Genomic DNA, 114,108 nt, shown 5'->3' with positions numbered 1-114,108 from the left:
ATCAACGAGCTGACCGATACCGCGATCCACGGAGTCCATCAGCGACTTCACGAAGTCCGAGTTGGTCGAGAGGCGGTTCTTGACGGCACCGAGATTGGCGGCGGCCGAGGCCACCGAGTTAATGCCGGCGGTGACCTGCGCGATGTAGCCGTCGAGCAGGGTCTGGTCAGCCGCCGAGTCGGTGAGCGCGGAGATGGTCATCGTGTTGATCGACGGAGCGGTACTGCCCGCCGTGTCCAGAATGCCGGTCTGCGTCGCGGTGTAGAGCGAGTAGTTGGCGGTCGTCACGGTGATGGAACCGATGGTGGGCGTACCGCCGACACGCGAGTACGACGACACGAGGCTGAAGGTCGTCGGCGTGGTGGCGGTCGTGCTCAGCCAGTTGATGCCGTTGAAGGTCGCCGCACTGGCTGTCGCCTTCATCTGCTGCTGGATCTGGGTGACGTCCGCCTGGATCTTGCTGCGGTCGATACCGGCGGTCTTGGCTTCGACCAGCAGGGACTGAAGCTTGGTCAGGCCGGAGTCCTTGTCGCCGATGACGGTGGTCAGAGCGGTATATTCGGTGTCGACAGTCGCGGCCGACAGACCGAGCGAGTCGGAGACCGCGGAGAGCGCGGCGTTGTCGGCGCGCATCGACGTCGCGATCGACCAGTAGGCAGCGTTGTCGGAAGCAGTCGACACGCGCTGGCCGGTGGAGATGCGGGTCTGCGTGGTGGAGAGCTGCGAGCTCACAGACCGCAGGGTCTGGAGTGCGGTCATGGCGGTCGAGTTCGTAAGCAGGCTTGACATTGCGAATGTCCCTTTATGTACGCGTTACATTTTCACGAGGGGACATACCGGGCTTTCACCGGTACGGAGGGGCGGCATCATGCCTTTGGACTGATATGGGTGGGGTCCAACCCGCCGTGACGCATTGCTAACACGTCGAATCTTGCCCGCAGATTAAGATCAGCTTGAATTACATAGCAATATCATATGGTTAATGTTAGTTTTTGCTAACCATAACCAGCCGATCGGCCGCGATCGCTCCTCTTACGAGAACGACCGCACCAGTCCGGAGGCGAGCAGGTTCCAGCCGTCGATCAGCACGAAGAACAGCATCTTGAACGGCAGCGCGAGGATCGTCGGCGGCATCATCATCATGCCCATCGACATGGTCAGCGTCGCCACGATCATGTCGATCACGAGGAAAGGCAGGATGATGAGGAATCCGATCTCGAACGAACGCCGGAGCTCGGAAATCATAAAGGCCGGAATGATGACGCGCATGTCGACGCGCTTGTCGTCGAACTTCTTGCGGAAGCTCTCCGCGGCGAGCGCTTCGAAGGTCTGCAGATCCTTGTCGCGGACATGGGCCAGCATGAACTCGCGGAACGGATCGGTGATCTTCAGATAGGCCTCCTCCTCCGATATCTCGTTTTTCATCAGCGGCTGGACGCCGGTTTCCCAGGCGCGGTCGAAGGTCGGCGCCATCACGTAGAAGGTCATGAACAACGCGAGGCTGATCAGCACCAGATTGGCCGGCGTGGTCTGGAGGCCGAGACCGGCGCGCAGGAACGACAGCGCCACTGCAAATCGCGTGAAGCTCGTCACCATGATGAGCAGTCCCGGCGCCACCGATAGCACCGTGATCACCGCCATCAGCTGGATGATCCGGCCGCTGGTGGAGCCGTTGCCCGGCGGCAGCAGGGAGTTGAGGTCCGGAATCTGGGCCAGTGCCACCTCGGGCAGCACGACCAGGACCAACGCAAGCAGCAGGACTCTCAGTTTCACTGAATCACCAACGTCTCAATAATCAATTCACGGATCTTGCCCGAGGAGCGGACATTGGCACGCTCGGTCAGGTCGTCGCGCAGATGCTGGAGCCCGCGCGATCCCTCGAACTGCGCAACCGTCGCCGACCGCAGATAGGTGACGATGTCCTCGCTGATGTGGGCCGCCAGGATGCCGGCATCCTCGTCGTTCATGCTCTCGGTCACCATGGAGGCTTCGATGCGGGCCCAGTTGTTGGCCGGCGCGCCGAGATTGGTCACTATCGGAGAAAGTTTCCTGAGCCGCGCGCTGCCGGCGTAGCTCGAGGCAAGAGGCGTCGGCGTTGCGGTTTTCTTCGCGTCGGCGACGCGCTCGGCGGCCGCAAACAGATGCAGGCCGGCAACGGCGCCCGCGCCGATCGCGATCAGGGTCAACACCACGATGGCCGCGATCAGGCGCATGACGTCCCCTGCCCTCGCGACGCGGCCCGACGGCCGCTGCTGTCAGAATGGTGCCACGGCGTCATAGATCCGATGTCCCCATCCAGGCTGCTGCACGTCAGACAGATTTCCGCGACCGCCATAGGCCACGCGCGCCTCGGCGATCTTCTCGTATGAGATCGTGTTGGCCCGCGAGATATCGCGCGGACGCACGATGCCGCCGACGTTGAGCACGCGCATTTCTGTGTTGACCTTGAATTCCTGCGAGCCGCTGATCATCATATTGCCGTTCGGCAACACGTCGGTGACGACGGCTGCGATCGACAGCTTGATATCTTCGGTGCGGTCGATCTGGCCGTTGCCCTTGATCTGGGTGTTGGTGTTGAGGTTGGCGCTCGTCGAGCCTTTGTCCTGCCATCCCGCGATGTCCATCAGCCAGTCGAGCCCGAACTTGATCTGCGAATCGCGCGAGCGGTCGGTCTTGTTGTCGAGCTTGGCCTTGTCCTGCATCGAGATGATCACCGTCACGAGGTCGCCGGTGCGCCGGGCGCGGGCGTCGCGGTAGAGATCGGTGCCGTCGTCCCAGGTCGAGCGATAGCTGACGGGCGAGCGCATGCGGGGCGTCACGGGAATCGGATCTGCCTGCGTCCTCAGGCCGCTCCCGACCGGCGACAATCGCGGGCCAGTCAGGACCTCGGCCGGATCAGCGACGCATCCGGCAAGCAACAACAGAGACAGGATGACGATTAGATTCTTCATCTATTTGGTCTTTCCGTCATCCACGCGACGCATTCCGCCGAGCAGATCGGCGAGGTGCGCCGCGCGCCCCGTCTCCATCTCGTTGAAGATTGCGCTCGAGCTCCTCGGGGTGAGCTTTGCGAGCACGGCCGCAGCCGTCTCGTCCGCCATCCCGGCGATCTGCGTCGCCGCGGCGTCCGGCTTCATGCGCGAGTAGATCTCGACGACGCTCGCTTCGGCCTTCTTCAGGAAGTCGTCGCGCAATGCCATCCACTTCTCATATTCGGCACGCTTGGCCTCGACCTCGGCGATCCGCTCGCGGAGCAGGTTCTCGGCCTTCTCCAGCTCCTTGAACTGCCAGGCCAGCCTCGCATCGACGGCGGGGTCGGCGACATTGCTGCAGAACAGGGCCACTTCATTGTCCGCGGTTGCAGCGGCCTGGGGCGGCGCCGGCTTCGGCGGCACCGTGACGCTGCCAGGCTTGGCGGAGCGCACCGGCGCGGCTGTGGGTACAGGCGCGGGCTTCTCGGAAGCTGGCATGGCACCCGTGGTCGCGGGTCCCGAGTCTTCGGCTGCCCACGCAGTTGCCCGGATCGACGCATTGTCGCTTGGGATCGACGTGATCGGCTTCTGCGGTCCGGGCGCGCGGGCGCGCGCGAAGGACAGCAGGTTGAGCGGCTTCGACGCCTTGGCCTCATCCAGCGCCAGCACGGGCGAAGCGCTCGCGAGCGCGGAGGCGACGATCAGGAGGAGGAGTTTGGCTTTGTGATCCAGCTTCAACATCGGGCCGCGTGCGATTCTCGGTCAAGACCTGAGCATTGAGCGACCAAGCTTGCACGACGCTTACGCATCATTGCACGATGACATCTGCCTGAAGGGCGCCGGCCGTCTTGATCGCCTGGAGGATCGCGATGATGCCTGATGGCTTCAGGCCGATCTGGTTCAGCCCGCGCACCAGGCGCTGGAGATCGACGCCGCTCAGGATCGCCACCTGCGATCCGGCCTCGTTGGCCTCGACCACGGTCTGGGGCACGACCACCGTCTGCCCTTTCGAGAACGGCGCCGGCTGCGACACCACGGGAAGCTCGGTGACGCGGACCGTCAGATTGCCGTGTGTCACGGCAACGGTCGATATCCGTACGTCGCGTCCGATCACCACCGTGCCGGTGCGCTCGTTGATCACCACCCGCGCCGGCGTGTCCGGTTCGACGGTCAGCTCGCCGATTTCGGCAAGGAATCGGACCGGGCCGATGTGGCGCGGCTTCGACAGCACGATCGTGCGGTAGTCGCGCTCGAAGGCGATCTGCGCGCGGTAGCGTCCGCCCGCGTAGCGGTTGATGGCGTCGAGGATGCGTGTTGCGGTGACGAAGTCGGGATTCTTCAGCTCCAGCACCAGATACTCCATTTCATGGAGACTACCCTGCACCTCGCGCTCGACCAGCGCGCCGTTCGGGATGCGGCCCGCGGTCGGCGTGCCCTGGCTGACGTTCTGGGCCTGGCCTCCGACGCTGTAACCCGCGACTGTGACCGCGCCTTGCGCCACTGCATAGACCGCACCGTCCGCCGCGCGCAGCGACGTCATCACCAGCGTGCCGCCGAGCAGCGAGGTCGCATCGCCGAGCGACGACACGCTCACGTCCATGCGCTCGCCCGCACTGATCGAAGGCTGCAGGTCCGCGGTCACCATCACGGCCGCGACGTTGCGCGTGCGCAGCGTCGTCGGACGCGGGGGATTGTTGGTGCTCGTGGTCTCGTTCCTGACATTGATGCCCATGTTCTCGAGCATCGATTGCAGGGACTGCTCGGTGAACGGGGCATTGCGGAGCGTGTCGCCGGTGCCGTTCAGGCCGATGACGAGGCCGTAACCGACGATCTGGTTTTCGCGCAATCCCTTGATGTCCGCGATGTCCTTGATGCGAACGGCGGCCTGGGCGCTGGCGGCGGAAACCAGTAGCACGAGCGCAAGCAGGAATCTGGTCATGACCCGTCCACGACCTTGACGGTGCCGTCGGGCTGGACCACGCCCCTGATGATCACACCGGTATCGGTGTTTCGTATCGGGATGAGCGCGCCGGGCGCACCCGACTGCATCGCTGCGCCGTAGGTCACGATCGACAGGCCGCTGTCTTCGACCACGACCTTGACCATGGCGCCGCGGGCGACCGTCCAGGGATCCTCCACCGAATTGGTCGGGATCGGCTGACCGGGCAGCAACGCGCGCCGCGCCATCCGGCCGACCAGGATCTGGCGGCCTTCGATGAACATGGCGACGCCGAGCACGTTCAGCGCAAAGGCGCGCTCGGTGATCATGTCGTCCCGGATCAGCTCGCCAGCGCGGATCGAGACGGCCGGCACCGGCAGCCGCTTCTCCTCGGCCGCCGCGACCCGCGCGGAGACGAGAACCAGCAGCATGGCGGCCAACCCGCGCACCATCAAGCCCATCCTGTTCAACATGGATACACCGGAACTAGCGCATGCCCTTCGAGACTGTCTGGGCCATTTCATCCGAAGCCTGGATGACCTTGGCATTCATTTCGTAGGCGCGCTGGGCGGAGATCAACTCGGTGATTTCCTTGACCGGATCGACGTTCGAGGCTTCGAGATATTGCTGGTTGATCTTGCCGTAGCCGGAATCGCCCGGCAGCCCGACGACCGGCGTGCCCGACGCCGTGGTCTCGCGATAGAGGTTGCTGCCCAGCGGTTCGAGGCCGGCTTCATTGGCAAAATTGGCGAGGTTGAGCTGGCCGATCTGCCGCGGGTTCACCTCCGTATCCAGCTTGGCGAACACCTGCCCGGTCTGGTTGACCGTGACCTGGACCGTTCCCTGCGGCACCGTGATTGCGGGATCCAGCAGATAACCGTCGGTCGTGACGAGCTGACTGTTGGCATTGGTGTTGAACGAGCCCGCGCGGGTATATTGCACCTCGTTGTTCGGGCCGAGCACCTGAAACCAGCCGCGCCCGTTGATCGCCATGTCGTAGGGATTGCCGGTCTGCGTGAGCGCTCCCTGGATGTGCAGCTTGCGGATCGCCGCCGACTTGACACCGAGGCCGAGATTGGCGCCCTCCGGGATCGGCGACGAGCCGTTGGTGTTGGCAACGCCCTGCATGCGGTCCATCTGGTAGAACAGATCAGTGAATTCCGCACGCGCCCGCTTGTACGACGTCGAGTTGATGTTGGCGATGTTGTTGGCGATGACTTCGATGTTGGTCTGCTGGGCGTTCATGCCCGTAGCCGCGATGGCAAGCGATTTCACTGCGTCACTCCTTGATCAGATCGACATCCGAACGACTTCTTGGTAGGCCTGCACGACCTTGTCGCGAACCGCGACCGCCGTCTGCAAGGCCTGCTCGGCCGACATCAGCGCCTCCACGACGCGCCGCGTCGATTCCTTGCCCTGCATGGCCGAGATCGAGGCCGCTTCGCCCGCCTTCAGCGTCCCGATCGCGTCCGTCGTCACCTGCTTCATTACCGATTCGAATCCGACATCGCTGCCGGACTGGATCGCGGGCGTCGCCGCCGGCGAAATGGCCTGCGCCTCGGTCGCGCGGCTCGCCGCTTGCGCGGCCGAAATCGCGGTGGACGAAATCGCTTCAAGCATTGTCAGCTCCTCAGCAGGTCGATGGTCATGCCCAGCATCGACCTCACCTGTTTCACGACCTGGAGATTGGCTTCATAGGACCGGTTGACTTCCCGCATGTCCGCCATCTCGATCATCATGTTGACGTTCGGCAGCTTGACGTAGCCGGCCTTGTCGGCAGCGGGATGCCCCGGGTCGTACTCCACGCGGTACGGCGTGGTGTCAACCCCGATTTCCTTGACCTTCGCCAGCTGCGCGCCGGAAGCGCGGTCCATCGCCGCATCGAAGGTGATGGTCTTGCGCTGATAGGGATCGGCGCCGGCGGCGCGTCCCGTCGACGTCGCGTTGGCGAGGTTCTCCGAGACGATGCGCATGCGCGTCGACTGCGCTTCGAGCCCGGAGCTCGCGACTGTCAACGAAGATTGCAGTGAGTCCAGCATGTCAGTTCACCTCAGGTCTTCGCGCTCGACAGCAGCATGCGGTGAAACGACCGCACCACCGCCGAGTTCATCGAGTAGTCGCGACTGACGTCGCTTCCCTTGATCATTTCCTGCTCGAGACTGACGGAGTTGCCGGAGTGAACCACGTCCCAGCTGTCCTTCTTCGCGGTCGCCCGCGTGTCGCTCTCGGCCGCGGAGAGCTGCAGGTGCGACGGCGACGTCGTCGCGAGCCTCACCGGCGTGCTGTCAAGCACCTTGTTGAAGGGCTCGACGTCGCGTGCCTTGAAGCCCGGCGTGTTGGCGTTGGCGACATTGGTGGCGATCGTCGACTGGCGGAGTTCGAGGTAACGCGCCTGCGACGATGCGAGTTCGAAGAGATAAAGCGGTCCCACGACATCACCATTCTGGTTCATTCGGGTTGAGCTTAGGGTCGCAAGCTTTCGTCAGGCTGATGCGCGAGACGTCGTCCTCGGAATTCTACTGGACCTTCTCGGTCTGCGGCGCCTGCTTGGATTGCAGGAAGTAGATGATCTCGGCGACCGGTCGGAAGAACTCCGCCGGAATCACCTGGTCGACCTGGACCGCCTCGTAGAGCGCCCGCGCCAGCGCCTTGTTCTCGATCACCGGAATACGATTCTGCTCGGCGATTTCGCGGATCTTTAGCGCGATCACGTCCATGCCCTTGGCCACGACGATCGGCGCCGGGTTTTCCTCGCGCTTGTAGCGCAATGCGATCGCGAAGTGCGTCGGGTTCGCGATCACCAGCGTCGCGCGCGATGTGGAGGCGATCATGCGCTGGCGCGAGCGGTCGCGTGCCAGCGAGCGCAGGCGCGCCTTGATCAGCGGATCGCCTTCGGCCTGCTTGTGCTCGTCCTTGATCTCCTGCCGCGTCATGCGCAGCTCACGGCGCCAGTGGAAGCGCGCCCAGGCGAGATCGATCGCGACCAGGACGATGGTCGCGATGCAGATCGCCGAGACGATCCGCATGGCGATGTTGAGAATCATCTCCGGCAGCGCGACCGGATCGGTATACATCGCCTCGAACGCCTTCGCTTCCGACGAGCGCAGCACGACGACAACGACAACTGTCACCGAGACAAGCTTGAACAGCGACTTGGCGAACTCGACGAGGCCCTGCGCTCCGAACAGCCGGCTCCAGCCGCTAAGCGGCGAGATTCGCGACAGGTCCGGCGCGATCCGCTGGAGCACCAGGCTCGGCGCATTTTGCAGCAACGACGCTGCCAGGCCAAACACAGACAGAGTGACGACCAGCGGCACCAGGAATCGCAATGCCTGAAGGCCTACCACGGTGAGGAGATTGAGGGCGTCGGCCCCGGTGCTGAGAGGGAAGCCGTCGGGATCGTCGAGAAAGCTCGTCAGCATCGGCGTCAATTGCTGCACGCCCTGGCCGATCAGAAACATCTGAATCACCATCAGCGCCGCCATCGACGCGAAGATGGAAGCCTCCCGAGAGACCGGGATTTTGCCCTGTTCGAGCGCATCGCGGACTTTTTTCTCGGTCGGCTCTTCTGTCTTGCTCTCCTGATCGGCTGTTTCTGCCATGCCCGTTTAGCGGTCAGCGAAAGACCAGCTCATCCTCCTGCTCGGGGTTGAGCTCGATTTCGCCCTTTTCCGCAAGGTCGAGCGCGAGGTCGGTGATCACACGCCGCGCCTCCAGCACGTCGCGCTGGTTCGACGGCTCGCCGATGGCGAGTTCGTGTTCGACGACGCGGCGGACGCGCGAGGCGACCGAGGACAGGATCATCTCGCGGAAGTGCTTGTCGGTGCCCTTCAGCGCGATGACGATGCGATCGGTCGGCACCTGGTCGAAGATCATGGTGCGCGCCTTCGGCGTCAAGTTGGTCACGTCGTCGAAGGTGAACAGCAGCTCCTTCAGCACTTCGGCCGACTTCGGCCGCTTCTCCGACAGGCTCTTCAGCATGTCCTCGATGTGTCCGCGCTCCATCTTGTTGATGATGTCGGCGACGCGGGCGTAGGTGTCCGCGCCGAGGTTACGGGCGAAGTTCAGCGTCAAATCCTCGTGCAGCGTCTTTTCGAGCACCCTCATGGCGTCGTCGACGATCGGCTTGAGGCTGAGCACGCGCCGCATCAGCTCGTTGCGCAGGCTCGACGGCAGCTGGCTCATGACCTTGGCGGCGCAGGACGGCTTCACCTTGGACAGGATGAGCGCCGCGGTCTGCGGATGCTCCTTGGAGAGGTAGCTTGCCAGCGAGTTTTCCGACACCGACGAGACGCGGTCCCACACCGACCGGCTCGAATTGCCGAGCAGATCCGACATGATGGCCGAGACCTGGTCGGCCGGAAGCACGTCGCCGAGCACGGCTTCCAGGCCACCGAGGGTGCCGAGAATGTTGGCGCCCATCGAGAATTGCTGGGCGAACTCCTCGACGATCGCCTCTAGTTCCTGCGCGGTGATCGGCCGCAGCTCGGCCGCGGCCTTGGTCACGGTGCGGATATCCTGCGGCTCGAACTGCGCGAGCACGCTCGCGGCCGCCTGCCGGCCCATGGCGAGCAGAAGTGCCGCGACCTTCTCCGTTCCGCCCAGCGTGGCAACGCCTCGCTGTTTGGTGGGAGCGATGCCGACCTGTGCCGCCATGGTCAGGTATCACCCTGCCCCAACGGCCCGACAATCTCGGTGAGCGAGACGCCGAAGCGGGAATTGTCCTCTTCAACCACGACCACCTCGCCACGGGCGACGATGCGGCCATTGACGACGACGTCGACGGGTTCGCCGACCCGGTGGTCGAGCGGAACCACCGCGCCGCGGCCGAGCTTCATCAGGTTTGCCACCGGAATGGTCGCCGATCCCAGCACCACCTGCATGGTCACGGGAATACGCAGGATGGCATCGACATTGGCGAACTTGCCACTCTCCTCCGCGGTGCGCGCGGCGGTCTCCGCCAGCCGCTCCAGCGGAGATGTCTCGGTATGCCCGTCCTCGGACGCCGCTGCGGACTCATAGTCGAAGGATTGCGCCATTTGGTTTCGCCTCTTGGTATTTCCGCTCCCGGAGCGCCGCAACGTCCCGATCGTATTTGTTCTGCCGGCTTCGGCTTCAATGCTTGTTCACGTCGGTGCCGCCCGCGGTCGCCGCGGGTGCGAGCCCGCTTCTCGCATCGAGGGCCGCGATCGCCTCGTGGGCCTGATCGATCTTCGTGCTCAGCACGTTGGCGAGCCGACCGAGATTCGCGGTGGAATCATGCGCCGCGGTGATGACCGTGTCGAAGGCACCCGCAGTCTCGTGGACGATGGTCGAGAACTCGCCCTGGTAGCTGCGCAACCGCGCCAGCTCGCTATGCATCCGGGTCACTCGCATGCTGGTGAAGGCCAGCGCTATCAGCAGCACGGCATCAACGAGATAGGATATCATCGACGAACTCCCGCTTCTGATCGACGGGATCTGCCACTTGCATGGCGTAGTAGCCATCAAGCTGGCCGATCTGGCACCAGAACAGCACCTGGTTGTTGCTCTCGAGCCGGGCCAGCGTGCGCGGCGTGGCTTCGAGCTCGAGCACCTGTCCAACCTTGAATTTCACGACGTCCTCGAGGGATATCATCTTCTCGTCGAGCACCGCGCTCAGCGTCACCTCGGTGCGGTGTACCTCGCTCTCCATCTGCTCGCGCCAGCGCGGATCGGCCGCGCGGCCATCGCTGACGACGACGGTCGCGAGCTTCTGCCTGAGTGGGTTGAGCGCGGAGTGCGGAATGATGAGGAACATCTGACCGCCGCGATAGAGTGCCTGCAGCATGATGTTCGCGCAGATCGACATGTTGCCGCTCCGCCCGATCGCCAGCGACGCCATGGCGGTCTCGACCCGCTCCACGCGGAAAGTGACGTTGGAGGTGCCGGCGAAAGCGGATTGCAGCGCCTTGGCGAACCGTTCGAACAGCGCCTGGACCAGGCGGATCTCGATGTTCGAGAAGCTGCGCTCGACGTCGAGCGGCGGTTCGGCGCCGTCGGAGCCGAACATCGCCTCGACCATGGTGAACACGAAGTCGCGGTCGAGCATGATGATGATGCGGGAGTCCCATTGCTCGGCATAGAGCACGGCCGCAACCGCGTTGGCCTCGTAGTCCTTGACGATGTCGCCGACGCGGTCGTTGGTAATGCCGTTGACCGAGAAATAGCACGGCGTTCCGGCCATCGGCTGCAGGCTGTCCGTGCACGATGCCGCCATGCGATCGAAGATCACATTGAGCATCGGCATACGCTCGATCGATATGCCGGCGGCGTCCAGCAGATAGTTCGGCAGCTGCTTGCGCTGATCGACGTCGAGGTCTTCCATCATGATGCGCGCGCAGCCTTCGGTTCAACCTCGGTCACGACGGCCTTGGGGCCCGCGATCGTCTCGTTCTCGACGACGTCGATCGAGGGCCGCTCGGGGCTCGCGATCATCTTGCGGCCGTGCTCGACGGCGATCTGCGGCATGGCGCCGTTCATGAACGCCAGCAGCGTCTGCTTGACGATGATGTAGGGCCGGCAACGCTTCTCGCGCGTCATCTTCACCTTCATCGCGAATGGCGAAATGATGCCGTAGGACAGGAAGATACCGGCGAAGGTGCCGACGAGGGCGGCGCCAATGAAGCCGCCCAGCAGCTTCGGCGACTGGTCGAGCGCGCCCATGGCCTTGATGACGCCGAGCACCGCGGCGACGATGCCGAGTGCAGGCAACGCCTCCGAGACTACCACCAGCGCGTGGTAGGGCGTCAGCTTGCTCTTGACGATGGTGTGGATCTCCTCGTCCATCAGCGCTTCGATCTCGTGCGTCCGCGCGTTACCCATGATGATGAGGCGGACGTAGTCGCAGATGAACTGGAGCACCGAGGGATCCCCGAGCACGCTCGGAAACGCCTTGAAGATCTCGGAGGACGCGGGATCGTCGATATGTGCCTCGACCTCGTTGCGCCCCTTGCCCCGCAGCTCGCGCATCAGCGCGTGGAGCGCGCCGAGCAGGTCGAGATAGTAGCGCTGACCGGGCACCGCCCCCGTCACTGCCTGCATGCAGGCAAGCCCGGTATCCACGACCGTCTTCCAGGGATTGGCCATGATGAAGGTGCCGACCGCGGTGCCCATGATGATCACGAACTCCCACGGCTGCATGAGCACGCCCAGATGCCCGCCCATGGCGGCAAATCCACCCAGCAGTGCCGCTACCGTGATGACGATCCCCACGAAACTGCCCAACACGCCGCTCCATCACCGATCCTATCGGGAATATCTAGTCGGCGAGCCTTGCGCGAAGCTGGCTTCCCCGTCGTCAGCCTCGCGCAAGCAATTCACGGCAGCTTGGGACGACGTCGCAAGAGCGGCCAGAGGGACGCGTGTCATGCTATCCACCATCGCGGACTACACCAGACTGACCAAGGACATGGGCAAGTCGCTGACGCAGGTCGCGACGCAGCCGGATGTCAGCCGCGACACCGACTATTTCCTCAGCCACATCGGCAATGTGAAGACCATCGACGACTTCCTGAAGGACTATCGCCTCTATTCCTACGCGATGAAGGCCTTTGGTCTCAGCGACATGACCTACGCCAAGGCGTTCATGCGCAAGGTGCTGACCGAGGGTATCGCCGACAACAAAGCCTTCGCCAACAAGCTGACAGACACCCGCTACCGGCAATTCGCCGCCGCCTTCAATTTCGCCGCCCTCGGCGACAAGGCGACCCAGACCGCCGCGGCTACGGCCGGTGTCGCGACCCAATTCGTCACGCAGACGATGGAGGAGAAGGCCGGCGACCAGAACGAGGGCCTGCGGCTGGCGCTCTATTTCACGCGCAAGGCCTCCACCATCACCAATTCCTACCAGATCCTCGCGGACAAGGCGATGACGCAGGTGGTCCAGACGGCGCTCGGCCTGCCGGCGACGATCAGCTCGGCAGACATCGATGCCCAGGCCAAGCTGATCACGAGCAAGATCAACCTTGCCGACTTCCAGAACCCGGCCAAGGTCACCAAGTTCGTGCAGCGCTTCGCGGCAATGTGGGATGCGACCCAGGCCCAGAATGACACCTCGACCAACCCCGCGCTGGTCCTGATCGCCGGCGCCGCAACGTCGATCAGCATGGATACCAACATGCTCACGACACTTCAGAACATCAAGTTCAACAGGTAAATCATGCAATCGGCTCTCTATGTGGGATTGTCGGCGCAGGTCGCCCTCGAAAAGCGTCTCCAGACGATCGCCAACAACGTCGCCAACGTCAACACGGCGGCGTTCCGCACCGACGTGGTGAAGTTCGAGACCGTGCTGTCCAAGGCGGGCGCGAACCCGGTCGCCTTCTCCTCGCCCGGCGACAACATCATCTCCCGCGAGCAGGGCAGCATCACCGAGAGCGGCAACCCGCTCGACGTCGCCGTGGTCGGCCAGGGCTGGATCGCGTTCGCCGGTCCGAACGGCACGGTTTACACCCGCGACGGCCGCCTCCAGATCGCTGCCAATGGCGACCTTCAGACCGTGTCCGGCTTCCCCGTCATCGATTCCGGCGGCGCGCAGATCACGCTCGATCCGAACGGCGGACCGGTCTCGATCGCGCGCAGTGGCGCGATCACCCAGGACAGCAACGAGATCGGCACCATCGGCCTGTTCAACATTCCCGCTGACGCCAATCTCGACCGCTACGGCAATTCGGGCGTCACGCCCGACCGGCCTGCGACCGCCATCGCCGATTTCTCCCGCGACGGCTTCAAGCAGGGCTATGTCGAGGGCTCCGGCGCCAATCCGATGATGGAATTGACCAAGCTGATCGCGGCCTCGCGCGCCTTCGAAGGCACCAATTCGATGATCGAGGGCACCGAGAGCTCGCTCCAGAACGCAATCCGGACGCTGGGCGAACCCGGCAAATAGACTGCGCCTCGCGCGCAATGAGGTTGGACGGTTTCCTTGAACGCTCTTCGGCAACTTGAGTGGGCGCTGCTGGAGCTTCAGCAGAGCACTCCCCTGGCAAGCGTCAGCGGCGCGATCTCCGAGATCGCGCCGACGCATTTCCGCGTCTCCGGCCTATCGCGCTTCGTCAGGCTCGGCGAACTGATCGGCGTCAACACCGGCGGCAAGCCCCAGATCGGCGAGGTGGTACGGATCGACAGCGAGGGCATCATCGCCAAGCCGTTCGACCGGCAGTTCGCCGGCGGCCTCGGTTCGGTCGCCTACCGGATGCCGCCACTGTCCTTCGCGCCCGATCCGAGTTGGAAGGGCCGCGTCATCAACGCGCTCGGGGCGCCGCTGGACGGACTGGGCCCTCTCACTCCGGGATCGCGTGCGGTCTCGGCAGAGGCGGATGCGCCTTCGGCCATGAAGCGCGCGCGCGTCCACAAGCCGCTGCGCACCGGCGTACGCGTCATCGACCTGTTCGCCCCGATTTGCGCCGGCCAGCGCGTCGGCATCTTTGCCGGTTCAGGCGTCGGCAAATCGACGCTGCTTGCGATGCTCGCCCGCAGTCAGGGGTTTGACACCGTCGTGCTGGCCCTGGTCGGCGAGCGCGGCCGCGAGGTGCGCGAGTTCATCGAGGACGTGCTGGGCGCTGATCGTCACCGCGCTGTCACAATCGTGTCGACGGGAGACGAAAGCCCGATGATGCGGCGGCTGGCGCCGAAGACGGCCATGGCGGTCGCCGAATATTTCCGCGACCGGGGCGAAGCGGTCCTGCTCATGGTCGATTCGATCACCCGTTTCGCCCACGCTGCCCGCGAGGTCGCGCTCGCCGCCGGTGAGCCCGCGGTCGCGCGCGGCTACGCACCCACCGTCTTCACCGATCTGCCGCGTCTGCTGGAGCGCGCCGGACCCGGCGAGGAGGGATCCGGGACGATCACCGGGATTTTCTCCGTGCTTGTCGACGGCGACGATCACAACGAGCCGATCGCCGACACCATCCGCAGCACACTCGATGGGCACATCGTGCTCTCCAGGCACATTGCCGATCAGGCACGCTATCCGGCCGTGGACGTTCTGGGTTCGGTCTCCCGCCTCGCCTATAACGTCTGGGATCCCGAAGAGCGCGAATTGGTGAGCAAGCTGCGCGCCATGATGGCCAAGTACGAGGACACGCGCGACCTTCGCCTGATGGGCGGATACCAGCCGGGACGTGATTCGGGGCTCGACCAGGCGGTCGACATGGTTCCGAGAATCTACGGCGCGATGCGGCAGGACGCCTCGGCTCCACCAAGCGCCGATCCGTTCCGCGAACTCCGGGACATGCTCAAGGGCGACTAGCCGGTCGCAGGCTGAGACGACGCGCCCGCCGGTCGCATCCTGCTCGTTGTTTTCGACAGGCGATCGCGCTGGAAGCGACTGAACCCAGCGAGTCCGCGATCGCGGCATGGACAACCGCCACGTGTAATTCCTGTGATTTCCCTTGGCGATTCTCCGGCCGAACGCACAAGTTGTGGATGACATTCCGGTGCACATCGTCGTCGTGCACAAGCTTCGATCAACTTGCACCAACGACAGCCAGCCACGTGCCGTGCAATCAAACCGTCGCATGGTTGAGTGCATGTTGCTCGTGGGACAGCGTATTGCTGTTCACCATCATGTGTCCCGAAGAGCGAGATTGTCTTGAACGTTACATTCGCCTGCGACGACATTCGGTCTCCGAGAGCGTCTCTACTTGATTTTGTTGATAAGCTCATTCATCGTTTCGTTGGAAGACAAGAAACATCTGCTTGTGACTTGAACTTTAGGGGCTTCGGTTGAACTACTCCGATCCATCGTCTGCTGGCGACGGCTACTCGGGCTCTCGTGCGACGACGCCACGATTGGCATACGATCAGCAACATCGCATCCCGCGCCATAGCTTGCAGTGCCCGTCAGTCCAGGTCGGGCGCCGGACAATCCGTGCCTTCGCGCGAGAGAAGAGCACGGTGCATATGTCGGATATTGCGGGCGGTACGGCTTCTCGCAAACGGCTCGTGCGCGACGACGGAAGGCGGCTCCGGGGCGCCGCATACGTGTTTCCCGGGGCAGGGTAGGAATTCATGCCATTGGCAAGAGAAGCCGTCGAGCTGCTGGTTCAGGCGGCGAGGGCTTGGTATTTCGAAGGCAATCAACATGGATTGCGCGATCGGGAATGGATGGCGCTGCGCTTTCTCGGCCGCGCCAACAAGTTTTCGCGCACGCCGTCTGCGCTCGCAGGCTTCATCGGCGCTACCAGGGCGACTGCATCGCAGATCGTGAAGACGCTGGAGAGCAAGTCCTTCCTGGTGCGAAAGCCGTCGCACGAGGACAAGCGTTCTGTCGTGCTGCACGTCACTGCGCAGGGCGAAAAGTGCCTGAACCAGCACGATCCGATCAATCACGTGATGAACGCGGTCATTGCGCTCGGAACCGACGAGTGCGTCAGGCTGCGCGACTCGCTGCGGGAGATCCTCAATCACCTCGACGCGGCACATCAGCGGCTCGATGCCAGCGTCTGCCGGGACTGCATGTTTCTCGCCGAACGCGGCCCGGCCACCGGCAAGGGACGCGCAACGGCCGAGTTCATGTGCCGGCTGTATCGCGCCCCGGTCTCGATCGAGGAGACCGAACTGCTCTGCACCAGCTTCGAGCGCACCCGCGACCGTCCGAAGATCGAGACCCATCTCGACCGCGCGCGCGTCGCAAGCCAGGGCTGACGCGCGCGCCCGCCTCTCCATCGTCATTGCGAGCGGAGCGAAACAATCCAGAATCCCTCGGCGGCGGCGGACTGGATTGCTTCGCTGCGCTCGCAATGACGGAGCAAGAGGCTGCAGCATCGTTCTTCCAGCTCGCATTTGATTCGCAGACACAGTTTCGCAACCTCGCGGCGCGTTTCGCCCGAGCTTTGCTTCGTCCACCCTCTTGTCCAAGAGGGTGCAGGGAAGGCCGGGTGCCGGCTGGCACCCGCGGTCCACTGCGCGAAGATGTAGCGCAAGGAAACCGCACAGCAGCATACAGGTGTAGCCAAATCACTCGGCCTTCCCTGCGCAGTGGCTTTACGGCGTATGCCGTGCTCTCCCGGGAGCCGAGTTCGTTTTGGCCTCCCTCACCCCAGCGAAAGTCGCGGACACCGCGCCGGTTGACGCAAGCGCCGCATCCGCAAAGGCTTGACCGTAGCAACGACGGCCAGGACCACACGGTTTTGCCGTACGCACGGCTCGCTGCTCACCGCATTATCTCCCGGCGTTGTCGACATTGCCGGAAGAATACTGGCGAGACGAACCTGACAGCGCCGCTCGTCGACACGAAGCCTCGGGCTCACGGAGAGCAATCCGCCCCGCCCACGCCTCTCGCGCCCGACGCTGTCGCGTCCACCGCAAGCCCGGCTCGCGAAACGTGACGACACAAGATCGCCCCTCTTGGTCGAGCCGGGATAGGCGACACATACGCCAATTCCGAATTTCGGTAAAGCGGAATATTTTCATTCGGGCGGATTGACAAAGGCGTGACACAACAAGACCCCTGTACCCGCCCTTGTATGCATTATACCAGTTGCCATTCCCGGGCACTTTGCCTTACATGCCGGCAACTCGCCCGCGGATGACGGCCGGGCTCAAAAATCACACACATTGTCGAAGGGACGAGGCATGGCGCGCAACATCCTGATTCTCGGGGCTTCCTACGGCTCCTTGCTGGGCACGAAGCTGCTGATGGCGGGGCACAACGTGACCCTGGTCTGTCGCGCCAAGACCGCGGAGCTGATCAACCGCGAGGGCACCGAGGTCCGCATCAAGTTGCGTGACGAGGCGGTTCACCGCGCCATCTTCTCGCGCGACCTGCCCGGCAAGCTCGACGCCGTGACGCCGGCCAATGTGGACTTGTCCCGTTACGACATGGTCGGCCTTGCGATGCAGGAGCCGCAATACACCAACCACACGGTGCGCGTTCTCATGGTCAGGATCGCCGCGGCGAAGCTGCCGTGCCTGTCGATCATGAACATGCCGCCGCTGCCCTATCTGAAGCGGATCCCCTCGCTCGCAGACATGGATCTCGAGGAGGCCTACACCAATGCGCAGGTGTGGGAGCGCTTCGAGCCGGGGCTGGTGACGCTGTGCTCGCCCGACCCGCAGGCCTTCCGTCCGCCGGAAGAGGCTGCGAACGTGCTTCACGTCGGCCTGCCCACGAACTTCAAGGCATCGGCCTTCGCCGACGACAAGCACAACAAGGTGCTGCGCGAGCTCGAAGCCGACATCGACGCGGTGACCCTCGACGGCCACGACGTGCCGGTGAAGCTGAAGGTGTTCGACTCGCTGTTCGTGCCGCTGGCGAAATGGTCGATGCTGCTGACCGGCAACTACCGCTGCATCACGCCGCACGAGCCGCAGTCGATCCGCGACGCCGTACACGGCGATCTCGCGCGCTCGCAGACGATCTACGATCACGTCGACGGAATCGCCCGCCGTCTCGGCGCCGATCCGCAGGACCAGGTGCCGTTCGCAAAATACGCCAAAGCCGCCGAAAGCCTGCTCAAGCCGTCATCGGCCGCGCGCGCGGTGGCGAGCGGCGCGCCGTTCATCGAGCGCGTCGACCTTCTGGTGAAGCTGATCTCGCATCAGCTCGGCGTGCCCAATGCAGAGATCGACCGCACCGTCGAGACCGTGGACCTCAAGCTGAACGAGAAGATCGTGCAGGGCGGATCGGGCGCGGAGTGACGACATTCGGCGCGGCCAGGTGGGCCAGCGCCGCAAGTACCCGGAACCAACCTTCCCAGGCGATTTGGCTCAAACGAACCATCCTGCGCGACCTCCGTTTGCGCAAATCCCGCATCCATGCGACTGCTAGCCGTCACGCTGGGGGCCAATTCCCAGCAGGTTCTGGGCCCACGCGACAGCCGGATAGAAGCCGACCAACAAGCAGAACACGATGGATCAGACTGAGTTACAGGTCGCTCGTGCGGTGGAGGCCGGCGCGACGACGATGAAGGGTATCGTTGACGCGACTGGATTGTCTCGCCTCAAGGTCGAGCGCGCGCTGAGCACGCTGGAGAAGCAAAAGTTCCTCATCCGCGACGGCCAGGGTTTTCGGCCCGCCAACCGGCGAGCACCACCGTCGCCGTCTCGACAATGCGGAACGTGCAACGCCTGCTGCGACATCCTCGAAGTGGCCGCTGTCGACAAGCCGGTAAACCAATTGTGCAAGCATTGGCAGAACGGCACGGGATGCACCATCTACGAGCGCCGTCCGCAGATGTGCCGCTCATTCGTCTGCGCCTGGCTGCAAGGCCATCTCGACGACGACTGGATTCCCGAGAAGGCCGGGCTCATCGTCCATTTCAGCCAGGATGCGGTCAATGTCACGGTCGACGACCATTGCCCCGATCGCTGGCGGGAGGAGCCTTATTTCAGCAAGCTCAGCGAATGGTCGCTGAACGGGATCAAGCGGATCGGAAACCGCGGCTATGCGACCCTCGTCGTCTCCGGCGAGAACCGGTTCATGCTGCTCGGACGCACCATCGTTCCCGAACCGACCCTGTTTGGCACCGCGTTCCTGCCGCTGACGCCGGACACGTTCCGATTCTGGCGGGCGACATCGCCGGAGCACTTGCAGCGGCTACACGAGCGCATCGCTGAGATTGAGCGGATCAGGCAGGAATTCGGCTCCTGCGCCATCCCCGAGAACGAAGACGACGATCCGCAAGCCCCGTATCGGCCCGCACTTCTACGCCAATCGAATCACGTCTGAACTCCGCCGTGGGCAACAACGCATGATTCTCGCCGTGGCGCTCGACGCGCCGCGAGCGGGTTGATAAGCCCCTGTCCGCGAATGATGGGGACTTGAGTCGGGCATGACGGTTGCGATCGAGATGGGGCAGACCACGGCAGGCGCCGCGGCGGCCATGGACCTCGAGGAACTGCTGGCGACCCGTCTCCTGGTGCAGGGCAATTCGGGTTCCGGCAAATCACATCTGCTGCGGAGGCTGCTGGAGCAAAGCGCGCCCTGGGTGCAGCAAGCCATCATCGATCCCGAAGGCGATTTCGTCTCGCTGGCCGAGCATTTCGGCCATCTCGTGATCGAGGCCGAGGATCACACCGAGCGCGGCCTTCAGGTTGCCGGCGAGCGCGCGCGGCTGCATCGCGTCTCCACCGTGCTCAATCTCGAAGGGCTGGATGCCGAGAACCAGATGCGGCGCGCCGCCGCCTTCCTCGACGGGCTGTTCGACGTGGACCGGGACCATTGGTATCCGATGCTGGTGGTCGTCGACGAGGCGCAGCTGTTTGCGCCTGCGGTGGCGGGCGAAGTCTCGGACGAAGCGCGAAAATTGTCGCTCGGTGCGATGACCAATCTGATGTGCCGCGGCCGCAAGCGTGGGCTGGCCGGCATCATCGCAACCCAGCGGCTGGCAAAGCTCGCCAAGAACGTCGCGGCGGAAGCATCCAACTTCCTGATGGGCCGCACCTTCCTCGACATCGACATGGCGCGCGCCGCCGATCTGCTCGGCATGGAGCGGCGGCAGGCCGAATCCTTCCGCGATCTCGAGCGCGGACAGTTCATGGCGCTCGGCCCGGCCCTGTCGCGCCGGCCGCTGCGTTTGAATATCGGCGCGACCGAAACCCAGCCGCGCAATTCCACGCCGCGGCTGATGCCGATGCCTGAAACCACACTCGAAAATATGCGCGCCGTGATCCTGGCCGCGCCGCCGCCCGATGCCAGCCGGCCGCAGCGCCGGCCCGCGCCTGATCTGCTCGAACAGCTCCGCGCCGCGAAGGCTGCGGCACCGGAGATTCGCCCCGAAATGATCGAAGTACCGGTCAGTGCCGAGGAGCTCGCCGAGCGGCGCCAGCGCGTCGACCGCACCTTGCGCGCCGTGCTCGCCGCGCCCGATGCCGGCTTCCGCGCCGTGGGCGTGCTCTATCAGGAGTTCGTGGTCCGCTGCCGCATCGAGGGGCTCGGCGCGGCTGTGCCTGACCTCCACGAATTCCGCCGCATGCTGACGCATGCGCGCGCCGGGCTCGGCACCGATCTCGCTGGCGACGATGCCTGGCAGGACGTTACGCTGCGCGCTTCGATCCTGCCCGACGACATGCAGGGCGTGTTCATGATGATCGCGCGCGCGGCGAAAGAAGGCTGGCCGTGCCCGGGCGACGCCGCCATTGCCCGCGCCTATGGCTCGCATTCACTGCGCCGGGCGCAGCGCCTGCTCGGCTACATGGAGGAGCAGGGCCTGATCGTCTGCCAGCTCGACGGGGCCGGCCGCAGGTTCGTGACGCTGGTGGAGCTGGCCTGGGCCACCGCGCCGGGCGATCCCAATGCCGACGATCTGCCGGCGGAGCCGGCGCAGAACGCGGCGTCGGCCTAGAACGCTCCCGCCACAGTCAGGCGGAACGTCAGCGGCTCGACGGGGTGCAGCACGTAATCCATCACACCGTTCTGGCAGACCGCCGCCGGCGCGACGCCGCCGGTGCAGAGATTGTACAGCGTGTCGGCCTTGAGCAGCGAACCATAGGCATAAGTGATCTGGTTCGCCTGCGTGTTGAAGAGATTGAGCACGTCGAGCTGAAGGCGCCAGCCATTGTCGATGCGATAGCCGAGGCGTCCGTTGAAGATGCTGGTCGCGGCCGAGCGAAACGCATTGTCTTCCGTCAGCGGGCTCGACGCCAGATAGCGCCAGCGCAAGGACCCGAACCAGCCCGTCTTCTCGCCGAGCGTGATGCCGGCCGAGGCCACCATCGCCGGCGCATTCGGAATGTAATTGCCGGGCGCGTTGCCGAACTGCGCCTCGGGATAGCCGGCGAGGGAGGCGTAGACCTCCGCCTGCTCGCTGTCAGTGCCGCGAAAGCGCGCATGCGTCATCGCGACGTCGGCGTCGATGTCGATCCACGATCGAGGACGATAATGATTGGTCCACTCAAAGCCGTAGCGGCGGCTGGCGCGGGTCGCCGAGGTATCGCCGGCATCGCCGGAAAACAGAATCTCGGAATCCTGGTCGAGGATGAAGATGCTGAGCGACGTGTCGAGGCCGGGAACGATTTTGCTGCGAACACCAATTTCCGCGCCACGCGTGTGGACCAGCAGCGGCGACGGCGTGAGCCTTGTGGCAGGATCACTCGGGTCTTCGGTCGTGGTCGCGCCGCGAGCGTCGTTGGAATGCATGCCGTAGCCGGCGCCGAGGAAGAATTCGGTCTGGTTGAACGGACCAAGCGCCATCCTGAATTTCGGGCTGCCGAGCGCGGAATTGGCGCGGCCGGAATTGTTTACGTTGAACAGCGATGTGACGTCGGCGGCGTAGTAATCGCCGCGCAAGCCAATTGTGGTCCGGAGCCAGTCGGTCCAGCGCACGGTGTTTTCGGCGAAGAGACCGACACTGCCCTCGCCGACCTTGTCACTGCGGACGTTGGAGACGAAGCCGCGCTGAAAATTGTTGGTCAGCGCAAGATCGATTGAGTCGTAGCGCGACTGTAGGCCGATGGCGGTCTGCATCGGCAACCCCGCGAACGAGCCGTCCAGCGTGCGCGAGATGTTGGCGCCGGCCATCAGGCGGTCGTCGTGCTGGTGGAACTGGTCGCCCAGCACGGGATTGCTCAGAAGGTAGGTGAAGTTGTTGAAGAGATCGAGTTGGCTCTTCACGACATAGGCGTTGGCTTTCCACGACCCCACATCGTCACTCTGCGCCACGCGGGCCGAGAGCGCGAAGCGATTGGTGTTGCCGCCGTCGCTTGGATCCTCCGAGCCGAACCGGTCGAGCAGGCCGGTCGCGATCGCGCGCTGCGGCACCTGGTCGGTCGAATTCCATTTGTTCGCATAGGCCATGCCGGTGACGGACACGCCCTCGGTCGCGGTGCCCTGGCTGTAACGCACGAGGCCGTTGAGCTTGCGGACATTGTCCGGATTGTCCCACGGGCCGTTATAGGTGCCGAGTTCGCCCGCGACGAGCAGCGAACCGTCACCGACCTTCGCTGAGTCCATGCCGAGCAGGCGGCGATAGCCGAAGCTGCCGGCGGTCACCTGCGCAAGACCCTTGGTGCGGTCGATCAGGCCGATGTGAACGCTGCCGACCGAGGCGAAATCGCCCTCGTCGGCGAAGTACGGCCCCTTGCGTACGTCGATCGCGGCAATGGATTCTGGGATCAGCCAGTTCAGGTCCGCATAGCCCTGGCCATGCGCGTGCGTACGCATGTTGACGGGGACGCCGTCCACCGTGATGGCGAGATCGGTGCCGTGGTCGAGATTATAACCGCGCAAAAAATACTGGTTGGCTTTGCCCTCGCCGGAATGCTGGGTCACGATCAGCCCCGGCACGGCTTCGAGCGCTTCGCCCGGCCGTGCGAAAGGGCGTGCGTTGATCTCCTCGCCGGAGACGGTGATCTCGCTTGCCATGCCGGGCGGGCCCTTGACGCCTGAGGCGACGCTGCGCGCGTTCGGTGCTTGGGTCGCTGTCGGATCGACAACGATGCCGCCGTTCGAGCGGACCGGTTTGCCGGCTCGTCGCGCTACGGCGGGTTTCTTGTGAGGTCTCGTTTCGCCGCCGCTGACCTGGACCGGCGGCAGTTCGCGCGAGGTGCCTGCGTTCTGCGCGAAAGCGTCGCCGCCATCCGCGAGCAGCACCAACGCCGAAAATGCCGTCAGCGCGCCGCAGCATCGGCCGGGCTCAAACCGCCTCGGTGGCATCGGCGCGTTGCAGCACTTTTGGCGCGGCCGCGCAGCCGAGCGCAAACATGCGGCGATAGAGCACGACCGAGACGAGCCATACGATCGCGAACAGCGCGATCACGGCGAAGCCGACATTGGCGAGCGAGTCGTTGAGTGCGTCGACCAGCGCCCACACGCCGCCAGAGAGACCAAGGCGATCCGCGATCAGCCCGAGCGCCTCGATGCCGCCGATCAACAGCGCCACCGCCACGGAGGCGCCGGTGATCGTGAGATTGTACCAGAGCTTTCGCAGGGGATCGACGAAGGCCCAGCGATAGGCGCTCACCATCAGCGCGGAGTCGGCGGTGTCGACCAGCGCCATGCCCGACGCGAACAGCGCGGGGAAGACGAGAACATCGACGAGCGACGCGCCGCGCGCGGCTTCGCTGGCGGAGATGCTGAGCAGGCCGATTTCGGTTGCGGTGTCGAAGCCGAGCCCGAACAAAAAGCCGAGCGGGTACATGTGCCAGGGCTTTGTCACCAGGCGGAACATCGGGCCGAGCAGCCGCGCCAGAAGGCCGCGATTGGCAAGCAGGGCATCGACGCCCTCGGCGTCGTGAATCCCTTGCTCCCGTGCCGCGCGAAACGTCCGCCACAGGCCTGCGAAGATGACGAGATTGATGGCCGCGATCAGCAGCAAAAACAACGCGGAGACCGACGTGCCGATGAAGCCGCCGATCTCCCTGAGCGGGCTGTCGCCGCCAAGGCTCCCGACACCAAGACTCACGACGCCGAGCGCGAGCAGCATGGTCGCGACAACCACGATGGTGGAATGGCCCAGCGCGAAATAGAGACCGACACTGCGCGGCGCGCCGCCGGCCTGCATCAGCTTGCGCACGACATTGTCGATGGCGGCGATGTGGTCGGCATCGACGGCGTGGCGCAGGCCGAACACCCAGGCGAGCAGCGCGGTCGCCATCACCGTCGGCCGGTCGCCGAACGCCGCGAAAGCCCAGACCCACGCCGCGACATTGGCGGCGATCAACCCGCCGAACAGCAGCACCATTCCGGGCTCGACCGCCCGCAAAGACCATCTCGTCACGACAATCAATCCGTCCGCTGCACGCCCATCGCATGAGCGGTATGATCTTTTCATAAGATGGTCATACTGACCAGTGCAATTCAGGGGAGCCGCTTTGCAGGAATGCTTGTGGCCTTCCTTCGAGACGCCCGCTGCGCGGGCTCCTCAGGATGAGGTCTTGTTTCGCTGCGAGATGCCAAATCCTCATGGTGAGGAGCCCGCCAACGGCGGGCGTCTCGAACCATGCAAGCCGAGATGGCGCTAGGCAGCCTCGGAGCCGCCGAGATAGGCGTCGCGGACGCGGGGGTCGTCCTTCAGCGCACGGGCCGAGCCGGACAGCACGATCTTGCCGGTCTGGAGCACATAGGCCTCGTGCGCGATCTCGAGCGCGAGGCTGGCATTCTGCTCGACCATGAAGACCGAGACGCCTTCCTGGTTGATGGTGCGGATCAGTTCCAGCACGCGGTCGACGTAAAGCGGCGACAGGCCCATGGTCGGCTCGTCCATCACGATCATCCTGGGACGGCTCATCAGCGCGCGCGCCATCGCGACCATCTGCTGCTCGCCGCCGGAGAGCGAGCCGGCGCGCTGCGACAGCCGCTGCCCGAGCTTCGGGAACAGCGTGAGCATCTTGTCGAGATCCTGCGCCACTTCGGTGCGATCGTTGCGCACGAAGGCGCCCATCAGGATGTTTTCGCGCACGCTCATGTCCGCGAACAGCCGCCGCGCTTCCGGCACCGAGGCGATACCGCGACGGACGATCTGCGGCGTGGTCAGTCCCAGCAGCGAGGCGCCGTCGAAAATCACGTCACCGGAACGCGGCTTCACCAGGCCGAGGATGATCTTCATCGTCGTGGATTTGCCGCTGGCGTTGCCGCCGAGCAGGCAGACGATGTGGCCGCGCGGAACATTGATCGACAGGTCGAAATGCACCTGGGCCTGGCCGTAGAAGCTATTGACGCTGGTCAGCGCGAGCAGCGCATCGGGAGGCGAGTTCGTCATGCCGCGCTCTCCTGCTCCGTCGTCAGGCCGTGGCCGAGATAGGCCTCGATCACCTTGGGATCTTTGCGCACCTGCTCGCCCGGCCCTTCCGCGATCTTCTTGCCTTCGTCCATGACGATGACGCGGTCGGAGAGGCGCATCACCATTTCCAGCTTGTGCTCGATCAGGAGGATGGTCAGGCCCTCGCCTTTGAGTTCGGCAACGAGGCCCTGCATCTCCGCGGTCTCGGTCGGGTTCATGCCGGCGGTCGGCTCATCCAGCAGCAGCAGGCGCGGCTTCAGCGCGAGCGCACGGGCGATCTCGACGCGGCGGCGGTTGGCGTAGGAGAGGCTGTAGGCCGGCTGGTCGATCCGCGGCAGCAGGCGCTCGCCGAATCGCGCGAGAATGGCTTTCACCTCCTCGCGCAGCCGCTCTTCCTCGGCCTTGACGCTGGCCGGCCGCAGCAATGCCAATCCCAACTCCAGCAGCGGGCCGATCAGCGGCACGGCGGGCTTGACTGCACGCAGCCGCGTGTGGGCGCCGATCAACACGTTGTCCATGACGCTGAGATTGCCGAAGACGCGGCCGAGCTGGAACGTGCGCGCGATACCTTCGGCGGCCAGCCGCTCCGGCGAAAGACCCGTGATGTCCTGACCTTCGAAGTGAACTGTCCCGGCGTCCGGCCGATCGAGCCCGGTCACGAGATTGAACAATGTCGTCTTGCCGGCACCGTTCGGGCCGATGATGCTGATCAGCTCGCCCTTGGCGAGGTCGAGATCGACGGCATCGACGGCGGTCAGGCCGCCGAAGCGCCGCGTCAGCCCGCGCAGGGACAGCATGGTCGTGTGCTGCTCCGCCATCACATCGTCCCCAACAGGCCCTGCGGCCTGAACCGCACGAGCAGCAGCAGCACGATGCCGTAGATCAGGATGCGATACTCGGCCGCGATCCGGAACACTTCCGGCAGGCCGACCAGCGCGACCGCCCCGAGAATCGCGCCGACGACATTGCCGAGGCCGCCGAGGATCACCACGGTCAGCGCCAGAATGGATTGCTGCGTGTTGAAGGTCTCGTGGTTGATGTAGGAATAGAGATGCGCGGCGATGCCGCCGCTGACGCCGGCCGCGAAGCCGCCGAAGATGAAGGCGAGCGACTTGTAGCGGTTCAGGCTGAGGCCATAGGCGCGCGCGGCGATGTCGTCGTCGCGAATGGCGCGAAAACTGCGGCCGAGATGCGAGCCGAGCAGGCGTCCCTGCAGGAGCGCCAGTACGACCATCACGATGAAGCTGAACCAATAGATCGAAATCGGGCTGACCAACTCATAGCCGAACAGCGACAGCGGCGGGATGCCGGAGATGCCGATCGGACCGCGCGTGACGCTTTCCCAGTTCAGGATCACCAGCGACACGATCTCGCCGATGGCGAGCGTCGCGATCGACACGTAATGCCCGCGCAGGCGGAACGACGGCGAGATCAGCGCCGTGCCGAGCGCGGCGCTCATCAGGCCGCCGCCGATGATGGCGAGACCGACCGGGACGGCGAAATTGAGCGACAGCAGCGCGGAGGTGTAGGCGCCGATCGCCAGCAGCGCGGCATGTCCGAGCGAGACCTGGCCGATCGTGCCCGCCACCAGCGTGAGGCTGAGCGCGAGCATGCCGAGCAGCCAGGCGTTGATCAGGGTTTGGAGCACGTAGAAAGACACCGGAAAGAACGGCAGGACCGCGAAGATGCCGGTGGCGACCAGCAGAACCCAGCGCGGGATGCGAACGGGGCGGCTCGGCGCAATGAACGTGCCGGTGAGCGGCTCGGGCGGCGCCTGCCGTGCGCTCGCGAACAGGCCGTTCGGGCGCAGCACGAGCACCACGACGAGCAGCAGGAAGGCGAAGAGATTGCGGTAGCTGGTGCCGAACACGGCGACGCCGTAGCTCTCGACCAGTCCGAGCAACAGGCTGCCGATCACCGCACCGGGCACATTGCCGGCGCCGCCCACGACTTCGGCAACAACGCCCTTGAGCGTCGCCTGCAGGCTCATCGCGGTATCGATCTGGTTATAGTACATGCCAACCAATAGACCGGAGACGCCGCCAAGCGCAGCCGCGATTCCGAATACGGCCTGATTGACCCGGTTGACGTCGACGCCCATCTGCATCGCGGCGTCGCGGTCCTGCGCGGTGGCACGCACCGCCCAGCCAAGCTTGCTATAACGCAGGAACACGAACAGCAGCAGCGCGCTGGTGATGCCGACACCGGCGATGAGCAGATCAAGCGGGCCGATCGTGCCGCCGCCGATCTGGAATCGGACATCCGGCAGCTGGCTTGGCAGCGCGCGCGGATTGGGCGAGAAGGTCAGCATCACGAGCTGGTCGAGCACGAAGCTGATGCCGATCGTCGCCAGCAGCGGCGCGATGCGCACGGAGTTCTGCAGCGGACGCAGGCCGAACCGTTCGATGATCAAGCCGACCAGCGCCGCCGCCACCGCGACCAGGATGATGGTGAGCGGCAGCGGCGTATGCAGCTGCACCACCGCGACCCAGCCGATATAGGCGCCGACGAGGTAGATCGAGCCTTGCGCAAAGTTGATCAGCCGGCTGACGCCGAAGATTAGCGCGAGCCCGACCGCAACGAGGGCGTAGACGTTACCGACGATCAGCCCGTTGATCGTGTAGTCGAGCCAGGAAGACACGCAGGAGATCCCCTCAGGTCGGCTTGCCGTCCCAGAGCGCGAACTGGCCCTTGCGCACGACGAGCTCGGCGTTCATGGCGCCCTTGACGCGGCGGCTCTCGACGTCGAACGTCGCTTTGCCAAAGATCACGCTCGAGACGTCCTTCACTTTCGTGAAGGCGTCGCGGATGGCGCGCCGGTCGGCGCCGCCGATCTTGACGACGGCGGCCGCCATGTTCATCGCGTCATAGGCGTAGGCGTTGAACGCGTCGGGCTCCAGCCCGTTGTACTTCTTCTTGAAGCCCGTAATGAATTTCTGCACCTCGGGGCGCGGGTCTTCCGGAAAATAGCGCGTGCCGACATGGACGTCCTCGACCGCCTCGCCGCCGAGCTCCAGGAATTTCGGCGAGTAGACCGAGCTCGCGGCGCAGATCACCTGCTTGAGCCCGACTTGGCGCGCCTGGCGCGCGATCAGCGCACCGTCGGAGTAATAGGAGATCAGGATCAGTCCATCGGGATTGGCGTCACGGACGCGCACCAGCGTGGAGCGGAAGTCGCGCTCCTCCGCGATGTAGCCTTCGGTGATGGCGATTTCGGCGCCGTGCTCCTTCGCGGCCTTGACGAAATAATCGCGGCTGGTGCGGCCCCAATCGGTGTTGAGGTGCAGCACCGCGAGCTTCTTCAGGCCGAGACGTTTCACGGCATAGGCCGCCAGCAGCGGCTGCTCGTCGGCCTGGCTGACCGAGGTGCTCCACATGAAGTCACCGCCCTTGGTGAAATCGGGATGCGAGTTGGTGAAGCCGAACTGCACCAGCCCGCCGCGCTGATAGATCGGCGAGGCCGCCATCGAGGCGGGACTGGAGAAGTCGCCGAGCTCCATGACGATCCTGGGATCGGAGACGAATTTCTGGGCGATCGCCACCGACTGGCGCGGGTCGCTCTGGCTGTCTTCGAAACTGTAGGCGAGCTTGCGGCCGTTGATGTTGCCCGCTGACTGGATCTCGTCGAGCGCGAGATCAAAGCCCTGCCTCCACTGCGTGCCATATTGCGCGTTCGGCCCGGTCAGCGGACCGCTGACGCCGAGCAGGATCGGCTCGGACGATTGCGCGAAGGCGGCGCGCGAGAAGGCTGCTCCCGCCATCATGGCGGCAAGCGAGCCCCTGACCAGGGTACGACGATCGATGTTGCTCATGCACGGCTCCATCCACTTAATGTTGAAACAAGCAGCAATTTCTATGCCGGTGAGATTGGCTACTTCGAGGGCTCGCCGAGCGACAGCATCAGCCGGTTCGCCCAGTTGAAGAACGACGCGCCGTTGATGACGTCGACGATCTCCGCATCGTCGAGACCCGCACGGCGCAGCTCCTCGACATTGTCAGGGCCGAACGCAATCGGCGTCGCAGCCAGCGCCACCGAGGCCTTGACGACCGCATTCCATCGCTCGCCGAGATCGGCGCCAACGCCTTCGTCGAGCAGGCGCTGCAAATCGTCGCGGCGTTTGGAATAGGTGCTGGCGAAACGCGCATGCACGGAGGCGCAGTAGATGCAGCCGTTGTAGCGGGAAGTCGCAGCCGCCGCGAGCTCGCGCTCAGCGCGCGGCAGGCCGTCGGCGACGTTGTAGAAGATGTCCTTGTCGGTCTTGGTGCGGGCTTCCAGCACCTCGGGATCGCGCACCAGCAGGCGGAAATACTCAGACTTGGAACGGGAGCGATCGACCAGGCCGGCGAAGTGCCGCTCGGTCAGCTCGGCTTCGGGCAGCGGATCGATCCACGACACCCAGCCCAGTTCATCCTGGGTGAAGACGACGGCCGGATTGACATTGTTTGCAGCGCTCATGATGCAGCCTCCTTACGCGCCGGCCGCGGCGTTCGCTGTGTGCCCGAGCGAGGCACCGAGCACGCGCAGTCCGGTGACGACGCGCACCTGAAACGACAGGAACGCGACGAGCTGAGAGAACGTGACGATGCCGGTGCTCGACCAGCCGGCGGCGAGCAGCGCCTTCATGTCGGCTGACGCGGCATCGCGCGGGCGGAACACCAGCAGATGCGCATGCTCAAACGCCGCAACGAGCCGGGTGCCGAGATCGGGCTTGCGCTCCGCGCTGACCCGGTAGATCAGGCCGGCCTTGTTCTCGACCGACAGCGGGCCGGCGGGAAAAGCGCCGTACGGCCCGGAGGTCTCGCCCCGCGCGATTTCGACATCGACCGCTTCCACCAGGCGGGCTCCGTCGGCGGTCGCCGCGAGCTTTGTCCGATAGAAGCCGGCCATATCGGGCTCGCGGTGAAGACCGATCACGAAGAGTGCGACCGCCGCGCGCTCCAGCAGCGAAAAATCGCCGGCGTCGATCGGCTCGAACAGCGAGAGATAGCTCTTCTGCGCGTTGTCGCGTGCCTGCATGCGACGCCCGCGAATGGCGTCGAGGGACGAATCCGGTTCGATCCCGGCGAGCGTGTCGATGATATCTTTCGTACCCATCATTTGGCCTCGTACAACGCTACTCTGTTCATTCCGACTAACCTGCCAGCGCGACATCGGGCGCCGTCCGCGTCCAGCCCAGAGCCGGCGCGACTTTCTCCGCGACCAGCGCGATCGAACGCAGGATATGGGGGTGCGGCGCATCGACCGAATGCGCCTGGAACACCAGGTCGGTCACCCGCTCCAGCGTGGCGTCGGTGCGCAGTGAGGCGATAACGTCGTCGGCCGCGCCGACATGTGTGTCGAACGCGGTGATCATCTCCTCCAGCGTCTCGCCCGGCTTGGCGTGGCCGCCCTTGAGGAATTGCGGCAGGGCGCGCCGCAGCCCGATATCGGCAAGGCGCATCGCTTCAGTCCGGTCGTCGGCGACGAAGACGCTGCGCGAGGCCATGATGCGGGGCTCGCGTCCCGGCGGCAGCGCTTCGAGATAGGCATCGATGACCGGATTCTGAATCTCGGCCAGCGTTGCCTTCGGCGCTTCCTTGGGCCTCGGCTGCGTGCGCGACAGCAACAGGCCATCGCCCGCCTTGCCGGCACGCGCGCCGCCCGCCACCGAGAACGTCGCCTGCCAGATCCGGCCGTCCAATTGCGGCCGCTGCGGATAGAGCGTATCGCCGCCGTCAAGCGGCTTGCCGACCAGCGCGGTACGAACGACCTGAAGATTGCGGGCAAATATCTCGTTGCGCTGGGCGCTGTCGAGGCCGAACGCGGCAAAGGCCGAGGGGTTGCCGCCGGTGCCAACGCCAAGCTCGAAGCGGCCGTTGCAGAGCAGATCGAGCACCGCGGCGTCCTCCGCCACCCGCACCGCGTTCTCCAGCGGCAAGGTGACGATGCCGGTGCCGAGGCGGATGCGCGAGGTCTGCGCGGCGACGTAACCGAGGAAAGTGAAGGGCGACGGCAGGCCGCCCTCGCGCTCGTGGAAATGATGCTGCGCGATCCACGCGGAATCCAGGCCCGCCTTCTCGGCGCGCACGATCTGCTCGGCCGCAAAGCGATAGCGCTCAGCGGGCGGGGCCTCGTCGAGAAGCCGCGTGAAGAATCCCAGGCGTTTCAGGTTTGCTAAGCGTTTCATGCGACCCCTGTCGGGCGAGGATGGGCCCCGATGATGTCGGTTGCCGCAGCTCCAGACAAGCGGGCATTGCGCAAGGCTGCCCGCCGGGATCGCCCCGGAGCTGGGCTTTGGCTGGACTCTGGCTGGGCAGACCGCCTACCAGCTCGGCAGCACCGCGCCCTTGAACTTGGTCAGGACGAACTCCCTGACCTCTGCCGAGTGGTAGCTGTCCACGAGGATCTTGACCCAGGGCTTGTCCTTGTCGGCCGTGCGAATAGCGATCAGGTTGACGTAGGGACCCTTCGGGTCCTCGCGCAGGATCGGATCCTTGACCGGATCGAGGCCAGCCTGGGTTGCATAATTGGTGTTGATCGCGGCGGCGTCGACATCGTCGAGCGCGCGTGGCGCCTGTGCCGCGTCGACCTCGATGAACTTCAGCTTCTTGGGATTCTCGGTGATATCAAGCACCGTCGGCTTGAAGCCGGTGCCGTCCTTCAGCTTGATGGCGCCCTTGTCGCGCAGCAGCAGCAGCACGCGGCCGCCATTGGTCGGATCGTTCGGGATCGAGACCTTGCCGCCCTCGGGGATGTCGGCGAAGGCCTTGTGCTTCTTCGAATAGACGCCGATCGGGAAATTCACGGTTAGCCCGACGGACTCGATCTTGTAGCCGCGGTCGGCCTTCTGGTTGTCGAGATAAGGCTGGTTCTGAAACGAATTGGCCTGGATCTCGCCGGCATCGAGCGCTGCGTTCGGCACGACGTAGTCGGAGAATTCGATGAGCTGGATGTCGAGACCCTGCTTGGCGGCGATCGGCTTCACGGCCTCGAAGATCTGGGCGTGCGGCCCCGGCGTCACGCCGATCTTGATGGTCTCGGCCGAGGCGGCGGCCGACCAAGCGGCGGCGAACGCAGTCGCGAGGATCAGGGGGAGGCGAAACGACATCTTGGTCTCCATAACTCGGCGGCAATAATTGGAACCGTATTCGCTTCTCCGCGGGGCGAAATCAATGAAATGAAAATCCATATTGGCCGGCTGACGCGGACGACGTTTCTCCGTTCGACGCCGTGTGGGGAACGAATGCACCTGCGCAAGCGTGAGGCGTATCACGGCAAAGCAAATTTCCGCATTTCTTCAGGCATAGCTTTGAACCGCTGTTCGCCGACCCGGCGCTGTCGTTCTCCGAAAAAGTCTCGCGTCGGCTGGCGCTCCCGAACACGCCGCTCAAATTGCTGAGCAATTTGCTGCTGCTGTCGGCGCTGGCGGTTGGCGTTACCGGCCTGCAGTGATGCCGGTTTACTCCAAGCGCCACGTCGCCGGCGACAGCATGATCAGGGCGCAGATCGCGGCATAGGCGGCAAGCGACACCGTGACCATCGTGGCCAGTCCCGCCATTCCCGCCCCAAAGCTCGCCACCGCGATCCAGCCGCCGCCGGCCGCAATCAGGATCCGCATGAGCGCGCCTGCGAGCGGCCCCATGGCGCGGCCCGTGCCTTGCACGGCAAAGGACGTGACGAAGCCGAAGCCGAGCGCTGCATAAGCGGGAGCGACGATGCGCAGGTAAGTCGCGCCTTCGCTCACGACCTCGGGATCGTGGCTGAACAGGTTCAGCCACGAGGTCGGGAAGATCGCCACCAACAGGCCGATCGCGCCGGTCATGATCATGCCGACGATGCCGCTGACCCAGCCGATTTTCCGCGCCCGCGCCGTTTGCCCCGCGCCCGTGTTGACACCGACCATGGTCAGCGTCGCCGTGCTGATGCCGAACAGCAGCGGGATCATGATGTAGTCGAGTCGCGAGGCGATGCCGTAGCCGGCAAGCGCCGAGGTGCCGAACAGGCCGACCGCGCCGGTGACGAGGATGACGGTGAGATTGGTCAGCACCGCGTTGAAGGCGGTGGGGATGCCGACCTTCAGCATGTCGCCGAAGATTTTTGCGCGCAAGGGCACGATGTGCAGTCGCAGACCGGACTTGCCCGACGACATGTAGCGGAGCAGGAACAGCATCGCCGCGCCATAATAGAGGCCGAAGGCGATGCCGGCGCCGCCGATGCCGAGCCGCGGGATCGGCCCGAACCCGAAGATCAGAGCCGGCGAGACCGGAATGGTCACGATCGCGCCGACCAGCGTCACCAGCGCGGGCACCTTGACGTTGCCGGCGCCGCGCAACGCCGCGGCCTGGAGATTGACGATCCACACCGGGATGGCGCCGGCAAAGAGGTAGTTGGAATAGGTGGTGGCAGCTGCGAGCGCATCGCCCGCGCCGCCGAGGGCGCGATACAGATGCGGTCCGCCGACGATGACGCCGAGCGTGAACACGCCGCCGGCAATGATCGCGAGCACCACGGCGTGAAACAACGCGGCCTCGGCGTCGTCGCGTCGGCCGGCACCGACCGCGCGCGCAACCGAGGAGGCAACGCCGCTACCGAAGCCGCCATTCGACATCATGGTCATCAGCATGAAGATCGGGAACACCAGCGCGGCGCCGGCGAGCGCATCGGTGCCGAGGAAGCCGACATAATAGGCTTCCGCGATGTTGACCGCGGTTTGCGCCACCAGGACCGTCACGGTCGGCAGGGCGAGTTTGAGCAGCGTCGGCAGGATCGGCGCCATCAGCAGCGCGGCACGCTTCTGCTCGGCGGCGCCTTCTGTTACCGCGGCGCTCTCTGTTGCCGCGGCGCTTGGGACGGGCGCGAACGCCCGGTGGAGCGGAGCCGCGGTGCGGGCCACGGCTTGCGTGGCTGACAAGGCCGGCGCGGCGGCATCCTCGACTGACATGGGTTTGATCCTGTACGTCACGGACCGCCGGACGGCCGCCTATTGCATTACATCCATAATGTATTATTATGATCGTAATGCAATAGGCCACGCCTCACGATCTTGTGGCCGGGCGATGGCCAGGTCGCGAGGAGGCGGGATTGGCGCGGTACGACAAGGGACACAGGGACACCACACGGCGGCACATCATCGACGTCGCCTCGTCGCAGTTTCGGGAGAGCGGCATCGCCGCGGTCGGCCTCGCCGGCATCATGGCGGAGGCCGGCCTGACCAACGGCGCCTTCTATACGCATTTCGCCTCCAAGGAGGATCTGGTGCGCGCGGTGCTGTGTGAGGCGCTGGAGCGGCGCGAGCAGAGGCACAAGGACAATCTCGCAAACGGCGTCGCGCTTGAGACCACGATCCGCGACTATCTCTCCCCCAGGCATCGCGACCGCGCGGCGACTGGCTGCCCGACCGCAGCGTTGGTTTCCGAGATCGCGCGGCACCCGAAGGCGACGCGCGACGCCTTTACCGGAAAAACGGCCGATCTCATCGCGCTGATGGCCGCGCGGATGCCGGATGGCTCGGCTGCGGAGCGTCGGCGACGCGCGATTTCGGTCTACGCCACCATGGTCGGCGCGCTGCAATTGTCGCGCGCGGTGAGCGACAGGCAATTGTCGGAGGAGATTCTCGAAAATGCAGTGGATGCCGCGCTGGCCCTTGCGAACGGGCGCTGAGGCATGTCGGCTCTCGGAGGGAGCATGTGTGGCAATTTCCTGGCGGCTGCAATCAATCTCCGGCTGGAGCAACATCGCGATACTTGATGTGCCCGCGGCGACCGGGTTAGCGTTCCGGCGCGGCCTTAGAACTTCCCCAAGTTCACCTGAGCTCGCACCGGATCGCCGCCTAGGTCTCTCAGGCGGTCCAGTTACCGCTATTCGCACTCAGCTCCTCGCGTCCACCTGGCCGTTGCGGCCGGATGACACTGCCTGCGCGGCATAGGCGGACGCTGCGGCCGACGCCGGTGAGTAGTGCGACAGGGATTCGGCGAGTTCCTCGGCCGCCTCGGTGAGCTCTTTCATGACGGCGGCACTGTCCGTTGCATGACCGCCGGAGGAATGCAGCACCTCGAACGAGATTCCATTCGGAAGATCGACATGGACCTTGTCGAGCCCCACAGTGTCGGGCGTGTCGTTATTCTGCGCTTGATCGGCATTCTGAGCTTGATCAGCGCCGGATGTCGAAGTTCCTGATATCTGCTGGCTCGCGAGCCTCTGCACGAAATCCTCGATGGATTTGAGCGCGCTGCTGTCGAAGCCACCGCCGCCGAAGTGGACGATGCCGATCGACATGCCGTTCGGCAAGCTCACCTTGACCTCGTCGTAGGGTGTGCCATCGTTCAGCAGGGACGCGAACATCGAGACTCCATCTTGTGAATCGGCCGATTTCGCCTGCCCGGTGGACCAAGGCGAACCCGCCGCGCTTCCACCACCGATGCTGCTCATACTGCTGACGCTCATACCAAACTCCACTCCATTGCAAACGCACGTTCTGCGTGCAACGAGCATGCCAGATGAGAGCGTTATTGCCATCAAGGGCTTATCACTGATTCCTGATGGCAGGTTCGTCACGCCGGCAAATCTGTCCCGGCAGAAACTGCCCATCTCCACCCTCGTCATTTCGCCGCAGGACTTTGCTCTCTTGCCGGCATTGCCGCCCCGGCCCTGATGAAACATGATGGGCTTTGGCCGGTGGCAATGTGCAGGTGGAGCTCAACCGATGAACGAAAACGAAATCCGCAAGTCCATCGCGGAGGTGAAGCAGGGCACGCTGTCGCGACGCTCGTTCATGAAGACGATGGCTGCGATCGGGATCGCAGCGCCGGTTGCCAGCCAGATCCTGCTCTGGAACGACGTGGCGATGGCGGACGCCACGCTGCCCTACAAGCCCACCAAGGCCGGCGGCGGTGGCCCGCTCAAGATCCTGCTCTGGCAGGCTCCTACGCTGCTCAATCCGCATTTCGCGCTGGGCACCAAGGACCAGATCGCCTCGCGCGTGTTCTTCGAGCCGCTCGCCGGCTGGGACAAGGACGGCAACCTGTTCCCCTGCCTCGCCGCCGAGGCTCCATCCAAGCAGAACGGCGGCCTTTCGCCGGACGGCCTGAGCGTTACCTGGAAACTGAAGCAGGGCGTGAGATGGCATGACGGCAAGCCCTTCACCGCCGACGACGTCGTTTTCACTTGGCAATACGCCTCGGATCTCGCCACAGCGGCGTACACCACGGGATCCTACAAGGACATCACGGTCGAGAAGATCGACGACCACACCGTCAAGGTTATCTTCAAGAGCCCGACGCCGTTCTGGGCCGACCCCTTCGTCGGCTCGGTCGGTCCGATCCTGCCCAAGCACCATTTCGGCGACTATGCCGGCGCCAAGTCGCGCGAGGCGCCCGGCAACCTGAAGCCGGTCGGCACCGGTCCCTACAAATTCGTCGAGTTCAAGCCCGGCGACCTGATCAGGGCCGAACGCAATCCCGACTATCACGTCAAGAACCAGCCGCATTTCGACACGCTCGAAATCAAGGGCGGCGGCGATGCGGTCTCCGCGGCGCGCGCCGTGCTCCAGACGGGCGAATACGACTATGCCTGGAACATGCAGGTGGAGGAGGAGGTCCTCAAGCGCATGGAGGCAAGCGGGAAGGGCAAGCTCGACGTCACGCCCTCCGGCAACGTCGAGTTCATCGTCCTCAACACGACGGACCCGTGGACCGAAGTCGACGGCGAGCGCTCCAGCGTCAAGACCAAGCACCCGACGCTGTCCGATCCCGCCGTTCGCCGGGCGATCAACCTGCTGATCGAACGCGAGTCGATCCAGAAGTTCATTTACGGCCGCGGCGGCGTCGCCACCGCGAGCTTCGTCAACGCACCCAAACAGTTCAAGTCAGCCAAGCTGAAATACGAGTTCGACGTCGACAAGGCCAACAAGGTCCTCGATGAAGCCGGCTGGGCCAAGGGCGCGGACGGCATCCGCGAGAAAGACGGCAAGAAGCTGAAATTCGTCTTCCAGACCTCGACCAATGCGCCGCGCCAGAAGACGCAGGCCATCATCAAGCAGGCTTGCCAGAAGGCGGGCATCGAGATCGAGCTCAAGTCGGTCACCCCTTCGGTGTTCTTCTCGTCGGACGTCGGCAACCCCGACACCTACTCGAAGTTCTATGCCGACATGGAGATGTACAACACCACGCAGCCGCAGCCCGACCCGGAGCGGTTCCTGAACCAGTGCGTCTCCTGGGAGATCTCCAACAAGGACAACAAATGGCTGGGCCGCAACGTCTCGCGCTGGTCCGATCCCCAGGCTGACAAGGCCTACAAGGCGGCCCAGAACGAGCTTGATCCGGTCAAGCGCGCCGCACTGCTGATCAAGATCGACGAAACTTTTTGCGAGGCCAACGTGTTTCTGCCGCTTCTATCCCGCAACATCGTCAATGCAGGTGTCAACAACCTCATGGTCGACATGTCAGGGTGGGACGTCACGACGTGGAATCTGGCGAGTTGGTACCGCAACTGACGCCGGGCAGGCTGAACGCTCAATCTCCGGCTCGGGCCCACCAGCTCAATCCCTGCCGGCACTTCTGTTCACATGTGAACAAATCCGGCCAGGCCCTCGCATTGGGGCGAAGGTGGCGATCGGCGTGGCATCAACCACTTGAACCATTTGCGCAGCAATCGACCAACAGGTCCCAGATCCGTTCCGCCTCGCCCGATTTGCGGCTGTCCAGCCCCTTCTCCGCGCCGGACTGCGAATAGGCCGCCACCGGACGGGCCTCGCGAGGCACGATCCATCGCTGCGAGATCGGGTCGTACCATTTTCCGATGATCATCTCAGTCACGTCAATCGATCCACAGATTCGACTCAAGTTGAATGACACGGTCCGCGGGTTTCTTCCAAAGCCGTTCGCAGCGCATCGCCCATTTACCAATCGGCTTCTCGCGCGATCGTTCCCGCCGCCGCGTCAGCCCGGCCGCGCCGGATGAAGCGTACGGGGATGCCGCTCATGCAGCAGTCGCGCGAGCTCTTCCCGCTCAGCAGCCCGTCCCTTCATGGCGGTCTCGAACAGCGCTTCCTGGATGTCGCGAGGCATGTCGCCCCACACGTCCATCGCCGCCCGTCCGAGCAGGTTCGCGAGATGATCTGCTGCATCACTCATTCGGTTCTCCTGATCTGCGCACGGAAATGGAACAGCCGCGGCCGTGCGGCGTTCCAGTTCGTGGAGCATTACGAGTGTCGCTACGGCATGCTGATCGCCTGGGCGGAGGAACTTGGGCACGACCACATCGTGCGCTTCCTCACGACCAATTTGAACGAAGCGAAAGCTGCCAACACCGTTCTCATGGCGCGCAGATGAGTCTTCAGTTAGATGAACGGTTTCCCACCCGTGACCGCCAGGGTCGCTCCTGATGTGTAGCTCGAGAGCGGATCGGCAAGCATGACATAGGCGGTCGCGAGCTCGGCCGGCTGCCCGGCCCGCTGCATCGGCACCTGCTTGCCGAAATTCTTGACGGTGTCTTCCGGCATGGTCGACGGAATGAGCGGCGTCCAGATCGGACCCGGGGCGACCGCGTTGGCCCGAATGCCCTTCGTCGCCAGCATCTGGGCGAGCCCACCGGTAAAGTTCTGAATGGCACCCTTGGTTGTGGCATAAGCCAGCAGGGTCGGATTCGGCATGTCGGAATTCACCGACGCGGTGTTGATGATCGCCGCTCCCGGGCGCATGTGGGGGATCGCAGCCTTGGTGAGATAGAACATGGCGTGGATGTTGGTCTCGAACGTCCGCTGCCATTCCTCGTCGCTGATGTCAGCGAGGTCCTTGAACGTGGCCTGATGGGCCGCGTTGTTGACAAGGATGTCTATCCCGCCGAGCTCCTCGACGGTGCGCCGAACGATCGCGCGGCAATGATCGGGATTGCGGATGTCGCCGCGGATCAGGACGATCTTGCGTCCCTCGCGCTCCACCAGCGCCTTGACCTCGGCGGCATCCTCGTCCTCGTTCAAATAGGCGATGACGATGTCCGCGCCTTCCCGGGCATAGGCGATCGCGACCGCGCGGCCGATGCCGCTGTCGCCGCCGGTGATGATCGCCTTTTTCCCGGCCAGGCGCGCCGCGCCCTTGTAACTTTCCTCGCCGTGATCCGGTCGAGGATTCATCGCGCGCGTCGAACCGGGCATCGATTGCTGCTGCGGAGGAAACGGCGGCTTTGGATATTCGGTCATGGAGCGGCTCCAGGAATTTGCTGCGCTAACGGAAAGCCGTCGGAAGCGTTCCTCGCCGTCCCATCACGCCTCTAGGCCAAGCCGCACGATGATGTCCCCCCTGGTGCACCAGAAGGGGGTCGATCTCGTGATCGAGAAGGACCGCCTCGATCACATGCGCCGCGCTGCCATGGCGCAGGCCTTCAGTTGGACACAGTCGGCCAGGTCGTACGCAGCCATCTTACAAATCTTCGATCCAGGCGGGCAACCGCAAGACAAGCAAGGAACGGAATCGCCTGAGGGACGGTTGCAACTCTACACAGGAGTTTTCGCCATGCGCCGCTCGAAACCACAGCCGATCCGCAACAAACTCGACCTGGCCGACCGTACTCAAGTGCGGCTCGTCAGAAAGCGTCTTGGGCTGTCGGATTCGGAGCTGACCAGCATCGTCGACCGGATCGGCAACTCGATTGCGGCGATCAGCAAGGAGGCGGCGCAGCAAAGGGCAACCACACTGCCCAAGCCGGACGATGTTCCTCCTGGCACCGTGATCGCCGCGGCGGCCGTCGGCGAGCAGGCGACAGTCGAAACAACGGCGACTGAACCAGTTTCTTGAAGGGCTATTCGGGGGCAACGATGGATCAACAAATACATTCGGACGACGCTCTGACGCGGGCGGCCTCGAGCCTGCGCCGCTCCCGGATCACCGAGGGCAAGCCGTTTCCGCTCGGCGCCACCTGGGACGGGCTTGGCGTCAATTTCGCGCTGTTTTCGGCCCATGCCACCAAGGTCGAACTCTGCCTGTTCGACGATAACGGTGAGACTGAATTGGAGCGGATAGAGCTCCCCGAATATACCGACGAAGTCTGGCACGGCTATTTGCCCGCAGCCCGTCCCGGTACCGTCTACGGCTACCGCGTCCATGGCCCCTACGACCCCGACGCGGGACACCGCTTCAATCCCAACAAGCTCGTGCTCGATCCCTACGCCAAGCAACTGGTCGGCCGGTTGCGCTGGGGACCGGAGCTGTTCGGCTACCAGCTCGACCATGCCGACAAGGATCTCTCCTACGACGAACGCGACAGCGCGCCCTTGATGCAGAAATGCCGCGTCATCGACCCGGCCTTCACCTGGGGCGCCGCGCGCAAGCCGGAAGTGCCGTGGGAGCGGACGATCGCCTACGAGATGCACGTCAAGGGTTTTACCCAGCTGCATCCGCTGGTGCCCGACGCAGACCGGGGCACGTTCTCCGGCCTCGCGCATGCGGAGGTTCCGGCCTATCTGCGATCGCTCGGCATCACCAGTGCGGAGCTGTTGCCGATCCATGCCTTCGTCGACGACAGCTATCTGGTCGAGAAGGGATTGCGCAATTACTGGGGCTACAACTCCCTCGCCTTCTTCGCGCCGGAGCCGCGTTACCTCAAGACGCCGCTGGCGAACGAATTCAAGGCCATGGTCAACCAGTTCCACGCCCACGGGATCGAGGTCATCCTCGACGTCGTCTACAATCACACCGCGGAAGGAAACGAGCTCGGCCCAACCCTTTCTTTCAAGGGCATCGACAACGCCAGCTATTACCGCCTGCTGCCGGACACGCCGCGCTACTACATCAACGACACCGGCACCGGGAACACGGTGAACCTGTCACACCCGCGCGTGCTTCAACTGGTCGCGGATTCCCTGCGCTACTGGGCGACCGAGATGCGGGTCGACGGCTTCCGCTTCGACCTCGCCACCATCCTGGCACGAGAGCCCTACGGTTTCGACGAAGGCGGCGGCTTCCTCGATGCCTGCCGCCAGGACCCCGTGCTCTCCAGCGTCAAGCTGATCGCCGAACCCTGGGACATCGGTCCGGGCGGCTACCAGGTCGGTCAGTTTCCGCCGGGATGGGCGGAGTGGAATGACAAGTTCAGGGACACCGTGCGCGCCTTCTGGAAGGGCGAAGAAGGATCGATCGCGGACTTCGCCAAGCGCGTGTCGGGATCCGGCGATCTCTTCAACAAGCGCGGGCGCCGGCCGTGGGCCAGCGTCAACTTCGTCACGGCCCATGACGGCTTCAATCTCAACGATCTCGTCTCGTACAACGACAAGCACAACGAGGCGAATGGCGAGGACAATCGCGACGGCCACAGCAACAATCATTCCTGGAACTGCGGCGCCGAGGGGCCGACGGACGATCCGGAAATCACGGCGCTACGCGAGCGCCAGAAGCGCAATCTGCTGGCGACCATGCTGTTGTCCCACGGCACACCGATGCTGCTTGCCGGCGACGAATTCGGACATACTCAGAACGGCAACAACAATGCCTATGCCCAGGACAACGAGACCGCCTGGCTCGGCTGGATGGGCATCACCGCGAACGGCCGCAGCCTGCGCGAATTCACGCGCAAACTGATCGCCACGCGCAAGGCATTTCCCATTCTCTACCGCAGCCGCTTCCTGGTCGGTTCCCACAACGAGGAGCTGGACGTCAAGGACGTGACGTGGCTCGCGCCGTCCGGAGAGGAAATGACGACGGAGCAGTGGCAGGACGGCAACGCCAAATGCTTCGCTCTGCTGCTCGACGGCCGCGCCCAGGAGACCGGGATCAAGCGCCGCGGCTCGGATGCGACCATGATGCTGATCTACAACGCCCATTACGACGTCGTGAATTTCACCTTGCCCGCCGTCGCCGAGGGACGCAACTGGCTCGGGTTGATCGACACCAATCAACCGGACGGGCAGATGCCCGCGTTCGAGTTCGGGCACGCTTATGCAATGACCGGGCGATCTCTCGTGGTGTTCGGTCTCGCTACCGAGACCGTCGCCACGCGCCGCCTGCGACAAGGCGTCGGAGCGCTGCTGGACGTCGTTGAGGCGCCGCTGCCCGGATAGTTCGCCATGATGGGGCGAGCCGACCCTTCGAGCTGACGCCAACAGGAACGCACGCAGGTCGGAGGCGTTCGAGTAGACGGGGCATCAGTCGGAGAACACCGAGATGAAGTTCACAGGTGCCGTTATCCTCGCTGCCCTTGCGCTGCCCGCAGCAGCCTGGGCGCAGTCCAGCAAGCCTGACGTATCGTCCGCGCCGAGCGCGCAGAATTCAGGGGCCGGCATTGCCGGACAGCCCGGCAACAAGAACGGTCCGGCCGCCAAGCCCGGTGAAACCGTCGGATCGAGTTCGACGAACTCCACCGGCAACCCCGCCGTGCAATCGCAGGACCCGTCGAATATTCAGGGCGCACCGGGCAATAAGAGCGGGCCGCCCGCCAAACGACCGGATCAGCGCTGATAAAGCGCGCGCAATCCTGCCGCCAACGACATCGAACGATCTGCGCCTGACACCACCGGCGCAGATCGTCTCGATAGGAACGAACCTTGAAGCCGCCCGTTCGCAAAACATCTTCTTCTCCTGTCCTTCGAACCCGAAAGTCCCCCCATGTATCACCACGTCAAGAAGCTGATGTTCACCGTTCGGGTGGACGAGCCGGATCCCCGCTTTGGCAACATGCTGCTTGAGCAGTTCGGCGGCGCCAATGGCGAACTTGCCGCCGCCATGCAGTACTCGATACAGGGGTTGAACTGCGAAGATCCCGATCGCAAGGACCTGCTGATGGACATCGGCACCGAGGAGCTCAGCCATCTGGAGGTGGTCGGCACGCTGGCGCGGATGCATCTCAAGCCGTCGAAGTTCGATCGCCAGGCGGCCGAAGCCGATCCCCTGATCGCGATCGCGGGCGGCGGTGGGGTCAATCTCTTCAACTCCCAGGGAAATGCCTGGACCGCCGACTATCTGAAGATCACCGGCGAGCTCGATGTCGATCTGCGCAGCAACATCGCCGCCGAGGCGCGGGCCAAGATCGTCTACGAGCGGCTGATCAATTTCTGCGATGACGCCGGCAGCAAGGACGCGCTGCAGTTCCTCATGACCCGCGAGATCACGCACATGAAGGCGTTCGCGCTGGCACTCGAGAGCATGGGCAAGCCGGCGTTCAGCATCGGCCGCCTCGCGCCGACGCCCGGCCTCGTCGACCAGTTCTTCAACGATTCCACCGGCGCCGGCGACCATGGCGAGATCGACACGCGCGGACCGTGGAACGAGGGCGGCGACTGGGTCTTCACGGACTCGCCGGCGATCCAGGCGGGCGAACCGGGTCCGGCCACCGCCATCGTAACGGAGAGCTCGCCGCCGGCGGACGAAGCTGGTCTCGGTGATCTGCTTATCAACGAGCTGCGCGATATCCTGCATGCCGAGAAGCAGTTGACCAAGGCGCTTCCCAAGATGGCGGAGGCTGCCCGCTTCGACCAGTTGCGCGAGCTGTTCGAGCACCACCTCGCGGAGACCGAAGCGCAGGTCGAGCGCATCAACGAGTGCTTCGAAATGCTCGGCAAATCCGCCCGCGCCAAGCCCTGCAAGGGGATGATGGGCCTCGTCGAGGAGGGCCAGGAGATCATGGCCGAAGGCGAGGACAAGGAGGACGCGGCGGCCGACCTCGCCCTGATCGGCGCGGCACAACGCGTCGAGCATTACGAGATCGCGGGCTATAGCACGGCGCGCAACCTCGCCCAGCAACTTCGGCACAGTGCCATCGTCAGCCTGCTGTCGAAATCGCTCGCCGAGGAGGAGAACGCCGACCAGCTCCTCAACCAGGTTGCCCGCTCGCTGATGTCGGTGGCGAAAATGCCGGCGACGGTCGAGCAGACCGAATAATCCCTAGGCGTCGAGGAGTTCGAGGAATTCCTCGACGCGGCTGAACGGGTCCTGGTCGCGGCGACCGGAATAGACGACGCGGTCGCCGTCGCGCTGGAGCGATCCCGCTTTCGACTTCGCCCTGGATTTCGGCAGCCTCCCCGGCAGGAACGTCGCGGCGACGGCCTCGGGCCCGACATCGAGCCTGACGATGCCGCGCCGCTTGCAATCGATCCGGAGTCCGGCGGATGCGAAGAAGTCGCGAGCCTCCGGCGGCAGTCTGCCGAAACGGCGCGAGATCTCCTCCTCCAGATCTTCCAGATCGTCGTCGCTGCGGCACCGGGCTGCGCGGCCATAGATCTCGAGCCGGACCGCTTCCGATTGCACGTAGCCTTCAGGCAGCATGTCGGCCAGCGGCATATTGAGATCGGGGACCCACAGATCGGCGCCGGTGTCGCTGCCGCGCTCGGAGGCGAGCTTCAGAAGGTGACTGTAGAGCACGGGTCCGAACACCTGGACGTGCCCGGACTGCTGTTCCGAGAACAGATCGCCGGCGCCCCTGAGGTCGAGGTCGCGCTCGCTGATCGCAAAGCCGGCACCCGGCTTGCTGAACTCCTCCAGCACCGCCAGACGCTTCTCGGACTGTTGCGAAGTCGATTCCGTTAGCAGATGGGCAAACGCGCGCGTGCCGCCGCGTCCCACCCGCCCCCTGAGCTGATGCAGTTGTGCCAGGCCGAACTTTTCGGGCCAGCACACCACGATGGTGTTGGCGCGCGGTATGTCGAGGCCGCTTTCCACGATATTGGTCGCCAGCAGCACATCCGCTTCGCCGTCGACGAAACTCATCATCCGGTCGTCGATCTCCTCGACGGGCAATCTGCCGTGCAGACAGACGATGCGCAGCTCCGGCGCCACCGATTGCACCCGCGCCAGCACCGGCTCCAGATCCTGGATGCGCGGACAGATCAGGAAGCTCTGTCCGTTCCGCCTGCGCTCGCGCAGCAGCGCCGCGGCAATGGCGGCTTCCGAAAGCGGCGCGATCCTGGTCACGATGGGAAGGCGATGAACCGGCGGCGAGGCGATCACGCTGAGATCCCTGAAGCCGGCAAGACCCGCAGCGAGCGTGCGCGGGATCGGCGTGGCGCTCATCCAGAGCGAATGAGCACCCTTTGCCAGTCCTGAAAGCTTCGTCTTCTCCGCCGCGCCGAAATGCTGCTCTTCGTCGATGATGACGAGGCCAAGATCGGCGAACTTCACGTCCTTTGCCGCGAGAGCCTGCGTGCCGACCACGACTTTCAGCCTGCCACGCCGCAGCCCTTCCTTCGTCTCCCGCGTCTCCGGGCCTGAACTGGCCCGCGACAGGCTTCCCACCTCGATCCCGAGCGGGCCGAACCGTTTGCGGAAGGTTTCGACATGCTGCCGTGCCAGCACGGTCGTCGGCGCCGCAATCGCCACCTGCTTGCCCGACAGCGCCACCGCGGCCGCTGCGCGCAGCGCCACCTCGGTCTTGCCGAATCCGACGTCGCCGCAGATCACCCTGTCCATGGGATGGCCCGACGCCAGATCGTCGAGGACGTCCTGAATCGCCTTGGCCTGATCGACCGTCGTGAAATAGGGGAAACGCGCGACGAATTTTTCGTAGTTCGCCCCCGGCGGCACCAGCTTGGGTGCACGGCGGCGGCGGCGCTGGCTGATGTGTTTGGCGAGCGCCTTGGCGGCGACCTGAATTTCCGCCTCCGCCTCGGTGCGCCGCGCCCACCAGCTGCTGCCGTCCGCCTTGTCCAGCGTCAGCTTGCCGGGCTCGCCGGCATACGGCCAGATCACGGCAAGATCGGACGGCGGCACCAGCACGGCATTGTCGCCCGCAAAGGCGAGCCGGACCATCTCGCGCCGCGATCCCCGTCCCATGTCGAGGGTCTGCAAGCCGTCGAGCACGGCGAGCCCGCGTTGCAGATGGACGATGGCGGCGCCCTTCTCGGGCACGTCAGGATGATCGAACGCCGGATTCCACGAGCGCGCCATCGGCTGCGGATGATGAGCCCGGCTGCCGAGCACGTCGGACGCGGTCACGACGACAAGCGGCTTGCGGCCCGTGCCAATGAACCCCGCGTCGAAATCGGCCAGCAGCGCGGCTTCGCGGCTCCGTCCCTTCGACACCTCGCTCCAATCGGCATGGCGCTCCGCCTTGATGCCGCTCATGCGCTCCATCGCGCGAAGGTCATCCTCGACCGCCGCGACGAACAGCAGCCGCGATCCACCGCGCTGCATGTCGGCGACGAAAGCGCGAAGTGCCTTGCGCGGCGCGGCGAGCTTCGAGAACTCCGGCGTCGAGATGAAGGCGGCCTTGCGCGGCAGCACGCTGAAGCTCTTCTTCAGCCGCTTCCAGTCCGCCTGCCCCAGATATTCGCGCTCCGCGTCCCTGCGGCCGGCGGCCTCCTCGATCGTGCCGAGCCAGCTATCGGCATGGGCCGACACCCCGGCATCCACGATCCATCGCGCGCGACCGCAATAATCCGGCAGCGTCGCCCGCTGTCCGCGCGTAGCTCCCAGCGCGATCCGTTCGGACATGGGGTCGATGGTCAATTCCTTGGTCTCGTAGACGACCTCGTGCTCGACCGGATCGACGGCGACGATCTTGCGGATCGTCTCGCCGGAATGCTCGATCCTGAAGGGCGCAAGCGCGCCGGCGGGAAATACTTCGAACGTCTTGCCGTGGAACAGGACGCCGCCAGGATACTCCGCCTCTTCGTCGAGATCGTAGCCGAGCGCTTCCAGCCGGCTCTCCAGCTCGGGCCCCGAATAGGGCGCGCCCACCTTCAGCGTGAGGCTCGACCGCGACCAGCTCGCCGGCAGCGGCAGCCGTTCCATGATGGCTTCCGCGGTGGACACCAGGAAGACCGGCTTCTTGGCCTTGGCGAGGCGCCGCAGCACCGCGCTGCGCCGGCCCGCGATCTCGCGGGACGGCTCGAGGCCGTCGAAGGGCAGCGTGTTCAGGCGCGGAAACACCAGCACTTCGACCAAGGGATCGAGCGCGTGGATCACGCCGCCTAGCCGCTCCGCCCTGCTCTCGTCGTCGCAGAGGAAGACGAGGCCGTCGCGGCCGGATTTTTCCCATTGCTCGAGCAGATGCAGCGCCAGCATACCGAGCGGCGATGAGGAGGCGACCGCGGAACGCGAGGCGCTCTTGCTTTTTGAGCCGCTACTTTTTGAGCCGATATTCTTTAAGCCGCTACTTTTTAAGCCTTGGCTCTTCGAGCCTTTGCTTTTTGAGCTCTGGCTCTTTGAGCTCCGGCTTTTTGTCTTTATCGCGCCGGTCGTGGCCCGGGCTTTCCTGGTGGGCGCCAATTTGTATCCAATGTTGTTTCGCAAATGGAGGCGAGCGTCGACGAGCCCTCCGTCGAGCTCCGTCCGCATCTCGGGCCTGAGCGCCCAATGACGTCATTACAATTTTGCAATTGCGTTGAAAAGCGGAGAGACAGGGCGAAGGCAAGCGGCCTGCGGGCAGAAAGCTATTGCAGGACCTTCGGCAGCACCACGACCACGTCGACGCTCTGCGCCAGGATCTGCGTCGCGACCACGGCAAGGTGATGCGAGAACTCGTCCTCGATCTCGGCCGCACAGTCTTCGTTGCGCGCAACGGCGAACAGCAGATTGCCGTCCATTTCGTCGAACCGGATGCCGGCGAAGAGGCGATCGAACGTTTCGGCGCCCGCGACGAACGCGATGCGCGCCTGGATGGCCTGGTCTTCGACGAGTGACAGCTTCCTCATCTGCGCAACATATGGCCGCAGTTCCCGAATGCAAGAGCCGGAGGGCGCTGGCGCGGCGTGCATTGCGAACTATATTGGTGGCATCGTCCCGCCTGACCGCCGTTTGCCCTTGAGGAAAGTCTTGATTCTCTTCCTGCTGCTGATGTTCGTGCCGATCGGCGTGTCGGCCGGCCGCTATTATTTACGCGGAGACGGCCGCGGCAATTGGCAGACGGCGGATCGCTCCAGCGCCGGCCTTCTGCCGTCCGCATCCGCCGATCCGGACGCGCTGATCCGCGTGTTCGCCGCGCGCACCGCGCGCTGGCGTAGCATTTTCGCCGTCCACACCTGGATCGTCGTCAAGGAGAAAGGTGCCGCCACCTACAGCCGGTACGACTACACGGCCTGGGGCGACCCGATTCGCAGCAACGGCTTTGCGCCCGACGGCCGCTGGTTCGGCGCCCTGCCGGAAACGGTGGTCGCGGTCGACGGCGCGCGGGCCGAAGCGCTGATTCCGAAGATCCGCGACGTCATCGAGAATTACAAGTTCCGCACCTATGGCGACTACAGCGCCTGGCCGGGACCGAATTCCAACACCTTCGTGCAGGCGGCGCTGGACGCCGTTCCCGAGCTGCGCGCCGTGCTGCCGCCGACCGCGATCGGCAAGGACTTTCCCTACAGCGGACGCTGGGCCGGCGTCACGGCGTCCGGCACCGGCCTCTACGCCTCGCTCTCGGGCTATCTCGGCATGACCATCGGTTGGGTCGAAGGGGTCGAGATCAATTTCCTCGGCGCGGTGCTCGGCCTCGACGTCCGCCGCCCGGCGGTGAAGCTTCCCGGCATCGGGCGCGTGGGGATCGCCGCCGGCGCGTAAGGGAATGACGGAGCAAGAGGCAGCTCTGCAATGTGTGCTTCAAGTCACAGTGAAATCGATTGCCTTCGCCTATAATGATCTTGCATGGCCGCAAACAAGGTAACGGCGGTACGCACAAGGCTGAGGAGACAATCAACAGCTACGGACTTCCGAAGCCGCCAGGGTGAAGAACTCGGCGGCTTTTTCTCTGTCCAGGGGAATGCGGACAAAGTCAGCGACTTGCTAGAAGGCTCTGTTCCGTAGCAGAACGGCACCCGTGGCGGTCACAGCGTATCCGGCGTCCGCATGGTGTTCGACTTGTCTTCGTTGCGTAGCTCTTGCTCGGCTGCGTGCCAAAATTCTTGCTCGCGGCCCTCCGGCTTGCCTGCTCGCTCCCACAGTCGGTGCGCGCGGTCTCTGATGTCTTGCTCGGTCGGCTCAGGCATTGCATCTCCTGCGATGAAGCACGGCCCCACCCTGGGGGGTATGGGGGGCTTGGAGGCGGGGCCGTGCAGACCAGCAATTGGCGGCAATGCTGGCCCGCGGATTCAAGCCTCGATGGTGCGCAAGAGTTCCTAGCTGTCGTAGCGAACGAGCAGCTTTCAGTTACCTTTCTTCTTCCTGGCCGAAAACGCCCGCGGCATGCATCGCCGCGCACCATCCGAATACCATCGCAGGTCCGATCATCGTGCCCGGACCCGGATAAGTGCCTCGAAAGATCGAGGATGCATCCGTACCGACGGCGTAGAGTCCGGGTATGACCGCCCCATCGCCAGACAAAACCCGGGCGGTTGAATCCGTGCACAAGCCGGCACTGCTGGCGAGATCCGTCGGCCATACCGCGACGGCATAGAATGGCCCGGGACCGATCTGCCGCAGGCACGGATTTGGCTTGGCTGAGGGATCACCATTGAACCGGTTCAACTCGCTTGAACCGCGGCCGAAATCCTGGTCCACCCCGCTGTCGGCATAGCGATTGTATCGCGCAACGGTTTGAGCAAGCGCGCCGCTATCGACGCCGATTTCTTCGGCCAATGCCTCGATTGTCTCGCCCGCCACCAAATATCTGGCCCTCAGAAACTTGTCCAAATCCTTCGTCCCGGGATGAACGAGACCAATGCCGTAGGCCCCGATAAAGGCGCGATCGCAAATCAGGAAAGCCGGCGTCGCCAACGAGGAAGACGCGTTCGATCGCAACATCGCTTCCACGAAGTCGTGATAAGAGTCGGCTTCATTCACGAAACGGCGGCCGGACTTGTTCACGGCAAGCAGTCCCGGCTTGGCACGATCGAGCATGATGTGCGGGAACACCGAAACGTGGCCGTCCGCTTGCGTCATGACCGAGCTTGGCATCCACAGAGCGGGGCTGTCGAGATCGCGCTCGATGACTGCGTCGACGCGTTCGGCCGCGAGCATGCCGTCCCCGGTATTGGACGAAGGCGTGAGTGAAAATCGGCGCGCGCCCTCCGGAAAAAACCTTTCGCGAAGTTCGCGGCTCCAGCCGATGCCCCCCGTTGCCAACACAACGCCTTTGCGGGCACGTATCGCCAATGCGCCGGCCGGTGATGACAAGACCGCCCCAACGACTGCGTCGCCATCGCGGATGAGTTCGCTGAGCTCAGTCTCGTATCGCAGATGGACGCCGGAACGACGGAGGCCGTCAAACAGCCTCGCGACGAGCGCGTTACCCATGATCAGACGCGTTCCGCGCCTGTAGCGAAGCCGATCGAGCAAGTGCCGGCCGACAAGACCAACGACATGCCTGAAGTTCGTCCAGTTCCGGAGCGGCGCCAACAGCGCCGGGATGTCCGCCTTTCCCACCATCATGCCGCCGAGGACCATGAACTCTCGCCGCGGAGGTCTGACGCGATCGAAGTCTTTGCCAAGCTTGCGGCCGTCGAACGCAACGGCGCCGAGCGCACGACCGCCGATCGCTGCACCGGGAAGATTCTTGTAGTCGGGGTGTACCAGCGGCGCCGCAAACACGACGCTCGTCTTCTGCTCGAGATAGTCGAGCATGACGGGACCCGCCTGGAGAAATGCCTCCACGCGCGCGTCCGCGGCGTGCACGCCGAGCAATGCTTCGAGATAGACTCGTGCCGCCTCGATCGAGTCTGGCGTTCCTGCAAGCCGTCCCTGCCGATTGCCCGGAATCCAGACTGTGCCGGCGGAAGTCGCGGTCGTGCCGCCAACCGTATCCGACTTCTCGCAAAGGACCACGTCGAGCCCTTCAAGGGCCGCCACCAGCGATGTCGTCATGCCGGCGGCACCCGCTCCGACGACCAGGAGATCGGTCTCGACATCCCAGGAGCAATCGGCTTGCGACATCCCGCACACCCCTTCCCGTCCCGAAATTCTCAACGCTGGCTGCGCGCCCGCTCCATGATGGCTCTGCCCGCCGCCAACGCCCGGCGCGCGCGCGACGCGGCATCGACGCTCTTTGCCAGTTGAACGGTCGGAACCTCGATGCTGATGGTCAGGTCATTCGGCATCGCGCTTGCCAGCCCCATCAGGTCTATTCCGCCCTCGCCCGGAAACATCCGCTCCTCGCGAGCCGCATGGATGAGCTGCTCCGTGGTCGCCGGGCGTTCGGCCGGGCCGTCGCATAGTTGCCAGTAGTGAAGGCGTTGCGCCGGGATGGCGCGGAGGTCCGCAAGCGAACTCTGCGACCGATCGAAATGCAGCGCATCGACCAGAATGCCGGCACCGGGACGATCGATGCCGCCGACGATGCGCATGGCGGTCTTCAGGTCCGGAACGCTCGTCCAGGGCATGAATTCGAGATCGGAAGTCAGGCCATAGTTCGCTGCCGCATCACAAAATTGCTGGTAGCGATCCGAAAACCGCGCCAGATCCGGATCGTAGGCTGCGACGAGGATGTGTTTGGCGGCGAGGCGCGCGCCCACCTCGAAGAAGGGCGTGAACGACGCGACGTCCGTTTCCGGTCTGAACGCAACGACCTCGAGATCGGCGACAGTCACCCCCGTCAGCTCCAACCGCCGAAGCGTCTCCCGCAGGAGCGGCGCATCGTCCATCAGGCGATAGGCAACACCGCCAGGCGTGGCGGGCAATAGCCTGAGCCCGACTTTTTCGTAGCCGCAGTGCGCCGCCAATTCGATCATCTCGGGCGGCGCAAGCTCGAGCACCGTCAGCGCGGCGAGCGAGAACGCTGCCATCAGCCGAAATCCGCGATACGGGCGTCGAGCGCAAACATGCTTTGATAAACTTCCGGCTCGCTCGCCCCGGTCACGACGTCGGGGGCAATGTCCGCCACTTTCCGCAAGGCAGCCTGCAAAGACGCGACGTCGAGTGCCTCGATCAGCAAAAGCCCCGCAAAAAAGCCCTCGTTCTTCCGCATGCCCTTTTCGGCAGTCGGCACCGATGTCCGCGCCTTGTCGGTCGCGCCGATCTGCACGGCGGCAACCCCGTCACACCCAATCAGCGCCTGAGCCAGACTTTGGGGATCTTTCGGCATCGTCTCGATCCGGAGCGCCGCGATCGACGCGCCCTCGCCCCGCCCTTCCCGTGCGACCATGACACCCCCGCCTCGCATGAAATGGCCGAGCTTCGGCATGATGCGCTGTGACCACGGCGTCGGTGCGTTGAGACGCGCCAGATAGGCCTCGCCGTCGAGCACCTCCGGTGTTTCCAGCTCATACAGAATGAAGAAGCGGTTGATGTCGTCCCTTGCCGCGCGGAACACACGCGATGCCAGGAAGCCCTTCGTCGTCACTCGCTCGGTCGTGTGCTCACGCGTCAGCCAGTGCCGATAATCGATCAGATCGTGAGCCTCGATGTCGCTCCAGATGGCAAGAAATCCCCTTCCGCGCATCCCGCCCTCCTTGCCTACGCTTTGCCGCCGGCCGCAAGCCCGTGCAGAGCCGGCGCGATGGTCTGAGGCAAGTGCCCAAGCCGTTGGACGGCAGCCAGAATCGCGGCAAGATAGCCGTAAGGACCCAGGCCGCAAATGACCGCCGTGCAGGCACTCGAGGTGATCGAGTGGCGGTGCAGCTCGTCCCGCGCGTGAATGTTCGAGATGTGCACCTCGATCTTCACGCCCTCGAAAATCTTCAGCGCATCGATCAGCGCGATCGAGGTGAACGAATAGGCCGCGGGATTCATGATGATTGCGTCCGCGTCGCCATGGGCGGACTGGATCAGGCTGACGAGCTCGCCCTCCATGTTCGATTGATAGAACGACATCGAAACTCCGAGCTGATCGGCCAGCGCCTGGCAGCTCGCCTCGATCTCCCTAAGCGTCGTCGCGCCATAAATGTGCGGCTCGCGGATGCCGAGGAAATTGAGATTGGGTCCGTTGAGGATCATGATTTTAGCGGCCATTTTTGTCCCTCTTGTCCTTTGTAGAAGCTAAGCGACTAGCCGCCAAACCATTTTGCCGGGATCGTCACCAATCCCGGGAATAGCACCATCGCGAACAGGACGATCAGTTGCGCGATCATGAAAGGCCAGACGCCCTTGATGATATCCTCCATGCTGATCTTGGAGACGCCACAGACGACGTTAAGCACGATGCCGACCGGTGGCGTGATCAGGCCTATGGAATTGTTGATGATGAAGAGCACGCCGAAATAGACGGGGTCGATATGCGCCGCCTTGATGACCGGCATCAGGATCGGCGTGAGGATGAGGATCGTCGGCGTCATGTCGAGCGCCGTTCCCACGACCACCACGATCACCATGATCGCCAGCATCAGGAGCGTGTTGTTCCCCATGAAGGGCTTCAGGAGATCGACAACCTGAGCGGAGATTTCGGACACCGTGATGAGCCAGGACGACACCAGCGCTGCGGCGACGAGGAACATGACGACGCTCGTCGTCACGGCAGACGACACCAGGACCGCGTAGACCTCCGACCATTTCAGCTCGCGATAGATGCAGGTCGCAATGAACAGCGAATAGACGGCGACGACGACGCCGGCCTCGGTCGGCGTGAAGATGCCGAAGCGCAAGCCCACGATGATGATCCCGGGCAGCATGAGCGCCCAGAACCCGTCGGTGACGGCGTGCAGGATTTCGCGCAGCGAGGCCCTCGGCGGCGGCGACAGGTTCTCCTTGCGCACCACCCAGTACCAGGCGAGGCAGAGGCCCAATCCAAGCAGGAGGCCGGGAACGATGCCGGCGAGAAACAGCTTGGAGATCGATACGTTGGCGGCGACGCCGAAGATGACGAAACCGATGCTGGGCGGAATGACGGGGCCGATGACGCCACCGGCGGCCACGAGACCAGCCGCGTAGGACTTCTTGTGTCCCGCGGCCACCATCATCGGCACCAGCAGCGCCGCGAGCGCGGCAGCATCGGCCGCTGCGGATCCCGACAGAGACGACAGGATACAGGCCGCCATGATCGTTACGTAGCCCAGACCGCCCCGGAAATGCCCGACCGCAACAAGGGCGACATTGACGATGCGCTTGGCCAGCCCTCCCTTGTTCATGATCTCGCCGGCGAGCATGAAGAAGGGAATGGCCATCAGCGGAAAGCTGTCCGCGCCGTTGATGACGTTCTGCGCCACGATCTGCGCGTCGAACATGTCGATCGTGCTCATCAGGGCGACGCCGCAGATGAGGAGCGCAAAGGCGATCGGCATGCCCAGCGCCATGGCGCCGAGCAGCGAGAACGTAAAGACGGCGATCGTCATGGCGTGATCCAGGTGACGCGAAGGAAATGAACAGGCGTGATGGCGGTGGAGGACATCATTGCTCCTCCGATTCCCTGACAGCCACCATGTCTTCCTCGCTCGCCTGCCCGCTGATCACCCGGTACAGGTCGTAGAGAAGGATAATTGCGGCTGACACGCCAAAGACCACGCCGACCGCATAGAATATCCCGATGGAAAGACCGGTGGCCGGCGCACGGTCGTCGATGTTGATGATGGTCTGGCGCCAGCTTCCCGAAAGCAGCAGCCAGTCGGCAAACAGCATCAGGCAATAGTTGATGACGAAGCAGATGCGCTTGCCGGAGGCCGGCAGCATCCGGACGAGGGTGTCGACGCCGAGATGGGCGTGCTCGCGAAGCGCGACGATTGCGCCGAGAAAGGTCAACCAGACCAGCAGCCAGCGCGACAACTCTTCGGAAATCGCGATTCCGGAGTTGAAGCCGTAACGCAGGACGACATTGCCGAAGACCAGGACCACCATGACCGCGAGACAGGCGGCAATGACGGCTTTCAGGAACGTGCAATAGAGGTCGAGAACTCGCGCCATGCGTGACGTCCGGGCAAATGAGGGTGTGAGCCGGCCACTGGCCGGCTCCGCCGCCTGCGTGATCAAAGAAGTCGACTACTTCACGTCCTTGCGGATGCGCTCGACCTCTTCGTTGAAGAGCTTCACCGTCTCGGGACGAAGATTGGCTGAAATCTTGTCCGCGACCGGTTGCGCTGCCTTCCGCATGCGCTCCGTTTCTTCGGGGGCGATCGCGTTGTACTGCATACCCTTGGCCTGCAGCTCAGCCAGAGCCTTTTCGGTCTGAAGGCGCGTCTGCTCCTTCTGGTAGCCGCGGCTTTCTTCATAGGCTTCGCGCATCAGCCCCTGCTCGGTCGGGGACAGCTTGTCCCAGAAGACCTTGCTCACCAGAATGATGTTCAGGGTGAAGGTATGATTTGTCGCGGAAACGTACTTCTGCACTTCGTAGAATTTGTTCGAGAGAATGACCGTGTAGGGATTCTCCTGGCCGTCGACGGTGCGGGTCTCCAGCGCCGAATACAGCTCACCGAAGGCCATCGGGACCGGATTGGCCTTAAAGGCACTGAAACTTTCGAGATAGACCGGGTTCGGAATCACACGAAGCTTGAGGCCGCTGAAGTCCTCAAGCTTGGTGATCGGGCGGGTGCTATTCGTGACGTTGCGGAAGCCCAGGCCCCAATATCCGAGGCCAATCAGCCCCTTCGACGGCAGCGTATCGATCATCGCCTTGCCGAATTTTCCGGTCGCGAGAGCATCGGCCTGCTCGGTCGTGTTGAACAGGAACGGGAAATCGATAAGACCGAATTCCGGAATGACGGTGGCGAGCGACGTCGTCGAGGCCGACAGCATCTCCTGGGTGCCGCCGCGCAGCGCGGATTGCTGCTGCAACTCGTTGCCGAGCTGTGAAGCCGCGAACTCGCGGACCTTCATCTTGCCCCCGCTCTTTGCCAGCAGGATCTCGGCGAACTTCTGCACACCAAAGCTGACCGGGTGATCGGTGTTGTTCAGGTGGCCCCACCTGATCGTCCGCTCCTGAATGTCCTGAGCTGATGCGCCGACCGTCAGCGCCACGCAGATCGCCGTCGCAGACAGCGCCCGTACCAACAAACTCATTCTTACCTCCCTGTTCGGGGCACGACGGCGGCGTTAGGCCATTATTTTCTGCACCCTCAGGTCAATCAAAAAACATAACTATTTTTCACAGTCAAATGATAAAACGTATTTCATCTGATATTTTTGATTACATACGACGTTAGGTGTCTGCTATATTGCTGGTAACATTGATAGTTCGGCCGCCCATCACAGGGCGTTGCGCGCGCGTTTGCGGGATCGGAGAGCATGACGTCACTTGAGGGGAGGCCCTTGTCGGCGGGCGACAGCGGTTATCAGCGGATTCGATCCGACATCATTTTCGGCGTGCTGACGCCCTCCGGGCGGCTCAAGCTCGACGCCATGAAGGAAGATTACGGCGTCAGCATCTCCACGCTGCGCGAGATCCTCAACCGGCTCACGTCCGAGGGCTTCGTGGTCGCGGAAGGTCAGCGCGGTTTCGAGGTGGCGCCGATATCCATCCAGAACCTGCGTGAGCTCGCCGGTCTCCGTATCCTGCTGGAACATCATGCGATGGCCGAGTCGTTCCGGGCCGGCGACGTGGAGTGGGAAGGCCGGGTGGTGTCAGCGCATCACAAGCTGGCGGCGACCGAACGCACCGTCCTCAGCGAAGGCGACGATCCTGAGCTGCGCAAACGCTACGACGGCGAATTCCACCAGGCGCTCATTTCGAGTTGCGGTTCGCGCGAGCTGATGCAGACCCACGCGGTCGTGTTCGACAAATATTTCCGCTATGCGCTGCGCTACCGCGGCGCCGAGACGATCAATCAGCACAAGGCGCTGTTGGAATGCGCCCTCAAGCGCGACATCAAAAGTGCCAGGGCCGTGCTCACCGAGCACATCAACGGCTGCGTCGCGCATGCCCTCGCCTCCTGGAACGAGGGTTGATCGCCCGCGGCCTGGCGCCGGAGCGTCAGGCATAATTGTCGAGCAGCGAGAAACACATGCGTTGCGGCGTTCCCTTCTCCACGGCCAGACTCGACCGCCTGCTCGACGATGCCGGCATCGACGTGCTGATCGTCACCTCCAAGCACAACATCCAATACCTTCTTGGCGGCTACTATCACTTCCAGTTCGACTATATGGAGGCGATCGGCATCAGCCGGTACCTGCCCATTTTCGTCTATGTGAAGGGCGCGCTGGAGAAGTCGGCCTATATCGCCAACCGGAACGAGCGCGACAGCGTCCAGAACCGGACGAGCGACGGCTACTGGATGCCGGCGATCGTGTTCGGATCGTCGACCACGGTCGAGGCGATGGCACTCGCCGTCAAGCAGCTGAAGTCCGTCGCGCCATCTGCGCTCCGTGTCGGAATCGAGGGCTCATTTCTGCCGGCCGATGCGGCGGACGTGCTGCGCAGGGAGTTCGGCCATTGCCAGTTCGTCGAGGCGATGCGCCCGCTTGAGAAGCTGCGCGCCGTCAAGACGGCGGCCGAGCTGGACGTCCTCCGCGAAGCCTCCGAGCGGGTCGTCGCCTCCATGATGACTACGGTCAACCAGACCCGCCCCGGGCAGAGCAAGCGCGAGATGATCGATCATTTGCGGCAGGCCGAGCTGTCCCGGGACATGATTTTCGAATATGCGCTGGTGACATTGGGAACGAGCCTCAACCGGGCTCCATCCGAACAGCGTCTCGAACCGGGCGACGTCGTCTCACTGGATTCGGGCGGCAACTACCGCGGCTACATCGGCGACCTCTGCCGGATGGCCGTACACGGGACTCCCGACGGCGAGCTTCTCGATCTACTCGGCGAGATCGACCTGATCCAGCAGGCAGCCCGAATGCCGATCCGCGCCGGCCTCTCCGGCAGCGGCATTTACACCGCGGCCAACGAAGCGCTCGCGCGGTCCGCTTACAGCAAGCAAATGCATTTCGTCGCCCATGGAATGGGGATCGTCAGCCACGAAGCGCCGCGTCTGACGTCGAGCGGCCCTATCCCTTATCCCGCCGACGACGCCAACGAACCGCTTGAAGCCGGCATGGTCATCTCGATTGAAACCACGCTGCCCCACGCGCGCGGCTTCATCAAGCTGGAGGATACGATCGTTGTCACCACGGACGGATACGAGGCTTTCGGAGACAGCGCTCGTGGCTGGAATCGGATATCGGGATGACCGCCGACCTGATCCCCGCGCATCGGGTCGAGACCGCTGTGGCCGCGGCCGACATTCTCGGCGAGACGCCGTTGTGGTGCGACCGTTCCCGCAAGCTGTGGTGGGTCGACATCGACCGGCAGTTGCATCAATCCTTCGATCCGGCAACCGGCGCTCATCAGGTCTTTCCGTACGCGTGCAGCTTCCTCGGCAGTCAGGCTCTGACGGCAGATGGCTCCCACCTGCTCGCGCAGGATCTGCGCCTTCATCGCCGCTCGTCCGGCGACGGTCCTCCAAGTCAGCTCTCAAGTCCGCTCTGTGAGGTCGAAAGCGGTCCCGACAACCGCCTCAATGACGGACGCGTCGACGCGCGGGGCCGGCTATGGATCGGCACCATGGACAACCAGCTGCATCGACCGACCGGGTCGCTGTATCGTGTGGATGCGGACGGCCGGACAGCGCACATGTTCGGCGATGTCATCGTGACGAATGGCATTGCGTTCTCACCCGACAATCGCACGCTCTATTTCACGGATACGAGGCGATACCGCACCTGGCAGTTCGACTTCGATCTCGATGACGGCGCGATCCGCAACAGACGACTGTTCGCGGACTACAGCGCCTCCGGGGAGAGGCCTGACGGCGCGTGCATCGACGTTGCCGGCGGGCTGTGGACCGCATTCTTCTCCGGCGGCCGGGTGATACGCTACCGACCGGACGGCCGGATCGACACCGTTATTCCGGTGCCGGCGACCAATCCGACCTGCCTGTGCTTCGGCGGACCTGATCTGAAGACATTGTTCGTTACGACGGCGAGGAAGTTTCTGGATCGCGAGCAATTGAGCCTTGAACCCCAAGCGGGTCATGTTCTTGCCATTCATGGCATCGCACAGGGACTTCCAGAGCACCGCTTCGCCAATTCATTCTGAACTCTTGCCAGCGGGCCATTGATGGCAAGTATTCCTTGCCTCCTAACAACCGCTATTCCTCTTCGGCCATTCGCGCCGCTCCCGGCGTGCCTTCACGCGACCTTCAGGGCTGCCTTGCTGTCGGCATCGAGGAATCCTGTAAGTCGGTCCCTGATCAGTCGCTCGGCGTCCGCCATGATGCGATCGATCAGCTCCTTCACGGTCGGAATGTCGCGAATGAGTCCAACGACCATGCCGCAGCTCCAGGCGCCCGCGTCCATATCGCCGTCGATCATCACCTTGGGATAAACGCCCCCCACCTGGTCGTGGATATCGTCGATCTTGAGGCCCTTGCCCTTCGCGCGCTCGATCTCGAGCAACTGCTCGACACCCTTGTTGTTCAAGACTCGCTCCGTATTCCGGAGCGCACGCATGACCAGCCGGGTGTCCAGCTCTGATGCCTTGACCAACGCATTCTTGACGTTCTCATGCACCGGCGCTTCCTTGGTGGCGATAAAGCGCGTGCCCATGTTCACGCCGGCGGCGCCCATTGCGAGTGCCGCAACCAGGCTGCGCGCGTCGGCCATGCCGCCCGAGGCAACGAAGGGTATTTTCAGCTCTTCGGCCGCACGCGGCAACAGGATCATATTGGGCATGTCGTCTTCGCCGGGATGGCCGCCACATTCGAAACCGTCGACGCTGACCGCATCGCAACCGATCTGCTCGGCCTTGAGCGAGTGCCGCACAGACGTACATTTGTGGATCACCTTGATGCCGCCTGCCTTCAGGGCGGGCATGTACTGTTCGGGGCTGCGCCCAGCAGTTTCGACGATCTTGACGCCGCCCTCCCTGATGGCAGCGATGTATTCCGGATAAGGTGGCGCGGTGAAGGTCGGCAGAAAGGTCAGGTTCACGCCGAACGGCTTGTCCGTCATGTCGCGGCAGCGCGCGATCTCCTTGGCCAAAAGTTCCGGCGTCCGTTGCGTCAAGCCGGTGATGACCCCGAGCCCGCCGGCATTCGACACCGCGGCCGCAAGTTCGGCGAACCCCACATAGTGCATTCCACCCTGAATGATCGGATGTTCGACGCCGAACATTTCGGTGATTGCTGTCTTCACAAATGCCTCCAGTATGTTGATGGACGTCCGGTTCTGCCGAGTTTCTAATGAATGATTTCGAGCAGCCCTGCTGCGCCCATGCCACCCCCCACGCACATGGTGACGACAGCGTATTTGGCCTTGCGCCGGCGGCCCTCGATCAGGGCGTGGCCGGTCAGCCGCGCCCCGGTCATGCCGTAGGGATGGCCGACCGCGATCGAGCCGCCATTGACGTTGAGCTTGTCAGGATCGATCCCGAGCTTGTCGCGACAATGGATCACCTGCACCGCGAATGCCTCGTTCAGTTCCCAGAGATCGATGTCGTCGACCTTAAGTCCGTGTCGCTTGAGCAGTCTGGGCACGGCATAGACCGGACCAACGCCCATCTCGTCCGGTTCACAGCCGGCCGAGACAAAGCCGCGGAAGATACCGAGCGGCTTCAGCCCCTTCTCCGCCGCCAGCTTGTCGCTCATGATGACAGCGGCACTGGCACCATCGGAAAGCTGACTGGCATTGCCGCCGGTGACCGTGAAGCCCGGCCCCTTGGCCGGCTTGACGCCTGCGAGAGCTTCGGCGGTCGTATCGGGACGCGGTCCCTCGTCCGCCGACAGCGTCACCTGCTGATAGGACACAGCGCCACTCGCCTTGTCCGTGACCGCCATGGTCGTCTTGATCGGTGCGAGTTCGTCTGTGAACCGGCCGGCCTGCTGCGCAGCTGCTGTCCGGCGCTGACTCTCCAGGCTGTACTCATCCTGGCGTTCACGCGAGATATTGTAGCGTTTCGCCACGACCTCGGCAGTGTCCAGCATCGCGATGTAGGCGTCTCCCTTCATCGCGAGCAGCTCCGGATCGACGGCATGAAAGCTGTTGTACTGGTTGTTCTGGACCAGGCTGATGGATTCGCCACCGCCGCCGATGGCGACCTCAACGCCGTCGAAAATGACCGAACGCGCAGCCAGCGCAATCGCCTGAAGCCCGGACGCACACTGGCGATCGATCGTCGTTCCGGCCACGCTCACCGGAAGTCCGGCACGCAGCAGCGCCTTGCGCGCGATGTTGGTCCCCGTAGTGCCCTGTTGCATGGCGCAGCCCATCACGACATCCTCGACCTCCGCGCCCTCGACCTTCGCGCGCGACAGTGCCGAGGAGATGGCATGCCCGAGCAGCGTCGCGCCTTCGGTGTGATTGAGCGCGCCCTTGTAAGCCTTGCCAATGGGAGTACGCGCGGTCGAGACGATCACGGCTTCGATCATTTTTACCTCGGGTTGGGGTAGGGCATGCGAGTTGCTGCGTTGAATGGAGATTCAGCTCTGCTGCGCGTACCGCATCAGATGATAGGAGGGATCTCCGAACTGAATGTTGATGGAGCTTATTCGCTTGAAGTAATGGCCGACGTTCAGTTCGTCGCTCATGCCCATGCCGCCATGCAGTTGCACCGCCTGCTCTGCGACGAAGCGCGCTGCGTAGCCGACCTTGGATTTGGTACCAGACGCCAGCTTCGATCCATTCGGCTCTTGAGCGGCGAGGCTGAGGTTCAGATGCTGGGTGAGCGAGATGGCCTCTTCGAGCGCGATGAACATGTCGACCATGCGGTGCTGCAACACCTGAAAGGTCCCTAGCGCTACCCCGAACTGCTTGCGGGTTTTGCTGTATTCGAGCGTCGCGGAATTCAGCACGGACATCGCTCCGACCGCCTCGGCGCAGAGCGCCGCAATGGCGCGCTCGCGGCAGGCCTCAAGGGCCGCAACGCCTTCGCCTTCGCGGCCGAGCAGCTGGCCGGCGGGCACCTCGACGTTCATCAGCGTCAGTTCGGCAGCGTGCCGTCCATCGATGGTCTTGAAGCTCTGCAAATGGAGATTGGCCGAACGGCTATCGACGACAAACAGGCTCACGCCGTCCCGATCGTGAGGACCACCGGACGTCCGCGCCGATACGATCAATTTGTCGGCCCACGGCGCACCGACCACCGCGGCCTTTGACCCACTCAGGACAAAGCTTCCACCCTGGCGCCGGGCTGTCGTGGTGACGTTGTTGAAATCATAGCGCGATCGCCCTTCCGCCCAGGCCAGCGCCCATATCGCCTCACCCTCCATGATCCTCGGCAGCAATGCCTCACGCTGTTCCGGCGAGGCGACGTCCTCGATCAGGCCGCCTGCGAGAACCACCGTCTCGAAATACGGTTCGACGACGAGGTTGCGGCCGAACTCCTGCATCACGATCATGGTTGCCAGCGAGCCGCCCCCCAGGCCGCCGGAGCTCTCCTGGAACGGCGCCGCGCAGAGTCCAAGCTCGGCGAAGGCTTTCCAGTGCCTGCGGCTCCAGCCCTCATCGGTCCAGACGATCTTGCGGCGCTCGTCGAAGTCGTACTGCTCGCGCAGAAAGCGTTGGATGCTAGAACGGAGCAACTCCTGCTCTTCCGTCAACTGGATGTCCATGAGATGCCTCGTGCGATGTCGTCAGAGACCGAGCACCGCTTTCGCGATGATGTTGCGCTGGATTTCATTCGATCCCCCGTAAATGCTCAGCTTTCGGGAGTTCAAATATTTCTCGGTTGCCGTGTGTCCATAGCCCGGTCCCGGCATGAACCGGTTGGCGGTTACCGGGTGCTCGCGGATGGCCAGCCCGTAATTGCCGATCGCCTGATGGGTCAGGTCCGTAATGCGCTGGAATATCTCCGTGCCCCTGATCTTGAACAACGATGCAGCCGGACCCGGATCGATGCCGCGCGACATCTGGGCAACGATGCGCAGCTCCGTCGCCTCCAGTGCGAGCACATCGAGCTCGACCCGCGCGATCTCCCTGATGAACTCTCCGAACGCCGGATCGCCCTCACCGACCTCGGTTCGCACGATCTGCTTGAGACGCGCGAGATAACGGGTCGATCGGCCGATCCCGGCCATGCCCGTGCGCTCGTTCCCGAGCAGAAATTTCGCGTAGGTCCAACCTCTGTTCTCTTCGCCGATCAGATTCTCCGCCGGGACGCGCACGTCCTCCAGGAAGACATCATTGACTTCGTGCGATCCGTCGATGGTGATGATCGGCCGCACGGTAACCCCGGGCGATTTCATGTCGATCAACAGGAAGGAAATGCCGGCCTGGGGTTTTGCCGACGGATCGGTCCGCACCAGGCAGAAGATCCAGTCGGCATGCTGGGCCAGCGTCGTCCAGGTCTTGTGGCCGTTGACGACATAGTGGTCGCCGTCGCGCACCGACTTGGTGCGGACTGATGCCAGGTCGGACCCTGAGCCTGGCTCCGAATAGCCCTGGCACCACCAATCCTCGCCGGAGAGGATACGCGGCAGATACTTCCTCTTCTGCGCGTCGTTGCCGAAAGTGTAGATGACCGGGCCGACCATGGTGACGCTGAACGCGAGCGGCGGCAGCGTCCCGGCCCGTGACGTCTCCTGCTCGAAGATGAAGCGCTGCGTGACCGACCAGCCCGGGCCGCCATATTCTTTTGGCCACAGCGGAGCGATCCAGCCCTTCCTGTAGAGTATCCGGTGCCAAAGCAGCGATTGCTCCTTGGTCAAATCGGTGTCGGGGTTTGGAACGCGCATTTCCTGCGGATAGTTCTCCGCAATGAAAGCGCGCAGCTCGTCACGAAACGCAGCGTCTTCACGCGAAAGCTTGAGCTCCATCGTGAAAGCTCCCGCTACCATTTCTCGCCGAAGGGACGAATCTCCAGCTCGAAGGTCCAGGCGCTCCTGGGCTGCTGATAGAGCAGCCAGTAGGATTCGGCGACCGACGATGGCGGCATCAGGAGGTCGGGATCATCCAGCGCGTTCGGACCAAGCGCCTCGATCCGCCGCTGCCGTACCCATTCCGTGTCGACGCCGGAATCGATGATCAGATGTGCAACGTGAATGTTCTTCGGGCCCAACTCGCGCGCCGCGGCTTGCGCGACCGCCCGCAGGCCGAACTTGGCGCTGGCGAAGGCCGCATAGCCGCTTCCGCCGCGCAAACTCGCCGTCGCACCGGTGAAGAAGATATTGCCCCGGCCGCGCGGCAGCATCAGGCGCGCGGCCTCACGGCCGGCGAGGAAGCCGGAATAGCAAGCCATTTCCCACACCTTGCGAAACACCCGCTCGGTCGTGTCCAGAATCGGAAAGTTGACGTTGGCGCCGATGTTGAAGATGCAAACCTCGAGCGGCGCGTGCTTGTCGGCATCGCCGAGGAAGGAGATGATCTCGTCTTCCTTGCGCGCATCGAGCGCGCGCGCGTGAATTTCGCCGGCGGCCTTCTCGACCTCCTTGACCAGCGGTTCGAGCTTGGCGCCGTCGCGGCGTCCCGCAAACACCGTAAAGCCCTCGGAGGCGAACTTCTTTGCAATCTCGCTGCCGATATAATCACCGGCGCCGATCACGGCCACGGTCGCGTTTCTCTTTTGCAAGGGTCTTCTCCCGGTCAGGTTAGATCTGTTGTGTGCGAAGCGGGACGATCGGCGCCGGAGGGGCTCCGCCCTCCGCGCGCAAGGACTCCGCGAGCTTGTGCTTGAGTATCTTGCCCGTAGACGTCGCCGGCAAGGCGTCGAGAACGATGATTTCGGACGGCCGCTTGTAGGAGGTGAGCTGGATCCGGACGAAGCTCATGAGATCCGCCGGCGTCACCTGCGCCCCCGGCAGCAATTGCACAAAAGCCACGATATCTTCATTGCCGTCTGCGGCACGGCCGACCACCGCGCATTGCACGACGTCCTTGTGCGAACTGAGGACCGCTTCGACCTCGGCGGGGTAGACGTTGAAGCCCGAGCGGATGATCATTTCCTTGGTGCGACCGACAATGTAGAGGCAATCGCCGTCGAAACGGACTAGATCGCCGGTATTGAACCAGCCTTCGCTGTCGATCACTTTGGCTGTCAGCTCCGGGGCGCGGTAATAGCCTCGCATCACGTTGCGCCCGCGGACGTAGAGCTCTCCGACTTCTTCCTTCGACGCCGGTCTGCCGTCGAGAGTCCCTATGCGTCCTTCTACTCCCGGCAGCAGTGTGCCGACCGCCTGATCGGCACGCGGTGCGTCGAAGCGGACGCCCGATATCCCCGGCGAACATTCAGTGATCCCGTAGCCGTTGAGAAGCGGCAGGCCAAGCTCCTGCTCCACTCGCGATTTCAGATTGAGATCGAGCGGCGCGCCGGCCACGGCGATCAAGCGCAACGAGCCAGGATCGAGCCGATGCAGACCCGACACACTCTTGTACTCCAGCAGGCGCTGATAGGTGGCGGGTACGCCGTTGAGGATGGTTATCCCCTCCTCCGCCAGCGCCTTTGCCGTCGCCGCGGGATCAAATTTGCTGACCATCCGCGCCGTGCCGCCGACCATCAAGGTCATGATCAGGAGCGAGATGCCGACGATATGCGAGATTGGCAACACCAGGTAGATCTTGTCGTCTCGATCCATCTTGCGGAAATGCGCCGTGGTCCTGGCGCTGATCAGCAAATTGTCATGAGAGAGCATCACGCCCTTCGGCGTCCCCGTGGTGCCCGACGTGTAGATCAGCACCGCAACTTGCTTCGCGGGGTCCGCTTCCACCGGCTCGACCGTTGCATTTTCGTTGAGTGGCCCGACGCCGATGTTCGGCAGCGGGCCCAACTGCCTGTTCTCCGCGCCTAGGCGCGATGCGTGGACTGCGGCCTCCTTCGAAACATCCGATGCAAAGAACATCCGGCGGGCGCCGCTGTGGTCGCGAATCTGGTCGAGCTCCCGCGCTGACAATCGCGGGTTGGCGACGATTGCCCAGGCGTCGATCCGGCTCGCCGCAAGGAGCAAGGCCGCCAGCGAAATGCAATTTTCGCTGACGATGATCATCCGATCGCCTGCTCGCACCCCGAGTGAGGAGAGGACGGCGGCTGTCTCGCTGACCCGCCTGTCCAGGTCACGATAGCTCCAGCCGACGCCGCCTTCGACCAGAGCGATTCGACCCGGAGCATCGGCGGCATGGTCAGCCGTCACCTCATGGATACGGCGCGGCAGCCCTACAGCAATCCCATCGAGATCGATCGCCCCTGAAAGACCCGCCACCGCCACACTCCCGAAAAACGTGCGCCGCCTTTTTGCCGCGGTGCAGTGGCTCGGAGTTAACGTTCTTTTTTAGAACTCGTCAATCGCTAATCCTGACTTGGCTCTCTCGTCTCAACGGGACAGCCAACCTGCCGTTTTTCAAGAGTTTGTGGAATTCTGTTTTACAACGCAGCCGACAACAAGTATCTCTAGTACCAAATAAGAACTTATACCAACGGGAGAAACGGATGGAAAATCGCGGCGTGGCAATACTCGTTGGCGCAGGCGACGCCATCGGCGCGGCCGTCGCCCGGCGGTTCGCCAATGGCGGCTATACGGTTTGTATCTGCCGGCGTGACGCGGCGAAATCCGAAGCACTGGTAGATGAACTCGCCGCTGCGGGCCACCGCATTCACGCGTTCAGCGTCGATGCTCGTCAGGAAGCCGAGGTCCGGAAGCTCTTTGCCGAGGTCGAAAAGAATATCGGACCGATCGAGGTCTGCCTTTTCAATGCCGGATCTAACGTCAACAAGCTGCTGACGGACACCACGGAAAAGCTTTTCTTCAAGGCGTGGGAACTGGCCTGCTATGCCGGATTCCTGGTCGGACGCGAGGCAGCGCGTGTCATGCTTCCGCGCGGACGCGGTACCATCTTCTTCACCGGGGCAACCGCCAGCATCCGAGGCGGCCGGGGTTTTGCGGCGTTCTCCTCGGCGAAATTCGGCCTCCGCGCGGTAGCCCAGGCCATGGCGCGCGAGCTTGGACCGAAGAATATCCACGTCGTCCACCTCATTATCGACGCCGGCGTGGACAGCGAGGCCATTCACCAGCGCATGAAAGCGGCGAAAGGAATCGAGGCAAGCGATATTCCCCCGGACAGCCTGACGAAGACGTCCTCTATTGCCGAAGCGTATTGGTTCGCCCATCAGCAAAACCGCGACGGCTGGACCCATGAACTCGACCTTCGCCCGTCAGTGGAGAAGTGGTGATGAGCACAACGGATCTCACCCTGTGGGGCGCCGGTACGAGCCGCACGATCCGTGCGCACTGGGCCATGCACGAACTTGACTTGTCTTACAGCGTCAAGCCGATCGGGCCACGGACAGGCGAGACCAAGACCGCTGAATACACCAGGCTCAATCCCCGCCAGAAGATCCCGCTGCTGCAGGACGGCGACTTCTGCATCGGCGAAAGTGCTGCGATCGTTGCCTATCTGTCGCGGATGTATTCCACGCCGGAATGCTCGTTGATTCCAGACGCCGCCCGCGATTACGCCGCGTGGCTCGAATGGTGCTTCTTTATCGTGGCCGAGCTCGATTCCACGAGCCTTTACGTCATGCGCCGCCACCGCGCCGATGCGTTGGGACACATTTATGGAGTTGCGCCCGAGGTTGTCGCACAAGCCGGGGAATACTTCCGGCAACAATTGCGACACGTGGAGGTCGCGCTGGCAGACGGCCGGACGTTCTTGATGGGTCATCAGTTTACCAGCGCCGACATCCTCCTCGCGACGTGTCTGGACTGGGCCGTCGCTTACGGCGTCGACATTTGCGACAACGCGCAACCCTACCTTGAACGCATCAAAGGCCGAGCAGCCTATCGGCGCGCCGTCGAGGCCAATGTTCCGATGGGACCGATTGCGCCGGCGACGGCGAAGATCTGAGAACCTCTCGGCGGTCGCGAGAAGGGCTTCGGATCAGACGGCCACGCGCAAGCTGCGTTCGGCGACCATCCTGTCGATGGCGCCGTCGTCGTAGCCAAGCTCGCGCAACACCTCGCGCGAGTGCTCGCCGACCCGCGGCGCAGGTCCGCCGATCGCGGCTTCATTGATTTCGAAGCGAGCCGCCGGCTTCGGCTGCCTCACCCGGCCGACCTTCGGCTGATCGAATTCCACGATGATGCCGCGCGCGACCACCTGCTCGTTGTGAATGATTTCGCCTCGCCGCAATATTGGCGCGCACGGGACGTCCGCGGCATCCAGCCGCTCCAGCCATTCGGCCGTCGTGTGCTGGGCGATATACTCCGCCATCTTGTTGATCCGCGCGGTGGCGTTGACCGAACGCGCCGACGGCGTCGCAAACCGGGGATCTTTGGCAAGCTCGGGATCGCCGGAGGCACGGCAAAATCCCTGCCACTCGGAATCGGAAATGGTGCCGGCGGTGATGTAACCGTCGCTGGTCTTGAACACCAGATCCGGCCGGTCATTCGGATCGGCAGCCGCCGCCTCGGCGCCCACCACGGTGTACTGCATCATGCCTTCCGGCCACAGGTACGAGATCATTACATCCAGCATCGCAACCTGAATGTGGTCGCCCTGCCCGGTCTTCTCGCGCGCATAGAGCGCGGCGGCCACCGCCTGCGCGGTGAACACGGCAGTGGTCTTGTCGCATACGATGGTGCGGATCATCTGCGGCCGGTTCGTGACCGGCTGCGACTGGATATCGGCGAACCCCGACAGGCCCTGGATGATCGGATCATAGACGCGCTTCTTGACATACGGACCGGTGTCGCCGACGCCGCTGATCGAAACGTAGATCAGGCGCGGATGGCGCTGACGCAATTCCTCCGCGCCGAGACCGAGGCGCTCCGTGGTGCCGGGCCGGAAGTTCTGCACCAGCACATCCGCCTGCGCGATCAGCCTGCCGAGCACGTCGCGACCGGCGAGGCTCTTGACGTCGATCGACAGCGAACGCTTGCCGCGGTTCGAGGAGATGAACAGCGCCGAAAATTCTCCATCCTTGTCGATGGTGGCACGGCTGCGGCGGGTGATATCGCCACCGATCGGCTCGATCTTCAGCACGTCGGCGCCCTGATCCGCCAGGAACATGGTCGCAAAGGGACCCGACACGACGCCAGTCAGATCGAGGACACGAACACCGCTAAGCGGGCCAGGCATGGCTTTCTCCCTGAGCTTACTTTTCATTTTTTGATCCGGGTGCTTGGCTTTCGCCTCAACCGGACAGCCGGCGCCGCTAGGCGGTCTTGGGAAGGGGTTGCCTGGTCTGTTCGACGATCGACTCCTCGACGTCGCGGATCTGGTCCTTGCCGAAGAACATCTCCTTTCCGACGAAGAATGTCGGCGAACCGAATGCCCCCCGGCTCACGGCGTCGTTGGTCAGATCGATCAGCCTCTTCTTGACGTCGTCCTGCTGCGCACGTGCGAGCAGCCGGTCGATATCGATGCCCGAGGAGGTAAAAGCACGCCGGAAGATTTCGAGGTCGTCCATCTTCCTGGGCTCTTCCCACATGTGATGGTAGGCGGCGCGGAAATAGGGCTGGAACACACCCTCGAATTGCGCAGCGACAGCACCGCGCATCAGCATCAGCGTGTTGACCGGGAAGAACGAATTCTGGCGGAACTTCGTGATGTTGTGGCGACGGATAAACCGCTGGGTCTCCAGCGCCTGGTATTCCGGCTTGTTCTTGATGCCACGGAGCGAGTCGAACGGCGACATGTTGCCCGTCGCCTTGTAGATGCCGCCAAGCAAAACCGGGACATACTCGAATTTCACCCCGGTGCGCTGCTCAATCCCCGGGATGGCGACTTCCGCCAGATAAGCATTGGGACTGCCGAAATCGAATTGAAATTCAACCTTCAGGGGCATGTCGGCCTCTCCCGGAAAACGCGTTGGATGGTGAGGTTCGACGGTCGGCCAGTCGAACTCAGGCTGCTGATTATTGATACAGTTCTAAAAACGAACTGTCAATTCTGACGTAATCCCTGCTGGTTTATCCTGCTTGGCAAGGGATTGTTTCGAGTTAGGTACCGATCTAGAATGGTAGCGGGACCAAAAGCTCCCTGGACGATTCGAGCGGAAGCCGTGGCAGACTGGAGATCTTGAATGAAATGGGGTGAGCTGGAGGAAGAGCCGTGCTCGATGGCCCGGACCATCGGCGTGATCGGCGATCGCTGGACCCTCATGATTCTGCGTGAGTGCTTCCTGCGCACACGCCGCTTCGAGGGATTTCAATCTTCGCTCGGAATCACACGCCATCTGCTCGCCGAACGGCTGAAGAAGCTGGTGCGGCAGGGCGTGTTGCGTCGTATCCCCTATCAGGACTCGCCCAAGCGGCATGAATACATCCTCACCCAGAAGGGACTCGATCTCTATCCGATCATGATGGCGATCGTGCACTGGGGCGACACTCACATGGTCGACGCGCGCGGGCGGCCTTTGCTGCATCAACACCGCAAATGCGGCAAGGACTTCGATCCGGTCATGGTTTGCTCCGAATGCGGCGAACCGCTTTCGGCGAAGGAGGTTCATACCCACCCCGGCCCCGGTGCTCGCCGCACCCCGGCAATAGCGGCGCCAGAGAAGCCGAAGGCAAAGACCCGCCGCAGCGCCGCCTGAGGTCGATCGCTCGAGAGCGCATCGAAAGCCGCAACGGTAGCGAACGGCTGAACCAGCCCTCAGACCCGGATCACGTCTTGACGTGCCTCGTTGCAGTATAGACGTTCCACCAGTTCAGAGCGGTGTTTCAGCACCGCACGTTGATTGACATAGGCCTTGTCGGTGATTTCTCCTGCCGCCAATGACGGCGCGTCCTTCAGCAGCGAGAAAGAACAAATTGCTTCACTGCTTCCAACGGTCTCGTTGTACTCCTGAAGACGATCCTTCAAAAACTGGAGCACGAGATGGTCGCTGGTCAGATCCGGGGCCGGGGTTTTCGAAATCCTCGCCGCCTCGGTGGGATTCAACCAGCAGAGCAGCGCGCACGATTCACGATTTTCTCCCGCGACGACGATGTCCAGCAATACGCCACGCGTTGCCGCCAGGAGTGCCGCGCGCATATTCCCGATCGGGACCCACGTGCCGTTCGCGAGTTTGAAATTTTCTGAGATTCTGCCGGTGAACCGCAGGCCGCGCTCCGGCTTCTCGGGATCCAGAAACGAGACCGTGTCGCCGATGCGGTAGAATCCTTCCTCGTCGAAGGCCTGCTCCGTCAAATCCGGCCTTCCGAGATAACCGGGAGTGACGTTGGGTCCCTTGATCCTGACCTCGTAGGTATCGGACACAGGGATCAGTTTCAGTTGCAGGCCTGGCGCTGGAAGACCGATCTCTCCTGGCTGGTCGGTCGCCCAATGGGTGGTGGCGATTGTCGGGGCCGTTTCGGTGGTGCCGTAGCCGGACATGACCGGAATTCGCCGGCCGGTGGCCGCAAACGTCAATCGATAAAGCTTTTCCAGCGTGGCCTGTGAAATGGCGGCGCCGGCATAGCTTAGCCGATCCATCCTTTTGAACACGCTGGCACCAAGATCGAGGTCGCTCTCGATCGCGTCGCACAGGAGATTATAGCCGGCAGGTACGTTGAACATGGCAGTCGGCGAAACCTCCTTGAGATTTGCAACCGTCTTGTGGAAGAGCTGCGGCAGCGGCCGGCCATCGTCGATGTAGAGCGTCCCGCCGTTCTTGAGAATGCCGTGAAGGATGACGTTGCTGCCCATCGTATGGTGCCAGGGTAGCCACTCCACCTGAACCGGTGCTTCCGGAGGTGACACCAGCAGGCTCCCCATTTGCAGGGAGCTTGCCATCATGCGGTGGGTGTTGAGCACGCCTTTCGGGAAGCCGGTCGAACCGGACGTGAAGAGAATTTTGGCGACGGCATCGCAAGACACGGCGCGTGATGCCCGCTCAAACCCTTCGCTCCCGGTTCGCGCCGCAAGGGTGCGGAAAGGCACCGTATCCGGCGCACCATCGACGCTGATCCAGGCCGCTTCCGCCAACTCGGGAATGGCGCGGCCCGCGGAAAAATCGCGTCCGCTCTGAACAAAAACAAAATTCGGGCGCAGCGTTTCCGCGATATCCTTGAGACGAGCCAGGCCGCCGGGCATCAGAGTGTAGTTTGGCGATATTGGCGCCAGGACGGCCCCGATCGACATGGCCGCAAACGAGATCACCGCGTTCTCGATCGAGTTTCCTGACAGGACTGCCAGCTTGTCGGCGGGCTTTGCGCCCATCTCGATCAGGCTTTGGCCGACTGCCTGGACCTGCAACCATGCCTCGCCATAGGTGATCTCGTCCCATGCACCCCCGACATTGCGTTGCGCAAGGAAAACCCGGTCCGGAACGGCAGCTGCCCAACTCGGCAGAAAATCGGTGACGCGCCAGTCGCACGGCGCCCATTCGAGGGGCGAACGCAAGATCAGCGCGCCGTCGGGGCGACGCTCGATGCGAACCTCCCGCGGCGCAAAATTCAGTGCCTTCGTCGACATCGAGATGGTCTCCGTAATTGCTGGAAAGACAATCGCGCGGGCGGCCGGTACGCAGGCCGTGCCGGATACGCCACCTCGCCGGTTGCGCGCTTTATTCGGAGCTCGCGTCCAGCACTTCCCCGAAAGCTTCCCAGCTCGTGCCGGACCATCGCTGCAACCGCATCTGCGTCCAGATCATGTTCTGGGCGCCGCTGGTATTGACCTTGATCCCCGGCAGCGCGGTCGGGACGACGAAATCCCTGAGGTTCTTGGCCTGCGCAAGAACGTTCTGGCGGGACAGATCATTTCCGCATTGCTTCAGGATCTGCTCGAGCAGGATGCCTTGCTGATAACCGGTCAAATAGCTGCCGTTGGTGATATCGACACCCGACAAATATTTGTCGAGAAAGCTCCGGTAAGCCTGCATGGCAGGGTCGTCCTTCCACGCCTGATCCAGGATATCCTTGTTGATCGTCCCGACGATCACGCCGACTGATTTGTCGAGGCCGGCCGGGGTGAGCGTGCCTCCAACCGAACCGGACGGAAAGTCGATGATGAGGGTCGCCTTCCAGCCGATCAAAGAGGCTTGCCGGATTGCCTGCGCGGCGAACTTCGGTGTTCCCGCGATCATCAACGCGTCGGCGCCGGAGCTCTTCAGATTGGTGATCTGTGAATCGACGGTCGGTTCGGTGACCTCGTAGGAAGCGCTGACGACTTTTCGATCGTAGTCCTTGCCGAGAAACGTCTTGAAGGCATTGACGTAATCTTTGCCGAGGTCGTCGTTTTGATAGAGGATCGCATATTTGGCGTTCGGCAGCGTCTTGGTCAGATATTTGGCGTAGATTTTTCCTTCGGTATCGTAGCTGACAAGGCCCGTCGTGGTCAGCGGGTAAGCGGCGACGTCGGTGAATTTTGATGATCCGCTGACGATTGCAATGCTGGGCACGCCTTTCGCCTTCAAATATTTCGCTGTCGCCGAAATGCCGGGAGTACCGAGCTGGCCGAACATGAACGCCACTTCATCGCTCTCAACGAGCTTGCGGACGTGCTCCACCGCTTTGGGCGGGCTGTACGCGTCGTCATAGGCGATGTAGTTGATCTTGCGTCCGTTGACGCCGCCGCGGTCGTTCAAGGATTGAATGTAGGCGATCAGTCCCTTGCCCACGAGACCGATCGACGACGCCGGGCCGCTGAACGGAAACACCCCGCCGATCTTGATCTCGGTCGCAGAGACTCCCGGTTCGTCGGCCGCGAGTGCCGGGCCGCACAAGAGTAATGTCAGCGCAGCCACGAGCTTCCATGTCGGCGTCATTTTCTCGTCCTCCCAAACGCGCCGCGCCCTTTTCGGGGACATAGCGCTGTTACTGTGCGGCTGCCTGCTCGCGCCCTGCGTCCTCCAAGCCGAATTCGACTTCGCTGAACCGGACCCATCCAGGGCTGCAACCGCATATCGCGACCGTTACGACCAGTCGTCTCTTCTTTGAAGATACAGTTCTTTTTTAGAACTAGTCAACTGCTATAATCCAACGCGGCCGCTCGCGAACTCCGGGGCGCGCTCACCTGCGGAATCAAGCCAAGCAAATTGGCGTGCTTCCAGCGCTACTCTGGAAGGGCCTGGCCAGTCGATTTTGAAGTGTTCGAGACCGATCAACGCGCGGGCTCAGCCGCCCAGGCCGAGGCAAGATACGAAACTTCTCAGTTCTATTTAAGTATCAATCGCGCCTCCGGTTGCCCGCTCGGGAGCATCAGAAGCGCTATCTTGCCAACGCCAACGTCAGCACGCAGCGCGGTATGACGTTCGTGGTTCTCTCCAATGCGACGATCAAAAGAATCCGGCGCTCAAATCCAGGCCATGGGTAAGCGAAAGCAGAACACGAAAGCGCACGCTACGGCCAACAGCAGCGCGTGCTTTGCCACGCCGGCGCTGGTAACCGAGAAGATCGTGCGGGAAATTGCGCTTAAGATGGCCGTCTTGCACACGCCTTCGCATCCTCGCGGCGCATTTCGCCCGAGCTTTGCTTCGTCGCTTCACCCTCTTGTCCAGGAGGGCGCAGGGAAGGCCGGGTGCCGGCTGGCACCCGCGGTCCGCTGCGCGAAAGGTAGCGCAAGGAAACCGCACAGCAGCATACAGGTGTAGCCAATCACTCGGCCTTCCCTGCGCAGTGGCTTTACGGCGTATGCCGTGCTCTCCCGGGAGCCGAGTTCCTGTTGGCCTCCCTCGCCTTCACGAAAGTCGCGGACACCGCGCCGGTTGACGCGAATGCCGCCTCCGCAAAGGCTTGACCGTAGCAACGACGGCCAGGACCACACGGTTTTGCCGTACGCACGACTCGCTTGTCGCCACCGGTTTCGACGACGTTGTGCACGTTGCCGCCGACCTGATGACGAGACGAACCTGACAGCGCCGCTCGTCGGCACGAAGTTCTGGGCTCACGGAGAGCAATCCGCCCTGCCCGCACTTTCGCGCCCGACGCTGCCGCGTCCACCGCAAGCCCGGCTCTACGACCATCACGACACATGGTCGCCCCTCAAGGGTGAGCCGGGATGGGCGACACATACGCCAAAACCGAATTTCGGTAAAGTGGAATATTTTTGCGGGGAGGGATTGACGGGCTGACGGGTGTTTTGCCCGACGGGTGACGGTTGGCAACGCTCAGAATTTTGGAGCGTCCGAGTGCCACCGCACAAGCGCATCCATGTTCAGTCGCATTTCGTTTGCATTGAACGATTATCAAGCCATACCGAGAAGCTTAGCCGAGAAACTGGTTGAGAGACGTTCGTCTCACCTTTGCTGGGTGGAGAGCCAGTTTAGGCTGTCCCGATTCTCACCGGCTGCGGGAGGCATCAAAAATGCAAAGAACCCCCGGCAGTTTCCCGCCGGGGGCCTCTTGGAGGTCAGGTCGTTAGACCAAACTTACCAGTTGCGCTGAGCGCGGAGCAGCACGCTGACGGTGCTCTGATCCTTCAGCTCGTAGGTGGCACCCGGCTTTGCGATGAGTGGCGCAGCGGCAGGCGTGGTGATCGTACCAGCGTACTTCTGGTCGAGCATGGTGTAGGCCACGTCCGCCGAGAAGGTCAGGTTCTTCACCGGGGTCCAGCGGGTGATGAGACCGACCGTGCCGAGGTTGAAGTCCGGGTTGCAGGTGGTGATGCCCGCAGTGGCTGCGCCCAAACCGAGGAGAGCACCGCAGACGAGAGCCGAACCGCCGTTGCCGTACTTCAGCTGAGAGTACGAACCGTAGATCGCGGTGTTCCAGAACGCATCCCAGTTGTGGGTGAAGGCGCCACGGAAGCCCCAGCTCGTAACCGTGGAGATGCCGGTTCCGTTGGCAAACACACCGTCAGCAGCGCCGGCAAGGCCAATGCTCTGATAGGCACCCGCCAGGCCGGTACCGCCGAACATTGCATAGTTCTGCGAGGCCAAGCTCTGGAAGTTGTAGCGGGTCGCACCGTCCGTGTAGACCGCCTGCACGTTGAGCGTGTCGCCGGCACCAGTCGGGATGTTCTTGATGGACAACGCCGCCTGCACGGCATATCCCCACTTGTCGCCCGGGTGACCGGCCGCTTCGGTTCCCGCAATCGCAGCCGCCGCGGGCAAGCCAGTGTAGTACCCGACGTGGTTGTTATGCGCCGCTGCGGACAACTGGAAGAGACCCCAGGCCTGGTCAACGCGGACCATACCCTGGATGTCAGGAGACCGGGTGCCACCGAAGGCATTGATGCCGTAGCCGCCCGAACCAAAACCCGCGACGGAAACGCCGGCGCTGGTGTTGTACAGGTTGCTCTGATAGTAGGCAGTCGGGTCTACCGCCGAAATCGCGGCCGTGATGCCCTGACCGAAGTCAGCGGTGTAGGTGAACTGGTTCACACCAGTGACCGTGCCGCCGCCACCCGTCAGACCGTCGAAGTTGTTGCCCGGATAGTTGGTCCAGGGAGCGTCGAACTGCGCGACGGCCTTACCCATGGTGAAGCCGGCGAACTGGATGAAGGCGTAGTACACGCCGAGCGTACCGCCAGCGATCGCGCCTGCGTTGGCATTGTTGGGCGCGCCAACGCCCGTGCCGCCGAGCTGCGAGTAAACGGTGGCGCCAGGAGTGGTGCCGCTGCCCGAGTAAGCATCCGTCGTCCACGAGAACACCACATCCGCGAAGGTACGAACCACGCCGTATTCGGTCGCGGTGCGCGTGTCGACGTTGAAGTCTTCACGGGCGCGAGTGACGTAGTAGTTCGTCAGACGGTTCTGAGCACCTTGGGTGCTGCTGAAATTACCGTTGAAGTCGGTCGCGTTGATAGCGACTTCGGCACGCAGATAACCACCCAGCTTGATGCAGGTATCAGTGCCCGGGATGTAGTAGAAACCGGCACCATAGAGCGAACAGATCCTCACGTACTCGACCGCTTTGGCCTTTACGGGAAGATCAGCCGCTTGTGCTCCTCCAACGGCGAGCAGCGCTGCCGCGGAACCGAGCAAAAGGCCCTTGAACTTCATGTTAACCTCCAAGTTGAAGCCCCGTACAATTGCTCGTACAAAGCCGTTTGAGCTACCCGCAAAAACACGTCGAAATTCAACGCGTCCCTGTAACGATGGTCTACTTCAGCGAAAGACCTAAACGGGACGACCTTGGGATGCCCCCCTCCGTCGCACTCACGATAAGAAGCGAAGACCTCCGATCAATCAATGACAGACTGCCTTTGTTGAGGCCTGAATGGCGCGTTTTTGGACGGATGTTGCACAAATATCACTTTTTGCTGAACGGCTACTTTTCACCAATACCTTGATAATACTTACGAAATACCCGCCGCTTGATAGAAGTGCTCGGGGCGTGATCTCGCGCTGTAGGAGTTCCCCACAGCCTCAATCCTCCCTCTGCTGCTGATCATCTCGGGGAATCAGCCCAACCCCAAGGCCTTGCGCCTTTCGAACGAGGGAGTTTCTTGGCGGAGACCCGAGGCTTTGGCCGAGCGACGCGGAGTCACTGCTCGGGCGGCTGATCTGAGCTAGAGCGTCACTCTTCTAATCAGGACTTCTCCTGGAGATGCACCGGAAGGCCCATCGCTGCGGAACGAAGAAGGTCGCTCCGGGTTGGCGAGGAGAACCTTCACTTGCGGCGTTGGGCGAAGCAGCCATGCGTTCGGCCTTCTCATGCGGTACTCATGACCGCTGGCCATAATGCCCTCCGCGGATCAGGTCCCGATCAAGAGCACGCATTCATAACGGATCACGGCGAGTGCGCCCGCCGTGATCCGGCTGCCCAAATTGCGATCGCCTTGCTTGCTGATACTGCCAAGCTTGTCCGGCAACGCGCAGGGGTGTCGAACAGCTGTTGGCGTCGCCGATCCAGCTGACTGCCGGGTCCCGGGGTTGCCCGCGCGTGTCTTGCGGCTCTCGGCAGTCAGTTGCGGACACTGAAGGCTCAGATCCTGGAGTTCGCAGATCCTGGAGTTCGATAGGCGCATTATTGCTTGGCATCGATCAAACGCGACAAGCAAGCGACTGGATGCGATCCCTGGCATCGGTTCGGCACCGGCAACGGCGCTAGTCGCGAGCGAGTTGATGACGGCAGTCTGCTGGCGAATGATGAGATGGCGCAGGCGATGAAGCATCAGACAGCTCTGTTGTTCGATCGTCTTGCTCGCCACGAACCGCATGCTAGGCCTTGTGACCGCCTCGCAAAGCGCCTCCGCGTCGGTGCTGTCGTTCTTCTGCCGCTTGACGTGGGGCTTCACATTGGACGGAGGCATCAGTTGGACCGTATGCCCCAAGGCCTGCAGCCGGCGCGACCAATAATGCGAGGACGCACAAGCCTCGATCCTCACTGGGCACGCGGCATCTTCTCAAAGAAGGACGGCACGAAACGGCGCTTGAGCTGAAGGCGTAGGACCACATGGAATGACGGGTGCCTCGTTATCAGGGCACCCGTCCGAAGTTGATCAACCAAAGCTCATTCTACCTGGCGATTGCAGCTTGGGCCGCGGCGATCTTCGCCTTCACGGCCTCGAGATTGAAACTCGCGCCTTTCTGCATCGGCGGAAACTCGATCGCAGTCATCGCCAGCTTTTCAACCTGTTGTTGAACAAATACGAAGCGCCAGAATTCGTATTTGAACCAGTCGAAGTATTGCTGCGCACCTTCCTTGGTCCCGTTGTTCGGCCAGCCCGTGCGCTCGAACGGATCGAGGCGCAGGTTGGTTATGTAGGGTACATCCGGCTTGCTTTTGTCACCCAACCAGCCCCCAGGCTGGTCGATGAACCGAAACTTATAGTCATCGATGCGCACCGCGCCGAGCTCGCTTTCGCCGAAGTACCAGATCTCGTGCCTTTTCGACGGCCCCTGACCGGTGATCATATCCATCTGATTATAGCCATCGAGATGGCACTTGAACGTGGTTTCGCCGATCTGCTTTCCCTTCTTCAATTCTTCGACGATGTTGGGATTGCCCGCGGCAGCAACAAGCGTCGGGAACCAGTCGAGGCCGGAGATGATGCCATTCTCGACCTTGCCCGCCGGCACTTTGCCGGGCCAGCGGATCATTGCTGGGACGCGGAAGCCGCCTTCCATCACCGTGCCCTTGCTCTGCGCGAATGGCGTCTGTCCGCCATCGGGCCAGGTGAACACTTCGGTGCCATTGTCGGTCGTGAAGATGACGATGGTGTTGTCGTCGACACCCATGTCCTTGAGCTTCTTCATGACAATGCCGACGTCATCGTCGAGTTGCGCCATACCGGCTTCATGGATCGTCCAGCCGTTCTTGGAGTTGCGCAACGCCTGATATTTCGGCGACAGATGGGTGACGATGTGCATGCGGGTCGGGTTGAGCCACAGGAAAAACGGTTTGTTCTCGGCCTTCGCCTTATCGATGAACGCCAGCGAGAGGTCGCGAATTTCGTCGTCCACGGTTTCCATTCGCTTCGGATAGAGCGTTCCGGCGTCCTCGATCCTCTGCTTGCCTACCTTGCCCCAGCGCGGATCTACCGTGGCGTCGTCAACGCTGGTCGCATATGAATGAATCATGTTCCGCGGACCGACGGTGTTCAGCAGATCCTGCGGATAGGCGGGATGGGCCGGATCTTCCATCGCATCCAGATGATAGAGGTAGCCAAAGAATTCGTCGAAGCCGTGCACGGTTGGCAAGAACTCGTTTTTATCACCGAGATGGTTCTTGCCGAATTGGCCGGTCGCGTAGCCCATTCCTTTTAGCGCCTGAGCGATCGTTACGGCCTGCGCCGGCAGGCCTGTGGGAGCGCCGGCTTGGCCAACGGTCGTCATACCGGTGCGGATCGGCAGCTCGCCAGTGATGAAGTTGGCACGGCCGGCCGTACAACTCGCCTCGGCGTAATAGTCGGTGAACAGCATGCCTTCGGCGGCGATCTTGTCCAGGTTCGGTGTCCGGCCGGCCATCATGCCGCGGTGGTAAGCGCCAAGATTCCAGATGCCGATGTCGTCGCCCATGATGACGACAATGTTGGGCTTTTGTCCGGCAGACGCAGCTGCCGGTGCTGTCGTCGCCTGCTGCGCCTGGGCAGGGCTCGTCAATCCGACGGCTGCGAGTGCCGAGGCCGCGACGAGAGAGCTGCCGCTCAATAGCAATTCGCGGCGTTTCAATCCTGCGCTGCCTGGCCCGGTAGCGAGCTCTGACTTTTCTGACGCCTTTTTGTCGCTCATGACGATTCCCTTCCTGGTGAGCACGTGAAGCCGAATGACGAGAGCGTCGGCTCGAGGCGGCATGACTCGGCCGGGCAAGAGCGACAACAGTATGCGCAAGTACTGCAAGTACTGAAGGCTCTCCACCTGACGAATGTCGACCGTCGCAAGTACAGCTTGTGAGCCGACGCACTAACGAAAATGACCCACGACCCATCCTGGCGGAGTTTCTAGGGATCGACTATGCGGAAACGGCAACCGCTCCAATTGCGAGTCCAACCCGATCATGCGGATGGCTTAGGGGCTGTGCAGGATCGCTCCGTTGCCGAACGAGGTCGCTGAGATGGGTAGATGGCAAGCTAGGCGTTGATCTTCCTCATCAGGATTTTCTCCTGGAGATGCACCGGAATCCAACATGGCTCGCAGACGTATCGATCGGCTCGGCATGACGGGCTGCCGGGCGATAGCGTCGGCAGTAGTTCGGCGCACACAGATGTGAGCCTCCCTTGAGCACTCTCCGTGGAATGCTGATGTTCGGGGTGCGCGGGTCGTAGCTCCCGCCCTCGGCGCCGCCGCGCGGATTCTGCGGAACGCAACAAGCCTTCGGCGCATCGGCATCGTGCTTCGCCGAATACCAGTCGGCCGTCCACTCCCAGACGTTGCCGATCATGTCATAGAGGCCGTATCCGTTCGGCGGAAACGCGGTCACCGGCGAGGTACGTTCGAAGCCGTCGACTGCGAGGTTCTCATGCGGAAAATTCCCTTGCCAGGTGTTGGCCATGTGTTTGCCAGCAGGCGTCAGTTCGTCTCCCCACGCGAACTCCGCGTCGCTCAAGCCCCCGCGCGCGGCGAATTCCCATTCGGCTTCGGTCGGTAGTTCCTTCCCGGCCCATTTTGCGTAGGCTTCCACGTCGCGCAAAGCGACGTGAACGACGGGGTGATCTTCCAGCCCACGGATATTGCTGTGACGTCCGTAGGGCCGTCGCCAGTTGGCGCCGAAGGCGAATGTCCACCACTCCCCCCAGTAACGCAGGTCCACCGCCTCTTTGGGCGGGGTGAACACAAGGGAGCCTGCTTTGAGCATCCGCGGCAATGCGTTTGGATAATCCTTCGCGTCGGGAGTGATCTCTGCGAAGGTGACGTAGCCGGTCGCGTTGATAAACTCGCGGAACTGGCGATTGGTTACAGGCGTCCGGTCCATCCAAAAACCGTCCACGGTAACGCGGTGGGCGGGCGCTTCCTCCGGATAGTGCGTGTTTGAGCCCATCCGAAACGTACCGCCCGGTACGTGCACCATCTCTATATGCGGTGAATGTTCAACGCGCCTGGGATCAGACTGGGGAGCGAAATTCATGTGACTTCCGTCTTGCCGATCACTTCAGTAGCAGAGTGCCCAGCCTGCGCCGCGCGCACTATGCGAATTCGGCAGAATCCCGAAATCCTCGAAGCGAAGACCAAGCCTTAGCTACGAACTCGAAAGGCCAGGATTACCAATCCCGCCCCCTGAATGAGGAGCAGCGCACCAAAGACAACCGGCACGGCCAATGCGGCTGCGATCGGAGACCCTAATAGCAGAAGACCAACCAGGCCGTTGATCGCTCCCAGGATAAGCGGCCCGATGCCGCCACCCTTGAGGCCGGCAATGATCTGCAGGGCGCCCATGACAAGTCCTTGCACGCCGAGAATGAGGATAAGCACAGTAGGCACGGTCAGGGAAGCAACCAAAGGGTGCCTTAGAACGAACAGTCCAGCCAGAACGCCGACAAGCCCGCTAAGCAGGGACCATATCCACGGAGTCGAGCGATCGACGAAGACCTGAACCAGCGCAAGGAGGCCGGTGATAAGCCAGTAGAATCCCAGGAAGGTTGTGAGCGCCAGGATTGTGGCTCCGGGCTGAGTGACAAGCATAAGGCCAAGGATGATACCGGCAAAACCCTGCAGCAGGAAAACCCACCAGATGCTCGGCTGTTGCGGAAGGATAGCGATATTGGTCATGACGCGCGGACTCCCTCTGCTAAATGGCTGGCGGCAATCGCTGCGGCTTGAGCAGCTCGGCGGTGTCGAGCGCGGCTCGACGCCAGCTCACAGTATCCAAAGTGACCGGCTTTGGGCCGGCCACTGATGTTGGATATCGGCAGGCGTCGTTACTCGCTCTGATGACCGGACTTCTTCATCTCTGCGAGGATACCGTCGAGGTTATAGGTCTCCGGTGCCTGCATCGGAGGGAAGTCCTTGTACGAAAAGAGCTCCTTTTCCCAGAGCAACTGGCCGAGCGGCAGGATATTCCAGTCATAGAGATAGGCCGTGCTCGGAGAGCCGATCGAACCGGCGTAGCCCAGCAACGATTTGGCATCGGAGCCGACCGTCTGTTCGAATGGGTCACGCTTGATGTTGGCGACCTGCGTCCAATGGAAGCTCTGCGCTCCGAACAACCCGCCGGTCCCGGTGTCCGGTACCATCGTGTAGTACATCTTCCAGTTCTTGTAGCGTACCGCCGATGGCTGCGCGCCGGTGTAGTAGAAGAAGACTTCGCGCGCCGACTTGTCCGTGCCTTCGAGATAGGCGCGCTGATCGACGCCGTCCAGCGTCGTCTTGACGATGCCGGGATAGCTTCCGGCCTCGATCTGCTTCTTCAAAGCGTCGCCCTTCGGGCCGCCGGCGATGTCGACGAGCGTCGGCAGCCAATCAAGTGCCGACATCATCTCGCTCTTGACCGTGCCCGGCTTGATGTGGCCCGGCCAGCGAACGACCAGCGGGGCGCGCATGCCACCTTCCCAGGTGGTCAGCTTGCCGCCCTTGAAAAGGGTGGTGCCGCCGTCGGGAAAAGTGATGTTCTCGGCGCCGTTGTCGGTGGTGAAGACGATGATGGTGTTGTCGAGCTGGCCCATGTCTTCGAGTTTCTTGAGAACATAGCCGATATTGTCGTCCATCTGCTTCATGCCGGCCTCGTTGAGGCCCCAGTCCTTGCCACCGGGCTCGCCGATCATCGCCTCGTATTTCGGTGGCAGCACGGTCGTGATGTGCATGCGCGCCGGGTTGTACCAGACGAAGAACGGCTTGTTGGTCTTCTTGGGATCGTTGCGATCAAGATAGTCGATGACCTTGGCCGAGATTTCTTCGTCCACGCTTCGGGATCGGTCGAGCGTCAAGGGACCTTCGTCCTTGCAGGTCTGGTTTGCTTGCGAGCCGTCGGGCGATTTGCACGCAAGCACTGGCCGCGGCGGCGTCAAGCACGTCGTTGTTCGAGGATCCACGGCACCTGGGACTTCGGTGAGACCCGGGACCGGGGTTGCTTTGCACGGAGGCGCAATGCCTTGCACGGTCGGGCTCTTGTTGATGTCCGGGAAACTCACCCCCTGCATCGCGTCGAGGTGATACAGGTAACCCCAGAACTCCTGGAAACCATGCGCAGTTGGTAGCGCCTCGGGATTGTCACCAAGGTGATTCTTGCCGAACTCACCGGTGTTGTAACCGAGGTCGAGCAAGAACTTGGCAACGGCGGGGGTGCCAGGCCGCAGCCAGGACGGGCTGCCGGGGAGCTGCGGGGGAATCATGCCGGTGCGAAGGGGATGCATGCCGGTGAAGAACGCATTGCGGCCGGCGGTGCAGCTCTGCTCAGCATAGTAGGTCATGAAAAGCGCACCGTCATTTCCGATGCGGTCTATGTTCGGAGTCTCTCCCACCATCAAGCCGCGATGATAGATGCTCGGCTGCATGATGCCGATGTCGTCGCCCATGATGAAAAGGATGTTGGGCTTTCCGGCTGGCGCCTGTGCGAAGGCCGGCAGGGTCATCGCAGGCAAACTGACGGCCGCCAAGGCCGCCCCTGAGACCAGTATCCGTTTTAAGCTTTTAGTGATCGTCATAGCTCCGGCTCCTACTCTCACGATGTGTGAACGGCAGACTTTTCGAGGTCTGGAGGGCGGCCGCAGAAAGCGAAATCAATTGGCCGCACTCGCAGAGCTTTCCGCTTGCTGACGTGGCTAGTCTTCCAAGCTCTCTCAGAAGGGGCTATGCGAATACGGCAGAGCGCTTGTAAATTATTCCGCTTTGTTGGAAACGCGGCGCAAAGTTGACGAAGGTGTTTCACCGAAAGCGTCACGGTAGGCCACCGCAAAGCGGCCTAGTTCGGTGAAGTGATGATTTCGCGCAATCTCTGAAACGCTCGCCGATTCCGGATCGGCGCAACTCAATGCGGATCGCGCCCTGTTCAACCGCCGCAACAGGTAATACCGGCTTGGACTAACGCCCAGAAATTCTGCACAGCAAACTCGCAACGTGCGCTCCGGCACTCCGATTGTGCTGCAGAGCTCGGACAGGTTCAAATGAGGCTCGCTTCGTCGCGCCAAACACTCTTCGAAGCGGAGCATGATATCGGCGTGGCGCAGCCTGGAATTCGAGAGCCCACCGGCATGCCTGGTCGACAGGCATTTGACGAGTGCATGGAGCAACTCGCGCTCGAGCGAGGCCGCACCGGCTTTTGAAATGAATTCTCCAGCCCTTTCAGCGAGCTGACACGCTTGGGAAACCAGGCCCAACAACACAGCAGTGGCGCCGTCTCCAGGAACCAAGACGTAGCCCTGTGATGGCGCTCTAATTGTTTCACCAATCAGAGTTTTGCTGCATGCGATCAGCTGATCTGGCGGCAGAGATATCATGTACCAGTCCCCTTCTCCGACGGTTCGCTGGTGCGCTTTCTGCCCAAGGGAATGGAAAATCAGATCGCCAAAATTCAAGCCCAAGCCGCAATAGATCAGGCTCCGCGTCCGATTCGTCGAAAACGAGATGTGCACATGGGCCGGCGGCAAGGTGAGGAAAGCGATCCGCGGAAGGTTCTCTCTCCCTCTCAACACGTTCAGGCAGCCAAGATCCAAATGGGTCAGTTGCCCCTTGAACGCTCCATTCGATGTAATAAAGAGCTCGACCTTCGCCGCTCCAATCGCCGCACCGTAGGCGTCTGGACTAGCGAAAGTCGCCATTCCGTTCTGGATCATCCAAATCGTCTCGTTCGAAGACGGCCGCCGCCGCCGGCCCAGGCGGGCCCCAGCATGGTAGATCGGCAACGATCCGCCTATGCAGCTTCGGAAGCGGAATGTGCTCGGTCGCGACTATTGGTTTCCTGGCTCCCCCTCTGGGCGACTGGCGCTATGCCCCAAGTGTTGCGCCGAGACATCAGCCGCCAACAGTTTGCTGTTTTTTGCCGATTTTGCATAGCTTACGACCGAACCGCAGATAGCATAGGAGAACAAGGTACCGGGGAGCGGGCAGATGCGGCGTGATGGTTCGATCAGGGACTTCGGGCTCGGCGCGGGTACGATCTGTGCGATGCTGATCCTCACCACCCAAGTGTCCCGCGGCGACGAAAGCGGCATTTCGTTCTGGCTACCCGGCCAGATCAGCAGTCTGCCGGCGGTCCCGCAGAGCGCGCCGGGCTGGTCGATGGGGACCGTCTATTATCACACGAGTGTTGCAGCTTCCGGTTCAGTCGCTGCGGCAAGAGAGATTCAGATCGGGAGGCTCGCGCCGAACGTCAATGTCAGCCTCAACGCGAGCCTGCATGCGCAAGCCGATCTTTTGCTATTAAACCCGACCTACACCTTCGGCACACCCGTCCTTGGTGGCCAATTGGCAATGGGAGTAACGGGCATATTCGGCCGGTCGGCTGCGACCATTGATGGAACGCTGACAACCAGCGTGGGAGGATTTGCGGCAACGCGAATGGGGAGCATCGGTGACTCGATTACGTCCGTCGGCGATCTCTACCCGATGATCACGCTGAAATGGAACTCGGGCGTTAACAATTATATGACGTACATAACCGGCGATATTCCGGTCGGCGCTTACGATCCAAGTCGCATCGCGAACATCGGGATCGGTCACGGCGCCATCGATGCTGGCGGCGGCTACACGTACTTGAACCCGGCTACGGGTGTGACGCTTTCAGGCGTTGCGGGATTCACTTACAATTTCAAGAACCCCGACACGCAGGTTCAAAGCGGAATCGATTTCCATTTCGACTGGAGCACAGCGCAATTTCTTTCGAAACAGGCTTTCGTGGGCCTGGTCGGCTACGCTTATCAGCAAGTCTCAGATGATACCGGCGGACATCCACTGCTTGGCGGCTTCAGATCTCGCGTTCTTGGTATGGGGCCCCAGTTCGGATACATTTTCCCCGTCGGCGACATGCAGGGATATCTGAACATAAAGGCATACGGAGAATTTGATGCGGCGAACCGGCCGTCTGGTTGGAATACGTGGCTGACGTTTGCAATTTCCCCAACGGCGGCAACGGACGCGAAGCCGACTCGGCATCTCGTGACGAAGTAGTGATCGGGACTTCGTGACGGCTTCGCTTCTGCACGCGTCCCTAAACTCGCCATCAGGCAGTTAGGTGAGTTCTGCTGTTGAGCTTTGACGAAACGTTTGCCAGCCCGTTGATCGCTTTAAGGCTCAACACGTGATTGCCTCGCTCGTTTGTATCTTGCGCAAGCCTCGCAAGGTGGCTTCGCTGCCGACGTGCGTCAACTCCGCAGGTTTCGATTGAGAACAACTTCTTCCCAACGGATCGAATTGAACCGAGGCTTTGATGCACAGTCGGCTGAAGGCAACCGCGGGAACTCAGCGCGCATCGAACGAAAAGATCACTTTCCAATCTTTCTTCATGTCGATCACAGTCCACCGGTTTGCAGCAGCCGCGTCCAACGCCACGTCGAGCCGTCCAAAATGTGACTGTCGATCATAGGCGTACTCGCGCGCTGCGTCAGTGTGATGAACTATAGCCCCAAGACGCAAGCCATCGCCGCCGATGGTGGTCCATTGAAGCATTTGCAGATCACCGTCTGAGTTTCCGAATGCAGCAATGGGACGACGGCCAACAAACTCGTAGATTCCAACGGGCTTGCCCGCCTTGTCGTCGATGAAGTTCACCTCCGGCAAACGGAATAGCGTAGGAATGCCATCGCGCATTTCAAATTTGGTCTTGATAGATGACCCTACCACTTGTTCCGGAGGAACCCCGTACACTTTGTCCGTCCATGGACGCATAAACTCGACGCCGCCGCCGGACACTATATAGGTCTTGAAGCCGTTCGCCCGAAGATAGGAAATCAACTCAAGCATCGGCTGATAGACCAGTTCAGTGTAAGGCCGCCGGAATCGCGGATCGCGCGCCGTGGCGAGCCAGTCCACCACAATCTTGGAGAATTCGTCAGTCGTCATGCCGGCGTGGGTCAGCAGGATTAGATCCAGCAGGCTGCGCTCGCTGAAGCCGGTCAGAGCTTGCATATTCCCTGCAAGTACCGACTGGAAAGGCTCGGTATACTGCCATTCCGGATGCAAGGGCGCCAGAGCCTTTACCCGATCGAGCGCGAATGCCAGTTGAACATACATCGGCTGCTCAACCCAAAGCGTGCCATCGTTGTCGAAGGTCGCAACACGTGCGGCGGCCGGCACGAATTCCGAGCCGCCTAGTGTAGTGACTCGACGCACAAAATCCACGATAGCCTGTTTCGTCGGCGTGTCGTTCCATGATGGGAGGGGATCGCTTTGGGCAAACGTGGGCACCAGGCAGATCAGGTTCAGCAACAGACCCAATGTGGCGCCGGCAATCGCGCTCAAAAATTTGCGCCTCATAGCTCACACTCCAAGTGCCGACAAATTATCGGGACTCCCGACTTGGTGGAGTTTGAATGAGCCGGATGTTCACCGTCTATGCAATTTCGGCAGACCTTCTGCATAAGCACGCCTGAGCTACCAGCGACGGAGCGGCCTCTCGACAATGCACGAACAGTGGCGAACGTCGCGCAACGAGGCGGGTTAGCGTCACCTCGGATCGGGCCGGAACCTGTCGCCAAGAACTTGCGCCGGTCACGCGATGGAACGTGACGTTCGTCGGCGAGCCGGGCTTTATCTGAAACTCAAGATACGAGCTGTGAAGGACGATCTATATTTCTCGATCGGAAGTCCTCACGACGCCGTAGGGTGGCGAGCGGCGGTTCGCCAAACAAGTTGCGATAGGCAACTGAAAAGCGGCCCAGCTCCCAGAAGCCATGCGTGGTGGCGATCTGGGTGACCGTTGCACAGTCGGGTGCTGCTTGTCCCAAGGCGCGGTGAACAAGGTGCATCCTCCGCAAAGTGAGGTAGCGAATCGGGCCCATACCCAGATGCTCCTCGCAGACAACTCGCAGCGTTCGCTCCGCGACCCCGATCGCGGAGCATATTTCATCCAGGTACAAAGGAGTGTTTGGGTTCGCATCTATAAAGTCTTCGAAGCGCGCGACGATAGTCCCGTGTCGCAGCCTGCCATCTTTCGATGCCGAGACGTTGCAGTCAGCCACGCATCGCAGCAGAGCGTAGACCAATTGGTGCTCGATTGCGCGGATTACCTCCGGAACCTCCAGAAGCTCAGGGGCTGTTTTGGCAAAGGCTCCGGCGATCGCATGCAGGTCCAGAAATCGTTTCATCAGGTCCGGGGCAGGCCTCAGGAAACGCGTACGCTGCTGTGGATCGAACTCGAAACCCATCATCGAACTGCACGCTTCAGCAAGCTCCTTCACTGCAAGCGACACTCCGCCGAGGCGATATTGTCCAGTCGTCACCACATGCTGCATGTCATGATCGTGCGCGCACAGATCACCTAGGGAGAATAACCGGCCTCGATTGTACACCTCTGGCTGATCTTCAGTGAGGAAAGTAAATACCTTGCGAGTTGCCGTGACCCTGCCTCTGTGTATACGCGGCAAAGTTTCATCGAGTCGCTGCATCCACAGCCGATCCAATGTCACTTGCGTTAGCTGGGCTTTGAATTCGCCCTTCGCCGTCGGGAATATCTCTATGTCGGCCGAACGGATGCTCGCTGCGTACTGAGCCGGGTCAGCGAAATTGAGGACTTTAGTCCGATTCACTTTGAGCTCCACCAAATACGCCGGTACACGCTCAGCGAGCAACACTCTCTGTTTCTAATTCAGCATGTCAAGAAAATCTATGCAGTATCGGCAAAAATCATTTTCCATCGATATGCTGAAATCGCATAGGCCGCCCGAAGCGAAGATGACAACTTCTCAAAGCGCGCACAAAAATTTTCCGGAACCGCCCGGTCTGAATTGATTTGAGATCATATCAAATGCGACCGGCGAAGAGGCCAGATGCGCGAAGAGCGATTGACCGCGGCTGAGTGCGAGGAAATCGAGGCGGCGATGCGCGACGATGCTGCATTCCTGCCACCGGGATCAATTGCACGAGAGAAACTGTTGCAGCTGGCGGAAGCGTACCGGGTTCTCGCCGGTCTCAAAAGAATAGTAGGTCGTCAAGTGAATTGATAGTTTCCCATGCACCTACCGCATCGCACCATTAGAACGGTTGCCGCAGCGCAGGACTTCTCCTGCTGTTGCGCGTCAGAGAATGCGAATGGCGAGCTGGTCGTTCGTCTGTGGACTCTTCTCCCGAAGCAACAGCGGCGATGGGCTTGGTCATAGGCACTCGAGCTGGTTCGATGACCTGAGTTTTTCCGGAATTGCATAGGCGGCCTGAGCGCTGAATTTTATGCTGACCAGCCAGCGACTCCCGCGAACCCACCTGGAGAACACTCGTGCAAACGTCGATCTTGCATCGCCCGGGCCGCGAGAGCCGATCGTTTCATCTCCCGATAGGCTTTCCACGGGTTAGAGGAATGCTCATGATCACTGCTCGCTTGCTCCCCATCATTCTCGTCCTTGTACATGCGCTGCCGTCAGTTGCTATCGCCAAAGAGGCGCACGACCGCGCCGTGTCAGTTCGCGATACTCGGCCCGCTCCGCGCCTGAGAACGAGCACCGTCGCTCGACAGGATTTGTTTGATCGCCGTAACCCAAATAACGCTCGTGCAGACTGGCCAAGTCCGCCTGCTCAACCCGGACAGTTCTGAGGGTAGCAGATCTCATCTGGCTGACGCCGGTACGCCAAAGGGTGATGCCAAGTTCTGGTCCAGTCTTCTTTGATTGGCCGCTAGGGCCGAGGCCCATCGGCCGAAAGTGCATAGCAAACGGCTCTTGTTTGTTGTGATCTCGAACGCAGAACCCGATCGCTTCTCAGAGAGTTCCAGATGCGCAAAATAGTTCTTTTCGCGACAACGATCCTTTTAGCTACGAGCTCGCATTCTCGGGCCCAAACAGACCTCACCGCCTACGCCGATGCCAACGGATACATCGACGTCCAAACATTGACCTGCGCCGCGCTCGCGGGCACTTGGCAGGGGGACGCCGATCGGCTCACGACCTGGTATAGCGGCTGGTACAACGGCCTCGCCAAGAAGCATTACTTCAATATAGCGAGATCGAAAGAGCTCGAGCATGAGGTGATCGTCTACTGCAAAGCAAATCCTCAAATACGCATCATTGAGGCCATTGACGTCATGCTCAAGCAAGAGAGGCTCTCGGCCGGTTTCAAATGACATTGCTCTTGACCGCAACTTTTTAGATCGTTGAGGTGGAGCACGCGGTCTTCGCGAAACGGCTTTCATCTCGGTTTCGGCATCAGGATTGGTCGACAGAGAAAATAGATCTCGATCGCCGGAATTGCATAGTCAAACCTGTAATGCTCTTCCATGGTTGCCCGGAGAGCGCGACGCCTTCCGCAAATTCTGGAAGCAATAACGTCGACGAAAGAGGGGGCGATATGACGAGCAAGACGAAGGCTGCCGCGCTTGCGGGATTTTTGGGCGTTTCAATCGCGTTCGCAGGCATCGCCGGCGCGTTTGGGCAGGCTGCTCCGACGTCATCCTCGATAAAAACGATTGGCACCCCTACCGCGGCTGTCAAACCGGAAATCGTCCCGTCTTTGTTCGTGATGAACTCCCGCGGAGCGACACTGCAGGGAGATAACCTCGTTCTGACTGGCGTCACGCCGAGCTCGATCATCTTCGCAGATCGCCCAATACGAGCTGCCGGTCACCAGGCCACTGCCGACGTGATCGCAGAATGGGGCTCAGGAGAGGACAGCTTCGCCAAGAACCCACCCAATGCGACAGTGTCCGTTTTAGCGAAGGACGGCTCAGTGAAGGATGCGGTGGTGGTGCTGAAGAACCCGAAGCTCGAGGGTGACAAGCTGACTTTCACCGTGCAGACCCTGGAAGGTGATCTCGCCGGCGCCGATGGAGCTGCAGCGGTCTTCATCGATATTATCGGGCGGCCGCTGACGCCGCTATCGTTTGCCGGAGTTGCTCGCCGTTCCGCATTCCGCGGCGCAATGTACGCGGGCGCCGTAGGGGCCGCCGCATATGGGGCGGCCGCTTATGCCGCGCCCTACTATCGTCCCTATCCGCCTCCGGCATGCGGCTACTATCCCTACCCGCCTTGCTACTGAAGACCGCAGCTCCGCAACAGACAATCGTTGCCTTCGACGCTCGGCGCCCTTTGCCGGATGCGCTCGATCGCGGCATCCGATCGGCCCCCCGAATGCTCCTCCAAAACTGCGTCCGAAAACTTGGCGGCAAACTTGGCGGCTTCGACTCATAAGGACCAGCTCATGTGGCGTTTGGCACGTATCGCTCTCCTCGCCACCACGACCGGCGCTGTTAGCGCATCGGCATCTGCTGCCGACCTCCCCGGCCGAGTGGAGTCCCTCGCGCCGGTCGCCTATGCGCCTGCGTTTTCATGGACCGGCTTCTACGTTGGTGGCGAGCTGGGGTGGATACAAACAAACCCCCAATACACGACCGGCGCGCTACTGCTCGGTGCTCCGTTCCTGCTCACATCCGGATCGCGTAAGGATGGCCTGACATATGGAATGCTCACTGGCTATAATTACCAGGTGGGTCAGTTGGTGTTGGGCGTCGAAGGTGATTTTCAGGGATGGACGGTCGGCGCTATACGCTACACCGCAATCACCGGCGATTTCCTTACGGCGCATAGCAAATGGGGCGGCTCGATACGCGGGCGGCTCGGCTACGCTGCCGATCGCGCCCTGCTCTATGTGACGGGTGGAGCGGCGTTCGCATCCATCGAGACCTCGATTCCCTTTACCGGTATTTCAGTCGGCGGCGACGGCACGCGCGTGGGCTGGACGATCGGGGCCGGGCTGGACTACGCCGTCACAAACAACTGGTTCACAGGGCTCGAGTATCGCTACTCACAGTATCAATCCAGATCCTTGGTGTATCCAATACCGGTTCTTAATCTTGGCATCATCGGGTTCAAGCAAGAGCTGAGCAACAACCAGGTCACGGCTCGCCTGGGCTATAAGTTCTGAATCGTTTTCGACCCTGGCTAAGCCCACATCGAGTAATTGCAGCAACGCGGGATTTCGTCATGCTCAAACATCTAGGCACGCTGTTGCTCGTGGGGCTCGCCACGCTGTTCGTATCACCTGCGGTTGCCCAACAGCCGCCTCCCGGAGTTAGCGTCGGTACCCTGACGTGCAAAATGGCGCCTTCCATCGGCTTGCTCTTTGGATCCCGCCAGCGAATGGCATGCCGCTTCGCACCCAACGGCCCCTATCCGCCAGAAGCATATCTTGGCGTGATGGGCACTATTGGTATCGATATCGGGATCACGGCAGGCGGAGCGATGGCATGGGGCGTCTTTGCACCAACGGCAGGTCCACGACGCGGATCGCTATCCGGCACCTATGTGGGTGCGAGTGGCGCCGTCGGCGTTGGCGTCGGCGTCGGCGCCAATCTGCTATTCGGTGGAACGGGACGTTCGATCGCCTTGCAGCCGCTCTCCCTCGAGGGCTCGGTCGGGATCAATTTGTCGCTTGGAGTTTCAAGCCTCACGCTTTCCTTGGCGCAATGAATTACAGCCAAAGAGCATCCCTCACCGTTCATCACGAGCCTGCAGCCAGTTCAACGACCGCGCGGTTCGGAGCCAGTCATCAGAGGACGTATCGATGAGAATGACAGTCAGATCAATTATCATCCTTGGGGCTTTCCCGTGGCTCGCCATTTCGTCGATTGGCACGGCTTCCGCGCAGGCAGACGTCGGAAAGGCACTTTTGGAAAAGCTGACCGCCAGGGTGGCAAAGCTTGAGAGCGCCTGCGCAGGCGATATCAAGAAATACTGCAAAACGGTGACGCCTGGTGAAGGGCGCATGATTTATTGCATGCAAGCCCATGAAGACAAGATTAGCCCCAAATGCGCGTTTGAACTCGGGGAAGCCACGACAAGTGTACAAACGACGGCAGACGTCCTGAAAGACGCTGTGATTGCATGCAAGGCCGAGATAAGCGGACCGTGCGGAAAAATATTGCCCGGCCAAGGTCGAATGGCTGCTTGTCTGCTGTCGAATAAACCGACAGCGTCTGCAGGTTGCGTCGAAGCCATTCAGAAGATCGAGTCCATGGCCGCTCAATAGCACTGCAAGCGCGTAGTATCTGTCAGGGATGGCCGTCTCTCCTCCCGTGTACTACGCGGCATGGTCGATCGGGCCTGAAGGGCGAGTCACTGCCTCGCGGAGAAGCGGCCACGAACAAGGGACGGGGGCCACTCTTGTTCTCTTGAATACAAGATCCTTCGCTGACGCCAACACATCAATTCAATTCGCCCGGAATCAGCTTTTTGAAGCTCGCCAGGGCTCGATAACTGTCTTCACGGCGAGTCTTGCACGCTTGCAGCCCCGGACGATTTTGACGCGGCCGTGCAAAGTTATCGCAGGTGATGAATTTTCGGGATTGGAGTTAAAGTACTTAGTCCGTCCAAGCCCGGCGCTTATGTCACGATTGCAACAACAGCATGAGCTTATTGGCAAGATCGCCGTCTGCGACATCGCTCATCCGGCAATTCGACGTTTCCGACCATCGGTCTGAGTGGGTAGAATTCTCGGCCGGGCAAATTGATGGGCTGCGACTGAGATCGTTGGAGGAAATTCCCACCCTCAGTTCCGCCGCAAGCCTTGAGGATGAATTTCGAGCGAGAAGACTGGCAACAGCATCACATCGGGCAACGCGAATAGCTCAAAGTTAAGTCCGGCATTCCCGGGAAAATTCTTACGATAGTGTTGTCGTCGACGACTTTCGCGCTGAATTGAACATTCGATGCCATGATGTCATCCGCACATCTGGCGATGATATGAAGAACATTGCCATCTTCTTTCCGCCTGCTGACGGTACAGGTCTGCATTTGACCCCGAATCTTGTCTCCCTCCAGGATGAACCCACCGCCGTACTGGTCCGAATCCTGCCGAAAGGAAATCGCACCGTCCTTCTTCATGAAAACTTGGCCGCAAGACGAGGGAGAAGTGGCCCACGAGCCGGTGATTTCGAGCGCGTTCGCCGGAATGGCTAGGGCAGACCAAGCAACAGCAAGCGTCGCAACGAGGAGACATGCTCTGCGCTTCATATGATTCTCCACGTTGCTAAGTGTCCCCCAAATTCGGCGGCGGATCACCATTCAGGAGAGACTACGGGAGATCGCTGGTTTCCGGCTATGCAGTTTCGGCAGGAAGAGAGGGTTCAGTCGACCGGGCAATTATCGCGGCGGTTTCCGCGCGCTAGCCGTAGAGACCTTGAATTCGGGCCATCGAGAGTATGGAAGGCGAAGCGGGACGGCCGATTTCGCATAGTCGTCACGGTGCGCAGTTCCTAAGATCGAGGCTGTTTGCGTAGGCCAAGCTGGGGCGGCATGGTCGCCAGGTGGCATCAGAGCGTTGTCGGAGTTCGGACGTTGGACAAGCTACGGAGGCGCTGGGGGATGTCGTTCGGGAGAGGGCAATGGTGGCTTGCCGTTTTTGGTGTCGGTGCACTCGGCTATCTGCTGGTGGCGTACGTCTTGGCTCCTTCCTTCTGGAAGCACCATGAACACGAACCCGGGCTGGCCGATTTACCCGAGGTAACTCGCACAGCAGACGGCATTCCCGGCGATGCACTGAATGTCGGGTTGGTCGGCGACGCCCAAGATATTGCCCGCGCGATGCATGCCGCGGAATGGTTTCCCGCAGACCCTATCACTCTGCGCACAAGCATTGAGATCGTGGGTAGCGTCATTCTCGACCGGCCATACCGCGACGCGCCGGTCAGCCCACTGTTCTACGATGGAAAACGAGAGCAGCTCGCTTTCGAGAAACCGGTGGGAAGCAGCGCGGACCGTCGTCATCACGTTCGACTGTGGAAAGTTCTCGAGAAAGGGACCAGCGGGCGACCGGTCTGGCTTGGCGCGATCACCTTTGATCGGGGAGTTGGAGTGAGCCGCGACACCGGTCAAATCACCCATCACATCGGGCCGGATATTGACGCTGAGCGAGACCTTCTGATGCACGACTTGCGAGCCGCCGACATGGTTGAGGCGTTTTTTAAGGTTTCCGGAGTTGGACCGACACTATTTGCGCGGAATGGCGAGGGAGATCCTTATTACACCGACGGGGAAATCGACGTGGCGCGCCTTGTCGTCGACGGTCACAAGAGCACGCAACCACCAGGAGCCTTGCCAGCGCCGGCTTTGATAGCCCTAAAGGACAGGGTCTGGCATGCTGTGAGTGCCAGCGTCGCCAAATAAAAGCGGACGCCCCGTCCTGTGCTCGATGTCGATGCTCTCGGGCCTTGCAGATAAAGAAGAGCCTCAAGACCGTCATGCGCGAACACAAAGCTCACCGCTCCGTCGCGAATTGCTTGCGGAATCTCGGCAGGACCAACGCCTCGAGCTCTGCTCCTGGCACCCGCTGACCAAGCCTGGATGGTGAAGAAAGCTTCGTCGTTTCACATAAATCCTGGGTTCCGAGGCAGGTACTGGGCCCAACTGCCGAAATCGCGTGAGGACATCAGCAACATCGGAAACTTGATCCGCATGCCGTGCTCGAACGCCGTCGTCAGGGCAGCTTCGCTCGCACCCGGAAGAAATGCCGATACTTGCGGTGCGCCACTCTCGACGGCCAGGCGCAGCGCCGTCCTGAAGGCGGTGGCTGCGGCGCCGGACTGCAGGACCGCGACCGGTCCGATATGGCCGCCGGCATCGATGTAAACGTAGCCGGCCCAATCATCTCCGTCGTACAGGCTGAAGCCTCGCATCCGGCTGTCGTTGATAAGATAGCGATGGTGCTTCTGGCGAGATACTCCAAGCACCCGCTCGTCCGCCTGCACGAGGCGAGCCAGGGTCGAGGCGTCTTGGTCGAGCGGAGCGCATTTGAACTGCGGCCCATTCAGGCGATCGATCAAACGCTCTCGGGGCGCGCTGACGCTGTAGATCGGAAACCGTGGAAACAGTCCGTGACGGATGTAGAGCCCCTGCGACACGGCATTGAAGGCAAAAGTGATCAGAACCCTGTTGGAAGCGCCGGACTTCTTGGCGTGATCCAGCGTCCGTTCGATCAGCTCGTTGCCGATACTCCCACCCTGGCGATCAGGCGATACGAAAAGCTGCGCCAGAAACCAGATATCGCCGCAGACCCAGCTCCAAGCAAAGCCGAGGATCCGGCCCTCGTCTTCCGCGACCCAGAGACCGTCGGGATCGTCCCTCAGGGAGAACAACTGAAAATTCGGAGGACTCGCTGCGGCCATGGACCCAAATCCATGGCGGGCCGTGAGATCGTTGATGCTGGCGACGACAAGCGCATCGGCGAGCTCCAGGTCCTCCGCGCGGGCGGGTCGGCAAACCATTGTCATCGAACGACTCCACGATCACGCGAACTCCCGAAAGGTCTGAATACCTGTGCCGCCGGATCAGTCTCCACAGCGTTAGGGACGCAGAAAGCCTCACCCGAGGGCTTTCCGCCACGCAAGACCGGACCGCCGGAGGCCAGTGGGCGGACGCCGCCTCAAGCGACCTCGCCGGCAGAAGGCACAGACGCATCCGGCCCCTGGAGTCGGAGCGCTCAGCTCAGAACCATTCGCCCGGGGTGTATTTGTCGACGATCAGAACAGAGAGGGACAGCAGCAGGCCCAGGCCACTAAACAGCGCCACCGAAAGCGCGGTATCGATGTCGGCGATCGATTTCGCGGACGCGCGGGGCAGCAGCCATGCAATCGCAGCGTTCATGTCACTCTCCGTTGAAGACGGCCAAGACCCGACGCCCACCACAACAGCAGGCGTTCGTTTCAGGATGACTTCGTGGGATTAACGAAACGGCTTCTCGATGCTGCGAAAACGCCTTTCGATCCGTTCCCCGACCACCGCTGCGAAAAGATGGTTGCGCGGTGTCGGCAAGCTTGTCAGCGCTCGATCGTACCGGTTCGCAGTATCTTCTTTTGCAGGAGCATAACTCCGTACAGCAGCGCCTCGGCGGTAGGTGGACAGCCCGGGACATAGATGTCGACCGGGACGATCCGATCGCAACCGCGCACCACCGAATACGAGTAGTGGTAATAGCCGCCGCCATTGGCGCACGATCCCATCGAGATCACATAGCGCGGCTCCGGCATCTGATCGTACACCTTGCGCAATGCTGGCGCCATTTTGTTGCACAATGTGCCGGCAACAATCATCACGTCGGACTGGCGCGGCGAGGCACGCGGGGCAAAGCCGAAGCGTTCGGCGTCGTAGCGTGGCATCGCCATCTGCATCATTTCGATCGCGCAGCAGGCGAGACCGAAGGTCATCCACATCAGCGAGCCGCTACGTGCCCAGGTAATCAGATTGTCTGCGGACGTGACCAGAAACCCCCGGTCCGACAGTTCGTGGTTCACTTCACGAAAGAAATGATCGTCCGCGCCTTTCGTGCCGGCATAGCGATGGACGGTCCCGACCGGCGCGGTCGTCGTGGCTGAACGCCCGCTTTGCATTATGAGTTGACTGTTGCCCATGCAAATCTCCTGATGGCCCAGCACTTGCGACGCACCGCCTGGCTCAATGAGCAAATCGGGCGAAGCCGAGAAGCAGGGCCAACACTGCGGCTCCCGCCAAGCCTGCGATAAAGATCGCGCGACGCAGGGGAGTGCGGAGAATGATCTCGCCGCCCCTGGCCTTCTCGGCCGGATAGGGCGCCGTCTGGCGTTCGTTCCTTTCTGTCATCGCTGGATCGGCTCGGTTTCCATGCATCCGATTGGTTTCGACAATGCACGCCGCTCTCGCGCTCTGTGGGGCCAAATCAAAGCAAGGCGAAACGTTCCAGGCCGGCCGGCTCAAATGTCGCCGGCCGGCAACCTGTTCCTCTTGATGCCGCGCGAGACTGCGCGGGTGCTTAGATGAACGCCCCTGGATAATGGGACGTGCATGCCATAACCCAAGTGATCGCCTCGCGATCATATTCATCGCCTGATCGCCAGCTTTCAAAAAATGTGTTTAGGCGCTCGACGCGCTCGGGCCAGACATGCGTCGCTTGCAGACCCAGGGAAACGCCGAAATTGGTGAAGGCGAACTTTGTGTCGCGCAGCGACGGCGCCCGACTGAAATAGCCCGGAGGATCAATCCACATCGTGTCGAGCGACCGCAGTGCGCGTTGCGCTTGCGCGATGGCCCATGACTCTTCAGGAAAGAAGTGAGCGAGCCACAGCATCATACCGAGCGCCAGGTCCTGGTCGATTTCGAGCCCGCGATAGGTCTGCTCGATCATGACGCTCATTTCCGCGATCTCGGACCTGAGTACATCGCTGTCGAGCAGCCGGTAACTGATATAGCCGTCATATGCATCCATGGCGCCCAGATCATAGCCGGGATAGGGACCGCTCAAATCTTCTTTCATTTTCCAGACCACACCGCGGTCGGGGATGACGAATGCCCGATGGATGTCGCGCGCCAACGCAATGCCGCGTTCGCGGTATTCAGGCTTCACATCGCCCAGCCGTGCCAGCGCAAAAAGCCACATCGCGAGGTAGTGAAAGTACTGTCCGTCGCGGTCGGCGGCCTCGCCGATGCGCAGCCCACGCGAACGGCCGAGTACGCGCTCCACATCGCTCACCAGCCGTTCGGCTTCGTCCAGCCAGCGGCGCTCGCCCAGTTCGCGGTAAAGCGAGACGTACAGCACTACCCCAAAGGCATCAGTCCAGAGATAACGCAGGCCGTTCGGCCAGATCCGCTCGGCCCGCATCCAATCGAGCTTTTCCCGCACATAGCCGATGTCCCGCAGCATCGGGCTACAAGCCGAATGGATAAGTGTCGGGCACGCCGGCCTTGGCGTGCTCCGGTCCTAGCGGCGTAACCGCCGAGGTCTCATCGAACCAGACGAAGGCGTCGAATTGCTGCGGTAGCGAGGCATTGGCGTAGTGGCTCATTAGTTCGGTATCCGGCCTGTAGATGACGCCGATGAACCGCTCCAGCCGCGGCTCCAGAAGACGGCGCCGGACTGCCTGATCGCGGCCAAGATCGAGTAGGCAGCGTGGAACATTGGCATCGTGGCAGGCGCGCTCGTAGCTGTCGCGATGCGACGGTCGCACACGCTTGATTTCCATATCGCCGCCCCAGTCAGAAGCCGCTGCCACGGTGCCCGTGTGCGTGCCGAAGCCGATCAGTGCAGCCTCGCCGCCAAATCGCTCTCGGCAGAGCTGGCCAATGTTCAGTTCATCGCGGACGGCGCCCATTTCGGTGTGACGGGCATCGCCGATGTGAGAGTTGTGTGCCCAGACCACGGCCTTGGATTGTGGCCCGTGCGCGTCAAGCAGATGTCCAAGCGTCTCGAACATGTGCGTGTCGCGCAAGTTCCAGGATTCAGCGCCACCATAGTACATGATCCGATAGTAGCGCTCGGCGGAAGCGATCAGACGTGCGTTCTGCGCGGCATCCAGAAAGTCTTCACCGTTCTCAGCAATGTATTCGATCCGCCGTTGCAGCAGCTCCCGACATTGATCGACCACCGCCTTTTCGCACTTGCGGTAGCCTGCTGTGAGCACCGCTCGGCCGTAAGTGGAGGGTTCTTTCTGCCAGGGCGTGAGGCAAGCATAGCGCTCACGCGCCACGGCCGCAGCTTCAGGATCGACTTTGTCGAGATATTCGAGGATGGCGGCGATGGAACCGCTCATGTTGTAGAGGTCGAGACCAAAAAAGCCGGCGCGCTGCTCCGGCTTGAGATTGTCATTGTGCTCCCTCATCCAACCGAGGAACGCATCCACATCGGTGTTGCGCCACATCCAGGTCGGAAAGCGCTGAAATGGCGGTTCCTCTCCAAGACGTGCTGGCCGATGGCGTACATAGCGGTCGGCGGCGGCCGCATCGGGCCAATCCGCTTCGACGGCAACGATCGTGAAACCATGCTCCTCGACCAGACGCATGGTGATGGCCGCCCGCGCGCGATAGAACTCGGATGTTCCGTGGCTCGCCTCCCCCAGCAAAACGACGCGGCGATCGGCGAAGCGATCGAAAAATTGTCCGAAAGCGCGGTCGTCGAGCTTGGGCAGCGGTTCGGCCAGGCCGGCGATCATTTCAGACAGAGTTTGTCCACGTGATTGGCCCTGCGCGCCGCTCGTGGCCGCGCTTCGACCATCCTCCGCCCAGCCCTGTTCGCCGATCAATGGCACGAACGCGACGGCGCCAAGATTCTCTTCTTCGAATTCAGACCCGCTCTTCCGGGTGAGCTTTATCAGAGTCTGATAGCGCTCTTCCTCGCCTACCGGAATCACCAGACGGCCACCGATTGCGAGCTGCTCCTTCAGCGCCGAAGGCACCTCGGGTCCGCCAGCCGCGACCACGATTGCATCGAACGGCGCGGCCTCGGGCCAACCGCGCGTGCCATCGCCGACGCGCAGTTCGACATTGTCATAACCGAGCTTCTTCAACCGTTGCTGGGCGGATTTGCCTAACGAAGGGTGGCGCTCAATGGCGCAGACCCGGTTGGCAATCTGACTCAGGACAGCTGCCGCGTAGCCGGAGCCAGCGCCTACTTCGAGAACGCTGTCGCCGGGCTTTACCTCGGCCGCCTCGATCATCAGCGCGACGATGTAAGGTTGCGAGACGGTCTGACCTTCGCAGATCGGCAGTGGGCAGTCTTCGTAGGCGAATTCTTCGAAACCGGGTTCGACGAAAACCTCGCGTGGCACACGCCGCAGCGCCTCCAAGACGTGTGTATCCCGCACCCCGCGTCTGGCAATCTGAATATCAACCATCTGGTCCCGGGCGCGCGCGAGATCAAGCATTGGCTTTACCTCGTCATCCGGCATGGGTGTGCTCTCCACCCGGACGAAATTCCGCGCAGAGCATCGCCGGCGTCCTTGCGGTCGCGGCTGAGTGCAGCGACAATTTCGTCGAGCCAAATATTGGTCGTCTGCAGTGTCCGTGGACGACATCAAGGCCAGTTGCGCTCATCGCAGCCTCGATCTTTAGCGTCGGTCAAACTCCGTCATGACGGAACGCGTCCTTCAAAACTTCGTTCCAGAGCCTCGATCTATTGGCGGATCCCGGTGCGACGCGGAAAACGACTTATCCAAAAAACTGGTGTGAACCGGAACTACCACGCCGGCTAGAGGGTTCGTTTTGAAGGTCGCAACAAGCAGCAAAGGAGTTGCAGAATGGCAAGAGTGAGCAAGCTCTCAATTGCCGGCTTGGCGATAGTCGGCTTGTTTGGCCTCGGCGCCACCAGTGCGTCCGCGCAGGCCATCTATGTGGATCCTTATATCCAGCCCTATCCTGTCGTCGTAGCCCCCGGCAGCGCTTACGTCGCACCGGCGCCGATCGTGCGCGAGCGCACCGTCGTGGTGGGCCGCCCTGGGTACACCCGGCTTCCAGCATATTCGTATCGCGCGCCGATAGTGCCGTACGGCTATGGAGGCTACCACCCCGGATACAGCTACGCGGGATATGACTACGCGACGGATGTGATCGCCTCCGATTGGTGAACCGGATCCGCGGCTACATACAGCATGGCCCCGCCGAGGCGGGGCCATTTCACTAGGCGGTTTCTTTGCTCGCTGCTGCAGATGCACGAGCGCACATTCTCCCGAAACAAGACGCTGACGATTCGTTGCCGACGTTTCAGCGGTACGGCGCGATCGGATTGCTATCATCTGGCTTGGCCAAAAGCGTGCGGGTTCCGAGCCAAGCCAAAAATGTGGCAGAGGCTTGAAGCGGTAAATCGCGAGGCTACTTTTTGGATCAGCAAATCAACTTCCGCGTTGGTATGCGGAGGAAGTAGCCTGGTTGAGGGAGGATCATCATGTCCATCAAGGATCTCGTTCCATGGAATAATAGGAGTCGCGAGGTTGGTCTCCCGCGCAGTACGGACGTGCATCCATTCTATACGTTGCAGCGCGAAATCAATCATATGTTCGACGATGCGTTTCGCGGGTTCGATCTAGCGCCATTCGGACTAACCTCCTGGTCAGCGGATGGGCCGGGTTGGCCTCAGATCGACATTGACGAAACGGACAAAGAGCTGCGTATCACTGCTGAACTGCCTGGTCTCGAGGAGAAGGACGTCAGTCTGCAAATTGCAAATGGCGTTCTCTCGATCTCCGGTGAGAAGAAATCGGAGTCGGTAGATAAGGATCGGCGTTTCAGTGAACGGTACTACGGCCGCTTCGAGCGGCGCATTCCGCTACAGGACGTCAATGAGGATGAAGTCTCAGCCGCGTTCAAGAATGGCGTACTGACAATTACGGCGCCAAAATCCGCGGAAGCGAAGCGCAACGTTCGCCGCATCGCAATAAATCGCAACGGCTGACGTACTCGTTCGCCCGCGAGAGTCTCGCCGAGTTGGGGGCTCGGCGTGACGATGGGAATTTGCGCCGGCCGCGAGTGACGAGCCTTTAGTATCGCGCCTGACTTTATCGCTGAAAGAAGCCGGGCAGGTCGGAGAAGAAGCGGTCAAGATGTGGATCGTAGGGCGCCGCCGTCGCGCACGATGTTCGGCGCCCTGGCTTGCCGGCTCCAGCCCCTCGATGCTCGCGCCCCGTCGTCAACCATGCGCGGTGCTCCAAGCCTGGGACGCGCGAGGTTATCTTTCCCTGGGTTACGTCTCGATTGCTGTAGATTCAGGAAAAGCGACAGCAAGGCCGTTGGTAGCGGGAGACCGCTACATGGCTAAACCCACTATTGTGGAGGCGCTATTCTCTTACAGGAGGGCAGCTTAACTCCCGACGTCGCGCCTTCATAGCCCGCCAGGAGCCGCCGTTCTTACGCGGTCCTCGCACGCCCGTGCGTTGACATAAAATTTACGATTCGGACGGAGCCGCTGATTAAGAGGCGTGTGATTTCGCAGCAAGATCAATCGTCATTCCGACAAACGTTTCGTCCCACCTGCATTGAACCCGCAATAGGTTTTCTCTTTGTCGGAATGAGCCGTCTCGTACACCGAGGGCAATAACCTCGCGATCCACCTGGCCTGCGCAGGTTCAATTCCCGGAGACGCAAACACCGATACCAACACGCTTCAAGTCCCGATCTGAGCGAGGCACCTCCCTACGTCCCGAACGTAAGTAGCGATCGAAAAGATCAACGAAAACAGTGAGCTTTGGGCGGGATTGACCACCTTTATCGCCGTTTGTTCACGGGGTTTCGGTGGTCAATCGGTGGTCGAGTGCATCGACTAACTGTCGGAGCCCGCCTGAGGAAGCGGCAGAGACCATAGCGGATCCGCCGCACCCACCATTCGTTGCCAAAGGACGGCGGAGCTGGATTTCAGGAAGCTCCTCTGCTCGAGGTGCCCAGGGGCGGACTGGACATCAATCCATCAAACTACAGCCGAGCCACTCCTGCCCACTCGTCACGCCGCACCGCCGGGCGGCACAACGTCGCTACCCAATACGGATTCTGTCTGCGGGAAGACGGTACAGGCCAAACGGACGAACGGCGGGTGGCCCCGTCTTGGTGAAGGCGAACTTTCTGCGCGCCTCGACTTCTTTAGAGATGCGCGGTCCAGGCGCCCCATCGTGAACGAACTTAGAGCGTTCGCCCAATTGAATGAGCTCCTTGGGACCAGCGATCGAGCGCGTGCCATTGAGGAATCCAGAGGTGTGCGCATTGGCAATGTCCAAAAACTAGTCGGATCACGATCATCAGTCTCTGCGGTAAAGGCGCGCGAGGTCAGGCGTACCATGGCGCGATCTGCTCGAGAGCTTTGGGCCTTACTCCTCTTTCGAGCCCACCGAACAATGCAACAACGACCGTTCCGAATGATCGAGAACGTACCGCGCTGAATCCAACGCCGCTATGCGCCCGAGAGCAAACGTCAATCGCCACAACAGCTACGTCCGTTAACCCCGGCAGAAGCTCCACTGATCCAAGCGGAGATTCTGTTCAGACAAACGGGACCAGCTCTGAGAGCGGTTTTTGCTATGTTCATGCCTCGATAATTTGGAGCTTCTCAACCACTCTCGCAAGAGTGCTGGCGGCCCACTATTTCGTGGCTACACCGGACCCGGACAGAGCGGTCTCCAGACAGTGAATCAGAGCCGGCGTCGAAAACGGCTTCGCGAGAAAGCAGATGGCGCCGGCCTTCAGCGCGCGCTCGCGCACCGCGGCGTCGTCTGGAAAGGCCGTCACGAAAATGAAAGGCGTGTGGTGGCCCAGGCCGCGAATATGCACCAACAGATCGACACCACTCATGGCCGACATCTGCACATCCGCGATGACGCAGGACGTCGTCTTCAGTTCTGCCGACTGGAGAAATTCGCGAGCGGAGCCAAAGATGGAGACAGCGTATCCCCGCGACGTCAGGAGATTATTCGTTGCAAGGCGGACTGATGGATCGTCGTCAATGACGGAAATGACCGAGGGGGCTGACAAGATGATCGCTCCTGATCGGGGGCTGCCGATCATGGTGCAGCGCCCACCGGAAACTGGGCCCTCGTAGCAAGCTTGAAAAGCATACTTAGGTTTGCACGTTTCCCCCTGGGCGTGGGATTCCGAGCGCCTCGGTCATTCTGACGAGATCGGCCAATGACTTGGCGCCCATTTTCCGCATGATCTGTCCGCGATAGATCTTGACGGTAATCTCTGCCAATCCAAGCTCGGCGGCGACTTGCTTGTTCATCAGGCCGGACGCAACCAGGGCGAGGATGTCGCGCTGGCGCGCGGTCAGACCCTCGAAACGGGACCGCACTCCTGCGACCGACTTCTCGGCATTGCGCCGCCTGCGATCTCGATCGATGGCAGCCTGAACCGCATCCAGCATGTCCTGGTCGCGCACCGGCTTGGTCAGAAAATCGATGGCGCCGCTCTTCATGGCCCTGACAGTCATGGGAATATCGCCATGGCCGGTGATGAAGATAATGGGCGTGCGAATGTTGGCCTTCGCGAGGTCCGTCTGGAGGTCGAAGCCGCTCGAGCCCGGCAGCCGGATGTCGAGCACAAGGCAACTGGGGACCACCGGCGGCTTGGCTTCCATGACCTCCGCCGCTGAGCCGAAGGCCTCGACCCTGAGGCCGACCGATTGAAAAAGATTGGTGAGCGCACGCCGCATCGACGGATCGTCATCGACGATCAGGACGATCGGATCGTCGGCACTCGCCTGTGCCTGCATCGGCTTGGCGTGGTCCGTCACGACGTGTCCTTGTGTGGGAAGGGCAGGGCAATCTGGAACGTTGCGCCGCTCCCCTCATTGGGAAGGGCCGAAAGCCGGCCGGCGTGAGCCTCGATGATCGATCGGCAGATAGATAGTCCCATGCCCAGGCCGCTCGACTTTGTGGTGAAGAACGGCGTGAAGATGTGGTCTGTCACGTCGCAGCCAAGGCCGACACCGCGATCTCTCACGGTGAGGAGCAGGTGGCGGTCGCCGTCCTCGCCAGCCTGACTGGAGCGGATCGCCAACTCGCGCGGACGGTCAACATTGGCTTGCATGGCTTCGATCCCGTTCACGACAAGGTTGATCAGCACCTGCTGGAGCTGGATCCGATCGCCGCAAATCTTGGGCAGGCCGGACGACAACTCCATTCGCACCGACACGGCATTTGTAGCGAGCTCGCGCCGAACGAAGGCTATCACCTCCCTGACAACCTGATTGATGTCGAGCGCAACCATCTCGATTTCGGTCTTCTTCGCGAGCGCCCGAATCCGGCGGATCACCTCGCTAGCCCGATTGGCGTCCTCGACAATCCATTCCACGGAACGTCGCGCAGCATCCAGATTGGCCGGGTCGCGACCGAGCCAGCTGATACAGGCGTCCGCATTGGAGATCACGGCGGCAAGAGGCTGGTTGATTTCGTGGGCTATCGAGGCGGTGAGTTCGCCGAGCGTCGTGATGCGTGTGACATGGGCGAGCTCGGCTTGCGCTTTGCGTAGCGCTTCTTCAGCCTGCTCGGCCCGGATAGCCGCCGTCACATCGCTGCTGACGCCCCGATATCCGAGAAAATGGCCGTCCGCATCATGTAAGGGCTTGCCGCTGGTGCGCACGTAAATTGGAGATCCATTGCGATCCCTGCCGCGGTAAACCAGATCGCGGAACGGGAGGTGGGCGTCGAGCGTCGCGCGATGCTGCTCCCACTTTCCCGGCTCAAGCTCAACGTCGGGCGGAATGTCCCAACGGCTCAGGCCAATCAAGCCCGTCGGCGTAGCACTGGCCGTATCGGCGTGTTCCGATATCTGCGTGATACGATGATCCGACCCGGTCTCCCAAAACCAGTCAGATGCCGTTTCAGCATAGTCCCGGAACCGCTGCTCGGATGTCTTGAGTTCATCAAATGCCCTTTGCAGCGCTTCTTTTGCAGCGATCTGCTCGGTGACATCCACGTGGGTACCGATGATCTCCATCACTTCGCCGTCGCTGTTGACGATGGGATGTCCCTCGGTATGGACTCGTCGTATCGAGCCGTCCGGGCGCGCAATGCAAAAGTCAACTTCAAAGGGTTCCTTTCGCCGGACGGCCCGACGTTCCACCTCGACGATCCGTTGGAAATCCTCAGGGAGGATGCGTTGCTGGAAAGCCCGCGCCGGTACTTCGATCGGGCCTGGGTCAAATCCGAACAGGCGGTAGAGTTCAGCCGATCGGTAGGCAAACTCCTGACGACGCACATCCCAGGCCCAGCTGCTTGTATGGCTGAGCCGCTGTGCCTCGGCCAAATAGGCCTCGCTGCGGCGCAGCCTCTGTTCCGCCTCTTTTGCAACCGTGACATCGGTGACAGCCCCGACAAATTCGATGAGCCCGGATCCATGTCTGACCGCGCGTGCTACGGAATGGAGATATTTGACTGATCCGTCAGGCATCAGCAGGCGATATTCATGGTCGAAATCCGCTGCTCGGCGGGCGGCTCGATCGAGGGTCTTGCTGACCGCAGCGCGATCTTCCGGATGGATGCGCTGGACAACAAAATCCAAGGTCGGCTTCACCGCCAGGTCGCATTGGAAGATGCGAAAGGTTTCCCTTGACCAGACGATCGCGCCTGTTGCGATGTTCAGGCCGAAGCTGCCGGTGCGGCTCAGTTCCTGGGCCTGGGCGAGGTAGGCCTCGCTCTGGCGTAGCGCATCCTCCGCCTCCTTGCGCTGGGTAATGTTTTCGCAGGCGACCAGCACGATCGGCGTACCGTCGCCGCGCAGCATCGCCTTGGCGTTTTCACGGACCCAAAGGACCGATCCGTCCTTCCGGAACTTGCGAATCTCCCAAGTATGCGACTGGTGCAGGGTTTCCAGGGACAATGCTACACATCGGCGAACAAAGTCGTGGTCCTCCTCGAAGAAGACGTTGAGCACGGACTGGCCAATCAGCTCGGCCGCGGTGTAGCCCAGCTGTGCGGCGCCGAATGTATTGACGTTGAGCACCGTTCCGGCCCGATCGACCATGAAGTACATGACCGGATTGTGCTCGAACACCTCGCGCCACTGCTTCACGGCGTCGCGTAGATCGAGGATGTCTTGCCGCGAGTCATCTCCGACAGCGGGCCTGTCCTTCTCGCCGTTGCCGAAAGATCGAAGTGCCGCGAGGCCGCCGAGCAGCAATTGTGCGGCCGAATTCCCGAATTTCGCGATTTGGCCAGGCATCATCGCAGGCGTCCCGGCTCGCTGGGGCCGCAGCAAGTAGAGCACTTTGCAGCAAGGGGAGCAATTCCCTCCGACCAAGTTAGAACTCCGCGCCGAAATTCGCGGTGGCCGTGCAGCCTGCCGGCCTTGCGCCGTCTCGTTGCGAAGGTGCGGCGGGGTCCGAAACTACGGGACAAACTTACGTATAGCTCGCGCATCCCAAGTCATAGCGCACATTTACCTCCGTACAGTTGAGCGGTCCGTTGCGGGCGGATTAGTCTCATAACCAATCGAGGGGACGCGATGTGCAAGGCACAAGCCGGCAATTAGCTCGATGTGCTGCTTACAGCTCTGCGTCCGTTGCCCGACTTGCCGCATGAATGGCTGATCACGATTAATAGGCTGCATTTCACGAACGGAGCGTGGATGGCTCTGCGTCAGCGTACGAGCGAATCCACGGCCATGAAGCCGGGAGAGTATGATGTGCGATACGCCTGAACACTCCGAGCGCGGTCCTGCTGTAAAAGGTTGCGCTGTCTGTAGCGGCAAGTTTGGCCTGATCCGATATTATTCCTGGCGAACGCCACTGTGCTCCAGAAAATGTCTCGACCGCTTCAGGGCGCGTCGCGAACGCGACCGCCGATGGTTGTTCCGATTTCAGGCGGCATGAGGATTTGTCCTTCGATCCGCTCCATCCGCCAATTCTGAACAGGAGGCTGCGTGCTGAACCGTGCTTGCAAGCTCCTCTTGATGATCGCGCTGCCGCTTCCGTTGATAACGGGAGTGGAGGCCGACGAGATTGGACCGGATAGTGCACATCGTCATCATCCGCCCCAGGATCAGCTCCTGCACGAGAAGTTCTATTCCAGCTGGCGTATGCCCGACAATCCGGTGCTCAGCTGCTGCAACAATGCGGATTGCTATCCGACCGAGGTACGATACATCGACGGCAGGGTCTACGCGCGACGCCGGGAAGACGGGAAATACATCCTGATCCCGTCCCAGAAGGTCGAGCGAAACAGAGACAATCCCGACGGCCGCAACCATTTTTGCGCGCCGCCGCCGTCCGCCTCTCTGGTCGACACGGTCTACTGCTTCGCGCTGGGAGGCGCCACGTGAGATTCATATTGGTGAACGACAGAACCCCTTTCCGCAAGACGTTCTGTCTATGGTGCTGCGAGCAGATCAGCACTGGTTATCTGCGCGACGCCAGGACGCAACTGCCTTACTGCGACTACGAGTGCTACGCGCTTCATGGCGAAGCTGCGCCGTTGATCGAGGGGCGTACGCGAGCGGCGTCTTGAGCGGACACGTGCTCGAGACGATCGGCGATGCGCCTGTCGGCAGGAGAGGACACGGCCTTGAGATTCATGCTCATCAATCATGGACGACCCAGCTACGGCGCCACCTGCAGCGCGTGCGCCCAGCCATTGGGCGCGAGTTACGTCCGGCATTTGTCTACGCGACGGCGTTATTGCGATGCGGATTGCTACCGTCGCTATCAACAGTCGGCCATGGGAATGCTCTGGCCTTACCACAGTTCGCTCGAGACGATCACGGTGTTGGCGGCCACTTCGAGCTGGAGCTGGCTGATGCAGATGAGCGCGCTCTCGCGCTCGCTGACGGACGCGTTTCTGCGCGCGCACGAACCTTCTGACCACGGAAGGAGGTGACGGCTAGCCGATGAGGGCCGCGCAGAGTGGTCGGCCGCAGTCACTGCATCCAGCTTCGCGCCGCGTCCAGCCCCGGCGTTGCGAAGCTAGGGCGCGGAGGCTGCGGCCGCTGCCGGCGTGTGCGGACGCGCAACTTATCTCTGAAGTGCGGGTCTCCTAAATTTGCCCGAGAGTATACCTTCCCAGAACCACGTCCGGCTGATCATTGCTGTTGCGACACCAGGACATCTTCGCTCCGCACAGGAGGATTACAAGCCGGTCGTCCCGTCTCGTGCCGTTCACGGCATCGCTCAAAGAACTGCCTAGCGCGCCCAATTTGGCGATGGTCCGAGTTTGCATCAGTTCGTTCCAGATCCGGAACGCGGTGAAGCAAACGTCGCGGTGCTGCAGATTTAGAACCCGCACAGCCGTTCGAGATCCTAAGCTCGTCCATTGAGACGACAAAACATGTTTGTTGCTTTGTTCAAGATGATCAGCGGGGTCGAAAAGTGTTTGATGTCTATCGCAATGACAAGCGTGACATGCTCGCTCTGCCGTGCCCGTGCTTTACTCTGCACATAACTGGCGCAACAGCAGAAAAAGAGTTCTCAAGGTCAGCGACGAAATTAAGTCGGCCGTTCAGGACTTCCAATTTTCCTTGACATCACGGCGGCATGGGGCCTCAGCTACCTTGAATGCGACTGAACTTGCGCTGATCGATCAGGTGCGGAGCGGTGATGTCCTGCAGCTGCAACGGCATGATGAGCCGGATGTGGATTAGGGAGAACCGTACAAGAACTACGCGAACAGGGCGGTCAGCCTAAGCCGCGGTTGGTCTCATTGGGAGTAACGTACCATGGCAGGTCCTTTGACCCAGAAGGACGTCGAGCGCCGCGCATATCAGCTGTGGGAGCAAGCGGGAATGCCTAAGGGGCGGGATCAAGAGTTCTATTTGGAAGCGGAGCGACAGCTGAAGGAAGAGCTGATCCACCACGAACTCAAAACGCCGGATACGCTGTAGAAAACAAGGAAGAGAGGTCCGCGCGCCTTCTATGGCGTCGAGATCAATCCACTGGCTGTTGCAACGATCCAGCGGTTGCCCAACGCACGATGGAGTCGATTCGTCCGATGCCGGGAACGGTGTCGGCCCGTGTTGCCATCCGAACCCCGTCGGGCCCTCCAAGAACCGCCATCCCGCCTCTAACATCAAGAACGGTCCAACCCTCAATGGTTGTCGGTCTTGTCTCCGGCGTGGGCATGAGAGGCGCTCCGGGCGTTCGTTGCCGAACGGCTTGTGTGATGTCGCTTGCCGTGATCGTTGTCAATACGCAAGGCCGCCGACAACATGGCGTCCATCGAAGCGCTTGCGGCGCTGAATCTCCATGCTGTGCAGCAGATAGGATTCAGGATCGACCTTCTCCACGTCGGCAATCAAGTCAAAGCTTGCGTCTCGAAACTCCTCACGCGATGGCGGCGGCATCGCCGAGCGACGCAAAGCCGCCCGCAGTCGGATTCAAATTGGCGAATGATCGTTCAATGCGATCAATTGCTGCATCCGCCATATCGCCAGCTTGATTCATATCGCTGGCGAATTGGTCCAGTTTTGCGCCGAGTTGGACTACGAGGTCGTTGGACATTTGTATCCTAAATTGAGACGTGAGGTTAAATCTGAAGTCGCGCGGATTTGCGTACCGCGCGCGTCTGGCAAAGGTCGCTCATACGTTTGAGGGCGCGCCAGGCTGCCCGAGAAGAAAGAAACTGTTCGTCGCGACGGAGGGATTGGGACCGGCTTCGCGTCTCTGAGGTAGGCCATTGCCGGATTCGAAAAAAGCAGGCTGAATCGGACAAGTCCAAGGCTTGACTTGGAATTTTCCTAAATCGTCGGTTGCACTCCGCCCACCCTCATGCGTTACTATGCCATCACTGGCCAAGGCTTTGTCCGTAGGCGTCGGTGGCTGAGAGACCAACTGGGCTCCCGCCTGCATCGCACGGAAGCATGAATGCCGCATCAGAAGCTAATAGCGCGCCTACAGGCGGTCGGCGGTTTATCTGAACGAGATAAGGTTAGACTCACGCGCATTCCATACAGGGTGAAATCCCTGGCTGATGGCGAATACGCGGTTCGCGAAGGAGACAAGCCCAGCAGCTGCATCGTTGTGATCGACGGCTTTCTAGCTCGGCAAAGAGTGGTGAATGATCGAAATCAGATCTCCTCGTTCTACATGGCTGGGGACATGCCCGACTTGCCTACCCTGCATTTGCCGATCGCGGATTGTGATCTTTGCAGCATAGGCAATTCGACGATCGCCGCTGTGCTTCATTCATCTCTCAGAGAGATGATGACCGACTCTCTCGGACTTGCACACGCTTTTTGGCGCGAAACGCTGATACAGGCTTCCATCTATCGCGAATGGGTTGAGAATCTCGGAGCCCGCCAAGCCTTAGGTCGACTCGCGCATCTTCTTTGCGAGCTTACCACTCGCATGGAATTCGTTGGGCTGGCGGACAACGGCAGCTTCCGGATTCCGCTCACGCAGCAAGATGTTGCCGATGCATGTGGACTTTCGATAGTTCACGTGAACAGGACGATCCAGGAACTCAGGGGTTTGGGCCTCATTGAATGGGAAAACCAAACCGTTACTCTGCTCCGCCCACAGGAACTGCAAGCTGTAGCCGAGTTCAGCCCTGAATATCTTCATGAGCTGAGCCCAAACGAAAGATCAAAACTCAGCAATGTTTTTGGAACGTCCCCACCCGGAGTGATTTAGCCGGCATGGTTCGATATCATTTCGACTACCATGAAGCGGACCTCGTTACCGTAGACAGCGCGGGTGAGGAATTCGCCAGCGTTGACGCCGCCCGAAGAATGGCGCTGATCGCCCTTGGCGAGGCCGTGCGCGACTTCACCTTTGCCGGCCGGCCTGGACGGATAGCTATTTGGGTTAGGGACGACACCGGCGGTGTTTTGAGTGTCTCTGCCATTATTGAGCATACTTCAGCCGGCGATGGGTAGGCAGGCGTCACTACCGCCGCTAACGGCACGATCGAATCGGCGCGCGCTCCATCAGGTCGCTAGGCCGTAGGAGCAAGCCGAAGAAAAATCGATGGGCTGGTGATTTGGACCGGTGACGGAAAACAGGCAGCCTCGGGTCGCGCCTAACCAACTGCGCACACGAGATTTGGAGAGCCGAGCGGCCCTGGGCTGGGACCAACAACCTAGCAGAGCCGACTCAATCGGCTTTAAAAACGACCCCGATGCGAGTATCACTGGACCAAACGAGACGACAATCTCTGATGATACGGTCTCTTTCCAACATCATCTTGAATGTGGGACGCATGTGCAGCTTCGTCGGTAACTCGATCCCGGCCCCGTCCTCCGAGATGTTGAACACGCGGCAACGTCGGCTGCCGCCATCTCCAAAAATGTATGCAACTAAGTCGACGTCCGAACGATCGATCTTCCGGCGATCCGGCATAATTATCCTTGAGCTGACGCGGCTGTCTCGTGTCCTTCACTGGCCGATGCAATTTCAAGCAACCTAAACTGCCTCGCGATCCGTGTCGCCAAATGCGACCGCTCTTTGGCTAGCTCTCTCTCATGGTCGGATACGTCGTGTCTGTCTCGCTCAAGGACCTCGACCAGGATTGTCTGGTTCTGAACATAGGTCGCCTTGTCAGCGATCTCTCGCGTCAAAACAGCCAATTCGTCATCATTATCTGAGGTCACCGCAATCTCTTTGGTCCGACTGATCACGTCGCAGAAAGGCGCTATTTGCATGCCTACTACTTACAGATCGTTACGCGAGCACCTTGGACTGCCCTACCTTCGGCTGGCCTTACACGTGCACCAACACCCTCCAACACCGGAGTCGTCAACCACGACTACGACCGTGCCCGCACCATGGTCGTAATCGGGATCGCTGGCGATGTCCCGAGCGACACGGGCACCGTAATCGACTGCTAGTTCAGCAGAGCCAAACATCTCTCCTGCATCGTCCGCCTGTATTTGACCATTGTGGATGATCGGAAAATAGTAGCGCCGCACAGCAATGCCTCCGTTCTTTAGCCGCGATCATGCCCACGTGTCAGGACGGCGCGCACCTGTCGGGAACGACAGGGACAGCTGCGCTAGCGTCGCTTCCACCTTAGGTCACACAACACCCGTGTGCCCAAACGCTCGGTCAGTGTGTTTCGCAAGGGTCCCATGTGCACGCTGCCGCACATTCAGTTCCTGTAACTAGTTCATGTGTATCGAGAATCCGGCCTCGCTTTGACCAGCGAGTGTTGCAACTCAGCTACAGCCACGTGCACCTTACCAAATTACGATCCTCTTGCAGGTGGGCGAATACACCGATTCATTGAACTCGTTTCTGGGGAGACACTCGCATGAAGAAGCTTTTAGTTGCCGCAGCCGGAACACTAGTTTTGGGCCTGTCGGCTCCCGCCAGTGCGGCGGACCTCGCTGCACGTCCCTACACCAAAGCTCC

Annotated in this window: 107 protein-coding genes and 2 pseudogenes (1 of these 109 only partly in view); 36 read left to right on the top strand and 73 right to left on the bottom strand. The window is 61.9% G+C overall.

The window, feature by feature from the left end; genetic code table 11:
* From ABIB00_RS21160 to motA, 17 genes are all read right to left on the bottom strand, one after another.
* Positions 1-789, bottom strand: partial view of a flagellin N-terminal helical domain-containing protein gene (locus ABIB00_RS21160; protein WP_354050101.1) — the 5' portion only. Its footprint begins 120 nt before the window's first position; 789 of the gene's 909 nt are visible here — the first part of the coding sequence; it begins with the start codon at positions 787-789; its stop codon lies off the left edge, out of view.
* Positions 790-1,032: 243 nt separating this feature from the next.
* Positions 1,033-1,773, bottom strand: a complete 741-nt coding sequence (gene fliP, locus ABIB00_RS21155; RefSeq protein ID WP_247330503.1) for a flagellar type III secretion system pore protein FliP — start codon at positions 1,771-1,773, stop codon at positions 1,033-1,035.
* Positions 1,770-2,213, bottom strand: a complete 444-nt coding sequence (locus tag ABIB00_RS21150) for a flagellar basal body-associated FliL family protein (protein WP_354105713.1) — start codon at positions 2,211-2,213, stop codon at positions 1,770-1,772. Before ABIB00_RS21150 ends, fliP begins: the two co-directional genes overlap by 4 nt.
* 42 nt (positions 2,214-2,255) lie before the next feature.
* Positions 2,256-2,951, bottom strand: a complete 696-nt coding sequence (gene flgH, locus ABIB00_RS21145) for a flagellar basal body L-ring protein FlgH (protein ID WP_354105712.1) — start codon at positions 2,949-2,951, stop codon at positions 2,256-2,258.
* Positions 2,952-3,713: a MotE family protein gene (locus ABIB00_RS21140; protein WP_354105711.1), complete on the bottom strand. Its 762-nt coding sequence runs from the start codon at positions 3,711-3,713 to the stop codon at positions 2,952-2,954. It abuts the gene before it with no gap.
* A gap of 67 nt (positions 3,714-3,780) precedes the next feature.
* Positions 3,781-4,911 (bottom strand): flagellar basal body P-ring protein FlgI, encoded by a 1,131-nt coding sequence (gene flgI / locus ABIB00_RS21135; RefSeq protein ID WP_354105710.1) that lies wholly within the window; start codon positions 4,909-4,911, stop codon positions 3,781-3,783.
* Positions 4,908-5,384 (bottom strand): flagellar basal body P-ring formation chaperone FlgA, encoded by a 477-nt coding sequence (gene flgA / locus ABIB00_RS21130; RefSeq protein ID WP_354105709.1) that lies wholly within the window; start codon positions 5,382-5,384, stop codon positions 4,908-4,910. The genes flgI and flgA overlap by 4 nt, the downstream gene beginning before the upstream one ends.
* A 13-nt stretch (positions 5,385-5,397) precedes the next feature.
* Positions 5,398-6,186, bottom strand: a complete 789-nt coding sequence (gene flgG / locus ABIB00_RS21125) for a flagellar basal-body rod protein FlgG (protein WP_247344678.1) — start codon at positions 6,184-6,186, stop codon at positions 5,398-5,400.
* A 15-nt stretch (positions 6,187-6,201) separates the two neighbouring features.
* Positions 6,202-6,531 (bottom strand): flagellar hook-basal body complex protein FliE, encoded by a 330-nt coding sequence (fliE, locus tag ABIB00_RS21120; protein ID WP_354105708.1) that lies wholly within the window; start codon positions 6,529-6,531, stop codon positions 6,202-6,204.
* Positions 6,532-6,533: 2 nt separating this feature from the next.
* The gene (flgC, locus tag ABIB00_RS21115; protein ID WP_211399645.1) at positions 6,534-6,950 is read right to left on the bottom strand and encodes a flagellar basal body rod protein FlgC; all 417 of its coding nucleotides are present in this window, start codon (positions 6,948-6,950) and stop codon (positions 6,534-6,536) included.
* Between the two features lie 11 nt (positions 6,951-6,961).
* Positions 6,962-7,363: a flagellar basal body rod protein FlgB gene (gene flgB / locus ABIB00_RS21110; RefSeq protein WP_247344684.1), complete on the bottom strand. Its 402-nt coding sequence runs from the start codon at positions 7,361-7,363 to the stop codon at positions 6,962-6,964.
* A gap of 64 nt (positions 7,364-7,427) precedes the next feature.
* On the bottom strand, positions 7,428-8,513 hold the full coding sequence (gene flhB, locus ABIB00_RS21105) for a flagellar biosynthesis protein FlhB (protein ID WP_354105707.1): 1,086 nt from the start codon (positions 8,511-8,513) through the stop codon (positions 7,428-7,430).
* A gap of 13 nt (positions 8,514-8,526) precedes the next feature.
* Complete coding sequence (locus ABIB00_RS21100; protein WP_247444780.1) at positions 8,527-9,567, bottom strand: flagellar motor switch protein FliG; 1,041 nt, start codon at positions 9,565-9,567, stop codon at positions 8,527-8,529.
* 2 nt (positions 9,568-9,569) lie between these two features.
* Entirely contained in the window at positions 9,570-9,950 is a 381-nt protein-coding gene (fliN, locus tag ABIB00_RS21095; protein WP_354105706.1) for a flagellar motor switch protein FliN, read from the bottom strand.
* A gap of 76 nt (positions 9,951-10,026) precedes the next feature.
* Positions 10,027-10,341, bottom strand: coding sequence for a hypothetical protein (locus ABIB00_RS21090; protein WP_247344696.1), 315 nt, complete (start codon positions 10,339-10,341; stop codon positions 10,027-10,029).
* On the bottom strand, positions 10,322-11,260 hold the full coding sequence (locus tag ABIB00_RS21085; RefSeq protein ID WP_249803923.1) for a flagellar motor switch protein FliM: 939 nt from the start codon (positions 11,258-11,260) through the stop codon (positions 10,322-10,324). Before ABIB00_RS21085 ends, ABIB00_RS21090 begins: the two co-directional genes overlap by 20 nt.
* Positions 11,257-12,156: a flagellar motor stator protein MotA gene (gene motA, locus ABIB00_RS21080; RefSeq protein ID WP_247344698.1), complete on the bottom strand. Its 900-nt coding sequence runs from the start codon at positions 12,154-12,156 to the stop codon at positions 11,257-11,259. Before motA ends, ABIB00_RS21085 begins: the two co-directional genes overlap by 4 nt.
* Positions 12,157-12,298: 142 nt before the next feature.
* On the opposite strand from motA, the gene ABIB00_RS21075 reads away from it, so the two are divergent.
* From ABIB00_RS21075 to ABIB00_RS21045, 7 genes are all read left to right on the top strand, one after another.
* Entirely contained in the window at positions 12,299-13,087 is a 789-nt protein-coding gene (locus ABIB00_RS21075) for a DUF1217 domain-containing protein (protein WP_247444778.1), read from the top strand.
* A 3-nt stretch (positions 13,088-13,090) separates the two neighbouring features.
* Positions 13,091-13,819, top strand: a complete 729-nt coding sequence (gene flgF / locus ABIB00_RS21070) for a flagellar basal-body rod protein FlgF (protein ID WP_354105705.1) — start codon at positions 13,091-13,093, stop codon at positions 13,817-13,819.
* Positions 13,820-13,855: 36 nt separating this feature from the next.
* A complete protein-coding gene (fliI, locus tag ABIB00_RS21065; RefSeq protein ID WP_354105704.1) occupies positions 13,856-15,181 on the top strand; it encodes a flagellar protein export ATPase FliI in 1,326 nt (441 codons plus the stop codon).
* A gap of 761 nt (positions 15,182-15,942) precedes the next feature.
* Positions 15,943-16,578 carry a MarR family winged helix-turn-helix transcriptional regulator gene (locus ABIB00_RS21060; RefSeq protein WP_247444775.1) on the top strand — a complete coding sequence of 212 codons (636 nt, stop codon included), beginning with the start codon at positions 15,943-15,945 and terminating at the stop codon, positions 16,576-16,578.
* A 930-nt stretch (positions 16,579-17,508) separates the two neighbouring features.
* Complete coding sequence (locus tag ABIB00_RS21055) at positions 17,509-18,573, top strand: ketopantoate reductase family protein (RefSeq protein ID WP_354105703.1); 1,065 nt, start codon at positions 17,509-17,511, stop codon at positions 18,571-18,573.
* 211 nt (positions 18,574-18,784) lie between these two features.
* Positions 18,785-19,603 (top strand): CxxCxxCC domain-containing protein, encoded by an 819-nt coding sequence (locus ABIB00_RS21050; RefSeq protein ID WP_354105702.1) that lies wholly within the window; start codon positions 18,785-18,787, stop codon positions 19,601-19,603.
* 103 nt (positions 19,604-19,706) lie between these two features.
* Positions 19,707-21,218, top strand: coding sequence for a helicase HerA domain-containing protein (locus ABIB00_RS21045; RefSeq protein ID WP_354105701.1), 1,512 nt, complete (start codon positions 19,707-19,709; stop codon positions 21,216-21,218).
* Here ABIB00_RS21045 and ABIB00_RS21040 read toward each other — a convergent pair.
* The 11 genes from ABIB00_RS21040 to ABIB00_RS20990 all read right to left on the bottom strand — a co-directional run bounded on the left by ABIB00_RS21040 (position 21,215) and on the right by ABIB00_RS20990 (position 34,513).
* On the bottom strand, positions 21,215-23,527 hold the full coding sequence (locus ABIB00_RS21040) for a TonB-dependent receptor (protein ID WP_354105700.1): 2,313 nt from the start codon (positions 23,525-23,527) through the stop codon (positions 21,215-21,217). The genes ABIB00_RS21045 and ABIB00_RS21040 overlap by 4 nt on opposite strands.
* Positions 23,508-24,554, bottom strand: coding sequence for a HoxN/HupN/NixA family nickel/cobalt transporter (locus tag ABIB00_RS21035; RefSeq protein ID WP_354105785.1), 1,047 nt, complete (start codon positions 24,552-24,554; stop codon positions 23,508-23,510). Before ABIB00_RS21035 ends, ABIB00_RS21040 begins: the two co-directional genes overlap by 20 nt.
* Before the next feature lie 276 nt (positions 24,555-24,830).
* Positions 24,831-25,571, bottom strand: a complete 741-nt coding sequence (locus ABIB00_RS21030; protein ID WP_354105699.1) for an ABC transporter ATP-binding protein — start codon at positions 25,569-25,571, stop codon at positions 24,831-24,833.
* Complete coding sequence (locus tag ABIB00_RS21025; RefSeq protein ID WP_247348401.1) at positions 25,568-26,410, bottom strand: ABC transporter ATP-binding protein; 843 nt, start codon at positions 26,408-26,410, stop codon at positions 25,568-25,570. Before ABIB00_RS21025 ends, ABIB00_RS21030 begins: the two co-directional genes overlap by 4 nt.
* Entirely contained in the window at positions 26,410-28,233 is a 1,824-nt protein-coding gene (locus ABIB00_RS21020; protein WP_354105698.1) for an ABC transporter permease, read from the bottom strand. The genes ABIB00_RS21025 and ABIB00_RS21020 overlap by 1 nt, the downstream gene beginning before the upstream one ends.
* Before the next feature lie 13 nt (positions 28,234-28,246).
* Complete coding sequence (locus ABIB00_RS21015; RefSeq protein WP_354105697.1) at positions 28,247-29,404, bottom strand: ABC transporter substrate-binding protein; 1,158 nt, start codon at positions 29,402-29,404, stop codon at positions 28,247-28,249.
* Positions 29,405-29,463: 59 nt separating this feature from the next.
* The gene (locus ABIB00_RS21010; RefSeq protein WP_354105696.1) at positions 29,464-30,048 is read right to left on the bottom strand and encodes an alkylhydroperoxidase domain protein; all 585 of its coding nucleotides are present in this window, start codon (positions 30,046-30,048) and stop codon (positions 29,464-29,466) included.
* Positions 30,049-30,060: 12 nt separating this feature from the next.
* Positions 30,061-30,687, bottom strand: coding sequence for a CMD domain protein (locus tag ABIB00_RS21005; protein WP_354105784.1), 627 nt, complete (start codon positions 30,685-30,687; stop codon positions 30,061-30,063).
* A gap of 37 nt (positions 30,688-30,724) precedes the next feature.
* Entirely contained in the window at positions 30,725-31,759 is a 1,035-nt protein-coding gene (locus ABIB00_RS21000) for a putative FMN-dependent luciferase-like monooxygenase (RefSeq protein WP_354105695.1), read from the bottom strand.
* A 135-nt stretch (positions 31,760-31,894) separates the two neighbouring features.
* Entirely contained in the window at positions 31,895-32,692 is a 798-nt protein-coding gene (locus ABIB00_RS20995; RefSeq protein WP_354105694.1) for a MetQ/NlpA family ABC transporter substrate-binding protein, read from the bottom strand.
* Between the two features lie 339 nt (positions 32,693-33,031).
* Positions 33,032-34,513 carry an MATE family efflux transporter gene (locus ABIB00_RS20990; RefSeq protein WP_354105693.1) on the bottom strand — a complete coding sequence of 494 codons (1,482 nt, stop codon included), beginning with the start codon at positions 34,511-34,513 and terminating at the stop codon, positions 33,032-33,034.
* Positions 34,514-34,653: 140 nt separating this feature from the next.
* On the opposite strand from ABIB00_RS20990, the gene ABIB00_RS20985 reads away from it, so the two are divergent.
* Positions 34,654-35,232 (top strand): TetR family transcriptional regulator, encoded by a 579-nt coding sequence (locus tag ABIB00_RS20985; RefSeq protein ID WP_354105692.1) that lies wholly within the window; start codon positions 34,654-34,656, stop codon positions 35,230-35,232.
* 207 nt (positions 35,233-35,439) lie between these two features.
* Here ABIB00_RS20985 and ABIB00_RS20980 read toward each other — a convergent pair whose 3' ends face one another.
* The gene (locus ABIB00_RS20980) at positions 35,440-36,231 is read right to left on the bottom strand and encodes a hypothetical protein (RefSeq protein WP_354105691.1); all 792 of its coding nucleotides are present in this window, start codon (positions 36,229-36,231) and stop codon (positions 35,440-35,442) included.
* Between the two features lie 43 nt (positions 36,232-36,274).
* Here ABIB00_RS20980 and ABIB00_RS20975 point away from each other — a divergent pair, with 43 nt between their 5' ends.
* On the top strand, positions 36,275-38,062 hold the full coding sequence (locus tag ABIB00_RS20975) for a peptide ABC transporter substrate-binding protein (protein WP_354105690.1): 1,788 nt from the start codon (positions 36,275-36,277) through the stop codon (positions 38,060-38,062).
* A 130-nt stretch (positions 38,063-38,192) separates the two neighbouring features.
* On the opposite strand, the gene ABIB00_RS20970 is transcribed toward ABIB00_RS20975, so the two are convergent.
* Both ABIB00_RS20970 and ABIB00_RS20965 read right to left on the bottom strand, forming a co-directional pair.
* Positions 38,193-38,375, bottom strand: coding sequence for a hypothetical protein (locus ABIB00_RS20970; protein ID WP_247348498.1), 183 nt, complete (start codon positions 38,373-38,375; stop codon positions 38,193-38,195).
* Positions 38,376-38,507: 132 nt separating this feature from the next.
* Complete coding sequence (locus tag ABIB00_RS20965; RefSeq protein ID WP_247348427.1) at positions 38,508-38,702, bottom strand: hypothetical protein; 195 nt, start codon at positions 38,700-38,702, stop codon at positions 38,508-38,510.
* Between the two features lie 54 nt (positions 38,703-38,756).
* Here ABIB00_RS20965 and ABIB00_RS20960 point away from each other — a divergent pair.
* Positions 38,757-38,900 (top strand): annotated as a pseudogene (locus ABIB00_RS20960) (DUF892 family protein); the annotation flags it as partial.
* 8 nt (positions 38,901-38,908) lie between these two features.
* Here ABIB00_RS20960 and ABIB00_RS20955 read toward each other — a convergent pair.
* The gene (locus tag ABIB00_RS20955) at positions 38,909-39,766 is read right to left on the bottom strand and encodes an SDR family oxidoreductase (protein ID WP_354105689.1); all 858 of its coding nucleotides are present in this window, start codon (positions 39,764-39,766) and stop codon (positions 38,909-38,911) included.
* Positions 39,767-40,079: 313 nt separating this feature from the next.
* On the opposite strand from ABIB00_RS20955, the gene ABIB00_RS20950 reads away from it, so the two are divergent.
* The 4 genes from ABIB00_RS20950 (at position 40,080) to ABIB00_RS20935 (ending at position 44,435) form a co-directional block, all read left to right on the top strand.
* Positions 40,080-40,361, top strand: coding sequence for a DUF3606 domain-containing protein (locus tag ABIB00_RS20950; protein WP_354105783.1), 282 nt, complete (start codon positions 40,080-40,082; stop codon positions 40,359-40,361).
* 20 nt (positions 40,362-40,381) lie between these two features.
* Entirely contained in the window at positions 40,382-42,619 is a 2,238-nt protein-coding gene (gene glgX / locus ABIB00_RS20945; RefSeq protein WP_354105688.1) for a glycogen debranching protein GlgX, read from the top strand.
* A gap of 103 nt (positions 42,620-42,722) precedes the next feature.
* The gene (locus ABIB00_RS20940; RefSeq protein ID WP_354105687.1) at positions 42,723-43,016 is read left to right on the top strand and encodes a hypothetical protein; all 294 of its coding nucleotides are present in this window, start codon (positions 42,723-42,725) and stop codon (positions 43,014-43,016) included.
* Positions 43,017-43,163: 147 nt separating this feature from the next.
* On the top strand, positions 43,164-44,435 hold the full coding sequence (locus ABIB00_RS20935) for a DUF892 family protein (protein ID WP_354105686.1): 1,272 nt from the start codon (positions 43,164-43,166) through the stop codon (positions 44,433-44,435).
* 3 nt (positions 44,436-44,438) lie between these two features.
* On the opposite strand, the gene ABIB00_RS20930 is transcribed toward ABIB00_RS20935, so the two are convergent.
* Together ABIB00_RS20930 and ABIB00_RS20925 are read right to left on the bottom strand one after the other, a co-directional pair.
* Positions 44,439-47,555, bottom strand: a complete 3,117-nt coding sequence (locus ABIB00_RS20930; RefSeq protein ID WP_354105685.1) for a DEAD/DEAH box helicase — start codon at positions 47,553-47,555, stop codon at positions 44,439-44,441.
* A gap of 368 nt (positions 47,556-47,923) precedes the next feature.
* Positions 47,924-48,184 carry a hypothetical protein gene (locus ABIB00_RS20925; protein WP_354105684.1) on the bottom strand — a complete coding sequence of 87 codons (261 nt, stop codon included), beginning with the start codon at positions 48,182-48,184 and terminating at the stop codon, positions 47,924-47,926.
* A 121-nt stretch (positions 48,185-48,305) separates the two neighbouring features.
* Here ABIB00_RS20925 and ABIB00_RS20920 point away from each other — a divergent pair, with 121 nt between their 5' ends.
* Positions 48,306-49,037, top strand: a complete 732-nt coding sequence (locus ABIB00_RS20920; RefSeq protein ID WP_247348442.1) for a DUF3750 domain-containing protein — start codon at positions 48,306-48,308, stop codon at positions 49,035-49,037.
* A 263-nt stretch (positions 49,038-49,300) separates the two neighbouring features.
* Here the strand turns inward: ABIB00_RS20920 and ABIB00_RS20915 are convergent, their stop codons facing one another.
* The 8 genes from ABIB00_RS20915 to ABIB00_RS20880 all read right to left on the bottom strand — a co-directional run bounded on the left by ABIB00_RS20915 (position 49,301) and on the right by ABIB00_RS20880 (position 56,330).
* Positions 49,301-49,462 (bottom strand): DUF2934 domain-containing protein, encoded by a 162-nt coding sequence (locus tag ABIB00_RS20915; RefSeq protein ID WP_247348444.1) that lies wholly within the window; start codon positions 49,460-49,462, stop codon positions 49,301-49,303.
* Positions 49,463-49,622: 160 nt separating this feature from the next.
* A complete protein-coding gene (locus ABIB00_RS20910; RefSeq protein ID WP_354105683.1) occupies positions 49,623-51,344 on the bottom strand; it encodes an FAD-dependent oxidoreductase in 1,722 nt (573 codons plus the stop codon).
* A 29-nt stretch (positions 51,345-51,373) separates the two neighbouring features.
* Positions 51,374-52,192 carry a sugar phosphate isomerase/epimerase family protein gene (locus ABIB00_RS20905; protein WP_249804180.1) on the bottom strand — a complete coding sequence of 273 codons (819 nt, stop codon included), beginning with the start codon at positions 52,190-52,192 and terminating at the stop codon, positions 51,374-51,376.
* The gene (locus tag ABIB00_RS20900; protein WP_354105682.1) at positions 52,192-52,848 is read right to left on the bottom strand and encodes a hypothetical protein; all 657 of its coding nucleotides are present in this window, start codon (positions 52,846-52,848) and stop codon (positions 52,192-52,194) included. The genes ABIB00_RS20905 and ABIB00_RS20900 overlap by 1 nt, the downstream gene beginning before the upstream one ends.
* Before the next feature lie 14 nt (positions 52,849-52,862).
* Positions 52,863-53,357: a type II 3-dehydroquinate dehydratase gene (locus tag ABIB00_RS20895; protein ID WP_354105681.1), complete on the bottom strand. Its 495-nt coding sequence runs from the start codon at positions 53,355-53,357 to the stop codon at positions 52,863-52,865.
* Positions 53,358-53,392: 35 nt separating this feature from the next.
* Complete coding sequence (locus ABIB00_RS20890; RefSeq protein ID WP_247444752.1) at positions 53,393-54,673, bottom strand: TRAP transporter large permease; 1,281 nt, start codon at positions 54,671-54,673, stop codon at positions 53,393-53,395.
* A 55-nt stretch (positions 54,674-54,728) separates the two neighbouring features.
* A complete protein-coding gene (locus tag ABIB00_RS20885) occupies positions 54,729-55,238 on the bottom strand; it encodes a TRAP transporter small permease (RefSeq protein WP_354105680.1) in 510 nt (169 codons plus the stop codon).
* Between the two features lie 75 nt (positions 55,239-55,313).
* Complete coding sequence (locus ABIB00_RS20880; RefSeq protein WP_354105679.1) at positions 55,314-56,330, bottom strand: TRAP transporter substrate-binding protein; 1,017 nt, start codon at positions 56,328-56,330, stop codon at positions 55,314-55,316.
* A 225-nt stretch (positions 56,331-56,555) separates the two neighbouring features.
* Here ABIB00_RS20880 and ABIB00_RS20875 point away from each other — a divergent pair, with 225 nt between their 5' ends.
* The 3 genes from ABIB00_RS20875 to ABIB00_RS20865 are packed head-to-tail and all read left to right on the top strand — an operon-like array spanning position 56,556 to position 59,349.
* Positions 56,556-57,215: a GntR family transcriptional regulator gene (locus ABIB00_RS20875; RefSeq protein ID WP_247348462.1), complete on the top strand. Its 660-nt coding sequence runs from the start codon at positions 56,556-56,558 to the stop codon at positions 57,213-57,215.
* Between the two features lie 56 nt (positions 57,216-57,271).
* Positions 57,272-58,441 (top strand): M24 family metallopeptidase, encoded by a 1,170-nt coding sequence (locus tag ABIB00_RS20870; protein WP_354105678.1) that lies wholly within the window; start codon positions 57,272-57,274, stop codon positions 58,439-58,441.
* A complete protein-coding gene (locus ABIB00_RS20865; protein ID WP_354105677.1) occupies positions 58,438-59,349 on the top strand; it encodes an SMP-30/gluconolactonase/LRE family protein in 912 nt (303 codons plus the stop codon). The genes ABIB00_RS20870 and ABIB00_RS20865 overlap by 4 nt, the downstream gene beginning before the upstream one ends.
* A gap of 92 nt (positions 59,350-59,441) precedes the next feature.
* Here ABIB00_RS20865 and ABIB00_RS20860 read toward each other — a convergent pair whose 3' ends face one another.
* Genes ABIB00_RS20860 through ABIB00_RS20835 form a run of 6 tightly spaced genes read right to left on the bottom strand, consistent with a single transcriptional unit; the run spans position 59,442 to position 66,439 of the window.
* The gene (locus tag ABIB00_RS20860) at positions 59,442-60,446 is read right to left on the bottom strand and encodes an NAD(P)H-dependent flavin oxidoreductase (RefSeq protein ID WP_354105676.1); all 1,005 of its coding nucleotides are present in this window, start codon (positions 60,444-60,446) and stop codon (positions 59,442-59,444) included.
* A 44-nt stretch (positions 60,447-60,490) separates the two neighbouring features.
* Entirely contained in the window at positions 60,491-61,678 is a 1,188-nt protein-coding gene (locus tag ABIB00_RS20855; protein WP_354105675.1) for an acetyl-CoA C-acyltransferase, read from the bottom strand.
* A 51-nt stretch (positions 61,679-61,729) separates the two neighbouring features.
* Entirely contained in the window at positions 61,730-62,860 is a 1,131-nt protein-coding gene (locus ABIB00_RS20850) for an acyl-CoA dehydrogenase family protein (RefSeq protein ID WP_354105674.1), read from the bottom strand.
* Between the two features lie 21 nt (positions 62,861-62,881).
* On the bottom strand, positions 62,882-64,063 hold the full coding sequence (locus ABIB00_RS20845) for an acyl-CoA dehydrogenase family protein (RefSeq protein WP_354105673.1): 1,182 nt from the start codon (positions 64,061-64,063) through the stop codon (positions 62,882-62,884).
* Positions 64,064-64,077: 14 nt separating this feature from the next.
* Positions 64,078-64,815, bottom strand: coding sequence for an SDR family oxidoreductase (locus tag ABIB00_RS20840; RefSeq protein ID WP_354105672.1), 738 nt, complete (start codon positions 64,813-64,815; stop codon positions 64,078-64,080).
* A gap of 19 nt (positions 64,816-64,834) precedes the next feature.
* Entirely contained in the window at positions 64,835-66,439 is a 1,605-nt protein-coding gene (locus ABIB00_RS20835; protein WP_354105671.1) for a class I adenylate-forming enzyme family protein, read from the bottom strand.
* 227 nt (positions 66,440-66,666) lie between these two features.
* Here ABIB00_RS20835 and ABIB00_RS20830 point away from each other — a divergent pair, with 227 nt between their 5' ends.
* The gene (locus ABIB00_RS20830) at positions 66,667-67,407 is read left to right on the top strand and encodes an SDR family NAD(P)-dependent oxidoreductase (protein ID WP_354105670.1); all 741 of its coding nucleotides are present in this window, start codon (positions 66,667-66,669) and stop codon (positions 67,405-67,407) included.
* Positions 67,407-68,081: a glutathione S-transferase family protein gene (locus ABIB00_RS20825; RefSeq protein WP_354105669.1), complete on the top strand. Its 675-nt coding sequence runs from the start codon at positions 67,407-67,409 to the stop codon at positions 68,079-68,081. The genes ABIB00_RS20830 and ABIB00_RS20825 overlap by 1 nt, the downstream gene beginning before the upstream one ends.
* 33 nt (positions 68,082-68,114) lie before the next feature.
* On the opposite strand, the gene ABIB00_RS20820 is transcribed toward ABIB00_RS20825, so the two are convergent.
* Together ABIB00_RS20820 and ABIB00_RS20815 are read right to left on the bottom strand one after the other, a co-directional pair.
* Positions 68,115-69,314, bottom strand: coding sequence for a CaiB/BaiF CoA transferase family protein (locus tag ABIB00_RS20820; protein WP_354105668.1), 1,200 nt, complete (start codon positions 69,312-69,314; stop codon positions 68,115-68,117).
* 76 nt (positions 69,315-69,390) lie between these two features.
* Positions 69,391-70,023 (bottom strand): 2-hydroxychromene-2-carboxylate isomerase, encoded by a 633-nt coding sequence (locus ABIB00_RS20815; RefSeq protein ID WP_354105667.1) that lies wholly within the window; start codon positions 70,021-70,023, stop codon positions 69,391-69,393.
* 237 nt (positions 70,024-70,260) lie between these two features.
* On the opposite strand from ABIB00_RS20815, the gene ABIB00_RS20810 reads away from it, so the two are divergent.
* Positions 70,261-70,773 (top strand): winged helix-turn-helix transcriptional regulator, encoded by a 513-nt coding sequence (locus ABIB00_RS20810; protein ID WP_354105666.1) that lies wholly within the window; start codon positions 70,261-70,263, stop codon positions 70,771-70,773.
* Positions 70,774-70,832: 59 nt separating this feature from the next.
* Here ABIB00_RS20810 and ABIB00_RS20805 read toward each other — a convergent pair whose 3' ends face one another.
* The 9 genes from ABIB00_RS20805 to ABIB00_RS20765 form a co-directional block, all read right to left on the bottom strand.
* Positions 70,833-72,635: an AMP-binding protein gene (locus ABIB00_RS20805; protein ID WP_354105665.1), complete on the bottom strand. Its 1,803-nt coding sequence runs from the start codon at positions 72,633-72,635 to the stop codon at positions 70,833-70,835.
* Between the two features lie 91 nt (positions 72,636-72,726).
* Positions 72,727-73,926, bottom strand: a complete 1,200-nt coding sequence (locus tag ABIB00_RS20800) for an ABC transporter substrate-binding protein (protein WP_354105664.1) — start codon at positions 73,924-73,926, stop codon at positions 72,727-72,729.
* A 1,602-nt stretch (positions 73,927-75,528) separates the two neighbouring features.
* Positions 75,529-77,103 carry a porin gene (locus ABIB00_RS20795; protein ID WP_354105663.1) on the bottom strand — a complete coding sequence of 525 codons (1,575 nt, stop codon included), beginning with the start codon at positions 77,101-77,103 and terminating at the stop codon, positions 75,529-75,531.
* A 695-nt stretch (positions 77,104-77,798) separates the two neighbouring features.
* Complete coding sequence (locus tag ABIB00_RS39115; RefSeq protein ID WP_502917850.1) at positions 77,799-78,263, bottom strand: transposase; 465 nt, start codon at positions 78,261-78,263, stop codon at positions 77,799-77,801.
* Positions 78,264-78,561: 298 nt separating this feature from the next.
* The gene (locus tag ABIB00_RS20785) at positions 78,562-80,277 is read right to left on the bottom strand and encodes an arylsulfatase (protein ID WP_354105662.1); all 1,716 of its coding nucleotides are present in this window, start codon (positions 80,275-80,277) and stop codon (positions 78,562-78,564) included.
* A 358-nt stretch (positions 80,278-80,635) separates the two neighbouring features.
* A complete protein-coding gene (locus tag ABIB00_RS20780) occupies positions 80,636-81,610 on the bottom strand; it encodes a formylglycine-generating enzyme family protein (RefSeq protein ID WP_354105661.1) in 975 nt (324 codons plus the stop codon).
* Between the two features lie 107 nt (positions 81,611-81,717).
* Positions 81,718-82,251 (bottom strand): HdeD family acid-resistance protein, encoded by a 534-nt coding sequence (locus ABIB00_RS20775; RefSeq protein WP_247352207.1) that lies wholly within the window; start codon positions 82,249-82,251, stop codon positions 81,718-81,720.
* 149 nt (positions 82,252-82,400) lie between these two features.
* Complete coding sequence (locus ABIB00_RS20770) at positions 82,401-84,050, bottom strand: arylsulfatase (RefSeq protein ID WP_354105782.1); 1,650 nt, start codon at positions 84,048-84,050, stop codon at positions 82,401-82,403.
* A gap of 246 nt (positions 84,051-84,296) precedes the next feature.
* Positions 84,297-85,250, bottom strand: a complete 954-nt coding sequence (locus tag ABIB00_RS20765) for a helix-turn-helix domain-containing protein (RefSeq protein ID WP_354105660.1) — start codon at positions 85,248-85,250, stop codon at positions 84,297-84,299.
* Between the two features lie 331 nt (positions 85,251-85,581).
* On the opposite strand from ABIB00_RS20765, the gene ABIB00_RS20760 reads away from it, so the two are divergent.
* Positions 85,582-86,583: a SphA family protein gene (locus ABIB00_RS20760; protein ID WP_247444805.1), complete on the top strand. Its 1,002-nt coding sequence runs from the start codon at positions 85,582-85,584 to the stop codon at positions 86,581-86,583.
* Positions 86,584-86,874: 291 nt separating this feature from the next.
* On the opposite strand, the gene ABIB00_RS20755 is transcribed toward ABIB00_RS20760, so the two are convergent.
* Positions 86,875-87,888 (bottom strand): HAD family hydrolase, encoded by a 1,014-nt coding sequence (locus ABIB00_RS20755; RefSeq protein ID WP_354105659.1) that lies wholly within the window; start codon positions 87,886-87,888, stop codon positions 86,875-86,877.
* A 284-nt stretch (positions 87,889-88,172) separates the two neighbouring features.
* Positions 88,173-89,204 carry an AraC family transcriptional regulator gene (locus tag ABIB00_RS20750; RefSeq protein ID WP_354105658.1) on the bottom strand — a complete coding sequence of 344 codons (1,032 nt, stop codon included), beginning with the start codon at positions 89,202-89,204 and terminating at the stop codon, positions 88,173-88,175.
* Positions 89,205-89,399: 195 nt separating this feature from the next.
* Here ABIB00_RS20750 and ABIB00_RS20745 point away from each other — a divergent pair, with 195 nt between their 5' ends.
* From ABIB00_RS20745 to ABIB00_RS20720, 6 genes are all read left to right on the top strand, one after another.
* Positions 89,400-89,573: a hypothetical protein gene (locus ABIB00_RS20745; RefSeq protein ID WP_354105657.1), complete on the top strand. Its 174-nt coding sequence runs from the start codon at positions 89,400-89,402 to the stop codon at positions 89,571-89,573.
* 761 nt (positions 89,574-90,334) lie between these two features.
* Entirely contained in the window at positions 90,335-90,682 is a 348-nt protein-coding gene (locus ABIB00_RS20740) for an HdeA/HdeB family chaperone (RefSeq protein WP_354105656.1), read from the top strand.
* 35 nt (positions 90,683-90,717) lie between these two features.
* A complete protein-coding gene (locus tag ABIB00_RS20735; protein ID WP_354105655.1) occupies positions 90,718-91,593 on the top strand; it encodes a hypothetical protein in 876 nt (291 codons plus the stop codon).
* A 162-nt stretch (positions 91,594-91,755) separates the two neighbouring features.
* Positions 91,756-92,478, top strand: coding sequence for an outer membrane protein (locus tag ABIB00_RS20730; RefSeq protein WP_247352220.1), 723 nt, complete (start codon positions 91,756-91,758; stop codon positions 92,476-92,478).
* Between the two features lie 59 nt (positions 92,479-92,537).
* Complete coding sequence (locus ABIB00_RS20725; RefSeq protein WP_247352221.1) at positions 92,538-93,023, top strand: DUF992 domain-containing protein; 486 nt, start codon at positions 92,538-92,540, stop codon at positions 93,021-93,023.
* A 94-nt stretch (positions 93,024-93,117) separates the two neighbouring features.
* On the top strand, positions 93,118-93,582 hold the full coding sequence (locus tag ABIB00_RS20720; RefSeq protein ID WP_354105654.1) for a cysteine rich repeat-containing protein: 465 nt from the start codon (positions 93,118-93,120) through the stop codon (positions 93,580-93,582).
* 575 nt (positions 93,583-94,157) lie between these two features.
* Here ABIB00_RS20720 and ABIB00_RS20715 read toward each other — a convergent pair.
* Positions 94,158-94,565, bottom strand: coding sequence for a hypothetical protein (locus tag ABIB00_RS20715; RefSeq protein WP_354050002.1), 408 nt, complete (start codon positions 94,563-94,565; stop codon positions 94,158-94,160).
* A gap of 351 nt (positions 94,566-94,916) precedes the next feature.
* Between ABIB00_RS20715 and ABIB00_RS20710 the strand changes: the two genes are divergently transcribed.
* Positions 94,917-95,717 carry an LssY C-terminal domain-containing protein gene (locus ABIB00_RS20710; protein WP_354105653.1) on the top strand — a complete coding sequence of 267 codons (801 nt, stop codon included), beginning with the start codon at positions 94,917-94,919 and terminating at the stop codon, positions 95,715-95,717.
* A 200-nt stretch (positions 95,718-95,917) separates the two neighbouring features.
* On the opposite strand, the gene ABIB00_RS20705 is transcribed toward ABIB00_RS20710, so the two are convergent.
* The 5 genes from ABIB00_RS20705 to ABIB00_RS20685 form a co-directional block, all read right to left on the bottom strand.
* Positions 95,918-96,820, bottom strand: coding sequence for a GNAT family N-acetyltransferase (locus ABIB00_RS20705; RefSeq protein ID WP_354105652.1), 903 nt, complete (start codon positions 96,818-96,820; stop codon positions 95,918-95,920).
* A 214-nt stretch (positions 96,821-97,034) separates the two neighbouring features.
* Positions 97,035-97,193, bottom strand: a complete 159-nt coding sequence (locus ABIB00_RS20700; RefSeq protein ID WP_247444725.1) for a hypothetical protein — start codon at positions 97,191-97,193, stop codon at positions 97,035-97,037.
* A 173-nt stretch (positions 97,194-97,366) separates the two neighbouring features.
* Entirely contained in the window at positions 97,367-97,936 is a 570-nt protein-coding gene (locus tag ABIB00_RS20695) for a NuoB/complex I 20 kDa subunit family protein (protein ID WP_502917856.1), read from the bottom strand.
* A gap of 398 nt (positions 97,937-98,334) precedes the next feature.
* Positions 98,335-99,222, bottom strand: a complete 888-nt coding sequence (locus ABIB00_RS20690; protein WP_354105650.1) for a hypothetical protein — start codon at positions 99,220-99,222, stop codon at positions 98,335-98,337.
* 4 nt (positions 99,223-99,226) lie between these two features.
* A complete protein-coding gene (locus ABIB00_RS20685) occupies positions 99,227-101,218 on the bottom strand; it encodes a protein-L-isoaspartate(D-aspartate) O-methyltransferase (protein ID WP_354105781.1) in 1,992 nt (663 codons plus the stop codon).
* 372 nt (positions 101,219-101,590) lie between these two features.
* Between ABIB00_RS20685 and ABIB00_RS20680 the strand changes: the two genes are divergently transcribed.
* Both ABIB00_RS20680 and ABIB00_RS20675 read left to right on the top strand, forming a co-directional pair.
* Positions 101,591-101,917 (top strand): hypothetical protein, encoded by a 327-nt coding sequence (locus ABIB00_RS20680; protein WP_247352229.1) that lies wholly within the window; start codon positions 101,591-101,593, stop codon positions 101,915-101,917.
* A 317-nt stretch (positions 101,918-102,234) separates the two neighbouring features.
* Positions 102,235-102,741 carry an Hsp20/alpha crystallin family protein gene (locus tag ABIB00_RS20675; RefSeq protein ID WP_247444721.1) on the top strand — a complete coding sequence of 169 codons (507 nt, stop codon included), beginning with the start codon at positions 102,235-102,237 and terminating at the stop codon, positions 102,739-102,741.
* A 1,673-nt stretch (positions 102,742-104,414) separates the two neighbouring features.
* On the opposite strand, the gene ABIB00_RS20670 is transcribed toward ABIB00_RS20675, so the two are convergent.
* The 3 genes from ABIB00_RS20670 to ABIB00_RS20660 all read right to left on the bottom strand — a co-directional run bounded on the left by ABIB00_RS20670 (position 104,415) and on the right by ABIB00_RS20660 (position 107,993).
* The gene (locus ABIB00_RS20670) at positions 104,415-104,804 is read right to left on the bottom strand and encodes a response regulator transcription factor (protein ID WP_247352255.1); all 390 of its coding nucleotides are present in this window, start codon (positions 104,802-104,804) and stop codon (positions 104,415-104,417) included.
* Positions 104,805-104,889: 85 nt separating this feature from the next.
* Entirely contained in the window at positions 104,890-105,561 is a 672-nt protein-coding gene (locus ABIB00_RS20665; protein WP_247352231.1) for a response regulator transcription factor, read from the bottom strand.
* Positions 105,558-107,993: a PAS domain-containing sensor histidine kinase gene (locus tag ABIB00_RS20660; protein WP_247352232.1), complete on the bottom strand. Its 2,436-nt coding sequence runs from the start codon at positions 107,991-107,993 to the stop codon at positions 105,558-105,560. Before ABIB00_RS20660 ends, ABIB00_RS20665 begins: the two co-directional genes overlap by 4 nt.
* Before the next feature lie 726 nt (positions 107,994-108,719).
* Between ABIB00_RS20660 and ABIB00_RS20655 the strand changes: the two genes are divergently transcribed.
* From ABIB00_RS20655 to ABIB00_RS20645, 3 genes and pseudogenes are all read left to right on the top strand, one after another.
* A complete protein-coding gene (locus ABIB00_RS20655; protein ID WP_354105649.1) occupies positions 108,720-109,088 on the top strand; it encodes a hypothetical protein in 369 nt (122 codons plus the stop codon).
* A 1,042-nt stretch (positions 109,089-110,130) separates the two neighbouring features.
* A pseudogene (locus ABIB00_RS20650) lies at positions 110,131-110,402 on the top strand (hypothetical protein).
* A gap of 75 nt (positions 110,403-110,477) precedes the next feature.
* Positions 110,478-110,642, top strand: coding sequence for a DUF2934 domain-containing protein (locus tag ABIB00_RS20645; protein WP_247352234.1), 165 nt, complete (start codon positions 110,478-110,480; stop codon positions 110,640-110,642).
* A 439-nt stretch (positions 110,643-111,081) separates the two neighbouring features.
* Here ABIB00_RS20645 and ABIB00_RS20640 read toward each other — a convergent pair whose 3' ends face one another.
* Positions 111,082-111,258 (bottom strand): hypothetical protein, encoded by a 177-nt coding sequence (locus ABIB00_RS20640; protein WP_247352235.1) that lies wholly within the window; start codon positions 111,256-111,258, stop codon positions 111,082-111,084.
* Positions 111,259-111,621: 363 nt separating this feature from the next.
* Here ABIB00_RS20640 and ABIB00_RS20635 point away from each other — a divergent pair, with 363 nt between their 5' ends.
* On the top strand, positions 111,622-112,389 hold the full coding sequence (locus ABIB00_RS20635; RefSeq protein WP_247352236.1) for a Crp/Fnr family transcriptional regulator: 768 nt from the start codon (positions 111,622-111,624) through the stop codon (positions 112,387-112,389).
* A 5-nt stretch (positions 112,390-112,394) separates the two neighbouring features.
* Positions 112,395-112,634 (top strand): DUF6894 family protein, encoded by a 240-nt coding sequence (locus ABIB00_RS20630; protein ID WP_247352237.1) that lies wholly within the window; start codon positions 112,395-112,397, stop codon positions 112,632-112,634.
* A gap of 217 nt (positions 112,635-112,851) precedes the next feature.
* On the opposite strand, the gene ABIB00_RS20625 is transcribed toward ABIB00_RS20630, so the two are convergent.
* On the bottom strand, positions 112,852-113,097 hold the full coding sequence (locus ABIB00_RS20625; RefSeq protein ID WP_247352238.1) for a PilZ domain-containing protein: 246 nt from the start codon (positions 113,095-113,097) through the stop codon (positions 112,852-112,854).
* A 344-nt stretch (positions 113,098-113,441) separates the two neighbouring features.
* The gene (locus tag ABIB00_RS39110) at positions 113,442-113,666 is read right to left on the bottom strand and encodes a DUF6894 family protein (RefSeq protein ID WP_456648627.1); all 225 of its coding nucleotides are present in this window, start codon (positions 113,664-113,666) and stop codon (positions 113,442-113,444) included.
* Between the last annotated feature and the right edge of the window lie 442 nt (positions 113,667-114,108).

The organism is Bradyrhizobium sp. LB14.3 (assembly GCF_040547985.1).
Taxonomy (GTDB): Bacteria; Pseudomonadota; Alphaproteobacteria; order Rhizobiales; family Xanthobacteraceae; genus Bradyrhizobium.
The sequence above is the reverse complement of the archived record's forward strand: the minus strand, read 5'-3'. Positions and strand labels throughout refer to the sequence as shown.

Bases quoted from the DNA above. Each gene is read 5' to 3' on its own strand.
- ABIB00_RS21150 (WP_354105713.1), bottom strand. From the start codon at position 2,213: ATGCGCCTGATCGCGGCCATCGTGGTGTTGACCCTGATCGCGATCGGC.
- flgH (WP_354105712.1), bottom strand. From the start codon at position 2,951: ATGAAGAATCTAATCGTCATCCTGTCTCTGTTGTTGCTTGCCGGATGC.
- ABIB00_RS21140 (WP_354105711.1), bottom strand. From the start codon at position 3,713: ATGTTGAAGCTGGATCACAAAGCCAAACTCCTCCTCCTGATCGTCGCC.
- flgI (WP_354105710.1), bottom strand. From the start codon at position 4,911: ATGACCAGATTCCTGCTTGCGCTCGTGCTACTGGTTTCCGCCGCCAGC.
- flgA (WP_354105709.1), bottom strand. From the start codon at position 5,384: ATGTTGAACAGGATGGGCTTGATGGTGCGCGGGTTGGCCGCCATGCTG.
- fliE (WP_354105708.1), bottom strand. From the start codon at position 6,531: ATGCTTGAAGCGATTTCGTCCACCGCGATTTCGGCCGCGCAAGCGGCG.
- flgC (WP_211399645.1), bottom strand. From the start codon at position 6,950: ATGCTGGACTCACTGCAATCTTCGTTGACAGTCGCGAGCTCCGGGCTC.
- flgB (WP_247344684.1), bottom strand. From the start codon at position 7,363: ATGAACCAGAATGGTGATGTCGTGGGACCGCTTTATCTCTTCGAACTC.
- flhB (WP_354105707.1), bottom strand. From the start codon at position 8,513: ATGGCAGAAACAGCCGATCAGGAGAGCAAGACAGAAGAGCCGACCGAG.
- ABIB00_RS21100 (WP_247444780.1), bottom strand. From the start codon at position 9,567: ATGGCGGCACAGGTCGGCATCGCTCCCACCAAACAGCGAGGCGTTGCC.
- fliN (WP_354105706.1), bottom strand. From the start codon at position 9,950: ATGGCGCAATCCTTCGACTATGAGTCCGCAGCGGCGTCCGAGGACGGG.
- ABIB00_RS21090 (WP_247344696.1), bottom strand. From the start codon at position 10,341: ATGATATCCTATCTCGTTGATGCCGTGCTGCTGATAGCGCTGGCCTTC.
- ABIB00_RS21085 (WP_249803923.1), bottom strand. From the start codon at position 11,260: ATGATGGAAGACCTCGACGTCGATCAGCGCAAGCAGCTGCCGAACTAT.
- ABIB00_RS21075 (WP_247444778.1), top strand. From the start codon at position 12,299: ATGCTATCCACCATCGCGGACTACACCAGACTGACCAAGGACATGGGC.
- flgF (WP_354105705.1), top strand. From the start codon at position 13,091: ATGCAATCGGCTCTCTATGTGGGATTGTCGGCGCAGGTCGCCCTCGAA.
- ABIB00_RS21060 (WP_247444775.1), top strand. From the start codon at position 15,943: ATGCCATTGGCAAGAGAAGCCGTCGAGCTGCTGGTTCAGGCGGCGAGG.
- ABIB00_RS21055 (WP_354105703.1), top strand. From the start codon at position 17,509: ATGGCGCGCAACATCCTGATTCTCGGGGCTTCCTACGGCTCCTTGCTG.
- ABIB00_RS21050 (WP_354105702.1), top strand. From the start codon at position 18,785: ATGGATCAGACTGAGTTACAGGTCGCTCGTGCGGTGGAGGCCGGCGCG.
- ABIB00_RS21045 (WP_354105701.1), top strand. From the start codon at position 19,707: ATGACGGTTGCGATCGAGATGGGGCAGACCACGGCAGGCGCCGCGGCG.
- ABIB00_RS21040 (WP_354105700.1), bottom strand. From the start codon at position 23,527: ATGCCACCGAGGCGGTTTGAGCCCGGCCGATGCTGCGGCGCGCTGACG.
- ABIB00_RS21035 (WP_354105785.1), bottom strand. From the start codon at position 24,554: ATGGTGCTGCTGTTCGGCGGGTTGATCGCCGCCAATGTCGCGGCGTGG.
- ABIB00_RS21030 (WP_354105699.1), bottom strand. From the start codon at position 25,571: ATGACGAACTCGCCTCCCGATGCGCTGCTCGCGCTGACCAGCGTCAAT.
- ABIB00_RS21025 (WP_247348401.1), bottom strand. From the start codon at position 26,410: ATGGCGGAGCAGCACACGACCATGCTGTCCCTGCGCGGGCTGACGCGG.
- ABIB00_RS21015 (WP_354105697.1), bottom strand. From the start codon at position 29,404: ATGAGCAACATCGATCGTCGTACCCTGGTCAGGGGCTCGCTTGCCGCC.
- ABIB00_RS21010 (WP_354105696.1), bottom strand. From the start codon at position 30,048: ATGAGCGCTGCAAACAATGTCAATCCGGCCGTCGTCTTCACCCAGGAT.
- ABIB00_RS21005 (WP_354105784.1), bottom strand. From the start codon at position 30,687: ATGGGTACGAAAGATATCATCGACACGCTCGCCGGGATCGAACCGGAT.
- ABIB00_RS21000 (WP_354105695.1), bottom strand. From the start codon at position 31,759: ATGAAACGCTTAGCAAACCTGAAACGCCTGGGATTCTTCACGCGGCTT.
- ABIB00_RS20995 (WP_354105694.1), bottom strand. From the start codon at position 32,692: ATGGAGACCAAGATGTCGTTTCGCCTCCCCCTGATCCTCGCGACTGCG.
- ABIB00_RS20990 (WP_354105693.1), bottom strand. From the start codon at position 34,513: ATGTCAGTCGAGGATGCCGCCGCGCCGGCCTTGTCAGCCACGCAAGCC.
- ABIB00_RS20980 (WP_354105691.1), bottom strand. From the start codon at position 36,231: ATGTTTCATCAGGGCCGGGGCGGCAATGCCGGCAAGAGAGCAAAGTCC.
- ABIB00_RS20975 (WP_354105690.1), top strand. From the start codon at position 36,275: ATGAACGAAAACGAAATCCGCAAGTCCATCGCGGAGGTGAAGCAGGGC.
- ABIB00_RS20970 (WP_247348498.1), bottom strand. From the start codon at position 38,375: ATGATCATCGGAAAATGGTACGACCCGATCTCGCAGCGATGGATCGTG.
- ABIB00_RS20965 (WP_247348427.1), bottom strand. From the start codon at position 38,702: ATGAGTGATGCAGCAGATCATCTCGCGAACCTGCTCGGACGGGCGGCG.
- ABIB00_RS20955 (WP_354105689.1), bottom strand. From the start codon at position 39,766: ATGACCGAATATCCAAAGCCGCCGTTTCCTCCGCAGCAGCAATCGATG.
- ABIB00_RS20950 (WP_354105783.1), top strand. From the start codon at position 40,080: ATGCGCCGCTCGAAACCACAGCCGATCCGCAACAAACTCGACCTGGCC.
- glgX (WP_354105688.1), top strand. From the start codon at position 40,382: ATGGATCAACAAATACATTCGGACGACGCTCTGACGCGGGCGGCCTCG.
- ABIB00_RS20940 (WP_354105687.1), top strand. From the start codon at position 42,723: ATGAAGTTCACAGGTGCCGTTATCCTCGCTGCCCTTGCGCTGCCCGCA.
- ABIB00_RS20935 (WP_354105686.1), top strand. From the start codon at position 43,164: ATGTATCACCACGTCAAGAAGCTGATGTTCACCGTTCGGGTGGACGAG.
- ABIB00_RS20930 (WP_354105685.1), bottom strand. From the start codon at position 47,555: ATGCTGGCGCTGCATCTGCTCGAGCAATGGGAAAAATCCGGCCGCGAC.
- ABIB00_RS20925 (WP_354105684.1), bottom strand. From the start codon at position 48,184: ATGAGGAAGCTGTCACTCGTCGAAGACCAGGCCATCCAGGCGCGCATC.
- ABIB00_RS20915 (WP_247348444.1), bottom strand. From the start codon at position 49,462: ATGCCTGAGCCGACCGAGCAAGACATCAGAGACCGCGCGCACCGACTG.
- ABIB00_RS20910 (WP_354105683.1), bottom strand. From the start codon at position 51,344: ATGTCGCAAGCCGATTGCTCCTGGGATGTCGAGACCGATCTCCTGGTC.
- ABIB00_RS20905 (WP_249804180.1), bottom strand. From the start codon at position 52,192: ATGGCAGCGTTCTCGCTCGCCGCGCTGACGGTGCTCGAGCTTGCGCCG.
- ABIB00_RS20900 (WP_354105682.1), bottom strand. From the start codon at position 52,848: ATGCGCGGAAGGGGATTTCTTGCCATCTGGAGCGACATCGAGGCTCAC.
- ABIB00_RS20895 (WP_354105681.1), bottom strand. From the start codon at position 53,357: ATGGCCGCTAAAATCATGATCCTCAACGGACCCAATCTCAATTTCCTC.
- ABIB00_RS20890 (WP_247444752.1), bottom strand. From the start codon at position 54,673: ATGACGATCGCCGTCTTTACGTTCTCGCTGCTCGGCGCCATGGCGCTG.
- ABIB00_RS20885 (WP_354105680.1), bottom strand. From the start codon at position 55,238: ATGGCGCGAGTTCTCGACCTCTATTGCACGTTCCTGAAAGCCGTCATT.
- ABIB00_RS20880 (WP_354105679.1), bottom strand. From the start codon at position 56,330: ATGAGTTTGTTGGTACGGGCGCTGTCTGCGACGGCGATCTGCGTGGCG.
- ABIB00_RS20875 (WP_247348462.1), top strand. From the start codon at position 56,556: ATGACGTCACTTGAGGGGAGGCCCTTGTCGGCGGGCGACAGCGGTTAT.
- ABIB00_RS20870 (WP_354105678.1), top strand. From the start codon at position 57,272: ATGCGTTGCGGCGTTCCCTTCTCCACGGCCAGACTCGACCGCCTGCTC.
- ABIB00_RS20865 (WP_354105677.1), top strand. From the start codon at position 58,438: ATGACCGCCGACCTGATCCCCGCGCATCGGGTCGAGACCGCTGTGGCC.
- ABIB00_RS20855 (WP_354105675.1), bottom strand. From the start codon at position 61,678: ATGATCGAAGCCGTGATCGTCTCGACCGCGCGTACTCCCATTGGCAAG.
- ABIB00_RS20850 (WP_354105674.1), bottom strand. From the start codon at position 62,860: ATGGACATCCAGTTGACGGAAGAGCAGGAGTTGCTCCGTTCTAGCATC.
- ABIB00_RS20845 (WP_354105673.1), bottom strand. From the start codon at position 64,063: ATGGAGCTCAAGCTTTCGCGTGAAGACGCTGCGTTTCGTGACGAGCTG.
- ABIB00_RS20830 (WP_354105670.1), top strand. From the start codon at position 66,667: ATGGAAAATCGCGGCGTGGCAATACTCGTTGGCGCAGGCGACGCCATC.
- ABIB00_RS20825 (WP_354105669.1), top strand. From the start codon at position 67,407: ATGAGCACAACGGATCTCACCCTGTGGGGCGCCGGTACGAGCCGCACG.
- ABIB00_RS20820 (WP_354105668.1), bottom strand. From the start codon at position 69,314: ATGCCTGGCCCGCTTAGCGGTGTTCGTGTCCTCGATCTGACTGGCGTC.
- ABIB00_RS20815 (WP_354105667.1), bottom strand. From the start codon at position 70,023: ATGCCCCTGAAGGTTGAATTTCAATTCGATTTCGGCAGTCCCAATGCT.
- ABIB00_RS20810 (WP_354105666.1), top strand. From the start codon at position 70,261: ATGAAATGGGGTGAGCTGGAGGAAGAGCCGTGCTCGATGGCCCGGACC.
- ABIB00_RS20805 (WP_354105665.1), bottom strand. From the start codon at position 72,635: ATGTCGACGAAGGCACTGAATTTTGCGCCGCGGGAGGTTCGCATCGAG.
- ABIB00_RS20800 (WP_354105664.1), bottom strand. From the start codon at position 73,926: ATGACGCCGACATGGAAGCTCGTGGCTGCGCTGACATTACTCTTGTGC.
- ABIB00_RS20795 (WP_354105663.1), bottom strand. From the start codon at position 77,103: ATGAAGTTCAAGGGCCTTTTGCTCGGTTCCGCGGCAGCGCTGCTCGCC.
- ABIB00_RS39115 (WP_502917850.1), bottom strand. From the start codon at position 78,263: ATGCGGTTCGTGGCGAGCAAGACGATCGAACAACAGAGCTGTCTGATG.
- ABIB00_RS20785 (WP_354105662.1), bottom strand. From the start codon at position 80,277: ATGAGCGACAAAAAGGCGTCAGAAAAGTCAGAGCTCGCTACCGGGCCA.
- ABIB00_RS20780 (WP_354105661.1), bottom strand. From the start codon at position 81,610: ATGAATTTCGCTCCCCAGTCTGATCCCAGGCGCGTTGAACATTCACCG.
- ABIB00_RS20775 (WP_247352207.1), bottom strand. From the start codon at position 82,251: ATGACCAATATCGCTATCCTTCCGCAACAGCCGAGCATCTGGTGGGTT.
- ABIB00_RS20770 (WP_354105782.1), bottom strand. From the start codon at position 84,050: ATGACCCTGCCGGCCTTCGCACAGGCGCCAGCCGGAAAGCCCAACATC.
- ABIB00_RS20765 (WP_354105660.1), bottom strand. From the start codon at position 85,250: ATGATCCAGAACGGAATGGCGACTTTCGCTAGTCCAGACGCCTACGGT.
- ABIB00_RS20760 (WP_247444805.1), top strand. From the start codon at position 85,582: ATGCTGATCCTCACCACCCAAGTGTCCCGCGGCGACGAAAGCGGCATT.
- ABIB00_RS20755 (WP_354105659.1), bottom strand. From the start codon at position 87,888: ATGAGGCGCAAATTTTTGAGCGCGATTGCCGGCGCCACATTGGGTCTG.
- ABIB00_RS20745 (WP_354105657.1), top strand. From the start codon at position 89,400: ATGCGCGAAGAGCGATTGACCGCGGCTGAGTGCGAGGAAATCGAGGCG.
- ABIB00_RS20740 (WP_354105656.1), top strand. From the start codon at position 90,335: ATGCGCAAAATAGTTCTTTTCGCGACAACGATCCTTTTAGCTACGAGC.
- ABIB00_RS20730 (WP_247352220.1), top strand. From the start codon at position 91,756: ATGTGGCGTTTGGCACGTATCGCTCTCCTCGCCACCACGACCGGCGCT.
- ABIB00_RS20725 (WP_247352221.1), top strand. From the start codon at position 92,538: ATGCTCAAACATCTAGGCACGCTGTTGCTCGTGGGGCTCGCCACGCTG.
- ABIB00_RS20720 (WP_354105654.1), top strand. From the start codon at position 93,118: ATGAGAATGACAGTCAGATCAATTATCATCCTTGGGGCTTTCCCGTGG.
- ABIB00_RS20715 (WP_354050002.1), bottom strand. From the start codon at position 94,565: ATGAAGCGCAGAGCATGTCTCCTCGTTGCGACGCTTGCTGTTGCTTGG.
- ABIB00_RS20710 (WP_354105653.1), top strand. From the start codon at position 94,917: ATGTCGTTCGGGAGAGGGCAATGGTGGCTTGCCGTTTTTGGTGTCGGT.
- ABIB00_RS20705 (WP_354105652.1), bottom strand. From the start codon at position 96,820: ATGACAATGGTTTGCCGACCCGCCCGCGCGGAGGACCTGGAGCTCGCC.
- ABIB00_RS20700 (WP_247444725.1), bottom strand. From the start codon at position 97,193: ATGAACGCTGCGATTGCATGGCTGCTGCCCCGCGCGTCCGCGAAATCG.
- ABIB00_RS20695 (WP_502917856.1), bottom strand. From the start codon at position 97,936: ATGCAAAGCGGGCGTTCAGCCACGACGACCGCGCCGGTCGGGACCGTC.
- ABIB00_RS20690 (WP_354105650.1), bottom strand. From the start codon at position 99,222: ATGCTGCGGGACATCGGCTATGTGCGGGAAAAGCTCGATTGGATGCGG.
- ABIB00_RS20685 (WP_354105781.1), bottom strand. From the start codon at position 101,218: ATGCTTGATCTCGCGCGCGCCCGGGACCAGATGGTTGATATTCAGATT.
- ABIB00_RS20680 (WP_247352229.1), top strand. From the start codon at position 101,591: ATGGCAAGAGTGAGCAAGCTCTCAATTGCCGGCTTGGCGATAGTCGGC.
- ABIB00_RS20675 (WP_247444721.1), top strand. From the start codon at position 102,235: ATGTCCATCAAGGATCTCGTTCCATGGAATAATAGGAGTCGCGAGGTT.
- ABIB00_RS20660 (WP_247352232.1), bottom strand. From the start codon at position 107,993: ATGATGCCTGGCCAAATCGCGAAATTCGGGAATTCGGCCGCACAATTG.
- ABIB00_RS20655 (WP_354105649.1), top strand. From the start codon at position 108,720: ATGATCGCGCTGCCGCTTCCGTTGATAACGGGAGTGGAGGCCGACGAG.
- ABIB00_RS20645 (WP_247352234.1), top strand. From the start codon at position 110,478: ATGGCAGGTCCTTTGACCCAGAAGGACGTCGAGCGCCGCGCATATCAG.
- ABIB00_RS20640 (WP_247352235.1), bottom strand. From the start codon at position 111,258: ATGTCCAACGACCTCGTAGTCCAACTCGGCGCAAAACTGGACCAATTC.
- ABIB00_RS20635 (WP_247352236.1), top strand. From the start codon at position 111,622: ATGCCGCATCAGAAGCTAATAGCGCGCCTACAGGCGGTCGGCGGTTTA.
- ABIB00_RS20630 (WP_247352237.1), top strand. From the start codon at position 112,395: ATGGTTCGATATCATTTCGACTACCATGAAGCGGACCTCGTTACCGTA.
- ABIB00_RS20625 (WP_247352238.1), bottom strand. From the start codon at position 113,097: ATGCCGGATCGCCGGAAGATCGATCGTTCGGACGTCGACTTAGTTGCA.